Origin of the sequence: Clostridium sp. D53t1_180928_C8 (genome assembly GCF_015667795.1) — a bacterium.
In the GTDB taxonomy this organism is placed as follows: Bacteria; Bacillota; Clostridia; order Clostridiales; family Clostridiaceae; genus Clostridium.
This window is the reverse complement of the sequence record NZ_JADPEL010000013.1, coordinates 1-97,699: the sequence shown is the minus strand read 5'-3', so window position 1 is coordinate 97,699 and position 97,699 is coordinate 1. Positions and strand designations below refer to the sequence as shown.

78 protein-coding genes, 1 tRNA gene, 1 pseudogene and 2 riboswitches are annotated in these 97,699 nt (G+C 28.2%); of the genes and pseudogenes, 65 read left to right on the top strand and 15 right to left on the bottom strand.

Annotated features, from left to right (window positions below; all coding sequences use genetic code 11):
- Nucleotides 1-454 precede the first annotated feature (454 nt).
- The 9 genes from trpE to I4V51_RS10620 all read left to right on the top strand — a co-directional run bounded on the left by trpE (nucleotide 455) and on the right by I4V51_RS10620 (nucleotide 8,276).
- Nucleotides 455-1,927, top strand: a complete 1,473-nt coding sequence (gene trpE / locus I4V51_RS10655) for an anthranilate synthase component I (RefSeq protein WP_195988419.1) — start codon at nucleotides 455-457, stop codon at nucleotides 1,925-1,927.
- Entirely contained in the window at nucleotides 1,927-2,502 is a 576-nt protein-coding gene (locus I4V51_RS10650; protein WP_195988418.1) for an aminodeoxychorismate/anthranilate synthase component II, read from the top strand. Before trpE ends, I4V51_RS10650 begins: the two co-directional genes overlap by 1 nt.
- Nucleotides 2,503-2,518: 16 nt before the next feature.
- The gene (gene trpD, locus I4V51_RS10645) at nucleotides 2,519-3,526 is read left to right on the top strand and encodes an anthranilate phosphoribosyltransferase (protein ID WP_195988417.1); all 1,008 of its coding nucleotides are present in this window, start codon (nucleotides 2,519-2,521) and stop codon (nucleotides 3,524-3,526) included.
- Between the two features lie 8 nt (nucleotides 3,527-3,534).
- The gene (trpC, locus tag I4V51_RS10640) at nucleotides 3,535-4,323 is read left to right on the top strand and encodes an indole-3-glycerol phosphate synthase TrpC (RefSeq protein WP_195988416.1); all 789 of its coding nucleotides are present in this window, start codon (nucleotides 3,535-3,537) and stop codon (nucleotides 4,321-4,323) included.
- The gene (locus I4V51_RS20930) at nucleotides 4,316-4,915 is read left to right on the top strand and encodes a phosphoribosylanthranilate isomerase (protein WP_207745945.1); all 600 of its coding nucleotides are present in this window, start codon (nucleotides 4,316-4,318) and stop codon (nucleotides 4,913-4,915) included. The genes trpC and I4V51_RS20930 overlap by 8 nt, the downstream gene beginning before the upstream one ends.
- A gap of 9 nt (nucleotides 4,916-4,924) precedes the next feature.
- Complete coding sequence (trpB, locus tag I4V51_RS10635) at nucleotides 4,925-6,109, top strand: tryptophan synthase subunit beta (RefSeq protein ID WP_207745944.1); 1,185 nt, start codon at nucleotides 4,925-4,927, stop codon at nucleotides 6,107-6,109.
- Nucleotides 6,102-6,881, top strand: a complete 780-nt coding sequence (gene trpA / locus I4V51_RS10630; protein ID WP_195988415.1) for a tryptophan synthase subunit alpha — start codon at nucleotides 6,102-6,104, stop codon at nucleotides 6,879-6,881. Before trpB ends, trpA begins: the two co-directional genes overlap by 8 nt.
- A 65-nt stretch (nucleotides 6,882-6,946) precedes the next feature.
- Nucleotides 6,947-7,378, top strand: a complete 432-nt coding sequence (locus I4V51_RS10625) for a PIN domain-containing protein (protein ID WP_195988414.1) — start codon at nucleotides 6,947-6,949, stop codon at nucleotides 7,376-7,378.
- Nucleotides 7,379-7,447: 69 nt separating this feature from the next.
- Nucleotides 7,448-7,533, top strand: a riboswitch (glycine riboswitch).
- 134 nt (nucleotides 7,534-7,667) lie between these two features.
- Complete coding sequence (locus I4V51_RS10620; protein WP_195988413.1) at nucleotides 7,668-8,276, top strand: TRIC cation channel family protein; 609 nt, start codon at nucleotides 7,668-7,670, stop codon at nucleotides 8,274-8,276.
- A gap of 49 nt (nucleotides 8,277-8,325) precedes the next feature.
- Here the strand turns inward: I4V51_RS10620 and I4V51_RS10615 are convergent, their stop codons facing one another.
- Nucleotides 8,326-9,237, bottom strand: coding sequence for a helix-turn-helix domain-containing protein (locus tag I4V51_RS10615; protein ID WP_195988412.1), 912 nt, complete (start codon nucleotides 9,235-9,237; stop codon nucleotides 8,326-8,328).
- Nucleotides 9,238-9,385: 148 nt separating this feature from the next.
- Here I4V51_RS10615 and I4V51_RS10610 point away from each other — a divergent pair, with 148 nt between their 5' ends.
- The 11 genes from I4V51_RS10610 to I4V51_RS10560 all read left to right on the top strand — a co-directional run bounded on the left by I4V51_RS10610 (nucleotide 9,386) and on the right by I4V51_RS10560 (nucleotide 17,672).
- Nucleotides 9,386-10,708, top strand: a complete 1,323-nt coding sequence (locus I4V51_RS10610) for a sugar ABC transporter substrate-binding protein (protein ID WP_195988411.1) — start codon at nucleotides 9,386-9,388, stop codon at nucleotides 10,706-10,708.
- A gap of 47 nt (nucleotides 10,709-10,755) precedes the next feature.
- A complete protein-coding gene (locus I4V51_RS10605; protein WP_195988410.1) occupies nucleotides 10,756-11,658 on the top strand; it encodes a sugar ABC transporter permease in 903 nt (300 codons plus the stop codon).
- Between the two features lie 17 nt (nucleotides 11,659-11,675).
- Nucleotides 11,676-12,563: a carbohydrate ABC transporter permease gene (locus I4V51_RS10600; RefSeq protein WP_195988409.1), complete on the top strand. Its 888-nt coding sequence runs from the start codon at nucleotides 11,676-11,678 to the stop codon at nucleotides 12,561-12,563.
- 121 nt (nucleotides 12,564-12,684) lie between these two features.
- Nucleotides 12,685-14,004 (top strand): alpha-glucosidase/alpha-galactosidase, encoded by a 1,320-nt coding sequence (locus tag I4V51_RS10595; protein WP_195988408.1) that lies wholly within the window; start codon nucleotides 12,685-12,687, stop codon nucleotides 14,002-14,004.
- Nucleotides 14,005-14,279: 275 nt separating this feature from the next.
- Nucleotides 14,280-14,639: a metal-sensing transcriptional repressor gene (locus tag I4V51_RS10590; protein ID WP_195988407.1), complete on the top strand. Its 360-nt coding sequence runs from the start codon at nucleotides 14,280-14,282 to the stop codon at nucleotides 14,637-14,639.
- A 291-nt stretch (nucleotides 14,640-14,930) separates the two neighbouring features.
- Nucleotides 14,931-15,080: a hypothetical protein gene (locus I4V51_RS10585; protein WP_195988406.1), complete on the top strand. Its 150-nt coding sequence runs from the start codon at nucleotides 14,931-14,933 to the stop codon at nucleotides 15,078-15,080.
- 50 nt (nucleotides 15,081-15,130) lie between these two features.
- Entirely contained in the window at nucleotides 15,131-15,943 is an 813-nt protein-coding gene (locus tag I4V51_RS10580) for a prohibitin family protein (protein WP_207745943.1), read from the top strand.
- A gap of 30 nt (nucleotides 15,944-15,973) precedes the next feature.
- Entirely contained in the window at nucleotides 15,974-16,144 is a 171-nt protein-coding gene (locus tag I4V51_RS10575; protein WP_195988405.1) for a hypothetical protein, read from the top strand.
- 109 nt (nucleotides 16,145-16,253) lie between these two features.
- A tRNA-Cys gene (locus I4V51_RS10570) sits at nucleotides 16,254-16,328 on the top strand.
- A 251-nt stretch (nucleotides 16,329-16,579) separates the two neighbouring features.
- Complete coding sequence (locus I4V51_RS10565; RefSeq protein WP_195988404.1) at nucleotides 16,580-17,110, top strand: ECF transporter S component; 531 nt, start codon at nucleotides 16,580-16,582, stop codon at nucleotides 17,108-17,110.
- On the top strand, nucleotides 17,103-17,672 hold the full coding sequence (locus I4V51_RS10560; protein ID WP_195988403.1) for a class I SAM-dependent methyltransferase: 570 nt from the start codon (nucleotides 17,103-17,105) through the stop codon (nucleotides 17,670-17,672). The genes I4V51_RS10565 and I4V51_RS10560 overlap by 8 nt, the downstream gene beginning before the upstream one ends.
- A gap of 91 nt (nucleotides 17,673-17,763) precedes the next feature.
- Here I4V51_RS10560 and I4V51_RS10555 read toward each other — a convergent pair.
- Nucleotides 17,764-18,753: pseudogene (locus I4V51_RS10555) on the bottom strand (S66 peptidase family protein).
- A 376-nt stretch (nucleotides 18,754-19,129) separates the two neighbouring features.
- Here I4V51_RS10555 and I4V51_RS10550 point away from each other — a divergent pair.
- The 8 genes from I4V51_RS10550 to I4V51_RS10515 are packed head-to-tail and all read left to right on the top strand — an operon-like array spanning nucleotide 19,130 to nucleotide 31,425.
- Nucleotides 19,130-21,523 (top strand): DUF308 domain-containing protein, encoded by a 2,394-nt coding sequence (locus I4V51_RS10550; protein ID WP_195988402.1) that lies wholly within the window; start codon nucleotides 19,130-19,132, stop codon nucleotides 21,521-21,523.
- Nucleotides 21,523-22,458 carry an ABC transporter ATP-binding protein gene (locus I4V51_RS10545; RefSeq protein ID WP_195988401.1) on the top strand — a complete coding sequence of 312 codons (936 nt, stop codon included), beginning with the start codon at nucleotides 21,523-21,525 and terminating at the stop codon, nucleotides 22,456-22,458. Before I4V51_RS10550 ends, I4V51_RS10545 begins: the two co-directional genes overlap by 1 nt.
- 2 nt (nucleotides 22,459-22,460) lie before the next feature.
- Complete coding sequence (locus I4V51_RS10540) at nucleotides 22,461-23,336, top strand: ABC transporter permease subunit (protein ID WP_195988400.1); 876 nt, start codon at nucleotides 22,461-22,463, stop codon at nucleotides 23,334-23,336.
- A 12-nt stretch (nucleotides 23,337-23,348) separates the two neighbouring features.
- Nucleotides 23,349-24,920: a pectinesterase gene (locus I4V51_RS10535; RefSeq protein ID WP_195988399.1), complete on the top strand. Its 1,572-nt coding sequence runs from the start codon at nucleotides 23,349-23,351 to the stop codon at nucleotides 24,918-24,920.
- 12 nt (nucleotides 24,921-24,932) lie between these two features.
- A complete protein-coding gene (locus tag I4V51_RS10530; RefSeq protein ID WP_195988398.1) occupies nucleotides 24,933-25,916 on the top strand; it encodes a MoxR family ATPase in 984 nt (327 codons plus the stop codon).
- 3 nt (nucleotides 25,917-25,919) lie between these two features.
- Nucleotides 25,920-26,804 carry a DUF58 domain-containing protein gene (locus I4V51_RS10525; RefSeq protein WP_195988397.1) on the top strand — a complete coding sequence of 295 codons (885 nt, stop codon included), beginning with the start codon at nucleotides 25,920-25,922 and terminating at the stop codon, nucleotides 26,802-26,804.
- Nucleotides 26,805-26,816: 12 nt separating this feature from the next.
- The gene (locus I4V51_RS10520) at nucleotides 26,817-28,607 is read left to right on the top strand and encodes a BatA and WFA domain-containing protein (RefSeq protein WP_195988396.1); all 1,791 of its coding nucleotides are present in this window, start codon (nucleotides 26,817-26,819) and stop codon (nucleotides 28,605-28,607) included.
- Nucleotides 28,608-28,620: 13 nt separating this feature from the next.
- Entirely contained in the window at nucleotides 28,621-31,425 is a 2,805-nt protein-coding gene (locus I4V51_RS10515; RefSeq protein ID WP_195988395.1) for a VWA domain-containing protein, read from the top strand.
- 85 nt (nucleotides 31,426-31,510) lie between these two features.
- On the opposite strand, the gene I4V51_RS10510 is transcribed toward I4V51_RS10515, so the two are convergent.
- Nucleotides 31,511-31,738, bottom strand: coding sequence for a hypothetical protein (locus tag I4V51_RS10510; RefSeq protein WP_195988394.1), 228 nt, complete (start codon nucleotides 31,736-31,738; stop codon nucleotides 31,511-31,513).
- Between the two features lie 479 nt (nucleotides 31,739-32,217).
- On the opposite strand from I4V51_RS10510, the gene I4V51_RS10505 reads away from it, so the two are divergent.
- From I4V51_RS10505 to fliB, 7 genes are all read left to right on the top strand, one after another.
- Complete coding sequence (locus I4V51_RS10505; RefSeq protein ID WP_195988393.1) at nucleotides 32,218-38,646, top strand: beta-N-acetylglucosaminidase domain-containing protein; 6,429 nt, start codon at nucleotides 32,218-32,220, stop codon at nucleotides 38,644-38,646.
- A gap of 173 nt (nucleotides 38,647-38,819) precedes the next feature.
- Entirely contained in the window at nucleotides 38,820-39,191 is a 372-nt protein-coding gene (locus I4V51_RS10500) for a GntR family transcriptional regulator (protein ID WP_195988392.1), read from the top strand.
- Nucleotides 39,192-39,203: 12 nt separating this feature from the next.
- Nucleotides 39,204-40,292: a DUF5808 domain-containing protein gene (locus I4V51_RS10495; protein WP_195988391.1), complete on the top strand. Its 1,089-nt coding sequence runs from the start codon at nucleotides 39,204-39,206 to the stop codon at nucleotides 40,290-40,292.
- 34 nt (nucleotides 40,293-40,326) lie between these two features.
- A complete protein-coding gene (locus I4V51_RS10490) occupies nucleotides 40,327-40,860 on the top strand; it encodes a dihydrofolate reductase family protein (protein WP_195988390.1) in 534 nt (177 codons plus the stop codon).
- Nucleotides 40,861-41,057: 197 nt separating this feature from the next.
- Nucleotides 41,058-42,443, top strand: a complete 1,386-nt coding sequence (locus I4V51_RS10485) for an APC family permease (protein WP_195988389.1) — start codon at nucleotides 41,058-41,060, stop codon at nucleotides 42,441-42,443.
- A 56-nt stretch (nucleotides 42,444-42,499) separates the two neighbouring features.
- On the top strand, nucleotides 42,500-43,132 hold the full coding sequence (locus tag I4V51_RS10480) for a hypothetical protein (protein ID WP_195988388.1): 633 nt from the start codon (nucleotides 42,500-42,502) through the stop codon (nucleotides 43,130-43,132).
- Nucleotides 43,133-43,262: 130 nt separating this feature from the next.
- Nucleotides 43,263-44,420 carry a flagellin lysine-N-methylase gene (gene fliB / locus I4V51_RS10475; RefSeq protein ID WP_195988387.1) on the top strand — a complete coding sequence of 386 codons (1,158 nt, stop codon included), beginning with the start codon at nucleotides 43,263-43,265 and terminating at the stop codon, nucleotides 44,418-44,420.
- A gap of 54 nt (nucleotides 44,421-44,474) precedes the next feature.
- Here the strand turns inward: fliB and I4V51_RS10470 are convergent, their stop codons facing one another.
- Complete coding sequence (locus I4V51_RS10470) at nucleotides 44,475-45,884, bottom strand: aspartate ammonia-lyase (protein ID WP_195988386.1); 1,410 nt, start codon at nucleotides 45,882-45,884, stop codon at nucleotides 44,475-44,477.
- A 283-nt stretch (nucleotides 45,885-46,167) separates the two neighbouring features.
- Here I4V51_RS10470 and I4V51_RS10465 point away from each other — a divergent pair, with 283 nt between their 5' ends.
- From I4V51_RS10465 to I4V51_RS10450, 4 genes are all read left to right on the top strand, one after another.
- Nucleotides 46,168-46,620, top strand: a complete 453-nt coding sequence (locus tag I4V51_RS10465) for an Lrp/AsnC family transcriptional regulator (protein WP_195988385.1) — start codon at nucleotides 46,168-46,170, stop codon at nucleotides 46,618-46,620.
- 172 nt (nucleotides 46,621-46,792) lie between these two features.
- Complete coding sequence (locus I4V51_RS10460) at nucleotides 46,793-49,780, top strand: metallophosphoesterase (protein ID WP_195988384.1); 2,988 nt, start codon at nucleotides 46,793-46,795, stop codon at nucleotides 49,778-49,780.
- A 309-nt stretch (nucleotides 49,781-50,089) separates the two neighbouring features.
- A complete protein-coding gene (locus I4V51_RS10455) occupies nucleotides 50,090-52,603 on the top strand; it encodes a transglutaminase-like domain-containing protein (protein WP_195988383.1) in 2,514 nt (837 codons plus the stop codon).
- 272 nt (nucleotides 52,604-52,875) lie between these two features.
- Nucleotides 52,876-54,444, top strand: a complete 1,569-nt coding sequence (locus tag I4V51_RS10450) for an AbgT family transporter (RefSeq protein ID WP_195988382.1) — start codon at nucleotides 52,876-52,878, stop codon at nucleotides 54,442-54,444.
- 141 nt (nucleotides 54,445-54,585) lie between these two features.
- Here I4V51_RS10450 and I4V51_RS10445 read toward each other — a convergent pair whose 3' ends face one another.
- Nucleotides 54,586-55,098 carry an ECF transporter S component gene (locus tag I4V51_RS10445; RefSeq protein ID WP_195988381.1) on the bottom strand — a complete coding sequence of 171 codons (513 nt, stop codon included), beginning with the start codon at nucleotides 55,096-55,098 and terminating at the stop codon, nucleotides 54,586-54,588.
- Nucleotides 55,099-55,269: 171 nt separating this feature from the next.
- Here I4V51_RS10445 and I4V51_RS10440 point away from each other — a divergent pair, with 171 nt between their 5' ends.
- The 4 genes from I4V51_RS10440 to I4V51_RS10425 all read left to right on the top strand — a co-directional run bounded on the left by I4V51_RS10440 (nucleotide 55,270) and on the right by I4V51_RS10425 (nucleotide 58,695).
- Nucleotides 55,270-55,452 carry a hypothetical protein gene (locus tag I4V51_RS10440; protein ID WP_195988380.1) on the top strand — a complete coding sequence of 61 codons (183 nt, stop codon included), beginning with the start codon at nucleotides 55,270-55,272 and terminating at the stop codon, nucleotides 55,450-55,452.
- 164 nt (nucleotides 55,453-55,616) lie between these two features.
- Nucleotides 55,617-56,864, top strand: a complete 1,248-nt coding sequence (locus I4V51_RS10435) for an HD domain-containing phosphohydrolase (RefSeq protein ID WP_195988379.1) — start codon at nucleotides 55,617-55,619, stop codon at nucleotides 56,862-56,864.
- A 185-nt stretch (nucleotides 56,865-57,049) separates the two neighbouring features.
- A complete protein-coding gene (locus I4V51_RS10430; RefSeq protein ID WP_195988378.1) occupies nucleotides 57,050-58,333 on the top strand; it encodes a dicarboxylate/amino acid:cation symporter in 1,284 nt (427 codons plus the stop codon).
- Nucleotides 58,334-58,485: 152 nt separating this feature from the next.
- A complete protein-coding gene (locus tag I4V51_RS10425) occupies nucleotides 58,486-58,695 on the top strand; it encodes a hypothetical protein (RefSeq protein ID WP_195988377.1) in 210 nt (69 codons plus the stop codon).
- Between the two features lie 49 nt (nucleotides 58,696-58,744).
- Here the strand turns inward: I4V51_RS10425 and I4V51_RS10420 are convergent, their stop codons facing one another.
- Nucleotides 58,745-59,566: a nitroreductase family protein gene (locus I4V51_RS10420; RefSeq protein ID WP_195988376.1), complete on the bottom strand. Its 822-nt coding sequence runs from the start codon at nucleotides 59,564-59,566 to the stop codon at nucleotides 58,745-58,747.
- Between the two features lie 298 nt (nucleotides 59,567-59,864).
- Between I4V51_RS10420 and I4V51_RS10415 the strand changes: the two genes are divergently transcribed.
- Nucleotides 59,865-60,749, top strand: a complete 885-nt coding sequence (locus tag I4V51_RS10415; protein ID WP_195988375.1) for a LysR family transcriptional regulator — start codon at nucleotides 59,865-59,867, stop codon at nucleotides 60,747-60,749.
- A gap of 116 nt (nucleotides 60,750-60,865) precedes the next feature.
- Nucleotides 60,866-61,273: an arsenate reductase ArsC gene (locus tag I4V51_RS10410; RefSeq protein ID WP_195988374.1), complete on the top strand. Its 408-nt coding sequence runs from the start codon at nucleotides 60,866-60,868 to the stop codon at nucleotides 61,271-61,273.
- A gap of 67 nt (nucleotides 61,274-61,340) precedes the next feature.
- Here the strand turns inward: I4V51_RS10410 and feoB are convergent, their stop codons facing one another.
- Entirely contained in the window at nucleotides 61,341-63,704 is a 2,364-nt protein-coding gene (feoB, locus tag I4V51_RS10405; RefSeq protein WP_195988373.1) for a ferrous iron transport protein B, read from the bottom strand.
- A gap of 161 nt (nucleotides 63,705-63,865) precedes the next feature.
- Between feoB and I4V51_RS10400 the strand changes: the two genes are divergently transcribed.
- The 4 genes from I4V51_RS10400 (at nucleotide 63,866) to cooS (ending at nucleotide 69,421) form a co-directional block, all read left to right on the top strand.
- On the top strand, nucleotides 63,866-64,807 hold the full coding sequence (locus I4V51_RS10400; protein ID WP_195988372.1) for a hypothetical protein: 942 nt from the start codon (nucleotides 63,866-63,868) through the stop codon (nucleotides 64,805-64,807).
- A gap of 175 nt (nucleotides 64,808-64,982) precedes the next feature.
- Complete coding sequence (locus I4V51_RS10395; RefSeq protein ID WP_195988371.1) at nucleotides 64,983-66,014, top strand: P1 family peptidase; 1,032 nt, start codon at nucleotides 64,983-64,985, stop codon at nucleotides 66,012-66,014.
- Nucleotides 66,015-66,038: 24 nt separating this feature from the next.
- The gene (locus I4V51_RS10390) at nucleotides 66,039-66,881 is read left to right on the top strand and encodes a D-amino acid aminotransferase (protein ID WP_195988370.1); all 843 of its coding nucleotides are present in this window, start codon (nucleotides 66,039-66,041) and stop codon (nucleotides 66,879-66,881) included.
- A gap of 102 nt (nucleotides 66,882-66,983) precedes the next feature.
- Nucleotides 66,984-67,182, top strand: a riboswitch (SAM riboswitch).
- A 205-nt stretch (nucleotides 67,183-67,387) separates the two neighbouring features.
- Nucleotides 67,388-69,421 carry an anaerobic carbon-monoxide dehydrogenase catalytic subunit gene (gene cooS, locus I4V51_RS10385; protein WP_195988369.1) on the top strand — a complete coding sequence of 678 codons (2,034 nt, stop codon included), beginning with the start codon at nucleotides 67,388-67,390 and terminating at the stop codon, nucleotides 69,419-69,421.
- 38 nt (nucleotides 69,422-69,459) lie between these two features.
- Here cooS and I4V51_RS10380 read toward each other — a convergent pair whose 3' ends face one another.
- Nucleotides 69,460-70,608 carry a DUF2974 domain-containing protein gene (locus I4V51_RS10380; RefSeq protein ID WP_195988368.1) on the bottom strand — a complete coding sequence of 383 codons (1,149 nt, stop codon included), beginning with the start codon at nucleotides 70,606-70,608 and terminating at the stop codon, nucleotides 69,460-69,462.
- 150 nt (nucleotides 70,609-70,758) lie between these two features.
- Here I4V51_RS10380 and I4V51_RS10375 point away from each other — a divergent pair, with 150 nt between their 5' ends.
- Together I4V51_RS10375 and I4V51_RS10370 are read left to right on the top strand one after the other, a co-directional pair.
- Nucleotides 70,759-71,397: a nitroreductase family protein gene (locus I4V51_RS10375; RefSeq protein WP_195988367.1), complete on the top strand. Its 639-nt coding sequence runs from the start codon at nucleotides 70,759-70,761 to the stop codon at nucleotides 71,395-71,397.
- A 35-nt stretch (nucleotides 71,398-71,432) separates the two neighbouring features.
- The gene (locus tag I4V51_RS10370) at nucleotides 71,433-72,500 is read left to right on the top strand and encodes a nucleotidyltransferase domain-containing protein (RefSeq protein WP_195988366.1); all 1,068 of its coding nucleotides are present in this window, start codon (nucleotides 71,433-71,435) and stop codon (nucleotides 72,498-72,500) included.
- A gap of 65 nt (nucleotides 72,501-72,565) precedes the next feature.
- Here I4V51_RS10370 and I4V51_RS10365 read toward each other — a convergent pair whose 3' ends face one another.
- Nucleotides 72,566-72,937: a hypothetical protein gene (locus I4V51_RS10365; protein ID WP_195988365.1), complete on the bottom strand. Its 372-nt coding sequence runs from the start codon at nucleotides 72,935-72,937 to the stop codon at nucleotides 72,566-72,568.
- A gap of 247 nt (nucleotides 72,938-73,184) precedes the next feature.
- Here I4V51_RS10365 and I4V51_RS10360 point away from each other — a divergent pair, with 247 nt between their 5' ends.
- The 3 genes from I4V51_RS10360 (at nucleotide 73,185) to mgrA (ending at nucleotide 75,530) form a co-directional block, all read left to right on the top strand.
- Nucleotides 73,185-73,577, top strand: a complete 393-nt coding sequence (locus I4V51_RS10360) for a hypothetical protein (RefSeq protein WP_195988364.1) — start codon at nucleotides 73,185-73,187, stop codon at nucleotides 73,575-73,577.
- 22 nt (nucleotides 73,578-73,599) lie between these two features.
- Nucleotides 73,600-74,385: an HD domain-containing protein gene (locus I4V51_RS10355; RefSeq protein WP_195988363.1), complete on the top strand. Its 786-nt coding sequence runs from the start codon at nucleotides 73,600-73,602 to the stop codon at nucleotides 74,383-74,385.
- 146 nt (nucleotides 74,386-74,531) lie between these two features.
- Nucleotides 74,532-75,530 carry an L-glyceraldehyde 3-phosphate reductase gene (gene mgrA, locus I4V51_RS10350; RefSeq protein ID WP_195988362.1) on the top strand — a complete coding sequence of 333 codons (999 nt, stop codon included), beginning with the start codon at nucleotides 74,532-74,534 and terminating at the stop codon, nucleotides 75,528-75,530.
- 81 nt (nucleotides 75,531-75,611) lie between these two features.
- Here mgrA and I4V51_RS10345 read toward each other — a convergent pair whose 3' ends face one another.
- Nucleotides 75,612-76,139 (bottom strand): DUF4825 domain-containing protein, encoded by a 528-nt coding sequence (locus tag I4V51_RS10345; protein ID WP_207745942.1) that lies wholly within the window; start codon nucleotides 76,137-76,139, stop codon nucleotides 75,612-75,614.
- A 326-nt stretch (nucleotides 76,140-76,465) separates the two neighbouring features.
- Between I4V51_RS10345 and I4V51_RS10340 the strand changes: the two genes are divergently transcribed.
- Nucleotides 76,466-80,002 (top strand): 5'-nucleotidase C-terminal domain-containing protein, encoded by a 3,537-nt coding sequence (locus tag I4V51_RS10340; protein ID WP_195988361.1) that lies wholly within the window; start codon nucleotides 76,466-76,468, stop codon nucleotides 80,000-80,002.
- 133 nt (nucleotides 80,003-80,135) lie between these two features.
- On the opposite strand, the gene I4V51_RS10335 is transcribed toward I4V51_RS10340, so the two are convergent.
- On the bottom strand, nucleotides 80,136-80,576 hold the full coding sequence (locus tag I4V51_RS10335) for an Hsp20/alpha crystallin family protein (RefSeq protein ID WP_195988360.1): 441 nt from the start codon (nucleotides 80,574-80,576) through the stop codon (nucleotides 80,136-80,138).
- Between the two features lie 517 nt (nucleotides 80,577-81,093).
- Here I4V51_RS10335 and I4V51_RS10330 point away from each other — a divergent pair.
- The 7 genes from I4V51_RS10330 (at nucleotide 81,094) to I4V51_RS10300 (ending at nucleotide 91,737) form a co-directional block, all read left to right on the top strand.
- Entirely contained in the window at nucleotides 81,094-82,968 is a 1,875-nt protein-coding gene (locus I4V51_RS10330; RefSeq protein ID WP_195988359.1) for an alkaline phosphatase, read from the top strand.
- Nucleotides 82,968-84,830, top strand: coding sequence for an alkaline phosphatase (locus I4V51_RS10325; RefSeq protein WP_195988358.1), 1,863 nt, complete (start codon nucleotides 82,968-82,970; stop codon nucleotides 84,828-84,830). Before I4V51_RS10330 ends, I4V51_RS10325 begins: the two co-directional genes overlap by 1 nt.
- A 194-nt stretch (nucleotides 84,831-85,024) precedes the next feature.
- Nucleotides 85,025-85,405, top strand: a complete 381-nt coding sequence (locus I4V51_RS10320; RefSeq protein ID WP_195988357.1) for a MerR family transcriptional regulator — start codon at nucleotides 85,025-85,027, stop codon at nucleotides 85,403-85,405.
- A gap of 174 nt (nucleotides 85,406-85,579) precedes the next feature.
- The gene (locus I4V51_RS10315; protein WP_195988356.1) at nucleotides 85,580-87,931 is read left to right on the top strand and encodes a metallophosphoesterase; all 2,352 of its coding nucleotides are present in this window, start codon (nucleotides 85,580-85,582) and stop codon (nucleotides 87,929-87,931) included.
- A 173-nt stretch (nucleotides 87,932-88,104) separates the two neighbouring features.
- Complete coding sequence (locus I4V51_RS10310; protein WP_195988355.1) at nucleotides 88,105-88,740, top strand: hypothetical protein; 636 nt, start codon at nucleotides 88,105-88,107, stop codon at nucleotides 88,738-88,740.
- 79 nt (nucleotides 88,741-88,819) lie between these two features.
- Entirely contained in the window at nucleotides 88,820-89,977 is a 1,158-nt protein-coding gene (locus I4V51_RS10305; protein ID WP_195988354.1) for a YibE/F family protein, read from the top strand.
- Nucleotides 89,978-90,081: 104 nt separating this feature from the next.
- Complete coding sequence (locus tag I4V51_RS10300) at nucleotides 90,082-91,737, top strand: hypothetical protein (protein WP_195988353.1); 1,656 nt, start codon at nucleotides 90,082-90,084, stop codon at nucleotides 91,735-91,737.
- Between the two features lie 62 nt (nucleotides 91,738-91,799).
- Here I4V51_RS10300 and I4V51_RS10295 read toward each other — a convergent pair whose 3' ends face one another.
- Nucleotides 91,800-93,071, bottom strand: a complete 1,272-nt coding sequence (locus tag I4V51_RS10295) for a CshA/CshB family fibrillar adhesin-related protein (protein ID WP_195988352.1) — start codon at nucleotides 93,069-93,071, stop codon at nucleotides 91,800-91,802.
- Nucleotides 93,072-93,636: 565 nt separating this feature from the next.
- Here I4V51_RS10295 and I4V51_RS10290 point away from each other — a divergent pair.
- Entirely contained in the window at nucleotides 93,637-93,939 is a 303-nt protein-coding gene (locus I4V51_RS10290; protein ID WP_195988351.1) for a hypothetical protein, read from the top strand.
- Nucleotides 93,940-94,074: 135 nt separating this feature from the next.
- On the opposite strand, the gene I4V51_RS10285 is transcribed toward I4V51_RS10290, so the two are convergent.
- On the bottom strand, nucleotides 94,075-94,527 hold the full coding sequence (locus tag I4V51_RS10285; RefSeq protein ID WP_195988350.1) for a helix-turn-helix transcriptional regulator: 453 nt from the start codon (nucleotides 94,525-94,527) through the stop codon (nucleotides 94,075-94,077).
- A gap of 285 nt (nucleotides 94,528-94,812) precedes the next feature.
- On the opposite strand from I4V51_RS10285, the gene I4V51_RS21510 reads away from it, so the two are divergent.
- Together I4V51_RS21510 and I4V51_RS10280 are read left to right on the top strand one after the other, a co-directional pair.
- The gene (locus I4V51_RS21510) at nucleotides 94,813-95,127 is read left to right on the top strand and encodes a family 43 glycosylhydrolase (RefSeq protein ID WP_347708657.1); all 315 of its coding nucleotides are present in this window, start codon (nucleotides 94,813-94,815) and stop codon (nucleotides 95,125-95,127) included.
- Nucleotides 95,090-96,043, top strand: coding sequence for a family 43 glycosylhydrolase (locus tag I4V51_RS10280; RefSeq protein ID WP_347708656.1), 954 nt, complete (start codon nucleotides 95,090-95,092; stop codon nucleotides 96,041-96,043). Before I4V51_RS21510 ends, I4V51_RS10280 begins: the two co-directional genes overlap by 38 nt.
- A gap of 70 nt (nucleotides 96,044-96,113) precedes the next feature.
- Here the strand turns inward: I4V51_RS10280 and I4V51_RS10275 are convergent, their stop codons facing one another.
- Together I4V51_RS10275 and I4V51_RS10270 are read right to left on the bottom strand one after the other, a co-directional pair.
- Nucleotides 96,114-97,076: an anti sigma factor C-terminal domain-containing protein gene (locus I4V51_RS10275; protein WP_195988349.1), complete on the bottom strand. Its 963-nt coding sequence runs from the start codon at nucleotides 97,074-97,076 to the stop codon at nucleotides 96,114-96,116.
- Nucleotides 97,063-97,575 (bottom strand): RNA polymerase sigma factor, encoded by a 513-nt coding sequence (locus tag I4V51_RS10270; protein WP_195988348.1) that lies wholly within the window; start codon nucleotides 97,573-97,575, stop codon nucleotides 97,063-97,065. The genes I4V51_RS10275 and I4V51_RS10270 overlap by 14 nt, the downstream gene beginning before the upstream one ends.
- Between the last annotated feature and the right edge of the window lie 124 nt (nucleotides 97,576-97,699).

Genomic DNA, 97,699 nt, shown 5'->3' with positions numbered 1-97,699 from the left:
TATATATATAAATAGAGCTTTTTACAGTTTTATTCCCTCTTTTACCATTAAAATAATTAAATATGTAAAATAATCCATAAATGAAAAAAATAGTTGAATTATTTTTGGATATATGGTAATATGAGTAAAAATAAACCGGTGATGTGGAGATAAAAATAGATCGTGCACTTACAGAGAGCTTAGATTGCTGAGAACTAAGCAGAACGCAGCCTATTAAATGGACCACGGAGGGCATAGGGAAAAGAATTGAAAATTCTTAGTATTCTATGACGTTTGACATACGTTAGTTGTCTAGGATATGTTAGTATCCGATAAAGTGTACGATTATTTCGTAAATCAAGGTGGCACCGCGGGTGTAGTGAATTCTGCCCGTCCTTGACAGTAAATTTAGCTGTCAAGGACGGGCTTTTTTATGTTCTTTGGCAGGATATATTAAATTTTTAGGAGGAAAAATATGATTTATCCAAGTTTAGAAGAGGCAAAAAATATTATAGCAAATGATGATTATGGAGTTATTCCTATAAGTATGGAATTGTATGCAGATATAAAAACTCCTATTGAAACTCTAAGGATTCTTAAAGAAGTAAGTAGTCATGTTTTTATTTTAGAAAGCGTAGATAATTCTCATAGGTTAGGAAGATATACATTTTTAGGTTATGATCCTAAGTTAGAATTAACCTGCTATAATAATGAACTTAAAATTAACAATGAATTTACTATTAATGAAACAATTAATAATCCTAATGAATATATCAGAAGAATTTTAAAAGAAAACAAAAGTCCTAAAATTAAAGGATTTCCCACATTTACAGGAGGGTTAGTTGGATATTTTTCTTATGATTATATAAAGTATAGTGAGCCAAGCTTAAAGTTAGATTGTAAAGATGAGGAAAAATTTAATGATGTTGACTTGATGCTATTTGATAAAGTAATAGCATTTGATAATTATAAACAAAAAATAATATTAATAGTAAATATAAAAACAAATGATTTTGAAGTTAATTACAGAAAAGCAGAAATAGAATTAAAAAATATGGTTGATTTAATTAGAAATGGAAAATCAGTAGAAGAGAAAAAGTTAAATATTAAATCAGAATATAAAGAGTATTTTTCAAGAGAAGAATATTGCAATATAGTTAGGAAAGCAAAAGATTATATAAAGGAGGGTGATATCTTCCAAGTAGTTTTATCAAATAGAATAGAAGCAGAAATTGAGGGGAGCATTTTAGATTGTTATAGAGTATTAAGAACTACAAATCCATCACCTTATATGTTTTATTTTTATAGTAACGATATAGAAATAGCAGGAGCATCACCAGAAACCTTAGTAAAACTTGAAGATAATAAATTATATACATTTCCTTTAGCAGGAACTAGAAAAAGAGGAAAATCAGAAGATGAGGATAAGATTCTAGAAAAAGAGCTTTTAAATGATGAAAAAGAATTGGCTGAACATAATATGTTAGTTGATTTAGGAAGAAATGATATAGGAAAAATAAGTGAAATAGGAACTGTAAAAGTAGAAAAATATATGAATATTGAAAAGTTTTCTCATGTTATGCATATAGGTTCAACTGTTACAGGAAAAGTTAGAGAAGATAAAGATGTGTTAGATGCAATAGATTCAATATTACCAGCAGGAACTTTATCAGGAGCTCCAAAGCTAAGGGCTTGTGAAATAATAAATGAATTAGAGGGCAATAAGAGAGGTATATATGGTGGAGCAATTGGATATCTAGATTTTACTGGAAATTTAGATATGTGTATTGCAATAAGATTAGCATTTTCTAAAAATGGGAAGGTATTTATAAGGTCAGGAGCTGGAATTGTCTCAGACAGTATTCCAGAAAATGAATATGAAGAATGTATAAATAAATCAAAGGCCGTTATAAATGCACTGAATATATCAATGGAGGGGATTAATTAATGATACTTTTAATTGATAATTATGATAGTTTTTCTTATAACCTTTATCAGCTTATTGGAGTTTTTGATAAGAATATAGTTATCATTAGAAATGATGAAAAGACTATAGAGGAAATAAACAATATGAGGCCAGAGTTAATAATTATATCTCCAGGAGCAGGAAAACCAAAGGATGCGGGAGTTTGTATTGAGGTAGTTAAATATTTTAAAGGTAAAATACCTATGTTCGGAGTATGCTTAGGACATCAAGTGATTTGTGAAGCTTATGGATCAATGGTGACTTATTCAAAAGAATTAATGCATGGAAAAACAAGTATAGTAAATATAAAAAAAGGCAGTAAACTATTTCAAAACTTAGGACAAAGAATAAGTGTTGGAAGATATCATTCATTAGCGGTAGATAACAAAAAAGTACCAGAAGAATTAATAGTTACAGCAGTTACTGAAGATGGTGAAGTTATGGCTGTAGAAGATAATAAAAATAAAATTTATGGTGTTCAATTTCATCCAGAATCAATATTAACAAAGGAGGGATATAAAATAATTAGTAATTTATTAGAGCAACTAGGGATATAGAAAAGGGGGCAATTAAATGATTAAAGAGGCAATTAAAAAATTAAGTAATAAGCACGATATTGATTATGATATGGCAAAAGACGTAATGAATGAAATTATGACTGGGGTAGCAAGTGATGTTCAAAAAAGTGCATATTTAACTGCTTTAAGTATGAAAGGAGAAACTATAGAAGAAATTACAGCATCAGCTGAAGTTATGAGAAAGCATTGTATAAAGCTTTTGCATGATGAAGATGTACTTGAAATAGTAGGAACTGGAGGAGATGGATCTAACTCTTTCAATATATCAACAACTTCATCAATTGTTATTGCAGCAGCTGGAATACCAGTAGCTAAACATGGAAATAGAGCAGCAAGTAGTAGGTGTGGATCTGCTGATGTATTAGAATCTTTGGGGGTGAAAATTAATATTTCACCAGAAAAAAGTAAAGAGTTATTAGAGAAAATTGGTATATGCTTTTTATTTGCTCAAAACTATCATATTGCTATGAAGTATGTAGCACCTATAAGGAGAGAACTTGGAATTAAAACTATTTTTAATATTTTAGGCCCATTAAGTAACCCAGCAGGAGCAAATATTGAACTTATGGGTGTATACGAAGAAGAGTTGGTAGAGCCACTTGCAAAAGTTTTATATAACTTAGGTGTTAGGAGAGCCTTAGTTGTTTACGGAGAGGATAAATTAGATGAAATATCTATAAGTTCACATACAACAGTTTGTGAAATAAAAGATGGAAAGTTTTATTCTTATGTAATAATTCCAGAACAATTCGGACTAGAAAGATGTAAGAAGGAAGAATTAAAGGGTGGAAATCCTAAAGAAAATGCAAAAATTATAATGTCAATATTAAATGGAGAAAAGGGACCTAAGAGAAATGCCGTTGTTTTAAATTCAGGAGCAGCTTTATATATAGGAGGAAAGGCTAAAACTATATTGGATGGTGTTAGGTTAGCTGAAGAAATAATTGATAGTGGAAAGGCTAAGAAGAAATTAGAAGATTTTATTAAATATTCTAATGAGTAGGTGAAGTTATGATATTAAATGAAATAGTAGAAAAAACAAGAATAAGAATATCAGAAAGAAAAGATGAAAAATCTTTAGATACAATAATGGAAGAAGCATTACAAAAGCAAATAAATAATACTTTTCCTTTTGAAAAATCATTAAAAAATCCAGATATAGCTTTTATATGCGAAGTGAAAAAAGCATCTCCCTCTAAAGGGATAATAGCAGAAGAGTTTTCATATTTAGATATTGCAAAAGAGTATGAAGAAGCAGGGGCAAATGCTATTTCAGTTTTAACTGAGCCATTTTACTTTAAAGGAAAAGATATATTTTTAGAGGAGATATCAAAAGAAGTTAAGGTGCCTATTCTTAGAAAGGATTTTGTAATAGATGAATATATGATTTATGAAGCTAAGATTTTAGGGGCTAGTGCAGTGCTTTTAATATGTTCTATATTAGATAAAGATATTTTAAAAAAGTATATAGATTTAGCTAATAGGTTAGGTATGTCTGCACTAGTAGAAGCTCATAATGAAAAAGAAATTAATATGGCATTAAGCTGCGGAGCTAGAATAATAGGAGTTAATAATAGAGATCTTAAGAATTTTACAGTGGATATTAACAATTCAGTTAGGTTAAGAAGGTTTGTTCCAACGGATATTATTTTTATATCAGAAAGTGGTATTAAAACTGCTGAAGATATTGATGTATTGAAAAAAAATAATGTTAATGCGGTGTTAATTGGTGAAACTTTAATGAAAAGTAAAAATAAAAAGAAAGCTTTAGATGAATTAAGAGGATTTAAATATGAGTAATGTGAAAGTAAAGTTTTGTGGTTTATTTAGAGAAATGGATATTGAATATGCTAATAAATTAAATCCAGATTATATAGGTTTTGTTTTTGCTAAGAGTAGAAGACAAGTAACAAAGGATAAAGCAATTTATTTAAGGAATAGATTAAATTCTAATATTAAAGCTGTTGGTGTTTTTGTAGATGAGGATATTGAAAAAATAATAGATTTATTAACCATAGGAGTTATAGATATAGCACAACTTCATGGAAGTGAAAGAGAAGATGATATAAAAGTAATAAAAGAAATAAGTAAGAGAGAGGTAATAAAAGCAATAAAAGTTAACTGTATTAATGATATTGAAGTATGTAGGGATTCTTGTGCAGATTTTCTATTATTAGATAGTGGACAGGGAACTGGGAAAACTTTTAATTGGAATAACATAAAGAACTTAAATAGAGAGTTTTTTTTAGCAGGAGGATTATCTATAGAAAATATTAAACAGGCAATTGAAAAAGTTTCTCCTAGGGCAATAGATATAAGTACAGGAATTGAAAGTAATGGTATTAAAGATTATATAAAAATGAAAGAAGTAATGAGAATAGTAGGAAGGTAGGTAGAGTTTATGAGTAAAGGTAGATTTGGAGAATATGGAGGACAATATATATCAGAAACATTAATGAAAGAACTTATTAATCTTGAAGAAAAATATGAGTATTATAAAAATGATGAAGAATTTAATATAGAATTAAAAAAATTATTAAATGACTATGCTGGAAGGCCATCATTACTTTATTATGCAGAAAAAATGAGTAAAGATTTAGGTGGAGCAAAGATTTATTTAAAGAGGGAAGATTTAAATCATACAGGATCTCATAAAATAAACAATGTACTTGGACAAGTACTCTTAGCTAAAAAATTAGGTAAAACTAGAGTTATTGCAGAAACTGGAGCAGGTCAACATGGAGTAGCAACAGCAACTGCCGCAGCACTTTTAGGATTAGAATGTGAAATATTTATGGGAAAAGAAGATACAGATAGGCAGGCTTTAAATGTATATAGAATGAAGTTATTAGGAGCAAAGGTTAATTCTGTAACTAGTGGAACAATGACATTAAAAGATGCTGTTAATGAAACTATGAGAGAGTGGGTAAGTAGAATAGATGATACTCATTATGTTTTAGGTTCAGTAATGGGTCCACATCCATTTCCAACTATGGTTAGGGACTTTCAAAGTGTAATAAGTAAGGAAGCTAAAGAGCAAATTATTAATGTTGAAGGTAAATTACCAGCAGCTGTTATTGCTTGTGTTGGTGGAGGAAGTAATGCAATAGGTATGTTTTATAACTTTATAAATGATAAAGATGTACAACTTATAGGATGTGAGGCAGCTGGTAAAGGTGTTGATACAGCGTTAAATGCAGCAACTATAGCTAACGGTAGTGTTGGAATATTTCATGGAATGAAGTCTTATTTTTGTCAAGATAATAATGGACAAATAGCTCCAGTATATTCAATTTCAGCAGGATTAGATTATCCAGGAATAGGACCAGAGCATGCTTATTTACATGATATAAAGAGAGCAGAATATGTTTCTATAACTGATGATGAAGCGGTTTCAGCCTTTGAGTATTTAGCTAGAACTGAGGGGATTATTTGTGCTATAGAAAGTGCACATGCTGTAGCTTATGCTATAAAGATTGCTAAAAAATTTAGTAATGATGAAAGTATTATTATTAATCTTTCTGGAAGAGGAGATAAAGATGTTGCAGCAATAGCTAGATATAAGGGGGAAAAGATTTATGAGTAATATATATAAAGCATTTGAAAATAAAAAGGCATTTATAGGATTTTTAACAGCAGGAGATCCAAGTGAGGAAAAAACGGTAGAATATATTTTAGAAATGGAAAGAGCCGGAGCAGATTTAATTGAAATAGGAATACCTTTTTCAGATCCTACTGCGGAAGGCGTTGTTATTCAAAATGCTAATATAAGGGCATTAAATTCAGGAATGACTACAAATAAAGTTTTTGACATAGTTAAAAAAGTTAGGGAAAAGAGTAATATACCATTAGTATTTTTAACTTATATAAATCCAGTTTACAAATATGGATATGATGAATTCTTTGTTAAATGCAAGGAAGTTGGTGTAGATGGAATAATTATTCCTGATGTACCTTTTGAAGAAAAGAATGAAATAGAGCATATATCTAATAAATATGATATTGATATTATATCTTTAATTGCTCCTACGTCAGAAGAAAGAATTAAAACTATTGCAAAAGAGGCTAAAGGTTTTATTTATGTTGTATCATCTATGGGAGTTACTGGAGTAAGAAGTGAAATTGAAACAGATATAGAAAATATAATAAAATCAATTAAAAAAGTTACTGATGTTCCTTGTGCTGTTGGATTTGGAATAAATAATCCTAATCAAGCAAGAGAAATTTCTGAAATATCAGATGGAGTAATTGTAGGAAGTGCTATAGTTAAGATTATTGAAAGGTATGGTAATAATGCCAATGAAGAGTTATTTAAATATACTAGAAAAATGAAAAATGCTATTAAATATGAAATTTAATATTTTATAGTTACAAGTACTCAATTATAATAAAATAAGAGTATGTTATAGAAGGAGAGAGACAAATGAAGAAGTATTTATTAGATACTAATATAATAATTAGATTTTGGGATGAAGAGGAAAAACAGTTAGATAAAATAATTAGAGAAAATAAGGTTGTTATATTAACTGATGTATTAAATGAATTATCTGTAAAGGAAACAAAAGAATATAGAAGAAGAGAGGTTTTAAGTGAAAGATTTTGCAAGCTATTGCCTTATAGTATAGAAGTTGAAAAAGATAATATAAGTGGATTTTATATGATATTTGACTATGAAAGTAAGGAAAATTTTAATAGTAATAATTTATCTCAAAATGATTTATTGCAATTGTATGCTTGCTATATTAATGATGATTTAAATTTAGTTACTGAAGATAAGGAGTTATATAATATTGCAAGACATATTTTAGGTGAGAAAAGAGTATTATCAATAAAAGAATTAAATAACATTATCTAAAAATAAAAGTATCTCTATTTTAGATATTGAATTACCATAATGGATATATTATAATTTACAAGTATTTCGTTGAGAAATTTGGGAGATACTGTTTAAATTCAGAGCCGAAGGGGAAAGTGCGGCAAACTCTCAGGCAAAAGGACCAAATTTTGAGAAAACTCTGGAAAGCCCATATACGGCACCGACGAAGCAATCTTAGATATAGTAAGAGAATCTTTCAGGTAAAAAGACAGAGGCGCAATTATTTTAATAATTAGTCTTTAGGTATTATTAAATAAGGGGGATTTTTTTGGACTATATTGCAATTTTAGAGTATATCGGTGTGTTTGCTTTTGCCGTATCAGGAGCAATAGTAGCTATTGAAGAAGAGTTTGATATTTTTGGAATATATATAATAGCTATAATTACAGCTATGGGGGGAGGAGTACTTAGGGATATCGTTACCAATTCAGGTATACCAGTATTCTTTACAAGTTATATGACTATTCCATTTATTATTGCCGGAGCTTTACTAGCTATATTTTTAAAGGGAAAATTAAAGTATAAAACTTTATTTGTATTCATTGATGCAATTGGACTAGCTGCTTTTTTTGTATCAGCAGCAGTAAAAGCAATTGGTAGCAATTATAATTTTATGTTATTTATATTTGCAGCTAGCATTACTGGTGTTGGTGGCGGAGTATTAAGAGATATAATAACTAATAGAAAACCACAAATTTTTAAGCATGATATTTATTGTGTCGCAGGAATTATAGGTGTTACTATACTTTGGTTTATATATCCTGTAATTGGATTAGAAGTAGCACAGTTAATAACATTATTAATAATTGTGCTTATTAGAATGGTAAGTTATTATAAGACAATAAATTTACCAGTAGTATATAAAGAGAGAGTTTAAGAATAAGACTAATATTAAGATAGTAAAAAGGTATAAGAATTAAATATTCTTATACCTTTTCTTTAATAAGAAATTGATTACGATAATTAGAAGGACTTAATCCATAAGTTTTCTTGAAAATTTTAGAGAAAACTAATGAGTCAGTATATCCGACTTTATTTGAAATATCACATATTGTATATTGTGTAGTTCGAATAAGCTCCTCAGCCTTTCTCATGCGGAAGCTTAATAAGTATCTTTGAGGTGATATATTTAATTGTTTTTTAAATATAGTACAAAGATAACAGCGATTGATTCCGATATAATTAGCTATATCGTTTACATTGGTGTTAGCATAATTTTTCACTATAAAATTTATGGCCGATTCTGTATATGAATGGATATTACTAGATATATTACTATAAATATTAACATCATTACTAATTTCACTAATGTTAGAATCAGATGAAGTAGAATTATTTTGAGATTCTATAAGAGTAGATAATAGTTCAAATAATAATGATGCTCTTCGTAATTCACTTGAATAAGTTGATTCATAAGTTTCTAACATTTTATCTACATACTCTAAATAGACATCATTTGATATATTTGAATGAATTACAGGTGTTTCAGATGTTATATTTGCATATGATAGATAAGTATCTGCCAAAGTCCCGTTAAAAGTAACCCATATATATTCCCAGGGATCAGTAGAGTCTGCATAGTATTTTACAAGGTAATTTTTGGGTAGTATGAAAATATCATTTTTTTTCACATTATATTTAATATTATTAATAATTAGAGTTCCTTTACCATTAAGAACAAAATGTAAATGGTATTCATTTAGTTCTTCATGATTAAATATATAATTAGGCGGGCACTTATGATAACCACAATGTATTAAAAATAAATCTATACTATGAGTTGGAACATCACCAACTATTTGAGATTGTAATGCATCAAATTTTATATTTTTGCTCATAAAACTACCTCCTATTATTTAAGGGTTTAACAAAAAGACATATCATAAAAACAAAAAGACATGTTCAATACGACAGTTTTATAGTAAAATTATAGCATAATTTACAAATAAACACAAAGGTTCTTGTGTATTAAGTGGAGGGGATCTTATGAGTATTAAAAAGTTTTTAGCTGGATTATTAACAGCATCATTAATGATAACGTTAACATCTTGTTCAGGTGGTTCTACAACAGGTAAAGAAGGCAAAACAAAAAGTGAAGATACAGAGGTATCAACAGATATTTCTAATTCATCTGGGAAATTAGTAGTTGCAATATGGGATAAAAATCAATTAGATGGGATTCAAGAAATTGTAAATGATTTTACTGATAAAACTGGAATTGAAGTAGATATTCAAGTTACTCCATGGGAACAATATTGGACAATGTTAGAGGCTGGTGCTACAGGGGGCTCGTTACCAGATGTATTTTGGATGCATTCAAATGAAATATCTAGATATACCGAATATGAAATGTTATTAGATTTAACTGACAAGATTAAATCAAGCAATATGATAGATTTAACTAAGTATCCAGAAGATATAGTACAAATATATAATTACCAAGATAAGCAGTTTGCAATACCAAAGGATATTGATACAATTGCACTTTGGTATAACAAGACCATGTTTGATGAGGCTGGAGTTGAGTATCCAAATGAAAATTGGACATGGGATGACTTTAAAGAAGCATGTGGAAAATTAACTAAGGATGATGGAAGTCAGTTTGGATATGCAATTAAGCCAACAAATAATCAAGCAGGTTGGTATAACACAGTATATAGTATGGGTGGAAGAATTATATCTGATGACAAAAAAGAATCTAAGATGAATGATCCAAAGACTGTTCAAGCATTAGAGTTTATCACTGGAATAATAAAAGATGGACATACACCTGCTTATGAAGTAGTTACAGAAAATGATGATACTGCATTATTTGAAGCAGGTAAAGTAGCTATGATAACTCAAGGATCATGGATGTTGGCAGAGTTATGTAACAATGATTATGTAAAAGCAAATTGTGATATTGCAGTATTACCTAAAGATACTATAACAGGGAATAGAGTTTCAATTTATAATGGATTAGGATGGGCTGCATCAGCAAATACCTCATATCCAGATGAAGCTTGGCAATTAATTGAGTATTTAGGGTCAAAGGAAGCACAACAAAAGCAATCAGATTTAGGTGTTGTTATTTCTGCTTATGAAGGAACAACTGAAAACTGGGTTAAAGCTTATCCAAATTTTAATTTAAAAGCCTATTTAGATATGATGGACAATTTAGTTATTAGGCCATATTCAAAAACAACTGTAACATGGGAAGAGATGACTTCTGAAAAATTAATAGATGCTTGGACAGGAAAGAAGGAAGTTAAAGATGTTTGTAATGATATAACAACTCAAATGAATGAAATATTATCAGACGAGCAATAGCACAGCAAATTTTCATTGTATTTATATAACAAAGGAGGTAAATAGAGATGGAAAAGAGTAAAAGCTCAAAGAGAAGCAGAAGTGAATTCATTTGGGGTTGGATATTTATATTACCAACGATGATAGGATTATTTATTTTGAATATAATACCACTTTTTCAAGCTGCGTATGAAAGCTTTTTTAAGACAGGTGCCTTTGGAAAAGGAAATGTATTCATTGGATTAGATAACTATAGAAAGTTGCTTGGAGATTCAGATGTATGGCAAGCTCTTTTAAATACATTTAAATATGCAATTGTTGAAGTTCCATTATCAATAGTAATTGCAATATTATTAGCAGTTCTATTGAATAGAAAAATAAAAGCAAGAACAATTTATAGAACTATATATTTTTTGCCAATGGTTGCTGCACCAGCTGCAGTAGCAATGGTTTGGAGATGGCTATATAATTCAGAATTTGGGTTGCTTAATTATATTAGAAATACTGTTGGAATGAATCCTATTAATTGGATCTCTAATCCTAAGATAGCTATTATATTTATTGCTTTAGTAGGAGTATGGTCAGTTATTGGTTATAATATGGTGTTATTTTTAGCGGGACTTCAAGAAATACCTAAAGATTATTACGAAGCAGCAACTATTGATGGAGCAGGAAGAGTCAAACAATTTTTTAGCATAACATTACCTTTAATTTCGCCAACAATGTTCTTTGTTACAGTAACAAGAATTATTGCGGCCTTACAAGTTTTTGATGTTATTTACATGATGATAGATAAGACAAATCCAGCATTAGAAAAATGTCAATCACTAGTATATTTATTTTATAAATATTCTTTTATTCAATCTAATAAGGGATACGGATCAGCAATTGTTATGCTGTTATTAGTTGTAATCTTAATAATTACAGCAATTCAAATGGTTTGTCAAAAGAAATGGGTACATTATGATTAGAGAGGAGTGTATTAATTATGGAAAATAAATCAAATATATCTGTACAAATAGATAATTCTACTACTCCTGTTTCTAAACGTGGGTCAGTTAAAAAAGCTAATATACTTGTACACATTGTTTTAATAGTTGGAGCAGTAATTATGATTATACCATTTGTATGGATGGTGCTAACGGCTTTTAAAACTGTTTCTGAAACAACTCAGTTAGACCCCTTTGTAATATTTCCATCAAAGTGGAGAAGTGATGCATTTCAATCAGTAATAAAACAAATGAATTTTTTTAGATTATATTGGAATACAATTTTACTTATAGTTTGGAGAGTTATTTGTGCATTAGTTACAGCTACAATGGCAGGATATGCTTTTGCACGATTGAATTTTAAAGGGAAAAATATAGCTTTTACTATTGTATTAGTGCAAATGATGATTCCATCACAAATTTTTATAATTCCACAATATCAAATAATAAGTAAGCTAGGATTGTTAAATACAATGTTTGCTTTGGTATTTCCTGGATTAGTAACAGCATTTGGTACGTTTTTATTAAGACAAGCATTTATGGGATTACCAAAAGATTTAGAAGAGGCGGCAAGATTAGATGGATGTAACATTGGACAAACGTTTTTACATGTAATGCTTCCATTAGTAAAATCTTCGTTAGTTGCACTTGGTATATTTACTGCATTATTTGCTTTTAAAGAGTTAATGTGGCCTTTAGTAGTAAATACAGAGCAAAGTACTATGCCGTTGGCTGCTGCTTTGGCAAAACTTCAAGGACAATTCTCTACAAACTATCCAGAATTAATGGCAGCATCAGTACTTGCATGTATACCAATGATTATTATATATGTTATATTCCAAAAACAATTTATTGAGGGTATTGCAACATCAGGTAGTAAGCTTTAGATAAGCATTAGCAGTTAGAGTATTGATGAAAAAATTAAAATATTGAAGAATAAAATGGTAGTAAATTGATGTTTATTTTTACCATTAATAATTAATAAATTTCAATTGGGGGGAATAGAAAATGAAAATTACATTTATGGGGGCGGGAAGCACTGTTTTTGCAAGAAACGTATTAGGAGATTGTATGTGTACACCAGCCTTATGTGAAAGTGAAATTGCATTATATGATATTGATGAAGAAAGATTAAAAGAGAGTGAATTAATATTAAAAGCAATTAACAATAATGTTAATGAGGGAAAAGCAAATATAAAGATTTATTTAGGTATAGAAAATCGTAAAGAAGCTCTTAGAGGAGCTACTTTTGTAGTAAATGCAATACAAGTAGGAGGATACGAACCTTGTACAGTTATTGATTTCGAAATTCCTAAAAAATATGGTTTGAAACAAACTATAGCTGATACTATGGGAATTGGTGGTATAATGAGAGCCTTAAGAACTATTCCTGTAATGGCTGACTTTGCAAGAGATATGGAAGAGGTTTGCCCTGAAGCATATTTCTTAAATTATACTAATCCTATGGCTATGTTAACAGGATATATGCAAAGATATACAAATGTAAAAACTATAGGGCTTTGTCATAGTGTACAAGTTTGTTCGGAAACTTTATTAAATGGATTAAATATGGAAGATAAGCTAGAAGGAAGAAAAGAACTTATAGCAGGAATAAATCATATGGGGTGGTTATTAGAGATTTATGACAAAGATGGCAATGATTTATATCCAGAGATAAGAAAAAGAGCTAATGAAAAAAATGCTAAAGAAAAGCATGATGATATGGTTAGATATGAATATATTAAACATTTAGGATATTATTGTACAGAATCAAGTGAGCATAATTCAGAATATAATCCATTTTTTATTAAGTCTAAGTATCCTGAGCTTATAGATAAGTTTAATATTCCTTTAGATGAATATCCAAGAAGATGTATAAATCAAATTAAGGGATGGAAAGAGGAGAGAGATAGTATATTAAATGATGGAAAAATTACTCATGAAAGATCACATGAGTATGCATCATATATAATGGAAGCTATAGTAACAGGAAAACCTTATAAGATAGGTGGCAATGTTTTAAATCAAGGATTAATTGATAATTTACCAAGTGATGCATGTGTTGAAGTACCTTGTTTAGTTGATAATATGGGAATTCATCCAACTTATGTAGGAAAATTACCAACACAACTTGCAGCTATGAATATTAGTAATATTAATGCTCAGTTATTAGCTATAGAAGCAGCAGTTACGGGAGAGAAAGAAAAAATATATCAAGCAGCAATGATGGATCCACATACTGCAGCGGAATTATCTATTGATGATATCGTGAAAATGTGTGATGAGATGATTGAAGCTCATGGTGTTTATATGAGTAATTATAGATAAAATCTAGTATAATTAATTATAAAAAGGTATGGGAAGAGAGTTTTTCATACCTTTTTATGAATTTAATTAGAGAATAAAAACTATTAATTATTAAGAAACAGGAGAGATATTAAAATATATGGGAATTGTTTGATGATATTGTATTTAATAGTAATATAAGATGTGTGGGTAATTTATATATTTAGTTATAATTCAAAAATTAATTAATATATATTAAGTAGTGAAAATAGTATTTATTATTATCCATTAATAAAAGGTTTAGGAGGAATAAAAAAATGAGTACTAATAATGTTATGGAACATGTGCACATAGGAAAAAATGGACAAACATATACTCATACACATGAAAATATGGAAGGGCATACTCATACACACTCTCACGAAAATACTAAATTAGTATTAAATAAATTATCAAGAGCATTAGGACAATTAGAATTAGTAAAGGGTATGGTTCACGAAGATAGAGATTGTAGTGAAGTTTTAGTTCAATTGGCAGAAGTGGTAACGAACTTAAATAATACTGGAAAAATAATTTTAAAAGAACATATTGAGACTTGTATAGTTGAAGCTGTAGAATCTGGTGATAAGAATGCTATAGATAACTTGAATTTAGCAATAGAAAAATTTATTAGATAAAATTTTATTTTAATATATGGAGCCGTTACGGCTCTTTTTTTATAAATGAATAATATATATTAAATGTGTTGATAAATAAAGAAAAAATGAGATATATTAACTAATTTATAGAATAATTTAACTATAATAGATAAAATGAATAAAAATAAGAAATAAAGATAAAAAATGATAATAAATCATAATTATTAAAAGGTAATAAATACTGTATAATATGATTAAATAAAATATATAAAATAATTATAAAAAATATATACAAAGATGAACTATACATAAATTTATAGGGGGATGAAAATGGTATTAGCTTTAATTATTTTAATTAGTTTATGTCTATTATGGCTAATAATTTCGCCTAGTTTTGAAATAATAGGGAAGTTTATTAGAAAATATTTCAAAGAATTGTTTAGTAATGATGAGGGGGATGAAAAAAATGAAAAAAGGTAATAAGATTATTGGAGGTGTAGTAGTTGCTGGTGTAATTATATTAGGGGGGAGTGTTATTAGCATTATCAACTCATAAAATAAAGCCAGGATATGTAGGTGTTGTATATAATCTAAGAGGTGGTATTCAAGATAATGTATTAACACAAGGATTAAGAATTGTTTCACCATTTCAAAGGGTATCACAATATTCAGTTGCTACAGAACAGGCATATCTTTCAAGAGATAAAAAGGAAGGATCATTAGATGATGATTCATTTATGATACCAACTTCGGATGGAAAAACAGTAAATGTTGATTTAGAGTTTAGCTATCATTTTGATGTAGATACACTTCCAGAAACTTTTACAAGATTTAAGGGACAAACAGGTAAGGAAATAGAGGAGAATTTTATAAGAGGTAAAATGAAAGCATGGACATCAGAAGTATCTTCTACATTTTCGGTTATAGACATATATGGTGAAAAAAGATCTGAACTAAATTTAAATGTTTTAGCTCATGTAAAGGAAAAATTTAATGAGTATGGAATAATAATAGATTCAGTTAATTTTTCAAGAATAGAATTAGATGCTGAAACAGCTAAAGCTATACAAGAAAGAATAAATAAACAACAAGAATTAGAAACAGCAAAAATAGAAGCACAAAAGGCACAAATTGAAGCTGAAAGAAAAAAGGTAGAATCACAAGGGGAAGCAGATGCTAAAATAATTAAAGCACAAGGGGAAGCTGAATCTAATAAGATTTTAACGCAGGATCTTAATGATGAAATTTTAATGAAAATGTATATAGAAAAATGGGATGGTATTTTACCAAAGGTTAGTAGTGGAGATGTAACACCATTTATAGATATAAATAGCATTGAGTAAATTTAGTATAGGGTTTAGGAGTGAGTTATTATGAATGTTAAAGCAACTATAATTTTATGGTTAATTGCTGGAGTTTGTTTTTTATTAAGTTCAATATTTATGTTAATAAGTAATAGGACATTTCCTCTAATTTTATCAAATACTATTGTATCTATTTTATCCTTTATAAATGCTTATATGGAGTATAAGAAAAAATTATAGCAATCATTACTTATAAAGGGGCTATATATGGTTCCTTTATAAGTGTTTTAATTAATGATATAAAAAAAGCTAGACTTTTTATTAAATAATGATATAATAATATATATACGGCGCCATAGCCAAGTGGTAAGGCAGAGGTCTGCAAAACCTTTATTCCCCAGTTCAAATCTGGGTGGCGCCTCCAAGTAATAAAAAAGGGAATTCAATATGAATTCTCTTTTTTATTTTAATGAAATTAAGTAATGAATGTTAATACATATATTTACAAGTGAGAGGTATTGTGATAATATTTAAATGTAATAAATTTCCATTAGTTTGTCACGAAGACAGACTTTATTTTATAAAAAAATAATTATTATAAAAGTATATCACGAAGGTATAGCAGATTTGCTATACCTTTTATTTTTTTTATATTAAATTTATGGAGGGGTTTTTATGAATGAAAAGACAAAAGATTTAGTATGGGCTGCATTATTTCTTGCTATAGGTATAGTAATACCTTATATTTTTCATGCAACTAGTTTGCCAGGACCAATATTCTTGCCAATGCATATTCCAGTGCTATTATGTGGAGTGATTTTAGGAAAGAGATATGGATTAATAATAGGAATTTTATTACCATTTATTAATTCAGCACTTTTAGGTATGCCACCAATATTTCCAACAGCAGTTGCAATGGCATTTGAGCTTGCAACATATGGAATAATTACTGGATTATTATATAAAGATAAAAAGTGTAATATTTTTGTATCATTAATAGGGGCAATGGTTATAGGGAGAGTAGTATCAGGAATAGTAAATTATATCTTATTAACAGTTGGAGGGAATGGATTTGTATTTACAGCATTCTTAACTACTACTTTTGTTAAAGCAATACCAGGAATAATTATTCAACTTATATTAATACCTGTAATTTTAAAAGCTGTAGATCATGTAAAAAAAGGAGAGGCTGTTATAAATGGATAATAGAGAATTCTTTAATAAGTTAGCTTATAAATGGGATGAAATGTGTCATCATGATGATAGAAAAATAAGAAAGATATTAGAGTTATCAGAAATAAAAGAGAATTCAAAAGTTTTAGATATAGGTACTGGAACAGGAATATTAATTAGCTACTTATTAGAAAAATCACCTTCAAAATTAGTTGGTGTTGATATTTCGGAAAATATGATAGAAGTGGCTAAACAAAAATATAGAGGCAAGAATGTAAAATTTATTGTTTCTGATATTATGGATTTTAATGAAGGTAAATATGATTATATATTTATATATTCAGCATATCCTCATTTTAAAGATAAAGAAAAATTATTTGAACACTTATCAAAGTTATTAAATAATAATGGAAAGGTTGTAATAGCTCATTCACAAAGTAGAGATGAGATAAATCATGTTCATTCTAAAAGTGATGTGGTTAAGGAGGATGTACTATTACCAGTAGAGGATAATACTAAAATAATAAATAAATACTTAAGGACAGATAAAACTGTTGAAAATTCTGAAATGTATTATATAGAAGCTATAAAATAAAAAATAAAAGGTAGTAAAATAATAAAAAATTTTACTGCCTTTTAATATTAAGTTACAATATATATAATTTAAAAATATATAATAAAATTTATTACTTTATAATTGATATTTTCTTTTCAGTAGCATTTACTTCAATATTACAACCTATTGGTAATGTAAACATTGGATGAGTATGACAGCAATCGAAATCAGCGATAAATGGTATCTTTTTATTACCTAATACTTATACCAAAACTTCATAAGGTTTCTTACCTGTTTTTAAATCGTCAAATAATTCATGTTTACCAAGTATGATTCCTGAAATTTTATCAAATACCCCATTTATCTTTAATAAAGAAAAACTTCTTTCAATAGTAGCAATATTTTTTAATGAATCTTCTATAAATAATATATCACCTTGCTTTATTTCAGGCATATACTTACTTCCCCATATACCTTGTATTGTATTTAAGTTTCCACCAATAACTCTACCTGAAGCAATACCATCATAAACAGTTATCCAATCATTAATCTTATTTTCTTTTGGTCTATTTTGAGTATTCCAATCAATATATTCATCGGTCCAGTATTTGGGTATTTGAAAACAATAAGGAATTTTTATATCATCTATGAGGATTTCTTTAAAATAATTATACGTATAATCTATAAATGGTGGTAATTCACCAAATGACGAAACTAATGCAGGTCCATAAAACGTGTTGATTCCTGTTTGTGCATATATAGCAAGTAATATTGCAGTAACATCGGAATAACCTATTATTATCTTAGGATTTCTTTTAAAAGCATCATAATCTATATAGGGAAGAATGGAATTTGAGTTCATACCTCCTATTGTAGACATAATACATTTAACATCGGGGTTTCTAATTAACTCATTTAATTCATTTGCTCTTTCTTTTATGGTTCCAGAACGATAAAAATCATATTTTCCTGTAAGGCTTCCATCCAATATATTAAAACCTTTATCTTGTAAATATTTTTTGCCTCTTTGAAATCTTTCAGGACATAAATATGTTATTGGTGATGATGGTGAAAAAATACCGATAGTATCTCCAAGTTCTAATTTCTTTATTTGTATCATAGTGAACTCTCCTGTAAGTTATTTATATAATCATTAGTATAAATTTATATTTTCATATTAGTTGAGTATAATAAACTTAATATTGCTTAGTTTATAGTTAAATTATTCTAAAATTTTATATATTAATTATAATACAAATTTTAAAAAAAAATAAATAATTATCCTAGTTAGCATATTATTAGAGATAATAATTACTAACAAAGAAAGTTTCATTTATATAAAATTAATAAAAATGTAGTTATTACTTGGTGTAAGAATATATTTAAGGAATTTTTAAGAAAATTTTAATGGAAAACAAAAGATGATTAATTAAAAATAGGGTAAAATATGATAGTATAATAGCAAAGGGAAAATATTGTAAATAGGGGGAGTAAGGATGAAAAAAACAATAAATAAAAAAATATTTAGTGTTATTTTATTTATTTTTATATTTAGTTTAGTTATGCCAAATATAAGAGTAAGTGCGAGTAAAAATACTGATAACTATGATGTAACTATAAGTTATGGTATAGATGGCAAATATAGAGCTCAAAAATATATGCCTATTAATATCGAGGTGAAAAATTTATCAAAGGATATTAATGGAGAAATAGAAGTAAGGGTTGCCAGTGATACTTTTGGTGGATATGATTCATATTCGAAAGAAGTTACAGCAACAGCAGGAGAAAATATAAACATCACAATACCAGTAAAGTTTATGGAAAATTCAACTAATGGGACTATTTGTATAGTAGAGAATAATAAGGTTCTATATGAGAAATCATTATTAATTTCTTCTGGTAGAATTTCAGAAGGAAATGCATTTACAGGAGTATTAACAGATGATGCTACAGCTTTAGGATATTTAGGAGATATAACATTTTCAGATTCTACACACTCAAATGTAGGGAAAATGAATTTAGTTAAATTAAATGAAAATCTATTAAGTGAAAATGGACTAAATATAGCTGGATTAGATCTAATAGTAATTAATAACTATAACACAGCAAATTTAAAGGAAGAACATTATAGGGCATTAAATAACTGGGTTAATGAAGGTGGAACATTATTAATAGGTGCAGGTGCTAACGAAAGTAAAACAATTAACAATATAAATAAAAGTTTTTTAAATATTTCTTCAAGTGGAACTACTGAGAAAAGTGTTGTGACTGTTTCAGAAAATTTAAATTTAATATTATCACAAATAACATTTGAAGGAGCAACAGTTGCTAATAATAGTAATGGAAATGATTTGGTATATTCTTTAAAAAGAGGAGAAGGAAAAATATTAGTAACTACATTTGATTTAGGTTTAGAACCATTTATTTCAAGTGCTGATTCATCTATTATGTTACAAAATGTGTTAATAGGTACTTTCGATAAAATTTATGAGCAAAATAATAATGGTGGACATTATCAAGGTGGATATGAAGCAACTAACATATTAAGAAGTATTCCAGTTGAAAAGATGTTAAGTACAGTAACATTAGGAATAATACTTGGAGTTTACGCAATTTTAGTTGGGATAGTTTTATATTTTATACTTAAAAAAATGAAAAGAAGAGATTTAACATGGGCACTTATACCATTAACTGCAATTATATTTACAGTAGTAATTTATTTATTAGGAAGTAAGATGAAAATTAAGGATGTTGTAGTAAACAATATTAATATTATAGCTACTGATGAAGAAGGAAAAGGTCAAGTCAATGGATATATTGGTATTGCAAGCAAAAATAAGGGTGATATCAAAGTAGAAAAAGAAGAAAATTTAGAAATGAAGTATATATCTGATAATAACTACTATTACGGAGATAAAGAAAGTGAATCTAAAAATTTAAGGGTTAAAACAACATATACAAATAATAATTCTTACTTTACAGTAGCCAATAATAATATATCTGAAATGAATAAATTTAAAGTTTCAGGTAAAGAAATAGTAATGCCGAAAATAGAGAATACTTTAAAAATTAAAAATGGAAATTTAGAGGGTAATATTAAAAATAATTTAGATGCAGATATTAAAAAGTTAATAATAGTTTCAGGGCAAAGTGTTTGGGAAGTAGGAGCAGTAAGTAAAGGTGAAGAAATTTCAATTACTGATTTAGCTGCTAAAAGCTCTTTCGGTATTCATGGTTATGCAGATAGTTTAACTAATGAATATTATGAATCAAGATGGAATGATGAAATGGATTCAAACGATCCAAAATTTAAAAATGTAGAAAGATACGCTAATTTATTAAATTTATTAGGAAGTAATGATTATGTAGGAACTACAACAAAGATTATTGCAATTACAGATTTACCTGTAGATTACAGTTTAAAGCTAGATAGTAATTCAGTTTCAAATTATGATTTAACAGCAGTAATACAAGATGCAAATATAGACTTTAAAGATGAAAATGGAAATCTTAATTTTCCAGAAGGATACTTTAAGTACAAGGTGAACTATGTAGATCCAGCTGTATATTTTGATTATTATGAGGGTTACGTTAATGGTAATGGAGAAGTTGTTTTAGATTATGAAATTGATAGTAATGTAAATGTAAAAGAAATAAATATTAATGTATTTACTAATAGATGGGGATATCAAGCTGGAGTTGATGGTGAATATTATATTTACAATTATAATACCAACCAATATGAAAAATTTAGCTTGTCATCAGGAAGTTATAAAGTAATAAATGATGGAAGCTATAGCTCAAATAATATAATAAAAATCAAAATCGTTGCTGATAATGAGAAAGAGACCGCAGCTCCTCAAATAAGTATAAAAGGGGTGGAGAAGTAATGCTAGTTATAAAAAATCTTGAAAAATCATATGGAAGCTTTAAAGCTGTAAATGGATTAAATTTAGAAATAAAAAAAGGCGAGATATTTGGATTTATAGGTCCAAATGGTGCTGGTAAAAGTACAACAATGAAGATTGTTTCTGGACTTTTATCACCTGATAGTGGTGAAGTTTATGTAGATGGAATAGATGCTATAAAAAATAATAGGGCATTAAAAGATAAAATAGGATATATGCCAGATTTCTTTGGTGTTTATGATAATTTAAAGGCAATTGAATATTTAGAGTTTTATGCTTCAATATACGGAATTGTAGGAAAAGAAGCTAGAGAATTATCTATGGATTTACTTAGATTAGTTAATTTAGAAGATAAGCATGATGCATATGTTGATGGATTATCAAGAGGTATGAAGCAAAGGTTATGTTTAGCAAGGTGTCTTGTTCATAATCCAGATCTTTTAATATTAGATGAACCAGCTTCAGGAATGGATCCGAGAGCCAGATATGAGATGAAAGGGATATTAAGAAACTTAAAGGAAATGGGTAAGACAATAATAGTTTCTTCTCATATATTACCTGAGCTTGGAGAAGTATGTACTAATATAGGGATAGTAAAAAATGGAGTAGTTGTATGCCAAGGGACTGTAGAAGAGATAATGACAAGAGCTGCAGGAGCTTCTCCAATAGTATTTACAGTATTAGATAAAGAAGAAGAGGCTATAAAGCTTCTAAAAGAATTACCATATGTAGATAATATAAAAATTGATGGTAAGAAAATTACAGCTAGTGTAGTAGGAAACGACGAAGATATATGCAATCTTTTAAAATATTTAGTAGTAAAAGATATCCCAATAATAAATTACAGCAGAGCAGTTGGTAATTTAGAAGATGTATTTATTCAAATTACAGCAGATAGTGATGAAGGGGAGGCGTAAAAATGAGGGTGAATCCAGTTTTAAGAAATGAAAGTAAAATAGCTGTTAGAAGCATTAAATTTACATTAATGATATTTGCATATATAGCAGCATTATCAGTAGCAGTAATGATTTATTATACTTCAGTAAATTCACAAGTTTTTTCTAATGGGTTATATTTAGAATCATCAACTATATTCTATGTTGTAATGGCAATAGGTCAAGCTATATTACTATTTTTTATAGTTCCTGCATTAACATCAACAGCAATATGCTCAGAGAGGGAAAAACAAACTTTAGATATATTATTATCATCAAAATTAACTCCACTTCAAATAATAATAGGAAAAGTTTCTGCTTCATCACTTAGAGTAATTATTCTTATAATTGCAACAATGCCTCTTTATGCAATTGGAGCTTTAATTGGTGGAATTAAGATGAGTAATATATTTGGTCTTATAGTGTTTTTTATTGTTAACACTATATTTGTAAGTTCAATAGGTGTTTTTGTATCAACATATATAAAAACATCAAAAGTATCAACAGCCCTTACTTATGGATTAGTATTATTTATTTATGCAGGTATAGTAGCTATTACTTGGGTAATAATTATGATTACTATTTATCAAATGAGTGTTAGTGGAAATATTGCATCAACTATGCCTAAGGCATCACCTATAGTTTATATAAGTCCAATTGTTGGATTTGCTAGTTTGCTTTTAAATCAAGTTGGATTAGGTGGAGAATTTAATAATATATTTTCAGAGTTTGGAATAAGTATGCATTCTGAATATATTTCCATAGTTATACAATTAATTCTATCAGCAGGATTTATGTATTTAGCAGCAATTAAACTAAATCCATTAAATAAAAAGATTAGAGTTAAATCTAAAAAGTAAAGGAGTAGAACAATGAATTCTTTAGATAAAGCTATTTTAATATTTTTAAATAAAGCATCTAAAAGAATTAAGGCAAACTTCTTATTAAATTTAAGCATAGTAGGATTAAAGATTCTACTATGCTTAATATTTAGTTTGCTATTAATATCACTTTTTATAACAATTCCTTATGTAGAAGAAATTTCATTTGCAATATTAATAATTGGATTGATAAGTATATTTATATATGGATTTATTAAGGCACCTAAAAAGGATAAGGTTGCTCTTATAATAGATTCTAAGGGGTTAGATGAAAGACTTATCACATCATTAGAGCTGATAAATTATGATGATAATATATCAATGGCTCAAAAAAAAGATACGGTAGAACATATTAAAAGTTTTGATATAAAGAAAAATTTAAAAATTAATATTGATAAAAAGCAAAGTTTATTAGTTTTAGGGCTTATAGCAATGTGTATCTTAGTAATGTTTGTGCCTACTAGTGCAAGAAAAGAAGCACAGAAAATAAGAGATTTTGATAAATTTCAAAAGCAGATTATAGAAAAGGTTGAAAAGGAAAAGGAAGAAATAGAAAAGTTAGATGAATTAAAGGAAGAAGAAAAGGAAGAGCTTAAAAAGATTTTAGAAGATGCAAAGAAAGAACTAAAAGAAAGTGAAAAGAAATCTGAAGTGAATAAGACTTTAGAGCGTTTAGAGAAAAAGTTAGAAGATAAGAAAGAAAGCTTAACATCAGAAAAGGCAAAGGAAGCTATAGAAAAAGCTAAAAAAGATTTATTAAATGATTTTAATAAAGAAAAAGAAGAAAGTGCTAAAAAAGATGTTAATAAATTAGTGAATGAACTTATGAAAAAGCAGGAAAGTAAGCCTTTAGGAGAAGCTATATTAAATGGAAACCAAGATGCTATTAATAAAGAATTAGCTGAGCTTCAAAATAAGTTATCAAGTATGAATAGTGCAGAATTAAATGCTCTTTCAGACAGTTTAAAGGATGCTGCTTTAGAAATGAGTGATGAGGAATTAGCACAGGCTTTAGAAAATGCATCAAATTCAGTATTAGATCAAAAGTTAGATGCTCAAAGTTTATCAGAAGCTATTACACAATCAGTAAATAGTAGTAATGGACAAAATAATAATAAAAATAATGGTCAAAACCAAAATCAAAGCAACGGACAAGGTCAGGGGCAAGGAGCAGGTCAGGGGCAAGGTTCGGGTCAAGGAGCAGGTCAAGGTCAAGGTGGATCAGGAGGCAATGGATCAGGCTCAGGTTCCGGATCAGGAACAGGTTGGAACACTGGTAGCACTGTAGGAAAAGAAAATGATTTAGAAAATTCCACAGGAGAACAAATATATATCCCAGGAAGAAATGAAGGTAGTGATTCGAATCTTACTGGAAATAAAAATGATGGTGGAAACACACAGCAGATAGAAAGTCAAAATGGTCTTAATGTAGGTGGGGAAAAGGTGGATTACGATAAGGTAATAGGAGATTATAGTAATAGTGCCTTAGAAGGTGCTAATAATAGTAACTTACCCCAAAGTTTAAAAGATCTTATAAAAAATTATTTTGAAGGATTAAATTAAGAGGTGGCAAATATGGAGATAAATGAACAATCAATAATAGAAGTTTCTGAAAAGATAAAAAGATGTGAAGTGGAAATTGGAAAAGGAATAATAGGACAAAAGGATACTATTAGAAATGTTTTAATAGCTATTTTTGCAGAAGGGAATGTTTTATTAGAAGGTATGCCTGGTATGGGTAAAACTCAATTAGTTAAAACAATAAGCAAAGTATTAAATTTAAATTTTTCGAGAATACAATTTACTCCTGATTTAATGCCAGCAGACGTTGTTGGAACAAATATTGTAGTAAAGGAAAATGATAATACAGTATTTAAATTTGAAAAAGGACCTGTATTTACAAATCTATTATTAGCAGATGAAATTAACAGAGCCACACCGAAAACTCAATCGGCTCTTTTAGAAGCAATGGGAGAAAAAACAGTAACTGTAGGAAAAACAACATATGAAATGCCAAAGCCATTTATGGTACTTGCAACACAAAATCCTATAGAACAAGAAGGAACATATCCTCTTCCAGAAGCACAGCTTGATAGATTTTTATTTAAGCTAAATGTAGAGTTCCCTAGCTTAGATGAATTAAAGGATATTATGGATTTAACTTTAACAAATAGTAATCCGGAATTTACTAATGTTTTAGAAGGAAATGAAATATTAGAGCTTAGAAACATTATTAAAGAAATTAAAATAGCAGAGCCAGTTAAGGAATATGCATTAAAGCTTATACTTGCAACTCATCCAGAATTGCCAGATGGGGCAGATATAGCTAAACAGTACGTAGAGGCAGGTGCGGGACCAAGAGCTGCACAAGGTATAATTGCAGGCGCAAAGGTAAGAGCTGTAATGGAAGGTAGACTTAATGTATCTTTTGAAGATATAAAAGAACTATCATATCCCGTATTAAGACATAGAATTATTTTAAACTTTGATGCTATAACGGAAGGATTAAATGAAGAAGCTATAATTACTAAAATTTTAGAAGACTTAAAGGTAGTGTAAAAAATGAGCGAAAAGATGTTTAATGAGGACTTCTTTAAAAAGCTAAATAAAATTAATATGTATATAAATTTTAAGCTTAGTGGGGGAACTCAAGGAGGTCGTAAATCAAAGGCAAAGGGTGCATCAGTAGAGTTTTCAGATTATAGGGAATATGCACCAGGTGATGATTTTAGAAGAATAGACTGGAATGCTTATGGAAGATTTGATAAGTTTTTCGTAAAAGTTTTTATGGAAGAAAGAGAAGGTGTATTTAACTTCTTCATTGATAAGAGCAAATCTATGGATTATGGAAAAGATAATAAAAAGGATACAGCTTTAAAAATAGTGGCATCATTAAGTTATATTGCTTTAAATAATCTTGATAGAGTTAACATAAGTACTATGAATGATGGTGTTGTAGAAAATTTAAAAACAAGTACTGGTAATAGAGGTTTTCAAAAAATACTAAGAGATTTAGAAGGATTAGAGTTTAATGGAACTACAGACTTAGCTAAAAGTATAAAGAAAAGACCTTTAAATTTAAGAGGAATATCTATTTTAGTTTCAGATTTTTTAAATAATTCAGGCCTTGAAAGTTTAGAAGAGGGATTAAAATATTTAGCGTATAAAAAGCAAGAAATAATATTAGTACAAGTGTTATGTGAAGAAGAAATAAATCCAGAGTTTAATAATGAAATTACACTTATAGATAGCGAAACAGGAGAAAATATTAAGCTTAGTGTAACACCATCATTAATTAAAGATTATAAAGAAACTTTAAAAAATTATAATGAACAAATTGAAATTTTAGCTAGAAAATATGGTGGAAAGCTAATAACTGTTAATTCATCTATGAATATAGAAGAAATAATATTAAGTGAATTTAGTAAACGAAAAGTATTATATTAAGGGGGAGAGATTATGGGTTTTACTAATTTGTGGCCATTATTTTTACTTTTAACTATTCCTCCAGTAATAATGCTTTATATATTAAAGAGAAAGTATAAGGAAGAAGTTATATCTTCATCTTTGTTATGGAAGGAAGTATATAAAAATACTAGAGCCAATACACCATGGGAAAAGTTTAAAAAGAACATAATGTTATTATTACAAATTTTAATTATAGTAAGTGTAATATTAGCACTTATGAGTCCATTTTTAAATTTTGGTGGAAAGTCATATAAAAATGTAATTATGGTAATAGACAATAGTGCTAGTATGAATACAGTATATAATGATAAAAATACTAGACTAGAGCAGGCCAAAATTCTTGCAAAGGAATATTTGAATAGTACAAAGGATGGTACTAATGCTTATGTAATTTCTTACGATAGTACATCTAATTTACTTTTAAATGGTGATTTCAATAAAAGTAATGCAGAAAATATAATAGATAAAATTAAAAGTAGTTATGCAAGTGGTGATATAAGTGAGGTTGTATCATTTGTTAAAGCTATAGGGGATGGTATCGGAGAAGGATATGAAGCTTTAGTTTTTACAGATAAAGAAATATCACTTCAGGATGTGGAAGGAAAAATAGTTTATTTAGGTAATAGCGGATTAAATGCTTCTGTAGATAATGTATCTCATAGGTTTGTAGATAATAAGGTTAAAGTTATAGCTAATGTTACTAATAATGGAGATAGTTTATATGATGGAGATTTCTCTTTATATAATGGTGAAGAATTAGCAGCAGTAGAAAATATAAGTCTTCAAATAGGAGAAACTAAAACATTATCATTTGAACTAGATTCTATAACCGGAGATTATTTGAAAGGTGAATTATCAAGAAAAGATATATTAATGGAAGATAATATTTATTATCATGTATTAAGTGAAAATAAAGTTAAAAAGATATTATTAGTTACACAAGAAAATGTATTCTTAGAAAAAGCCTTTAGTGTTATAGAAAATACAGAAATTTACAAGACTAACGATGTAAGTAATATAAGCAGCACCGATGATTTTGATCTTTATATATTTGATAATATTATGCCAGAATCAATTCCATCAAAAGGAAGCTTATTATTTATAAATCCTAAGTCTAATGAATTATTTAATGTGTTAAAGGGTGGAGAAATAGGGCAGGCAACAGCAGTTAAGGGATCAGTTTCTTCATATTTAGAAGATACACAGTTTACATTATCAGAGTATAACACTATAGAAACACCATACTATGGTACAAATATTTTAACTGTAGATAATAATTCAATAGGATTTAAGGGTGAATTAAATGATAGAAAAATAGCAGCATTATCTTTTGATTTACATTCAAGTGATTTTGCTCTTAAAAAGGAGTTTCCTATTCTTGTATATGAACTTGGAGAAGATTTAATTTCCACAGGGATGGTATATAGTAATAACTTTAAAGCTGGAGAAAAAATAGTAGTTAAATCTTCAGATTATGAAAGTGAAATAAACGTTACTTATCCAAATGGAGAAATTAAAGGAATTAAATCAGGTGATGAAGTACGGGGAGAAAAAGATTTAGGTATATATAAATTAGAACAAAATGATAATAAAGAAAGCTTTTCTGTTAATTTTCCAACAAGTAGTGAAAGTAATACATCAGTGGCATCAGTTGGAGAAAATGAAAATATAGTTAATGGAGAAAATTCATTAAAAAGTGGAATTAAGTTAACTCCATTATTTATATTATTAGCAATAATAATAGTAGCTATTGAATGGATATTCTACAAGAAAGGGAATTAGGAGGAGATAATATATGAAATTTGATATAGGAAATCTTTACTTTTTAATATTAATTCCAATACTTATCTTCTTCATTTATTACAGTGTTAAGAAGTTCAAAAGTAATAATAAAAATGAAGTATTAATATTAGTAAGTAGAATAATTATTTTTACTCTTTTACTTTTATCTTTTGCAAATATAACGATAAGTATTAAAGGTAAAAATATATCTACAGTATTTTTATTAGATGTATCTGAAAGTATAAGTTCTTTTAAAGGCAGTGGAGAAAACTTTATAAATAGTGCCTTAGAGATAATGCCAAATGGAAATAAGGCTGGAGTAGTATTATTTGGAGATAATTCAAAGGTAGACAAAGTTATAGATAATAAAAAACTTTATAAGGGGTTAAGTTCAACTCCAGTAAGTACAGCAACTAATATTCAGGCTGCAGTAGAGAGTGCTATAACGTTATTTGAGGATGGAACATCTAAAAGGATAGTTCTTATAACTGATGGTGAGGAAAATAAGGGGGATATATTAAAATCTATTCCGCTTATTAATGCAGAAAATATAGATTTAAAGGTATATAAGGTTACAGGAGAAAGTGGTAATGAAATTTATGTAGATAATGTAACTATACCTGATAATATATCTATTGGAGAAGAATTTTCAGTACAAATAGATTTAGAGTCTAATTATGCCACATCTGCAAAGCTTAATCTTTTTAGTGGAAGAGAAAAGGTTGGAGAGCAGATTGTAGAAGTAAAAAAAGGAAGTAATTCTTTCATATTTAGAGATGTACAAAATAGTGGAGGATTTAAAAGCTACAGGGTCACTGTAGAAGCAGAAGGTGATACAAATAAAGTTAATAATGAGTATAGTGCCTTTACAAATGTAGTAGATAAACCAAATATTTTAATAATAAATGGAGTAAAGGGTGATGCGACAGCATTAGAAGAAGTATTAAAAAATGGTGGAGCTAATATAAAAACAATTAGTCCAACATCATCGCCAAGTACATTAAATGAATTGTTAGAATATAAAGCAGTAGTTTTAAATAATGTGTATAAGGATGATTTAACTAATGGATTTATGGAGAATATAGAAAGCTATGTCAAGGACTATGGTGGGGGAGTTGTAACCTTTGGTGGTGAAGATTCTTATGCTCTTGGAGGTTATAAGGATACAGCTTTAGAAACAATTCTCCCTGTAAACATGGATAAGAAGGGAAAAAATGAAGTGCCTTCAATAAGTATTAATTTAATAATAGATAAGTCAGGTAGTATGAGTTCAGAGGGTGGAGGAGTTAGTAAACTAACACTAGCTAAAGAAGCTGCAATGAAGGCTATAGATAACTTAAGAGAAATTGACGATATTTCTGTAATAGCCTTTGATGATACTTATGATGTTGTAGTTCCTACTCAAAAGGTTACTGATAAGGATTATATAAAAGAACTTATTTCAGGCATACAAATAAGAGGTGGAACGTCTATATATCCTGCACTTGAAAAAGGATACAATCTTCAAAGTGAAAGTGATGCAAAAATAAAACATACTATACTTTTAACTGATGGACAGGATTCTATTCCGTATTCAACTTATGAACAGCTTTTAACAAAGTTTAATAATGATAATATATCATTATCAACAGTTGCAGTAGGAAGTGATTCGAATTCAGGATTATTAACACAGTTAGCAGAAAATTGTAATGGAAGAAGTTATTATACTGATATATATACTGATATTCCAAGAATATTTGCTCAAGAAGTATTAATGTCAGTTGGAACTTATATAATAAATGAAGAATTTACACCAAGCATAGTAAGTAATCACGAAATATTAGCAGGTGTACAGACTTCAGAGGGTATTCCATCATTGCTTGGATATATAGGAACATCTTTAAAGGATGATGCTATAGAAATTTTAAGCTCTAATAGAGATGAACCAATACTTGCAGTGAGACAATATGGAATAGGAAAAACTGTTAGCTTTACTTCAGATATTGATGGAAGCTGGAGTAAGAACTATTTAACTTGGGAATATGGACCACAATTAATTAAAAATATAGTTTACTATTCAATACCAACCTATGGTGAAGAGGGACATTTATCTATAACTCAAGATGGAAATGAAGCTAAAGTTGAGTTTTATAATGATAATATAACTTCTAACACTAAAGTAACTGGTGTTTATAATGGTGAAGATGGAAGTGAAGGAGAATTTACTTTAACTCAAAGTGAGCCAGGTAAGTTTGAAGCTAATATTCCATTAACTGAATTAGGATTTTATAATTTTAGTATAAGACAGCAAGAGGGAGAAGATATAACTAGTACTTATAAAGGTGCTTTTGCCCTTAAGTATTCTGATGAATATAAGTTTAATACTAATTCAGTAAAATTAGATTCTCTTGTAAGTGAAACTAAAGGAACTTTTATAAATAAGGTTGAAGAGGTTTTTAAAGGGAAGCTTGAAAAGGAATATAAGAAAATTAATTTAACTAATTCACTTCTTATAATTGCTCTATTTTTATTCTTATTTGATATAGCTTATAGAAGATTAAATTTAGATTTTTCTAGGTATTTTAAGATTAAAGATAAAAATAAAGTTAAAAATATTAAAGCTAAAGAAAAGAATGTAGCTAAGGATGAGTTAGCAGTAGAAAAAGAAATAAGTAATAATATTGATAAAAAATCAAAAGTAGAAGAAAAAACTTTAGATAAGAAAAAAGAAAATAAGTCTAAGGTTAAAAAGGAGAAAAAGAAAGTAGAAAAAACAAAATCTAATACTCTTGATACTAGTGCTTTACTTAAAAAGAAAAATGATAGAAATGGAATTTAATAAATAGAAAAACTGCCGTAAGACTAAATTGTTTTACGGCAGTTTTTTGATTGAGCTATTATTTATAATCTGCATGATTTCTTAGTTAGCTAGCTTTTTTATGAGCAGCCTTTGCAGCTTCTTCTCTGTATTTTCTAGCATACCAATCTTCACAAATATTATCAAATTCTTGTTCAGTTAAATTATTATTAGACATCATAGAAGTATAAGGAGCATATTTCTTAGTAGTATTATAATACTTATCAACTAATATATGATCCTTTTTATATTCAAATTTATAGTCCTCATGTTTATCATAATTATAGATTGTCATAAAATCACTCTCTTTCATTAATTTAAATTTTATTACAATAAATTTATTTGATTATTATAAAGACTTACTGATTTTAACTAGTATGAGCAGTGAATTCTTTATTTTTTGTACATCTCTTATTTCTTTGTACAGGTACATTATATGCTCAAAGTCAAGAAAGGTCAGAGATGTAACAGTGATAATTAGGTCGTGAGAGTGAGAATATTTAAGTGGTATTTTTATAGTGAATAAAATTGAAAAAATTTTATAAAATTCCAAACAAAATAATTTAATTTAAGGAAATTTTAAAAAAATATATAAAATATTAACTAATTATATTTAATTATTTAATATTTCTTAAAAAGTAGTAATTTAATAGGTATAAATTATATAATAATTTGTTGTAAATATTTACAAAAAAGTTTATAATTACAATTGGTATAGAATATTAATTAAAAGTTAACTTTTAATTTATTATGTTAAAAAGTAGGGGGAGAAGAATGAGAGGAGAAATGTTAAAGAAATTGATAGCCACAACGATGGCTAGCGTATTTATTATCAATGGGATGACTATAACTAAGGTTGATGCATTTACGGATAAGAATAATGAAGTAAGTATATCATTACCTAAATTAAATCCTGTTCCTGAAAATATGCAAGTTAATGAAGGAGTATTAACAATTACTTCAACCGTTAATTTACAAGGTCAAGATTTGGCAGATGAAGATGCAGTAAGAACCTTAAAGGAGTTTTTAAGCCAAAATAATATTACAATTAATGACACATATGATGAAGCATCAACTACATTAATAATTGGTGAGGTAGAAGATGATATTAAAGAAATGGATGAAGCTAAGGAAAGAATTGGAGTTTCAGCTACTGAAGGGTTAAAAGAAGAAGGATATGTACTTGCTGTTGACTCTAATGATGGTAATAAGGGAACTATTTTAATAGAAGGTAAAGATGAAGATGGTACTTTCTATGGTGTTCAAACATTAACTCAGTTAGTATCTAATAATGGAAGTGATGTATATTCTAAGGATGTCATTATAAGTGATGAACCAACTATGAAAACAAGAGGTATAGTTGAAGGATTTTATGGAACACCTTGGACTCATCAAGATAGATTAGATCAAATAGAGTTCTATGGAGAAAATAAGATGAACACATACATCTATGCTCCAAAAGATGATCCATATCATAGAGAAAGGTGGAGAGAGCCATATCCAGAAAGTGAAATGACAAGAATGAATGCACTTATTAAAACGGCAAGTGAAAATAAAGTTGATTTTGTTTTTGCAATTTCTCCAGGTATAGATATTAGATTTGATGGTGATGGAGGAGAATCAGATTTCCAAGCATTAGTAAGTAAATGTGAATCACTATATAATATGGGAGTTAGAAGCTTTGCTATATTATTTGATGATATAAGTAATAAGGATGGAGTTAAACAGGCAGAGTTATTAAATAGATTTAACAATGAGTTTGTTAAAGTAAAAGGTGATGTTAAGCCACTTATAACTGTTCCAACAGAATATGATACTCATGCAATGGGAACAATTGATGAATTAACTAAATATACAAGAGATTTTTCATCAACATTAAGTAGTGACATAATGGTAATGTGGACAGGTCCTGTAGTTGTATCAGAGGGAATAGATTTAGAAAATGCTAATTTTGTAAACTCTGTATATGGAAAGCGAATGGGTATATGGTGGAATTATCCGGTTACTGATTATATGAAGGAAAAATTAGCTTTAGGACCAATATATAATGCAGATAAAGCATTGGAGGGACAAATAGATTTCTTTACTATGAATCCAATGGAACATGCAGAACTTTCAAAAATAACATTAGCAACAGGTGCAGATTATTCATGGAATACATCTGATTATGATTCTCAAGAGTCTTGGAAAAAATCAATAGAAAAGATGTATGGGGAGTTAGCGCCATATATGATAACTTTTGCAGATCATTCATCAAGAATGGAAGCAAGTTGGGCTTCTACTGGTAGAGGCGATGCACCAGAAGTAAGACAAACTATGGATGAATTTCTTAGAAAAATAGTTAAAGGTGAAGACGTTACTTCTGAAATTGAAATATTAAATAAAGAATTTAATGATATGATTGAAGCTGCTAATGTGTTAAAAGAAAAATTACCTAGTAATGTATTATCTCATTGTAATGAAAACTTAGATAAATTAAAGCTTTTAGGAGAAAATGATAAAATAGCTTTAGATTATTTAATAGCAAAGAGAGATAAAAATACGTCAGAAGTAGAAAGATTAGAAGCTTTATTAAGGGGAAATTTATCAAGTTTAAATAGTGGAAAGAAGCTTTCAGAAAAGACTGCATTAGCATTTATAACTGAAGCTTTAAATAGTGATTTTAATGCAAAGGCTAACTTTGATGTTTCAAGTACTTTTGTAGCGCCAGGACAAGAAGTTAAATTTACAAATTTAAGTTCAATGGCATCATCAGAATTTGAATGGACATTTAAAGGGGCAAATATTGAAACTAGCACTGAAGAAAGTCCAACTGTAGTTTATGAAAAAGAAGGAATATATTCAGTAACTTTAAAGGCCAAAAATGCATTAGGTAAGGATGTTATTGTTAAGGAAGGATTAATTACAGTTTCAAATTTTGCAAATACTGAAAAGGTTAATCTTGCTTTAGGAAAATCAGTAAGTGCATCAAGTTCAGTAGCTGCATCAGAATCTGCTGAAAAAGCTGTTGATGGAAAAACAAATACAAAGTGGTGCGCTAATAGTGGAAGTACACATACTTTAACTATAGACTTAGGCAAGGTAGATACGGTTACTGATATAGTTATAAAACATTCAGAAGCAGGTGGAGAAGCCGCTTCAATGAATACAAAGGAATATAGAGTTCTAACTAGTGTAGATGGAAGTAATTATAAGGAAGTAGTAAATGTTAAAAATAATACTGCTGGAGTTACTACTGATAAAATTCCTGTAACTAAAGCTAAATATGTTAAATTAATTGTAGATAAGCCAACCCAAGGTAGTGATAATGCTGCAAGAATTTACGAAGTAGAAGTAATGGGAGTTGAAGATGATATTAAATTACCACCTGTATATGTAGAGCCGGGTGAAGAAAAAGAACCTATAGTATATCCAGTACCTCAAGAAACTACTTATTTATCTGAAGAGGGAATGGAAATAGTAGGTGATGTTAATGTTGTGATTCATGGTGATCAAGAAGAAGCAACAGTAGGAAAGTTAGAAGAAATATTAAAAGAAAATAATATAAATTATAATATTTCAGAGGAAGTTGCAAGTGATAAGGCAAATATAGTAATCACATCAGATAAAGATCATTGTGATACTTGTGTAGATAGTAATTTATTAGAAGATGAAGCTTTAAAGAACAAGGAAGGATATGTAATTAAAACTAGTAATGATGAAAATGAAAAGGGTAATATATCTATAGTTGCATCAGATAGTGAAGGAGCTTATTACGGAGTATTAACTTTAGGTCAAATTTTAGAAAAAGCATCAAATAATAAAATTGTAGAAGTTGTTATTAGTGATTATCCAGAAATAGAGTTTAGAGGATTTATTGAAGGTTTCTATGGAACCCCATGGAGTCATGAAGATAGAATAAGTCTTATGAAAGATACTAGTGAATATAAGATGAACACTTATATTTATGCTCCAAAGGATGATCCATATCATAGGAGTAATTGGAAGGATTTATATCCAGAAAAAGAGGCTAAGCAAATACAAGAGCTTGCGCAAGCTGGAACAGAAAATAATGTTAATTTCTGTTGGACAATCCATCCAGGAGCAACATTAAAATTCACTGAAGCTGATTTTGATGCTCTTATAGCAAAATATGAGCAATTATATGACTTAGGAGTAAGACAATTTGGTGTTTTATTTGATGATACAGATGACTGGACTAATGGTAGAAAGCAAGCTGAATGGATAAATAGAATTGATACTGAATTTGTAAAAGCTAAGGGTGATGTTGCACCTATGATAGTTATTTCAGCAAGATATAACTCAGCATGGGGACCAAGCATGAATAATTACTTTAAGCCTTTTATGCAAACTTTACATTCTGATATTCAAGTAATGTGGACAGGTCATGCTACAATGTCTAATATATCAAAAGATGTAATGGAATGGCCAAAGACACAAACTGGAGTAGATAAAGATTTAGCAGTTTGGTGGAACTATCCAGTTAATGATTACTGTGATTCAAGAATTCTTATGGCACCATTACACAATTTAAATAAAGATTTAAATAATGTTAGTGGATTCTTCTCAAATCCTATGAATCAAGCTGAAGCTTCTAAAGTTGCTTTATATAGTATAGCTGATTATACTTGGAATACTGACGAATTTGATTATATGAAGAGCTGGGAAACTTCAATAGAAAAGCTTGTTCCAGAAATAAAAGAAGAGTTCATGAGATTTGCAAGTAATACATGTTATTTAAAAGATGATGGTGGAGCAAGTGGAGCTTTTGAATATGATGAGTCTTGGTATTTAAATGAAAAGATAGATGCATTAAAAAATGCAATTTCTAATAATGAATCAGTAATTGATAAAGCAAATGATTTATTAAATGAGTTTAGTATTATGGTATCTGACTATGACAGTATTAAAGAAAATATAAATAATGATAATTTACTTTCAGAAATAGATCCATTTTTAAATTCATATAAGGCTTTAGGTGAAGCTGGAGTAGCTGCAATGAAATCATTAATAGCTGCAGAAGAAGGTAAAATAGAAGATTGGCTTGATAATAATAATTTAGCTAATGAAAAGTTAGATTTAATGAAGACATTTACTGTTGATAGACTAGAAGGTGACAATATAACACCTTATGTAGTAGCTGTAGGTGAAAAGAGACTTAAGCCGATTGTAAATGAAGTTATAACTGTTTCAAGGGATATAATTTCTAAGACTATATTTAAAGAAACACCACCAAAAGTTATATCATCAATAAATGATTTAAATATTGATGTAAAATTTGAAAATGGAGAATACTCTATAGGTGAAATTAAAGCTTTAGAGCTTAATAAAGATGGATATATTGGAATGGCACTTCCTAAGGCAAATAAATTATCAGAAGTTCTAGTTGAGGTAAGTGATTATGAGGGAGTAGTATTTGAATATTCTTTAAATGGAATAGATTGGTCTGAAGCTGAAACAACTATTACTGATGGTATAATGAAGACTAATAGTAGTATAGCTGCAACTTTTGTTAGAATAGTAAATAAAGGTGATAATAGTAAGACTATTGATATTAATAGTTTTAAGACTAAGCCTGTTTATAAGATGACACCAACTATATCTGAAAATATAGGAACTTATCAAAATTATAGTATTGATAAAGCCTTAGATGGAGATAAGTCAACTAAATATTGGTCAGATAAAGCAACATCTGCAGGTCATTATATACAAGTAGATTTAGGTAATAAAATACCTCTTTATGATATAAGTGCATATTTTGGTGGTACAGATTATATGAGAAACTCAGAATATTTAATATCTGAAGACGGTATTAACTGGACTTCTTTAGGAGAATTACAATATACATCTGAAGGCGATAAAAAGGTTGCTTCTGTAAATGCTAATGGTAAAATGGCAAGATATATTAAAATACAAGCAAATGGAGATAATTCAGGATGCTGGGTTCAATTATTTGAAGTAGAAGTTAATAAAACTGTACCTGATGCTGGTGATAATTATGTAGAGTTAGTAACAGGTGATTTAGAAGGTAGAGTAGATTATTTATATGATGGAGATTTATCTACTGCATTTGAGTCTGAAATTACTAAAACTACTCAATCATTAGTTTATAAAATGACAAGAGTAACAAATGTAGAAAATATATTATTCTTACAAGATAAAAACAATATAAGTAAAGCTACTGTAAGTGTTAAAAATACAAATGGTGTTTGGAAAAATGTTGGGGTATTAGGAAAGCAATTAAGTGATATAGATGTTAATGATAAAGTCTTAGAAGTTAAGCTAGAATTTGACATTAATAACCCATCACCAAAAATTTATGAAATAATAGTAAATGAAAGTGCTGAAGTTGTTGAAGATGTATTTAAGGATCATTTACAAATTGCTGTTGATATGGCAAATGAAGTTACTGATGAAGAGTTAGAAAAAGTAGTTCCTGTAGTTGTAGATGAATTTAAAAAGTCATTAGCAAATGCAATAGAAGTTCTAAATAATTCTAATTCAAATCAAGAGCAAGTTAATGCTGCATTTGATAGACTTTCTGATGCAATGCAAAAATTATCATTCTATAAAGGTGATAAAGATCAATTAATTAAATTAAGAGATAGAATTAGTAGTTTGAATAAGGATGAATTTATTCCTTCAACTTGGAATAGTTTAGAAAGTGTATTAGCAGAAGTTAATGTTATTATTGATGATGCAAATGCTTTAGAAAATGAAGTAAAAGAAGGCTACAATAAATTAATAAAAGCTTATCTTCAATTAAGATTAAAGCCAAATAAGGATAAATTACAAGATTTAATTAATAAGGCTGAATCTTTAAATGAAAGTAAATATACTAAGGAGAGCTATAGTAATGTAGTTAATGCATTACAAATGGCAAAATTAGTACTTGATAATGAGGATGCTACTGAAGAGGAAGTTCATAATGCTAAGAGTGCTTTAGAGTTATCATTAGGTAGATTAGTTGCAAATAATACAGATAAGCCTAACGATAATAATTCAAATAATGATAATAATAGCTCAAATAATGGTTCTAATTTAGGTAATAATGCTACTAATAATAACAATAGTAGTAATAATAGCACTAATAATAGTCAAGGAAAGCTACCTAAAACAGGTGGAACTTCAGCTGGAGTAATTGGAGTTTTAGGTGCAATGATATCTGCAATAGGAGCAAGTTTATTTAAAAAAAGAAAATAGATAATTATTAATTTTAAAAGAGTAGAGAGTAGATAGGTTTGTATAAACAAATTTATCTGCTTTCTATTTTTTTATTTAATTATCACTTAAGAAGAGTTAAAAACTTTTTATATTGCACTTTTATTATATCTGTTATATGTTATATATAACAGATATAATAAAAGGAGAAAAATATGTTTTTAGTATTAGAGTTTGATAGTGAAGTTCCAATATACTTACAGATAAGAAATAAGATTGTTGAAGGAATTGCTAATGGGGAGTTAAAGAATGGAGAAAAGCTTCCGTCGGTAAGAGAGATGGCAGCAGGAACAGAGGTTAACCTTCATACAGTAAATAAAGCTTATAATTTATTAAAGGATGAAGGGTTTGTAACTGTAGACAGACGTAAGGGTGTTTTAATAAATGTAAAAAAAGCTAAAGATGATATAGTTTTTATGGAAAAGTATAAGGGGAAAATAAGAGAATTAACTTTAGAAGGAAAAGCAAAAGAATTAAGTAAAGATGATATAAGAGAAATATTAAATAGTATTTTAGAAAAGTATTAGGGGGAGTGGAAAATGGAAAGTATTTTTATGTTAGTATTTTTAACATCAATTATAATTATTCAATTTTATACAATAACTATATTGCCAGTTAAGGGGAATAAACAATTACTTTTAGGTTGTGTAGTTACTGAAGAAATTAGAAATAATAGTGAGACAAAAGAATTAATAAGTAGGTTTAAAAGAATAAATTTAGTTATTATGATAATTTCGGAAGTAATTTTAATTTTAGGTTGCTTAAGAAATAGTGAAATAATAATGGTTATAGCAATATTTTTTTCAATAATTGCCTCTTCAATATCATTTGGAATTAATAATACTAATATGAGAAAAATAAAAAGTATAATGGGGGGATTAAAAGGTAAAAAGCAAGTAACTATTTTTGAAATAGAAAAAGTAAAATTTAATAAAAGAAACCTTATAATAGAGATAATTTCATCATTAGTTTTTATTGGAGTAAATATATATTTTGCTGTAACTAGATATGATTTATTACCAAATGAAATCGCTATTAATTTTGATATTATGGGAAATGTAACAAATTATTCAGAAAAGAGTATAGGAGTTTTTTTATCATTAATTATTTCAATTATTATTGTGGCAGCAATATTCTTATTTGTTGAATATTTAATAAGAAATACTAAGTTGCGAATTGATCCAAGAAATGTTGAAAAATCTAGACAAGGAAATATTAAATATAGAAATCTTTTATCTAATACTATGGTTTGGACATATATATCTACCTTAGTATTATTAACAATAGTAAATTTAGTTTTATTGCAAGTAGTAAATATGAATATAGCTATAGTATGGATTAATATAATTTGTGCAATGTTATTAGTTGTAGTTTTGGTAGTGTTTATTATAAAAGCTAATAAACTTAGATTTGATTATAAAATAGAAAATAATACTGTTGTTCAAAGAGATGATGATGATAAATGGATTTGGGGATTAATTTATTATAATAAAGAAGATCCAAGAATAAACGTTGAAAAGAGATTTGGAATTGGATATACAGTTAATGCAGGTACACCAGCAGGTATGACTATCTATATTGGAACTGTTATATTATTGGTAGTAGTTTTAATATCAGCTTCATTTTAGAATAGTTATTATAAAATAAGGAGTAAAAGTACAAATGAGAAAAGTAATATTATATATAGCAACAAGTTTAGATGGATATATTGCAGACCATAATGGAGATGTTAATTGGTTAAGTGGGCAGGATGAATCCAATACTGAACAAGGAAGTTACCCAGAATTTATTGAAACAATTGATACTGTTATATTAGGATATAAAACTTATCACCAAGTAGTAACAGAATTATCACCAGATATTTGGGTATATAAAGGGAAACAAAGTTATGTTATTACAAATAAAAATATAGAAAATAAAGAAGAAATAATTTTTACTAATAAGAATTTAGGAGATTTGATTTCAAATTTAAAAAAACAACAAGGTAAAAATATTTGGATTTGTGGTGGTGCTTCAATAGTAAATCAATTACTAGAACTTAATTTAATAGATGAATTTTGTATATCAATAATACCTACAATTCTAGGTGATGGAATTTCTTTATTTGATAAGCAGATTAAAGAAAAAAAATTAGAGTTGGTTAGTACTAGAACTTATAATGGAATAGTAGATTTATGGTATAAGCATAGAAGATAAAAAGAACTCAATTAAGAGTTCTTTTTTTGTATTAATTTTAAAAATCATAAACCATACTGAGATGATAGAGAGGTGGTTTATGATTCATTGGAAAAATATATTAGAAATTTAGCAATAAAAAATATTTACATATAATGTAAATATTGATAATCTATTTTTATAGAATAATATTTCTAAATAAATTTATGGGGTGATGTATGTCTAATAAGTTACACAAAAAATATGGACTATTTACAGCTATAGCAATGGTGATAGGTATTGTTATAGGAAGTGGTGTATTTTTTAAAGCTGAAAAGGTTTTAACTGCTACTGGGGGCAATCTTTTTTTAGGAATTATAGCTTGGATTATTGGTGGTATTATTATGATTACATGTGCTTATACATTTTCTATAATGGCAACTAAGTATGAGTATGTAAATGGTGTTGTAGATTATGCTGAAGCAACTATGGGAAAAACTTATGGGTATTATGTAGGTTGGTTTATGGCCGTTATTTATTATCCAACATTAACTTCAGTTTTAGCATGGGTTTCTGCTAGGTATACATGTGTGTTATTTGGATTTTCAATATCTGGTGGAGAATGTATGACGATTGCTTGTTTATATTTAGTAGGTGCTTTTGCAATTAACTCTTTATCACCAATTTTGGCAGGTAAGTTTCAAGTATGTACAACTATTATAAAATTAATACCATTACTATTAATGGCTGTAGTAGGAACTATTGTAGGAGTTATAAATGGGATGACAGTTTATAACTTTCAAACTGTTGTAGAAAAGGTTGATATGGCAGGAGGACTATTTACTGCAGTTGTTGCAACAGCTTTTGCATATGAAGGATGGATTATTGCAACTAGTATAAATGCAGAATTAAAAGATGCTAAAAGAAACTTACCATTAGCACTTATTGCAGGAACCTTTGCTATAATGGTTGTTTATATTTTATATTATATAGGACTAGCTGGTGCCGTTCCAAATTCGATTATGATGGCAGGAGGAGAGGCTGGAGCTAAGCTTGCTTTTGAAAAGGTATTTTCAAATGTTGGAGGTTCATTAATATTTGTATTTGTTATTATTTCATGTTTAGGAACACTAAATGGATTAATGCTAGGGTGTACTAGGGGCCTTTATTCAATAGCAGCAAGAGGATTAGGACCAAAGCAAAAGGTGTTTAAACAAGTAGATAATATAACAAATATGCCTACAAATTCTTCTGTTATAGGATTATTATTTTGTGGAATATGGTTATTATTCTTCTACGGCGCAAATTTAGCAGAAAATTGGTTTGGATTTTTTGGTTTTGATTCATCAGAATTACCTATAGTAACTATTTATGCAATGTATATACCTATTTTCATTATGATGATTAAAAAGGAAAGTAGTTTAGGCGTATTTAAGCGTTTTGTAATGCCTATACTTTCAATTATAGGATGTATATTTATGATTATTGCAGCTTGTTTCTCACATAAAATGCATGTTGTTGCTTATTTAATTGTTTTTGCAATAATAATGGTAATAGGTGCAGTAACAATAAACAAAAATAATGATGATTTAGTTGAGGATTATAAAATAGTTAAAAATAAGTAGAATAGGTATGTAAATAATCATAGGATAAATGGATAGCGATTTAAGAGGAAGATCTTTTGAAGAAAAGAAAGAAAAAACATTGTAGTTTTAAAGATGATTGTAATTGTAATAAGTTTAGAGGTTTTGAACTTCCTCCTTGTGCAAGATATTTAGGAAGTGCGAATCCACTTGTAAAAGATGGAAAGATAGTATATAGAAATCTTAATAGATTATATTTATTTCTATCATTTAACTATTCACAAATTACAGGTTCAACGTATAATACATTAAATCCATTAACATTTAATTCTATGGCAAATGGAAATTTGCAAATAGAATTATATTGTTTTCTTATAGGATTATATATCAATGAAGTTGAAAAAGGGAATATAAAATATGATAGTAATGCCAAAATTCATGATGATAAGAATGCAGATGAGTTTATAAAAAAGGTTATGGGAGGAAATTATGATTTAAATAGTTCTTTTATTCCATCTTTAACATATTTAATTTCAAATGCAAGTGCAGTAATTCCATTTTATACTGGAATTATTGAAATAAGCATAACGAACTTTTATATTATGCTTATGCTTAGTAGATTTTATAGTGATTATGGATTACTATTTTCTGATAATGCTTATGTTACAAATGATTTTATTAATAGAACTCTTGCTAATATCTATGTTGAATTTAATAAATGTGAAAAATAAAGGTAGACAAGTCGCCCCAGGGGCGCCCCTGGGGCGACTTGTACTATAAAACTTGATAGTAAGATTAATAAATATTAAAATAAGAATAGGAATATAAGAAATTTAATAAACACAAGATGTGAGGTAGAAAATGAAAATAAGAGTACCAAAATATTTTAAAGATTTCAAATGTATAGCATCAGAATGTGAAGATACATGTTGTGCTGGATGGGGAATAGTTATTGATGATGAAACATATAAGAAGTACCAAAAGGTTGAAGGTAATTTTGGTGATAGACTAAGAAATGAAATAGTACATGATGGTGGAGAAAATATATTTGTACTAAAGGGTAATGATTGTCCATTTTTAAATGAAAATAAATTATGTGATATTTACAATGAAGTTGGAGAAGATGCTCTTTGCTATACATGCAAACAATATCCAAGATATATGGAGGAGTTTGGGGGATTACGTGAAATAGGTATTTCTTTATCATGCCCAGAAGCTGCTAGAATAATTTTAAGAAATGAAGAAAAAGCGATTTTTGAGTTAAGTGAAAATGAAGAGGAAGTAAACTCTTATAACGATATTAATGCTAAGCTTTATATAGAGCTTATGCAATGTAGACAAATAGTTTTAAATATTCTTCAAGATAGGGATATTAATTTAAATACAAGAGTGGCAATCGTTCTTTGTTTTACTAAAGAAATTCAAGATAAGATAGATGAAAATGAAATAACAGATATAAAGTCAGTTAGAGAAAAATATTCTGATAAAGAATTTATAAAAGAAGTTATTAGTAGTTTTGAAAAGTATAATAATAACGAAGATGCTAAATATAATAATATGAAAGAATATTTTAATGTATTTAAGTCGTTAAAGCATATAAATCCTAATGATCCTTTAGGGTTAGATGATGCAATAAGATATTTCTGGCAAAGTGAAGAAGATAAAGACATTTATTTAGCTAAGAATAAAGCATTTGATAAGTATTATGAAGATTCTAAATATAAGTTTGAACATATTTTAGTTTACTTTATATTTAGATACTTTATGAAAGCAGTTTTTGATTATGATGTATCTGCAAAAGTAAAAACTGCAATTGTAAGCTATTTAATGATTAAAGAATTATGTGTAGTAAGATTTACTGAAGAAGGAGAAGTTACAGATACTGATATAGTTGATATTAGTCATATGTATTCTAAAGATATTGAGCACTTAGAAGAAAATATAGAATCGTTAGCAGAAATATTTGAAACTAATGATGTTTTTGTGATTGAAGAGATGATAGTAAATTTAATGAATTAATATAAAATTAAGGTTGAAGCTGATATTGCAGTTTCAACCTTAATTTATTTTGTGCTAAATTGCATATTGCTTTAAAGGAGAACTAACTTCTGTCATATTAATAGGATCTAAAATCTTTTCTAATGTTTCAGAAGATAGTAATCCTTCATTAATAACAATCTCCTTAATTGGAATATTAGTATCTAGAGATTTTTTTGCTATTTCTGCAGCTTTTTTATAGCCAATATAAGGACATAGGGCTGTAGATATACCAACACTTTTTTCTACCAAGCTTAAGCATCTATCATAATTAGCAGTTATACCTAAAATACAGTTTTCTCTAAAGGTAACTATTGCATGAGTTAAAGTTTCAATTGATTCAAATAAATTATAAAATAATATTGGCTCAAAAGCGTTTAATTCAAGTTGTCCAGCTTCAGCGGCCATAGTTATAGTAAAATCATTCCCTATAACATTATAAGCAACTTGAGTCACAACTTCAGGGATAACAGGGTTAATTTTTCCTGGCATTATTGATGAACCATTTTGTTTAGATGGTAAATTTATTTCACCAAACCCGGCTCTAGGACCACTTGATAAAAGTCTAAGGTCATTTGCAATTTTTGAAAGGTTAATTGCACAGGTTTTAAGTGTACTTGAAACTGTTACAAAACTATCTAAGTTTTGTGTAGCATCAATTAAATTTTCAGCTTGAGTTAACTTTTGATTTGTTACGGATTGAAGATTTTTAACTATATTAATAACATAGTCTTCAGTAGCATTAATACAGGTTCCTATTGCTGTTCCACCAATATTAAGAGTTGTCATTTCATTAGAGGCTTTCTTTAATCTTTTTATATCTCTATTAATTACAGAACTATAAGCTTTAAAGCTTTGACCTAATCTTATAGGAACAGCATCTTGCATTTGAGTTCTTCCCATTTTGATTATTTTATCAAACTCAATAGATTTAATTTCTAAAGAAGCAGTTAATCTTTCAAGTTCAGCTATTAATTTAGGGATTAATTTTAATACAGTTAGTTTTCCGGCTGTAGGGAATACATCATTAGTAGATTGGCACATATTAACATGATCATTAGGATTAACTATAGAATAATCACCTTTACATCCATTTAGAATTTCTATAGCTCTATTAGCAATAACTTCATTAGCATTCATATTAGCAGATGTACCGGCTCCACCTTGAATTGGATCAACTATAAATTCATCATGAAGCTTGCCAGAGATTATTTCGTTACAAGCTTTTATTATAGCTTTTGCAATGGTTGAATCTAAGTTGTTACAGTTCATATTAGTGATAGCAGCAGCTTTTTTTATTTCTGCTAAGCTAATTATAAAATCAGAATTTAGCTTTTTTCCAGTTATATTAAAGTTGTTTTTAGCTCTTAAAGATTGAACTCCATAATAAGAGTTATTAGGGATTTTAAGACTTCCTATTGAATCACTTTCTATTCTTGTATACATAATTAAACACCTCATCATTCACTAATTTCTTAATAATATTATTAATACTATAGTAGAATTTGAATGTAAACTAATGTTAGGTATTTACATTTAAAATATGTTTTTTAGGGACTTTAAATTAATAAAATAAACTAATTAGTGTTTTAACTTTATTTAATAAATTATTAGAAAATTAAGAAAACTAATAGATTAAAATTAAATTAGGTGATATAAAGAAATAAGGTGTATAATGATAATTAAAAATATTTAGTAAGGTGAATTATAGGAAAATTGGGGAGGAAATATGGACAAAATTGATTTGAAGATAATAAGATTACTACAAAATAATGCAAGAATGCCACTAAAAATATTAGCTGAAGAGGTATTTCTGTCGCCACCAGCTGTAGCTGCTAGAATAGAAAAACTTGAACAATCAGGTGTTATTACAAAGTATTCAGCAAATATAGACAAGTTAAAATTAGGTTATTACGTAACAGCTTTTATAAATTTAGAGATACAGCCAAAACAAAAGCCAGAGTTTTATCCTTTTATAGAGGCGTGTCCTAATGTTATTGAGTGTAATTGTGTAACGGGGAAATATTCTATGCTTATTAAAGTAGCATTCAATACAACTATGGAGTTAGATACTTTTATAGGAAAATTACAACACTTTGGAAATACAGAAACACAAATAGTATTTTCAACTCCAGTAGAACATAGGGAAATAATACATGATGATTTATTATTGATTAGATAATGAAAATCTGTGCAAATTTTATTTTGCACAGATTTTTTTTAAAAAAACAAAATTAATTTAGAAAAAATATATAATAACCATAAATTAACATACTTAACTGAAACTTAACTGTAAAAATAATACTTCAGCCTATAAAATTATAACTGTAATAAAAATTAAGGGGGAATTTTAAATGGGTAAAAAAACATTAAGCAAAATAATTGCAGCTACAATGTTAGGTACAGTTATGGCTTTAGATTTTAGTAATATTTCTAGTATTGCTGCAAAAACGTTAGAAGCAACTGTTACTAATGAGTGGGAGCAATTAGAGAGTGATCCAGATTTAAGATTTGCAGTTATAAGTGATACACATGTAGGTCCAACAAAATTAAATGAAAATAAAAGATTAGAAGGTTTATTTTCAACATTATATGAATTAGATCCAGATATAGATGCAATTTCTGTTGTAGGAGATTTAACAGACAATGGTACTCAAGCACAATATGATGTGTTTCAAAATATAATTGAAAATAATAAAAAGGAAGAAACAGAACTTATTATTTCAATGGGAAATCATGAAGGGGATACTGAGGAGAGGTTTACAGATGCTACAGGTAAGAAACCAAGAGAAAATATAGAAATCAATGGATATCACTTTATTACATTAAGTGCACGTTCTAGTGATACAGTATATGGGGGAAGTAGATATTATCTTGATGAAGCATGGTTAAAAGAACAGTTAGATGAAGCTGTAGCTGAAGATCCAACTAAGCCAATATTTTTATTTATGCATCATGGGATAAAGGATACTGCATATGGTACTGAAGATTGGAATACTCCAGATTTAGCAGAGATACTTAAAAATTATCCACAAGTAGTTCATTTTTCAGGACACTCTCACTACCCATTAAACGATCCAAGAAGTATTTATCAAAATGATTTTACTGCAATTAATACTTCTACATTAAGCTATTTCGAGTTAGAGTCAGGAATGATGTATGGAACAATTCCTCCAAATGCAAATAATGCAGCTCAAGCAATGGTTTTAGATGTTAATGATACAGAAGTTAGAATAAGAAAACTAGATTTGATATCAGGACAATATATTGGAGAAGATTGGTTATTTAATACTAATTCAGGCAAAGAGGGGTTTGTATATACAGATTCTAGAGCAGAAGCTAGTGAAATTCCATATTTTGAAGAAGATTCCACTATAAAGATAAATGATATAAAAGATAACTCGTGTACTATAACTATTGACCAAGCAAAAGTAAATGATACTTTAGGAGATAATAATGATGAAATAGTACATTCATATAAGTTTGATTTTATAAATAAAAAAACAGGAAAAATAGATAAAACTCATAAAATATGGTCTGAATATTATTTCTTACCGATGGAAGATACATTAACTCAAACTTTTACAGGGTTAAAGGTTGGCACTGAATATGATGTTGTTGTTACTGCATTAAATGCATTTAAAAAGACTAGTACCAATACGATTAGTACAAGCTTTACAACTACAGGTGCATTTGTTCCACCAACAGATGAAGAATTAAATGTTCCTATAGATCCAGCTGAAGTTTTACTTGTAGATTTTGATGATAATACAGCTAATGATAAATCGGCTTCTTCAAATACAGTAAAAACAAGTGGGTCACCTAAGATTCAATATGATGAGGAATTAAATAAAAATGTTGCTGTATTTGATGGTTCAAGTGCATTTATGTATCCATTTAGTGATGAGAATTATTCTAAAATAAAGGAAAATGTTACATTAGAATCTGTATTTAAAATTCAGCCATTTGATTCTAGTTATGTTGATGTAGTTGCAAATATGGAATCAGCAGGACTTGGATTTGAGGTTGCTAGAATTTCAGGAGATACTGAAAATGCAGTTTTAGAATTCTGGGTAAGAGTAAAAAGTGGATTATTAGGAACTGGATCTTATGTTAAGGTAAGTAGTAATATTAAATATAATGAATATATACATGCTATGGCAACATATGATGGTGAAGTTGTAAAATTATATGTAAATGGACAATTAGAAGATTGCAAGGATGCAAAGGGTGAAATTTATCATCCAACAGGTAGTGCAAAAGTATATTGTATAGGTTCAGATATAGGTAGTTCAGGTAGCATACAATCTCCTATGATTGGGAATGTATCAACTGCAAAACTATATAGCAGAACTTTAAGTAATACAGATGCGTATAAAGCTCATTATCAAGAGTTAGTTAATAATAGTACTGATAAGAAATTAGTATATTTAAATAATATTGATAATGTTGATGGAAAATCTGGAACTGAAATAAAGTTACCATTAACAGTAAGTGATTTGCCAAAGAATGGAGAAGTAAGAAGTGCAGAAATTGTAGTTGATATTCCAGAAGATTTAGAAGTTAAATATGTTAAGTTAAATAAAGCACATATTAATGCAGAAAATTTTGATTATAATATTGAAGAAGGAAAATTAAGAATCGTATTAACTAACGTAGATGGAAGTTCATTATTGTTAGATACTACAACTGGTGATAAAACTATAGGAATGTTAACATTAGCACTAAAGGAAGGAAAGAATACAGGAGAGTATACATCAGTAAAAGTAAGTGATCTTATATTTAGATGTAATAATAATTTAGATGTTAAATACAATGTTACCAATGCTACATCTAATATTACTTTTGTTAATACAACAGAAGGTGCAGAGGTTTTTGCAAGAGAGTTATATACATCAGTAGGTGGAGATGTAATTCCAAAAGGATATAAAGCATATGCAATTGAATTTGTTGGAATAGAATCAGATAAACTAATTAAGGGTAATAATTTAGAAATATATTATAATGATGATTTTACTAAGAAAAATGGGAAATTAACTTATGTAACATTAGTAAAAAGTGATATGACAGTAGAAGAGTTATCTAATATTAATATATATACAATAACTAATGAAGAGATAGAAAATTCAAATAAAGTAAGCTTTGGAGATATAAATAGTGATGGTATAGATGCTCAAGATGCTTTAGCAACAGTAAGTACATGGCTTAGAAAGACTAAAGCTGATAATAAAGATATATTATCAATAAATGTTAGTGGAGATGGGTTAATTAATACAAGAGATTCGATTGAAATAGTAGATAATTTTATATCAACATTTGAATTTACAATTTTATCAAAATAATTTATTATAAATTAATTAAAATATATGAGACATTTATTTGGGGGGGTATCCAATTTTGCCATATGAGATAGATACTGTATTAGAAGTGGAATTGAAAAAATAAATAGTTAATTTTATTTAGGCGATCAATAATGGTCGTCTAAGTTTTTAGGGAGATTTTATGATTTAAATTTATGAGAATGAACATGTAGATTGTATTATTAATTTAGATAAAAAAATACAAAAGCTACATATTAAAAGTTTTTTACAATAATATATTTATAAGATAAGTGATATAAGTAAAAGTCAAAAGAAGAGGGGGTAAATATTATGGTTATATCATCACAAGAATTAATTAAGTCAGTAAGTGAAAAATTTAATAAAACAATAATGTTATTATCAGAATTAGGTGAGGAGATTAGGAGTAAACTTCAAGGATTAAATGAAAATCAAAGAATACTTATGGAGTTTGTATATTCTAATATGCCAATATCTGATGCAGTAGATTATGAGTTTGATTTATTTTTAGAGTTTGTTAATCATGGGATATTCCTTAGAGAGAATATTAGTTGGTGCAAGGAGTTAGAAGATAAAATATTTTTAACTTATATTTTAGACTATCGTGTTAATGATGAAGGAATAGAGGCATGTAGAAGAAAATTCTTTGATTTGATTTTCCCGCGTATAGAAAATAAGGAAATATTAGAGGTTATTATTGAAACTAATTATTGGTGTGCTGAAAATGGAACATATTCATTAACAGATGATAGAACTATTTCAGCTTTAGGATTTTATAATAGTGGGTTTGGGAGATGTGGTGAAGAATCAGTTTTTGTTACAAATGTATTTAGAAGTATAGGAATACCAGCAAGACAAATTTATGCACCCAAATGGGCTCATTGTGATGATAATCATGCTTGGGTTGAGGTTTATGTTAATGGCTCTTGGAAATTCTTGGGGGCTTGTGAGCCAGAACCAATATTAAATAGAGGCTGGTTTACAAATGCATCTTCAAGAGCAATGTTAGTACATAGCAAAGTATATAATGATACTATAAAAGATAATATTATAGAAAAAGAAGGAGCAGTAACATTTATAAATAATACATTATCGTATGCATTAGGAAGAGTATTTACTATTGAAGTTATTAATGAAAATAATAATCCTATTAAAGATGTTAAGATCGAAGTTCAATTGCTAAATATGTCATATTTCCAAAGTGTTGCAACACTACATATAAATAATGAAGGACAAGCTCAACTAGCTTTGGGATATGGTGATATACTCTTAAGTGTATCTAGGGGAAATAGCTTAAAAGAAGTTATTGTTAGTACAAAGGAAAATGAAAAGGTAACAGTTGTATTAGATAAAGAAAATAAGATATATGATAATTGGAATCAGATTAATTTAAAAGTTCCTAAGGATTATCCTATGCATTTTAGTAAGTTAGAAGATGAAGAAAAAGAAGAAAACTTTAAAAGAATAAAGAGAGCTAAAGAAATTAGAGAAGAAAGAGTTAATAAAGAATATAAAGAAGAGTTGTATAAAAATTTAAAAGATATAGAAGATACTTTGAAGGAATCAAAAGGCAATATAAAAGAAATAGTTAAATTTTTAGAAATAGGTGATAATTTAGGGTTAAGAAAGAAAATAGTATTAAGTTTAAATAATAAAGATTTAAGAGATATTAAAGCAAAAGTATTAGAAGAGGCTTTGAATTATTCAATGAAATATAAAGAGATATATAATGAAGATGTATTTATTAATTATATAGTATCACCAAGAGCATATAATGAGAATCTTAGCTGTTATAGGGAGTATATAGAAAGTTATTTTTCTATTGAGGAAAAGAAAAAATTAAAATCGGATATAAAGCTTGTATGGAGTTATATAGAAAATAAAATAAGTAGTTGTGAAGAAAGAGAGTATAGAGCTCTATATACAACTCCAGTAGGTGTTTTAAAATTGAGAAAAGCTAATTTAATTAGTAAGAAAATATTGTTTATTGCAATATGCAGAACCTTAGGAATAGCAACAAGATTAAATCCAATAGATAAAGAATTAGAATATTATATTAATGGAAAATTTAAAAAAGTAATTTCAGGGGATGAAAAACAAGGAAAAGTTAAATTATTAAATTTAGAAAATAAATGGACTTATTTTAACAATATAACAATATCTAAATTAATTAATAATTCATATGAGGTTTTAGATTTATCTAAAATTAATTGGAATGAAAAATGTATAGAATTATCATTAAAAGAAGGAGAATATAAAATAATAACAAGTAATAGATCTTTAAATGGAAATTTATTTGCATATGAATATTGTTTTAAGATTAAAGAGTATGAAGAAAAAGAAATAAAGTTAAGGTTAAGATATATAGCAATTAAGGATATGATAGAAAGCAATAAATTAGAAGAGTTTAAGGTTTATGATAAAGAAAATAATGTTGTTTTAGGAAGCGAATTAACAAAAAATGAAGTTAATATACTAATATGGCTGGAAGAGGGACAAGAACCTAGTGAACATATATTAAATGAAGTATTACAAAATATATCTGAATTTAAGAAGATAGATAGCAAAATAAAATTTATAGTTAAAGATAAATATGCATTTAATAATAAAACTTTTAAAAATGTTATAAATCTTTTAGAAAATAAAGAAATTTATTATGATGATTTTACTGAAAATGTTGAGACTATTGCTAGAAGGATGTATGTAGATTCAGATAAGCTGCCATTAGTATTAATGACAAATAAAAGTTTAAATGGAATTTATGCATCTAGTGGTTATAATGTAGGCTTAGGTGAATTATTAATAAATGTTTATAATAATATTTAATGTGTGTAAAAAAATGGATTAATTACAAGGATTAAGCTATTTTTTACATTTATTAACTAAACGTTTTTAAAAGTCCAGTTGCAGTGTTTATAAAAAAATGAAGGAAATATTTCAAGAAAATAAAAAAGTATTATTAATATTAAAAAATAGAGAAGGTTTATAGTGCAAAATTGCAAAAATACAATGAAAAAGGTTGATAAATTGATAATGATGTAGTAAGATAATACTAAATTAGCTATATTTTATAGTTTAATCAAACGTGGGGGGATAAAATGGAACAGAGAAAAGAAGAAAAAGTGATTGATGTACAAGAGAAGAAAAAAGTATCTTTAATTGAAAAGATAGGAAAGAAAATACCAGATCCAGTTATAATATTTGCAATATTTTATGTTGTTGTTTTAGCTGCAACTTTATTCTTAGGGGGAAAATCCTTTGATGTTATGAATGGTGATGGGACTTATACAACTCATACTATTTTAAATATGTTTGATGCAGAGAATATTCAATGGATATTTTCAAATGCATTACTTAACAACTGGTTAGCATATGGTGGAGGAGTACTAGGTACAATTCTTGTTGTTATGCTAGGAGTTGGATTAGCTGAAGAATCAGGTCTTTTATCTACTTTAATTAAAAAGGTTGGATTAAAAGTTTCAGATAAAATGCTTCCAATAGTATTAGTATTTTTAGGAATCATGAGTAGTATTGCTACTGATGCAGGTTATGTAATTTTAATACCTTTAGCAGGTCTTTTATATGCAGGGTTAAAGAAAAACCCACTTATTGGTATGGCTGCTGCTTTTGCAGGGGTTTCAGCAGGATTTAGTGCAAACTTAATACCAGCTACACCAATCGATATAATAATTGGTAACAATGCAAAGATATTTGCAGAAGGACAAGGTATTCCTTTTGTTAATGCAGCAGGACAAGCTTTAAATCCAGCTACAATGCATTATTACTTCGTAGTTGCTTCTACTTTCATGTTAGCTGTAATTGGTGCTTTCGTAACAATTAAGATAATCAAGCCTAGACTTGAAAAAGAAAGCTACATAATTCCAGAAGATATGAATTTAGATGATTTCACAGTTAAGCCAGTTGAAAATAAAGCACTTAAATTTGCAGGTTTAGGATTCTTAATTGCAACTTTATGTGTAGTAGGTTTATATTTTGGACCATTAAAGACATTTATAAATCCAGAAACAGGTGCAAAAGTAACTCCATTTATGGATAACATTATATTAATAATAACGTTCTTATTCTTTATGCCAGGTGTATTTTACGGTGTAATAGTTGGAAAGTTTAAGAATGCTAATGATGTAGTTAAAGGTATGTCTAAACAAATGGGATCAATGGGATCAGTACTTGTTTTAACATTCTTCTCATATAACTTCTTAGCATTATTATCTAAGAGTGGACTTGGAACTTATATTACTTACTTAGGTGGTAACTTATTAAAAGCTATGAATTTATCAGAATTCCCAATACTTTTAATAATAGGATTTATATTAATAACAGCTGTAATAAACTTATTTGTTGGTGGATTAACTTCAAAGTGGATGTTACTTGGACCAATATTTTTACCAATGTTATACCAAGTAAATTCAAATATGACACCAGAAGTTGTTGCTGCAGCTTATAGAGTTGCTGACTCATCAACTAACATAATAACTCCATTAATGTCTTATGCAGGTATTATCTTAGTATTCATGAGAAAGTACAAACCAGAGTATACAATTGGTGATATGATTAGGTTAATGATGCCTTATTCAATAAGTTTCTTAATTGGTTGGACAATTCTTTTATTAGGATTCTTCGCATTCGGAATACCATTTGGATTCTAATATTCAAATAAAAAACTCTCTTAAAAGTTATGCTTTTAAGAGAGTTTTTTTATTAAGTAATAGAACACCTCCGAGACATATGAAGGTCTAGAAAACTATAGATTTACTAAAACTTCTATAGGCTTGGGATGTATATAAAAACTAAGCATTTCTTAATTTTTTTAATACATTTGACTTTTCAAGAACTGTTACTAAAACTATAGCAATAACAATACCAACTACAGATTGAATAATATTTGCAGGAACAGAAGCAAGAGCAGCTGCAAATCCATACATTATAGTTTCTACTAAGCCGTATCCAAAGACTTGAAAAGCACATCCTATAATAGCAGCAATAATCCAAGCAAATTTAGTTTTATCAATTAATGTTTCTGCAATGGTAGCAATAATTAATATCATAATAGCTTTAATTAAAAATGTAGGGATAATATATTGCATATATCCGCTTAATAAATCACATAAGGCTGCGCCTAGTCCAGCAGCTAAAGCTCCTTTTTTCTTTCCTAATATTAAAGCAGATAAAATAATCATAGAGTCACCTATATGAGTATATCCGTTTAAAGAAGGGACTTTAATTAAATAAGTTGTAACAAAAACTAAAGCAGCCATAATTGCAATTTTAGTTATGTCTTTAGTAGTAATGTTTTTTTTCATTATAATGACCTCCGATAAAATTCCATATTAATAAAATACACTAATTAAATAGAAAGAACCAATGTATGGATACAATAAAAAATATTAATTAATAATAAAAAGTATTAACATCATAATAAAAAGTGGTGTATAATATAGAAAATTAAACTAAAAGATAAAGGAGATAAAAAGATGAGTGAAAATAATAACTTAAGATTAGGGCTTATTGAGCTCTATAAAAATAAAATAAGATACATAGGATTTACACAAAAAGAATTAGATGAAAAATATAATAGTAAATTTTTATCGCAAGAAGAATATGATATATTAACTAGTTTTTATAAAGAGTATGAAATAAGTAATAATAGGAAGTAATACAAAAAATAATCGGATAGAATTAAAAGACATTTGCTTTATTGCTAATGTCTTTTTTTTGTGGTGAATAATAATAATAATAATAATAATTTTTAATAAGATGAAATATGGAAAAAAATGGTGTATAATAAAATATATGTTTTTATATAAGAAAGGGTGGGAATATGAATGGGTGCTTAGATATAACAGATGTATTAAAAACAGTTAATAGTGCATATGAAAAACTTGATAAAGCTGTAAGTTCTCACAGTTTAGAAGTTGCATATTTAACATTAGAAATATGTAAAATTTTAAATATAGATGAAAATACTAAGCATTCATTAGTTATAGCAGCATATTTTCATGATTTTTCAGCAGTAAGAACAAATATAGTAGATTCATTAGATGATTATGAAAGTGAAAATGTTATACAAGAACATTGTATACTGGGGTATGTACTGTTTGATTTTTTATTGCCTGATACCAATATATGTAAGTTTGTTTTATATCATCATAATAGCTATAATTCTAATAATACAATTAATAATATTGAAAAGCCATTAGAATGTAATATTATTAAATTAGCAGATGATATATCAATATTTAAAATTATTAATAAGGAAGTTTCAATAAATGATATAATAGATATATTAGGCAAAAGATCTTTTTTTTATAACCCTGAATATTTAAGTAAGTTTTTAAATAGCAATGCAACAGAAATATTAAATAATTTGTTAGATGGAAGTTATAAGTGTAAATTTTGGGAAGAATTTAATTTGCTAGATTCAGGAATAGTAAGTATAGAAAAAATTATTGAATGTTTAGCTTTTATAATTGATTGTAAATGTGATATTGAAGATTTTCATTCCTTATCTGTATCTAATACTAGTTGTATAATGTGCAAATATTTTAATTTAAATAAAACAGAATCTTATAATGTAATGGTAGGAAGCTTATTACATGATATTGGCAAAATAGCAATACCAGATGCAATATTAAAAAAAGAATCTTCTTTAACAAATGAAGAATTTGAAGTTATGAAGAAGCATGTTATATATACATATGAAATTTTATCTAATTTAAAAAATGATAGTATTTTAAATATAGCTGCTAATCATCATGAGAAATTAAATGGTAAAGGTTATCCCAGAGGAATATCTAATTTATCTTTAAGTGAAAGAATTGTTTCTGTAGCTGATATATTCATAGCTTTAATTCAAAAAAGACCCTATAAAGAAAGATTTAAAAAAGAAAAGGTAATAGAAATATTAAATAGATCGGTAAAGCTTGGGGAAATAGATAATAATGTTGTGAAAAAGGTTATAGAAAACTATGATTATTTAGAAGCTATGAATAGTATGTTATATAATAAATATAGGGAAAAAATAATTTTATTATATAATAATTATAATAAGTTTATTTATAAAAATTAATAATAGTTTTAGTTACTTTTTAGAGTATAAGTTAGCAGTTGCAATAATGATCTTGTAACTGCTTTTATCATTATATAGATTTATTTAAAAAAATTAATAAAAAATTTAAAAAATAAGGCAAGGTCACGAAAAATATTGTATAATTAGTGGGTAAAGTATGTAATATAACGAATGAGGTAGACAAAATGAAAAAGAAAATGTCGTTAACAACGAAAATATTATTAGGATTATTTTTAGGTTTTATAGTTGGACTAGTATTAAAACAAGTTCCTGACAGTTACATAAAGAATACAGTAATTATTGGAGGAGTATTTAAGGTTTTAGGAAGTGGATTTACTACAGCTATTAAAATGATGGTTGTACCACTAGTTTTTGTATCGTTAGTATGTGGAACATCATCTATGGGAGATGTTAAAAAATTAGGTAGAATAGGTTCGAAAACAATGGTATTTTATCTATCTACAACAGCTATAGCTATAATAGCAGCATTGTTTTTAGGTAGTGTATTAAAGCCAGGTGTTGGATTAGATATGAGTTCAGTAGTAACTAGTGAAGTTGCAATAGGAGAGTCAAAATCAATAGCTGAAATATTACTTGGAATAATACCTTCAAATCCAATAGCAGCTTTTGCAAATGGTGAGATGTTACAAATAATATTCTTTGCATTGATTACAGGAGTTGCAATGAGTATGATTGGTGAAAAAGCAGAACCAGTAAGAAAGGTATTTGAAAGTGCTAATGATATATGTATGAAAATGGTAGGCATAATAATGCTTGCAGCACCTTTTGGAGTATTTGCATTAGTTGCTGAGACTTTTTCTACAGTTGGAAAAGAAGCTATATTAGTATTAGTAAAATATTTACTTGTAGTGTTATTAGGGTTAGCAATACATGTTGTTGTAGTATATGGTGGCTTATTTAAGTTATTTACTAGAGAAAAAATAAAGCCATTCTTAAAAAAGTTTACATCTGTTGCAGCTATAACCTTCTCTACATCATCAAGTAATGCTTCAGTTCCGGCAAGTATGGAAATATTAGAAGAGCTAGGTGTTGGTAAAACAACAAGATCATTTACAATACCAATGGGTGCTACTATAAATATGGATGGAACAGCTATTATGCAAGGTGTTGCAGCTTTATTTATAGCTCAAATGTATGGTATTCACTTAGGAATAAATCAAATGATAACAATAGTTTTAACAGCTACTTTAGCATCTATAGGAACAGCAGGGGTCCCAGGTGTAGGTATGATAATGTTGTCTATGGTTTTAACTTCTGTAAATCTTCCATTAGAGGGAATTGGATTAATAATGGGAGTTGAAAGAATAATAGATATGTTTAGAACTACTGTAAATGTTATGGGGGATAATGTTTGTACTTTAATCGTAGCTAAAAGTGAAGGTGATTTTGATAAAGATAAGTATTATTGTGAAGAAGACAATGAGAAAAATGAAATATTATCAGCATAAAGAGGATTATTATATAGTTTAATTATATTCAAAAGAGGATAATAATAAGTGATATTAATTTTTTTACAATTTATTTTCAGTATAAAAAAGATAATATTAAGCATATCTTATATTAAGATGGTTAATACATCGTAAATTAAGGAAGTGTTTTTATGTTATCTGAAAGTCAAAAAATAAGAGATGAAATTAAGTACTACGAAAGAGAAAGAAATGATTGGGCAGTTAATGTTAAAATGTATAATGCTAAGGAAAAAATTAAAGAGTTAGATAATAAGATAAGGGAATTAAAAGATAAATTATATGATATAGAGTTTCAAGAGTTAGTAAATGAAGAGAAAAAACACACTGTACTTGAAGGATAAACAAAAAAGTGCCACTAGGGCGCCTGTGAGGCACCCAGGGGTACTTTTTTTAAATCCAGTTTACGTTAGCTTCTTTTCTAGGTACAGTTCTTTGATATTTAACATTAGGATATCCAATGACTAAGCAAGAAATTATTTGCTTACCATCTTTTATATTAAGTAAATCTAAAATTTCCTTATTATCTTGAGAAGCCACTAACAAGAATCCGCTAAAGAAAGTACCAAGACCTAATGCATCAGTCATAAGCTCCATATTTGAAGAAACCAATCCACCATTAATTGGCGAAGGTGAAGTAACAAAAATTACTGATGGAGCATTAAAGAATAATCTATCATTTTTTATAGGATCATCTTTAAATTGAGAGTAACTATGTAGCCACATATTAGCATATCTTTTTAAGTGTTCTGTTTCAGGAGATAAGTTAGCTAATATATACTCTCCTTTTTTCTTTAAGCTAGAATAAGCTAATTCTTTTAATTTATCTAATTTATCTGTAACAACTGTATAGGAAACATCTTGGCTATTAGTTGAAGTTTGAGTAAATCTTCCAGCTTCAATAATTTGTTCAAGTTTTTCCCTTTCTACAGGCTTATTTTTAAAACGTCTAACACTTCTTCTAAACTTAATAAAGTTTAAAAGATTTTCTGCTTCTACTGTAAAAGTATCTTTGTTATAAGGTTTTACATCATCCATATTATAATCATCTGTTGAAACTGCTTCTACAGGACAGACTGCAACGCAATGAGAACATTTAATACACCCATCATTATTGATTTCTGCTTTTCCATCTTTTAATGAAATAACACGAGTAGGACAATCTTGAATACATTGTGTACATGCTATACATTTTTCTCTATCTACTTTAAACATTTTAAAAACACTCCTTAATTTTAATATAATATTATTTTGCACTTTATATTAATATTAATTATAAATATTGTTTTTGACTTTTATATTAATAAAATTTATAATTTGTATATTAATAAAAGAACACTTATTAATGAATAATGTGATTATATCATTGGTTAGAACTGTAAGTCCAATTGATAATATTCATAAATATATAACTAAAAGTTATAGAAAAAACCAACTTATTAGTTTGTGTTAAAAATATGATTCTTAAAGCAGTTAGATATTATAAAAATTAAGGTTAGTAGGAGAAATTAATATGAATTTACAGCAATTAGAATATTTTAAGATTATAGCAGAGACAAAAAACTTTACTACAGCATCTAATATTTTATTAGTGACTCAGCCGGCATTAAGTAAAGCTATTTCAAAGCTAGAAGAGGAGTTAAATGTTCCGTTATTTGAAAGAGAAGGGCGTAATATAAAAATAACTAAATTTGGAGAGGTATTTTTAAAGTATGCAGAATCTGCTCTTAATGATATTGAAAGAGGAATAGAAAAAATACAAGATATGAAGAAGAATAATGATAGGGTTATTTCAGTATCATCTACATATTGTATAGGGGCAACTTTTATGCCATTTTTAATAAGTAATTTTTTAAATAATAACATGCAGACAAAGTTTAATTTTAATAATCAAACAACGGTAGAAATATTAAAAGACTTAAAATATGGAAAAATAGATTTTGGATTTTTTGATAATATAGACAGCATTAGTAATTATCCGGAAATAGAAGTAGCTTTGGTAAAGAAAGAAGAGTATGTATTAATAGTACCTAAAAATCATTCTTTAGCTAATAAGGAAGATGTTTATTTAAAAGAGTTAAAAGAAGAGAATTTTATTGTTTATAATAGTAAAGATAATGAAAAGAAAATATCATATGCTGAGATTATAGGATATAATCCTAAGATATCAGTAGAGCCCACTGAAGCGAGTATGCTAGCTGGATTGGTTTCTGCAGGGGCTGGTATTGCAATAGTTATAAATACACCTATGATTAATACCAATAAAATTTCTAAGCTTAAAATAAAGGATGAAATTGGATATAAGAATATTTATATGGCATGGAATAAGGAAGCTTATATTTCAAAAATTGCAGATGAGTTTAAAGACTATATACTGGAAAACATAAGTCACTGGTAAGTTTAAATTTATTAAAGTCTAGTAAGAAATTATAAAAAAATACATATATATAGATGAATATCTATATATAAGATGATATAATAAATACATCTTATGTAATTAGGGGATGATAATATATGAATAAACCAAAGGTAGCTTTTATATGTGTACATAATTCTTGTAGATCACAAATGGCAGAAGCATTAGGAAGAAAATATGGGATAGATGTTTTTGAAAGTTACTCAGCAGGAACAGAAATAAAACCACAAATAAATCAAGATGCAGTAAGAATAATAAAAAAGTTATATGACATAGATATGAATGAAACTCAAAGATCAAAGTTGTTGGGTGATATTCCAAATGTTGATATAGTTATAAAAATGGGATGTAATGTTATATGTCCTTATTTACCTGGAAATCATGTAGAAGATTGGGGATTAGAAGATCCAACTGGAAAAGAAGATGAAGAATTTATTAAAATAGCAACAAGTATAGAGTTAAAAGTTAAGGACTTAGCAGAAAGAATTAAAAATAATAAGTTATAATGTATATAAATTATATGACTAACTGAAAGTATAGATATTTAAATTTTCAGTTAGTCATATTTATATTTTAATCAAATCCTAATAAAGACCCTATAAAATGAATTGCAAAAGCAGCAATCCATGCTATACCACATTGCATTAAAGCCATAGCAATGGCGACCTTTTTTGAGCCAAGCTCTCGCTTTATACAAGCTATTGCAGCAACGCAAGGAGTATATAATAATGTAAATATTAAAAATACAAATGCAGTAAAAGGTGTGAATAAAGTTGATAATGACGAAGTATTTCCACCTAATAATACAGTTAAAGTACTTACTACATTTTCCTTAGCTGAAAACCCTGTAATTAAAGCAGTTGATATTCTCCAATCACCAAAGCCAAGTGGAGAAAATAAAGGAGAAATAAGGCCACCTATTAAAGCAAGTAAACTAAATTTAGAATCACTTACAACATTAAGTTTTGCATCAAAGGTTTGTAAAAACCAAATAATAATAGTTGCTACAAATATAATGGTAAATGCTTTTGTTATAAAATCCTTAGCTTTACTCCATATTAATTGCCAAACACTTTTAGGGCTAGGAAATCTATAGTTAGGTAATTCCATTACGAAAGGAATAGGTTGTCCTTTAAAAGCACTATTTTTAAGTAAAAAAGAAAATAAGACTCCGACAATAATTCCAGAAAAATATAAAATAACCATAACTAATGTACGATATTTTGGAAAAAATGCATAAGTAAATAATGCGTAAATAGGAAGCTTAGCAGAGCAACTCATAAATGGAATTAATAACATTGTCATTTTACGATCTCTTTCTGATGATAGTGTTCTAGTAGACATAATTGCAGGTACAGAACAACCAAAACCAATTAAAAGAGGAACAAAACTTCTACCGGAAAGCCCAATTTTTCTAAGAAGCTTATCCATAACAAAAGCAATTCTAGCCATATATCCACTATCTTCTAACACAGATAAAAAGAAAAATAGAACTACTATAATTGGTAAAAAGCTAAGAACACTTCCAACTCCACCAAAAATACCATCAATTAAAAGAGATTTTACTATAGGGTTAAGTTCATAAGCAGTTAATCCATTATCACAAACCTGTGTAAACCATGATATTACCATTGATAACCAATCAGATAAGGTAGCACCAATAACATTAAAAGTTAGCCAGAAAACTAAAGCCATAATAGCAATAAAAGCAGGTATAGCAGTATATTTTCCTGTTAGTATATTATCAATTTTTACACTACGTACATGAGATTTACTTTCAAGGGGCTTTATAACAGTATTATTACAGACATTACTAATGAAAGTAAACCTCATATCAGCAAGAGAAGCCTGTCTATCCTTACCAGTTTCTTTTTCCATTTCTATTATAATATGTTCCAGCAATTGCTTTTCATTATCATCTAATTTAAGTGCTTCTAAAATAAGCGAATCACCCTCAACAAGTTTTGTAGCGGCAAATCTAGCAGGGATTTTTACATTATTGGCATGGTCATCAATTAAGTGAAGTATTGCATGTATACATCTATGAATTGCAGCTTGTTCATAAGAGGCTTTCTCATCACAAAAGTCTAATCTTCCGGGACATTCATCAAACCTAGCAACGTGAATAGCATGTTCAATTAATTCATCAATTCCCATATTTTTAGAGGCTGATATTGGAACAACAGGAATACCAAGAGTTTGTTCTAATAAGTTAACTTTAATGGTTCCACCATTTTCTTGAACTTCATCCATCATATTAAGTGCAAGAACTATTGGAAGGTCCATTTCTATTAATTGCATAGTTAAATATAAATTACGTTCAATATTAGTTGCATCAACAATATTTATAATACCTCTAGGATGATCTTTAATAATAAAATCTCTAGTTACAATTTCCTCATTTGTATAAGGAGAAAGAGAATATATTCCAGGAAGATCTGTAACAGTAGCTTCAGGGTGATTTTTAATTACACCATCCTTTCTATCAACTGTAACGCCAGGAAAGTTTCCTACATGCTGATTGCTACCAGTTAATTGATTAAAGAGTGTGGTTTTGCCACAATTTTGATTGCCAATTAACCCAAAGGTTAAAGGCGCTCCTGGAGATAATTCATCACCTTTTTTATTAACATGATAAATTCCCATTTCACCTACTTGAGGGTGAGGGATATCGTTAATTCTTTCTTTATAATTATTAATGCATTTTGTATCAGTAATATCTTTAATTTCTATTTTTGCAGCATCTGCAAGTCTTAGTGTAAGTTCATATCCACGTACACATAATTCAATGGGGTCCCCCATGGGAGCAACCTTTATAAGAGCCACTTTAGTATTAGGCGTAAGTCCCATATCAAGAAAATGATTCCTTAGTGAACCATCACCACCGACACTAACAATTGTTGCACTTTTTCCTACTTCTAATTCATCTAATGTCATTTAAATCCACCTGCCTTTATTGCTTCATTATTACAATATTTATTCAAAAAATATTGATTTAGAATAATATACATTCCGGTGTAAATGGAATAATTCCCTTTATTAATGAGTGTATGATATAATAAATTAGAAATCATACAAGATAAAGGAGTACTATAAAGATGGGATTATTTAATATGTTTAATAAGAGCAAGGATAAAAAGACACCAATGGTAGAGGAGTGCTTTAGCGAAACAGGAGATTTATTAGGTGAGATAATTGATTTAGCATCAAGATATACTGTTGATGATAATTTATTAGATAAATATAGTAAAGATGGATTAGAGATAATTCTTATTAATAAAGCAAGAGAAAGCCTAGAAGATGTATTAGTTAATGTAGGAAAGTCATTAGATGAGTATTATAATAATGAATATAATACTGTGAAAAACTCAACAAAAGAAAATAATAAATTTTCATATTCTTTAGATGCATTTGTAGCGCTTTTCAATAATTCTCTTGATTTATATTCAGAAAATGAAGAGGTAAGGGATAATCTAAATTCTTGTTATAAGGAATGTACTACTGAATTAAATAATATTAAAGAAATCTTAAGTGATGATAAGGCTATTCAAGATTTTACTGGAGTTATGCCAGTTGTAGAGGAAGTAGAGGAAGTAGAGGAAATTATAGAAGAAGCTGAAGTAACTAGAAAAGAAGATAAAACATCAGAAGAAAATGATAATGAAGAAAAGTCTATAATAATTGAAGATGACTGTAATAGTGATGTAGATGGAGACTTAATAATTAATACAGATAAAATGAAAGTTTATTTTATTAGAATGAGCCGTAATGAGGAAGATGAGATAAATTTAAACTTATGTATTGAAAATAAATCAGATAAAGAAGTTCTAGTTGAAGGTAAGGATATATCTGTAGATGGAAATGTAACAGAGCCAACATTTAGATGTAGTATATCTGCTAGAAGTAGAGTTTATGATAAGATGATATTTAAAAATGATATACAACAGTTAATTAATTTTGAAGGAACTTTTGTAATGATAGAAACTAACACAGAGAAAGTTATAGATGAAAGTAAAGTTTCTATGTTTAAAGAAGATTAAAAAAGAGAGCCTAAGGAAGGATTTTCTAAGGGCTCTCTTTTGTTTTAATATTAATCAGAAATGCTCTTATTAATTAATATATCCTAGATACTTATATAGAGTAATATTGGCAATAAGTGGACAAGGAAATACAGTAAATGTATAATATAGAAAAAAACATAATTGGAGCAATAAAATGATAAATAATATTGAAAAATACTATGTAAAAACAATTGGTGAATTACCTCGTGGGACTTTAAATAAAATAACAGATGTGAAAGGGGTAAGAGTTGGTCACTATACTGTAGATACTGAATCAAATAAGACTGGAGTTACTGTTATACTGCCTACTGAAGAAAATATCTTTATTAATAAATTAGTTGCAGCAACTTTTGTTTTAAATGGTTTTGGTAAAAGTCAAGGTCTTATACAAGTAGATGAACTTGGGAATATAGAAACACCTATTGCATTAACTAATACATTAAATGTTGGATTGGTTCATGATGGATTAGTAGAATATATGCTTAACATTTGTGATAAAGAAAATGTAGAAGTTAAATCTATAAATCCTATAGTATGCGAGTGTAATGATAGCACTCTTAATGATATTAAAAATAGGGTTATTAAAAAAGAGCATGTATTTGAGGCTATAAAAAATGCAAAAAAAGATTTTGAAGAAGGCGATGTAGGTGCAGGTAAAGGCACTATATGCTTTGGATTAAAGGGTGGAATAGGATCTTCATCAAGAATTATAAAAGTTAATAATAAAGAATACACCATAGGTGTTTTAGTTCAATCTAATTATGGGAAAACTTCAGATTTTATTATTAATGGAGAAAATTTTGGTAGAGAAATTGAAGAAAAAATAGAAGGAGCTATATTAGATAGAGGGTCTATCATTGTAGTTATTGCAACAGATTTACCAGTATCAGATAGGCAACTTAAAAGAATAATAAAGAGAGCTAGTGTTGGACTTGCCAGAACTGGGTCTATTATTGGACATGGGAGTGGAGAAATTTTTATAGGATTTACAACAGCAAATAAAATTTCTTATTTAGATAAAGAAGAAATAGTTAATCAAAAAATATTAAATGAAGCCATTATAGATAGAGCATTTAGAGCTGTTGCAGAGGCCACAGAAGAAGCAGTATTAAACTCCATGTTTAATGCTAATACTGTAACAGGATTTAATAATAAAACTAAATATAGTATAAAAGAATTTATTTAATTACATAAATAGGGGGAATAGTATATGAAGAATATAGGTTATTATAATGGTGAAGTTGGATTAATTGAAGAAATAAAAATACCAATGTTAGATAGGGGTATGTATTTTGGAGATGGGGTTTATGAAGCAACATTCGCTATAAATAATAAAATTTTTGCATTAGAAGACCATTTAGATAGATTATATAGCAGTGCAGCATTATTAGATATTAATATACCTAATACTAGAAAAGAAATAAGTGATTTGCTAGAAGAATTAACAAGTAAAGTTGATTCAAAAGTAAAGTTTATATATTGGCAAATAACAAGAGGAACAGCACCTCGTAAGCATATATATCCTAAGGAAATAAAGGGAAATCTTTATATAACAATAACTCCATTTAGTGATGTTAGAGTAGCAGATAAAAAACTTAAGCTTATAACAGTAGAAGATACTAGGTTTTTACACTGCAATATAAAAACATTAAATTTAGTTCCGAATATTATGGCATCACAAAAAGCAGAAGAGGCTGGCTGTGATGAGGCAATTTTCCATAGAGGTGATATAGTTACAGAAGCATCTCATAGTAATGTTCATATTATAAAAAATGGTGTTTTTAAAACTCATCCAACAGATAACCTAATATTACCAGGGATATCAAGAAAGCATATAATTGATATTTGTAGAGAAAATAATATAAAGGTTGATGAAACCCCATTTACAGTAAAAGAAATGATGGAGGCAGATGAAGTTATTGTAACTAGTTCAAGTAAATTAATAGTACCAGCCTGTGAGATTGATGGAGTATCAGTAGGAGGAAAAGCTACAGATATAGTAAGGCTTCTTCAAGAGGAATACTTTAAAAAAGTTGATTTAGAAACAAAATGAAATATAATTTAGTAAGTTTATAGTAATAAAATTTTTATTTATAAATTTAAAGCCTTGACAAGAATATAAATATATTGCTATAATTATTCCAAAATATGTAATAGCTTATTAAGAGTGGTGAAGGGACTGGCCCGATGAAACCCAGCAACCTGTTAAAAGTTACTAATTAGAAGTTAGTAGTGAGTAATTAGAGTGAAAGAAATTCTGTAGAGTTTAATCCATAATTATTAACTAGAAACTTTAAACTAATAACTATATTAACGTGGTGCTAATTCCAGCAGGATTTCCTGAGAAATAAGATAGTATGTTTGTTTAATTGAAAATTATTTTGAAATTAACACTTCTTATTTTTAAGAAGTGTTTTTTATTTATTTAAAAATAATAAAAGGAGGCAAAACTACAGAACATTTTAAATTGAAGTAATTTCCAAATTTTAATTTAGGAAATCATTTACGTAAATATCAGCAATAAGCATTAAAAACAAATAATATTGGGGAGATGATAAAATGTATAAAGAAGTAGAAAAAACTATTGGAAAAGTAAAATATCATCATAAATTAGTTGATGATACTGGAAATGTTCATCATCATAATAAAGCAAATGAAGTTAATGATTATATTACAGCAGTAGCTGAATATAGAAAGACATTTGCATCTAAGCAGGATGTAATAGAAAAAACTCCAGATCCAGCGGTTAAAGAGATGGTATTGCATTTAGATAAATTAGGGTGTGATACAGCCTTTGATAGGTTTGATAAACAGAAGCCACAATGTACTTTTGGGCTAGCTGGAGTGTGTTGCAAGATATGTAATATGGGGCCTTGTAAAATAACTACTAAAGCAACAAGAGGGGTTTGTGGGGCAGATGCAGATTTAATAGTATCAAGGAATATATTAAGAAGTCTTGCTGCAGGAGTAGCACAACATGGAGCTCATGCAAGAGAACTTATGTTATCATTAAAAGCTGTTGCAGAGGGAAACTTAAATATACCTATTTTAGGAGTTGATAAGTTAAAAGCTACAGCAACTCAATTTGGAATAGAAATAAAAGGTAGAGAAATAAATGAAATAGCATTAGAACTTTCAAATGTATTGTTAGAAGATTTATCTAGGGCAGTTCATGATGAATATAAGACAATAAAAGCATGTGCACCACCGGAAAGACAAAAAGTTTGGAAGGAGTTAGATATACTTCCTATAAGTGCTTATCATGAAGTTTTTGAATCTTATCATAAAAGTGGGGCAGCTGTTGACGGTGATTATAAAAGCATAATGCAGCAATTTTTAAGATGTGGATTAGTGTTTGTATTTACTGGAGTAGTAGCTTCATCAATAGTAACAGATTCTTTATTTGGAATTGGAGATAGAGCAACATGTAAAGTTAATGTAGGAGCATTAAAAGAGGGATATGTTAATATTGCAGTTCATGGACACTTGCCTACACTTGTCAGTGAAATAGTAAGAGTAGGAAGAAGTGAAGAATTTATTGGACTAGCTAAAAAGAGTGGAGCAAAGGGAATACAATTTTATGGAATATGCTGTTCTGGACTTTCAGCAATGTATAGATATAATGATGTAATACCACTTTCTAATGCTATTGGAGCAGAATTGGTACTTGGAACAGGAGCCTTAGATTTATGGGTTGCTGATGTACAAGATGTATTTCCATCAATTATGGACGTTGCTAAATGTTTTAAAACAACTGTAATAACAACATCAGATAGTGCAAGACTTCCAGGAGCAGAACACTATGGATATAATCATGAACATTCAAACTTTAATGAAACAGAAAGTTTAGCAAGAAAAATTGTAATGAGAGCAATAGAAAGTTTTGTAGAAAGGAAAGACATTCATGTATCTATACCTAAGTATGAAACAACTGCAGAAGTAGGCTTTTCAGTTGAATATGTAAATAAGAGATTTGGAGGGTTAAGGCCTATAGTAGAAGCGTTAAAAAGTGGTCAAATATTAGGCATAGTTAATTTAGTAGGATGTAATAATCCAAGAGTTATATATGAAAGAGCAATTCTAGATGTAGCAGAAACATTAATTAAGAATAATATTTTAGTACTTACTAATGGGTGTGCTTCATTTCCTTTATTAAAGCTTGGATTATGTAATATAGATGCATTAGATAAAACAGGAGAAGAATTAAGATCATTCTTGAAGCCAGATTTACCACCAGTATGGCATATGGGGGAATGTATAGATAATGCTAGGGCATCTGGATTATTTGCAGGAATAGCAAATACAGCTAATGAAAAAATAAAGGATATGCCATATGCATTAGCAAGTCCAGAGTGGTCTAACGAAAAGGGAATAGGTGCAGCATTAGGATTTAGATTGTTTGGAATAAATTCATATCATTGTGTTGAAGCTCCAATACAAGGATCAACTAATGTATTAAACTTTATGAAAACAGGAACTAAAGACATATTAGGATCAACTATGACAGTGGATATTAATCCAATAAGCTTAGCAAATAAAATAGTAGAGGATTTAAAAGAAAAACGAGAAAAATTAGGATGGAGTTGTAAGTAGGGAAGTTAAATAGTTAGGAGGGTGTATTGTACATCCTCTTAACTATTATTAGTTAAGTGTGATATAAGATTATCTTTAAATGAGGTCATATTTTCTTTATCATGATGAGTTAAACTTTTAATGTAAAATGTAGAAAGTTCTTTAAGTAGTTCAATAATCATAGATTTAACTTCATCATCCATAGTTTTTAATGCATTAAAAATGATAGGAATATTATTTTTCCAATTTTGAGATATTTCAATAAAGCTTTGAGATTTAGTACAAGTAAAAATATCAAATAAGTTATCTATAAATAATCTTCGTTTTTCATCACAAATATTACTTAACCAGTCATGTAAAGTATCACTAGTATATTTAGATCCATAAGAAATTTTCTCTAAATAATTAAAATCAGAATTAACTATTTCCCAGGAAAAAGGATCATGTTGTCTTAAACCACCAAATTTATTACTTTTTATTACATTATAATCTTCATGATTTTCAAGGAGCATGCCTATAATTGATGATTGAGGCAAAGTTTTATTTATTTTATCTTTTATTTCATTAAAAGCATCACTTTCTATTATTTCCTTTCTAAATCCAGGACCATCGTGACTAAATATTTTTTTTATCCGAGGTTTAATTCTATAATTACAATTCATAGCAGCATAAACGGCAATATTTCCACCTTTAGAATGTCCGCCTATATAAAGGTCATGAGGAATTAGGTTTGCAATAGTATTTACATATTCAGCTCCTTCATTGTGAGAAGGAACAGGAGTAGTGAAAGCTAAATTAAAATCCTCTTTCCATCCTACAATACTATAATCTGTACCACGAAATGCTATATAGGCAGTAGTATTATTTAATATAAAAGTAGTTGCAGAAAATTGTTTTTCAGAAATAGGATCAATTTTTGAAAGATGATAATTAATTCTTATATCTCTAAATCTAGGATTAGAAGATACATAAAAAAGTAGTTCTTTAGTAAGATTTCCATAAGGAATTGTATCAAACATTTTATGAAAAAACTCTGCTTTTAATAAATCCTTAAAACTTGCAGGAGCTCTATTTGAGTTTATACATCCTACCAAATTATCAAGTATTATATAGCTTATTTGAGAAAGAATTAATGAATCTACAACATTAAATTCTTTTTCATTCATAGAATTAAGTTCATTTTCAGCATAATTAATTATATTTTCCATATTAAACTCCCATAATAAAAAATTTTCTATTAATTATTGTTTTAACATAAATAATGAGAATGATACATTAAATTTATTTCCAATGATTTTGTTTAGAGTTATTTTAAATTAGTATATAATAAAAAATGAGAAAGAAAGGATGGTAAACATATGAAAAGTTTAGATTTTATTTATAACAGAAAAAGTATTAGAAAATTTAAGAGTGAAGAAGTATCAAGAGAAGATATTATTAAAATGTTAGATGCTGCAATACATGCACCATCACCAAAGAATCAGCAAACATGGCATTTTGTTGTAATTCAAAATAATGAATTAATTAGTAAAATAAGTGATATAGTAGAGAAAAATCATATTAATTTAGCAGAAATGGCTAAAGAAGAAAAGCAAAGAAAGTTAATGATGAATTTACTATCTTATTATACTTGCTTTAAAAATGCGCCAGTATTAGTAGTTGTATACTCAAAAGAGTATTATATGGTGGAGGAAACTATTCTTAAGGATAATAATGCAAGTGAAGAAGTGTTAAGTGAATTAAGATTCCCAAATTCAGCAGCTCAAGGTATAGGGGCAGCTGTAGAGAATTTCTTATTAGCAGCTACAGAGTTAGGGTACGGTACATGCTATATGACAGGACCTACTCATTCTAAAGTAGAAATTGAAGAGCTTATTAATTTTGAAAAAGAAGGATATAAGTTAATGTCAATGATAGCACTAGGTGTTGCGGAAGAAGATACTCCAAATTCACCACCACGTAAAACACTTGAAGAAGTTGTTACTTTTATAGATTAGTTTTATAAAACTTAAATAAAGGGGCTTGAGAATTTATGAGAGATTATATTAAAGAGAAGTTAGAAGAAAGAAATGAGAGAATAATTAATGCCATAATAAAAAAAGCTAATACTATTTGTCCGAAATCTATTGCATTCATAGGAATATATGGCTCCTTTTATAGTGGGGATATACATGAAAAATCAGATTTAGATTTATGTATTGTTATAAATGATGATGATGGATGGAAGATTTCAAAATGTTTTATCTTAGAGGATGTTGCATTTGATATTTATTGTACACCTTGGAGTTTACTTGAATATATGGCAGAGTATAAAGATCCTTATATTGCAAAGCTTTTAGATTTAAATATTGTATATGTTAATGATGAAAAATATTTAGATAGATATAAAAAATTAAGAGAAAAAGCTTTAGATAAATTAAATAGTGAATTTTCTAGTGAAGATAATGAAAAGGCAGAAGGTTTTGTAAATGACGCTCTTAAGGAATATGCAAATGTTATGATAAGTAGCGAGTATAGTGAGTGTAGGCATAAGGTTGCAGAAATGCTTTATTATATTGAACAAGCTATTTATATGTATAACAAAAAATATATATTAAGAGGTGTAAAGAGAATTCCAGAAGAGCTTGCTATGATGGACAAGTTACCTATAGAATTTAATACACTCTATAATAAATCAGTTAAAGTTGAGAGCTGTGAAGAAATTAAAAATATAGCAACAAAGTTAATGAAGTCAGTTAAAGAATTTTCAAAAGATATGAAATTAAAGATTACAGAAAAGAAGGAAATTGAAGCAGAGAATATTAGGGGATCTTATGAAGAAATCTATTCTAACTGGAAAAATAAGATGTATTATGCTGCAGAAAATAATGATACTTATTTATCTTTAATGACTGCTTCAAGCTGTCAGTCATTTTATGATGATATGTATAGTGAGTATAATATTGAAAAAGTTGATATTATGAAAAGTTTAGATACTAATTTAAAAGAAGCAGCAGTAGTTTTTGATAAGGCTATGGAAAAATATAAAAGGAATTATGATAAAGTAGGACTTACAGTTAATAAGTATAAAGATTTAGATGAGTTTGAAGAAAATTATTAGTAAGTTAGTAGATGCAGTTTATTAAAGTAAAAGGACACAATTAGCGTGTCCTATATATATATATATTAAATTATGAAATTTAAAATTATGGCTAAGACGCCACCGATAACTAATGAAACCGTGCTTAATCCTATGCTTACAGTAGTTTTTATATTACTAGTTTTATCTTTTTCTAGTTTAGTTACTTCAAGATTTGCATTAGCAATATATTGAGCATTATTTTGACCAAAGCCTTGCATAGATAATCCCATTGGATTTCCACCAAGAGATGAAAGAACTCCCACCATAATCAAGACTATACCTTCAATGAAAAGCACATCTTTTAATGTGTAATCTTTGAAATTTGTAATTATAAGTGCAACTCCAAATAATAATATAGCCCAAACTATTCCGAAAATAGCACATTTCCAAATAGGTTTTAATATACTTTTATCCATAGCTTTTTCCCCTTTTTATATGGAAATAAAGTTTTTATATACTTATTATATACTATTAAATACTACATATAAAGAATAAATTTCTAAATTATAAAATATTTTCCTGTAAAGTGGAGAGTAGGGATTCTAATTCATTTATAGTAATATATTAGTAGACTCCTATACAAATATATTACTTTTAAGGAACTTTATTATTGTATAAATAGTCTAATTTGTATGATAATGTAAAAGGAGTTGAGATTATTTTATGAAAAGACTTATTACTTATGGTATCTTTTCAATAATACTTATATTTAATTTAACGGGATGTATTAATATGAAATCATCAAAAGAGGATGTAACAATAAGAAAGTGTACTAGCATAGTAGAAGTGTCAAATGATAATATTAAAATGATAGCATATAATTGGTTAGATGAAACTAATAAAGAATCAATAATTAATATAGAAGAGGCAAAAGTAGAAGAAGTAATACGTGAAGAACAATATTTTGCTGAAGTAAATGAAGAAGAGATAGATTTTAAAGGTAAAATAGTTTATAAAGTAACTTTCAATACGGTATGTGATGAGATATTAGGACCAATAGCAATTTATATTGATAAGGATAATCTTAATGTAGTTGGTATGGATATTAGAAAATAATTAATAAAGGGTGAAAGAAATAATGAAAATTAATAGAATTGAGGTCAAAGAAGCATTTGATAATTATGTAGAAAATTATGATAGCAGTGATGAAAAAATAAAGTTAAAGATAGAGCATACATATCGTGTAAGTGAGTTGTGTGAAAGAATAGCTAAAAGTATAAATATGAGTAATGAAGATATTGAGATTGCTTGGATTATAGGAATGCTTCATGATGTAGGTAGATTTGAGCAAGTGAAAAGATACGAAACTTTTAATGATTTTAAATCAGTTGACCATGCTAAGTTAGGTGTAGAAATATTATTTAAAGATGGGAAGATAAGAGAATTTATTGATGATTTAAGTAAATACGATTTAATTAAAAATGTAATTGAAAATCATAATGCATATAAGATAGCAGAAGATATTTCGGAAGAAAGTAAAACTTTTTGTAATATATTAAGAGATGCAGATAAAATAGATATTCTTAAAGTAAATACTATTGTTCCATTAGAAGAAATTTATAATGTAACAACAGATGAGATATATAATTCAGAAGTTACAAAGGAAGTATTAGAAAACTTTAAAAGAAAAGATACAATTTTAAGAACTTTAAAAAGGACGGCTGTAGATAATATAGTAGGGCATATATCTCTATTATTTGGACTTGTTTATGATGAAAGTATAAAAATAGTAAAAGAACAACAATATTTAAAACAAATTTTAGAGTTTAAATCTAAAAATGAGTATACTAACGAGCAGTTTGAGGAAATTAGAGAAATTACTAATAGGTATATGGATGAAAGAGTTTGTAATATGACCTTGTAAAAATTCACATAAATATTAAAAATAGTGGAAATACAAGGAATGAAAGATATATTATTTATATAAGAAGTAAAAAAGAACTTAGATAGTGTATTAAGTATTAATGAATTGTATATACAAAGATGTTTAACGAAAAGAGGAGAGGGAAAATGGGATATGTAGCAAGTAGTAAAAGATATGAAGACATGAAGTATAACAGATGTGGCAAAAGTGGATTGAAGCTTCCAGAAGTATCATTAGGATTATGGCACAATTTTGGAGATACAGCAGTTTATGAAAATATGAGACAATTATGCTTTACGGCATTTGATAATGGAATTACTCATTTTGATTTAGCAAATAATTATGGACCTGCTCCAGGAAGTGCAGAAAAGAATTTTGGGAAAATTCTAAAAGAGGATTTAGGTGCATATAGGGACGAAATTATAATAAGTACTAAAGCAGGTTATGATATGTGGGAAGGTCCTTATGGCGATTGGGGAAGCAGAAAATATTTACTTGCAAGTTTAGATCAAAGTTTAAAACGTATGGGACTTGAGTATGTTGATATTTTTTATCATCATCGTATGGATCCAGAAACACCCTTAGAAGAAACAATGGGTGCACTTGATCAAGCAGTAAAAAGTGGAAAAGCTTTATATGTAGGTCTTTCTAATTATGATGGGGAAACAATGCAAAAGGCATGCAGAATTTTAGCAGACTTAAGGTGTCCATTTATAATAAATCAAAATTCTTATAATATTTTTAATAGAAATATAGAAAATAATGGACTAAAGAAAATGGCGGAAGAAGAAGGAAAAGGAATTATATCATTTAGCCCTCTCGCACAAGGAATATTAACAAACAGATATTTAAATGGAATTCCAGCAGATAGTAGAATTGTTACAGATGGAAGATTCTTAAATAAGGAAAATGTTAATGAAAATAGTGTAAAACGTATTTATGAATTAAATGAACTTGCTAAAATGAGGGGTGAAAGTCTTGCACAAATGGCATTAAAATGGGTGTTAAAAGATAATGTAGTAACAAGTGTATTAATTGGAGCGTCTAAAGTAGAGCAAATTTTAGATAATATAAAGGTTATTAATAGCACTGGTTTTACTGAAGAAGAATTAAGAAAAATAGATGAAATATCATTAGGTATATAAATTATATAATTAAAAAAATAGCAGTTGTAAGGTAATCTTACAACTGCTATTTTAATTTATTTAATATAAAAATATACTGAATTAATAAGTAGTTATAATAAATCTTTCTAATGAAGATCTATCCTCGACTACTTCACTTAGACTTATTCCTAAACTGTTTTCTAAATTTTCTCTTGTAAATGTAGTAACTGTTCCACCCTCTATATTAGGGCTTTTTATATAGAAATTTACTTTATCAAGATTATCTACTAAAGCTAGTATAATAGCAGCATTAGCTTTCATTACAAAAGGCAAAGAACATGATGTTACAGAACCATCTTCAAATTTTATAGATATATCTTCAAACTGATTATAATTTATAGTGATTTCATGTGGTTCAGATTTTGTTTGTAATTCAAACCCTTTATTATATGTATTACCAGGTAAGTTTGAGATAATATTTCCTAGTGCAGAATTATCACCAGCTTTAGACCCTTTATATTCTAATAATTTATTTAAATTTACATTTGATTCATTAGATGAGTCATTTGAAGGGGGAGATTGAGAGCATCCAGCTATTATTGATAATAATAACAAGAGCAATACTATGATTAGTTTCTTTATTTTCATGATTTTTATTCCTTTCTATATATTAAATTAAAAAGTAATTTAATATTATTATGTACTAAATTAAAATAAAAATATTAGGATTTAAAAAATACAATTATACCATCAAGTATGTTTTATTAACTACTTTATAACAACAAGTATATTTTATGAATATATAATTGTAAATATGTAGAGTTTAAGTAAGGAGGAAATTAAGATATAAATACTTATTAATGATGTAAGGAATATTATGTGATTAATATAATATAACTTATATAGGGATGAATAATTTAACTTCAAGATATCATTTGTTTTTATGATATAAATATTATCTTAGGGGGAATAAGATGAAAAACAAATTAAATCTTAAGAAAAGCTTAGCTACCATTTTAGTGTCGTTGTTTTGTATCAGCCTTTTACCTACTAATATTTTAGTTAGTGCAGAAGAAGTTACAGAAGAAAATAATGTTGAGTTAAAAGAAAATAAAAAGGTTAATGTTCACATTCTTGCAACTACAGATTTACATGGAAGATTTACAAATTATGAGTATGCAAGAGATTTACAATCTGATGGTGGATTAACTCAAATATCTACTTTAATTAAAGAAAATAGAAATGGAAATACAGTAATAATTGATAATGGTGATACTACTCAAGGAAATTATAATCATTTATTTTTAAATGATGATATGTCTCCAATGATACTAGGGTTAAATGAAATTGGATATGATGTATTTAACTTAGGTAATCATGAATTTAATTTTGGAATGAATAAATTAAATGATTTTATAAATCAAACAAATGATAACTTAAATGTTTTATGTGCTAATCTTTATAAGGATGGAAATAGAGTATTAAATCCTTATATGATTAAGACTTTAGAAAATGGAGTTAAAGTTGCAGTAATAGGTGTAGTTTCTCCTTGGATAACAAAGTGGGATGCTGCAAACTTAGTAGGATATGAAGCAAAAAATCCTACAGAAGAGGTTACTAAAGTTATAGCTGAAATTAAGGTAGCTGGGGGAGCAGATCTTTATATAGTTTCAGCACATGTTGGTTTAACTTCAGAATATGGTGGTGGAGATAGTGCTACTGACATAGCTAATGCTAATCCAGAAGTTTCTGCAATAGTTATGGGACATAGCCATGAAAAGAAAGCTGGAATAAAAGTTAATAATGCTATAGTTGTACAACCAGGAAATAATGGGGCAGACTTAGGTAAGATAGATATAACTTTAGAAAAGACTGAAGAAGGATACAAGGTTATAGAAAGTTCAAGTTCTAATTTATCGACTAAAGGTATTAGTGTTGATGGGGATTTACAAGGAAAGCTTTCTAGTTATCACAGTAGAGCAATTGAAGATGCAAGAGGTGTAATAGGAACATTAGATAAATCATTGGCAGATGAAAATGAAGTTAAGGGAATTCCACAATCTTTAGTAGAAGACCAAGGTGTAACTGATTTTGTTAATGAAGTTCAATTATATAATAGTGCTAAATATCTTGAAGGCTTAGGTATTGAATCAAACTCTGGATACAGCGTATCAGGTGCTGCGCTATTTGATGCTAATTCTAATATGTTTGCTGGAGATATAACAAAGGCAGCTGTATCTAATATTTATAAATATGATAATAAACTTTATATAATAAAAACTAATGGTAAGCAATTAAAAAGATATATGGAGTGGACAGCTTCTATATATAATCAATTTAAAACTGGAGATTTAACAGTATCTCTTAATGAAGATATAAGATTATATCAATATGATATGTTTGATGGAATAACTTACGATATTAATATTTCAAAGCCAGCTGGTGAAAGAATTGAAAATCTTTATTTTGAAAAGGATGGTAAGGAAGTTTCAGATGAAGATGTAGTTTATCTTGCAGTTAATAACTATAGATATGATTCTATACTAAATTCTTCAAGTAATCCTGTATTTGAACCAGGGACTCATAAGAAAATTTATGATAGTGGTGCTGATGAAGTATCAGATATGAGAGATTTAATCATTGAATATATTACAAATGTTAAGAATGGAAAAATAACAAGAAATGTAGATAACAATTGGAAGTTAACAGGTATTAACTATAATGAAACCTTAAGAGCAGAAGCTGTTAGACTTGTTAATGAAGGTATATTAGAACTTCCTTCATCAGAAGATGGAAGAACTCCTAATGTTAAGAGCTTAACTTGGAATGATGTATTAAAAGCTTTAGATACAACTAGAATTGAATTTATGAGCTTTAATGATTTACATGGAAATGTAGAAGAAAGCGGTAAAAATATTGGTGTTGCTAAATTAGCTACACTATTAAAAGAAAGAAAAAATATAAAAGGTTCTAACTATGAAGCTTTTGCTGTAGCAGCTGGTGATTTATATCAAGGTACTGCAATATCTAATTTAACTTATGGTAAGCCAGTTTCAGAGTTCTTTGCTAATGTAGGATTAACTGCATCAGCTTTAGGAAATCATGAGTTTGACTGGGGAACAGATAAGATTATAAATTGGGGAAAAGAAGGAAACTTCCCATTCTTAGCAGCAAACATTGTAGATAAAGCTACTGGAAAACCTGTTGATTTTGCAGATCCATATTTAATTGTTGAAAGTAATGGATTAAAGGTAGGAATAATAGGTATAACTACAGAAGAAACAGCATATAAAACTAAGCCTGAGAATGTTAAGGATCTTGCTTTCTTAGCACCAGCAGAGGTTGTTAATAAATATGCTAAAGAATTAAAGGAAGAAAAGAGTGTTAATGCAGTAGTTGTATTATCTCATTTAGGTGCAACTCAAAATAGAACTACAGGTGAAATTACAGGAGAAACAGCAGATTTAGCTAAGGTTGTTAAAAATGTTGATGCTATAATAGGTGGTCATGATCATCAATTTACAAGTGGAACAGTTAACAATATTCCAATAGTTGAAGCTGGATATAATGGAAGAGGATTATCAGTTTTATCTTTTGATTTTGATAAGGAAGGAAATTTAGTTTCTGTAACTCCAAATACAGAAGAGGTTTATAAGAGAAGTGCAAGTATAGTTGCTGATGCAGATGTGGCAGCTTTAGTTGCAAAGAATAAAGAAGAATTATCACCAATATTAGATGAGAAGGTAACAGTTTTAGATAAAGATTTAGATTATAATTCAAGAGAAGGCTTACAACCATTAGGTATAGTTGTTGCAGAAACAATGAGAATTTTAGCTGATGCTGATATTTGTATTACTAATGGTGGTGGAATTAGAACTCCATTAACTGCTGGAGATATAACAGTAGGAGATATGTATACTATATTACCTTTTGATAATACATTATTTACAATGGAACTTAAGGGTTCAGATATAGTTAAGGCTATTGAACATGGAATTATGCCAGATAATATGGGATGGGGTCAATTCTCAGGTATAAAGGTTTGGTATGATAAAGATGCAGTAGCAGGGGAAAGAGTAACTTCAATAAGACTTGAAGATGGAACTAAATTAGATATGGATAAGTATTATAAGGTTGTTGTAAATGACTTTATGGCAACAGGTGGAGATGGATATGATTTCTCTAATGCAAAAGATATGTATGATACCAATATTGTTATGAGAGATGGTATTATGGAATATTGGAGAAAGAATGGAATAGATACTAATGTAGAAGAGTTATTAGTAGCAGGAAAAGATACTAATATTGATAAGGATGAAGATATAGATAAGCCTAGTGATGGTAATGGCGGAAGTTCAACAACTAAGCCTACTAAACCTACAGCTAAGCCAAATGGAGGTAAATTACCACAAACAGGTGGAGTTGATTCAATTATTGCAGTTTTATTTGGAGTATTAGTAGCAAGTAGTGGATATTTATTAATAAAGAAAAAGAGAAATGATATAGCATAATTTAAGAGGAAGAATGGTAGCATCCCAGGATGTAAATCATATATTATAAATAAAAAGTAGTTGCAAATCTTATTTTTGCAACTACTTTATTTGGGATTTATTGGAATCACCTTCTTTTAGGGCTAATAATAATTTATTCAATTAAAATTCTACTATCACTATCTGCAGTTAAATCTTTTTTAGGTAACTCAATAGTTAAAACTCCATTATCAAATTTAGCTTTAATTAAGTTCTTATTAACATTATTTATATAAAATCCCCTAGAAACTGATCCATAACTTCTTTCACGTCTAATATAGTTATCCTTCTTTTCTTCATTTTCATAATTTCTATTAGCAGAAATATTTAAATAGTTATTACTATAATCAATATTTATATCTTCCTTATTAATTCCTGGTAATTCAGCATGAACAATATATTTTTCAGGTGTTTCCTTTATATCAGTTTTAAAGTTTTCACTTGAATTAAATGATGATAACATGTTGTCATTAAAGAAATCATTGAACATGTCATTAATGCTTAATCCTCTATTATTTTCTCCATTATTAAATTTGAAAGGTACTAAACCAAACATACAAAGACCTCCTTTAAATGAAATTTAAAATTTTAATGTAGTTAGTTGAATTTATCATACTAAGGATAGTGGGTAATAAATTATCTTTAACTAACTTTAAATGTTATTTAGAGAAGCATTGTTTTTATTTACCTCTCTTATTTCTTTGTACAGTTATATTATATGTTCAAGGTCAAAGAAAGTCAAAGTCATAAGAGTGAGAATAATCGGTTATAAGTGAGAAAATAAAAGAGAGAATTTGATAAAAATTAATTTCAAAAAATTTTAACAAAATTTAAGTATTAAAAAGCAGATATGAAGATAACCAGAAGTGAGTTTTATAAAATATAACTTTTAATATTCTAAAAATAAATGGGAAAAATAAAAATGTAAATTAATGGGTTGATATTGTAGGTATAAATATATAGTGTTAACCATTATTTAACAAAAAACACTAATTTCTTAATATTGATTTAAAGAAACTCCTTTATAGTAAATAATGTAAGATATGTAAAAGATACATAGGGAGGATGAATTAATGAGTAAAAGAATAAAGGGGATAATTGCTGCCTTTTTAGTAGTAGCAGGAGTTACCACTAATATACATGCATCAAGAAGTAATGTAGTATATGCAAATGAAAAAGGAAAAGCTAAAAATGTAATTATGCTTATAGCTGATGGTATGAGTACAGAAGGAATCACATTAGCAAGACAAACAAAAGGTGGAAATTTAGCTATGGATGAAATTTCTGTAGGAAGTGTAATTACAAGTTGGGCAAATGGGCCAATAACTGACTCTGCACCAGGAGGAACAGTATATGCAGCTGGTGAAAAGACTAATAATAAGTATATAGGAACATCAGTTAATGATACTCCAATGGCTAGCATTGTAGAAGGTGCAGAAAGTGTTGGAAAAGCAACAGGAATAATAGCAACTAGTGAAATAACTCATGCAACTCCAGCTGATTTTACAGCACATACTAATAATAGAAAGCATTATAATCAAATACTACAACAACAAATTAATCAAGATATGGAAGTTGTTTTAGGTGGTGGATTCAATAAAGCAAGCGGATTTACATCAGAAGTTTCAACTGATGAGTTTACAGCTTATTATGAGGATCAAGTAAATAATATTAAAGAAGAAGGCTTTGATTTTATCACTACTAAAGATGAATTAGATAATTATGATGGTAATAAATTATGGGGAAGCTTCGCAGATGCAGATTTAAAATATGATTTTGATAGACAAAGTGATAATGATAATGTTCAGCCTTCATTAGCAGAAATGACTGATAAGGCTATTGAAGTTTTAAATAAAGATGAAGATGGATTCTTCTTAATGGTAGAAGGAAGTAAAGTTGACTGGGCGGCTCATGCTAATAATACTGTAGGAATAGTATCAGACATATTAGCTTTTGATGAAGCCGTTGAAGCAGCAGTTAATTTTGCAAAAGAAGATGGAAATACGGTAGTTGTTGTAACAACAGACCATGGTAATAGTGGTATAACTATTGGAAGTAACTATTATAACGATAATATTGGATCATATGATAAAGCGACATATGCAAATACTACTTACTTATTAAAAAATGCAACAATTACTGAAGAGCGATTTGATGAAATTTCATCTGGAAAGAGTGATGCAGAAATAAAAGCATTAGCATTAGAATACTATGGAATAGACTTAACTGCTGAAGAGCTAGCTATAGTAAAGGGAGAACAAGGTGAAGGCAGGCAAGTAGGAATAAGAGAAGTAATTGCTAGAAGAGTAGGAATTGGTTATACAACTGGTGGTCATACAGGAGAACAAATTTATCTTGGGGTATATGCACCATCTGATGTAGAACTTTTAGAAGGTGTTGTTGATAATACAGAAGTAAATAAATATATGCAAAGGGTTTTATTTGGTGAAGAAATATTAAGTAATTATACAAAGAAAGTTTATCAAGATGGTGAATCTGTATTAGGTAAAATTGAAGGAACAATTACTTCTGTAGATGAAAGTGTTAAATATTCACCAAAACTTACAATAGAAAGATTAGGAAATACTATTGAAGTAGATATATACACTAATAATTATAGAATTAATGGTGAAGAAAAAGAATTAAAAACTGTAGTTCCATATATAGATGGTAAGTACTTTATTCCTCAAGAATTAATAGATATAGTTTCTGGATTAAAGGAAAATAACATACCTAAGAAAGATATAGAAATTATAGAAGAAAATATTGTAGATGTAGATGTTATTAAAGAAGTAACTGAGGATATTAAAGATAAAGAAGATATTACTGAATCAACTGAAGATAACTCTAAAGATGATAAAGATTCAGTAAATAATAAGGATGCTGTTAAAGAGGAAAATGAATTTAGGGAAGAAGTTAATGCTGAAGAAGTAGGAGGAGCAAACTAATGATTTCAAAGAAGACAAGAAATACATTAATTTCAAGAGCAGGAGTTTTATTATTAGGATGTACACTTATATTTGGATTAAGTAATCCTTCTACTACTAAAGCAGATGACAAAAAGGTTAAGAAGGTTATTTACTTAATTGCAGATGGAATGAGCGATGGAATTCTTACTGCAGCAAAATATTATAATGATATTCAAGATGGAACTTTAGGTAATGATAAATTAGCTATGGACGATATTAGAAGTGGATTTGTTAAAACTGCATGGGCAAATGGTCCAATTACAGATTCAGCACCAGCAGGAACAGCATTATCATCGGGTTATAAAGCTAATCCAGGAGTTGTAGGGTTAAATACAGAAGGTCAACCAAAAGCAACAATATTAGAAGCAGCAGAATTAAATGGATTGGCTACAGGAATAATTGCAACTTCAGAAATTACACATGCAACACCAGCAGCTTTCTCATCACACGTTGAAAGTAGACAGGATTATAATTCTATTATGAAGCAGCAAGTATATAAAGATATGGAAGTTGTATTAGGTGGAGGAAGTGTATTCTTTGAAGCTACTGGTGGTGGAAAAAGAGATGATGGTAAAGATTTAACAGAGGATATTAAGGCTTTAGGGTATGACTATGTTACAAATAAGTCAGAAATGAATGAAAGTGATAGTGATAAGCTTTGGGGATTATTTGCAGAAAGAGATTTAGCTTATGATTTTGACAGAGTTGCTGAAGGTAATGAAGAAGAGCCAAGCTTAGCAGAAATGACTGAAAAAGCTATTGAAGTTTTAGAAAAAGATGAAGAAGGATTCATCTTAATGGTAGAAGGAAGTAAAATTGACTGGGCTGCTCATGCTAATGATCCAGCAGGAACAATTGGAGATATTTTAGCTTTTGATGATGCAATTAAAGTTGCATTAGATTATGCAAAAGAAAATCAAGATACTATTGTTGTAGTTACAACAGACCATGCAAATAGTGGATTTAGTATAGGTAATGAAAGTACAACAAGTGGGTATGATGATTTAACATTTGAAGAATCAATAATGCAAATTAAAGATTTTAAGTTAAGTGCAGAAAAGTTTACTGCCTTAGTAGAAGGAAAGTCTGATGAGGAAGTTAAAGCATTAATAAAAGAATATTATGGTTATTCAGATATTACTGCTGAAGAGCTTGAATATGCAAAGACAGGAAAAATAAATGAAGTAATGAAGATTCGTGCTAAGCTTGGTTATACTACAGGGGGACATACAGGAGGAGATGTTTACTTAGGTGTTTATGCTCCAGCAGGTGTTGAAAAGCTAAGAGGTACAGTTGATAATACAGAATTACCTAAGTATATGGCAAGTAATTTAGGATTAAACTTAGATTCTGCAAGTGAAACTTTATATCAAGATATAAAATCTAAATTAGAAGTAGAAGGTGCAACATTTGAAGTTAATACTGATGATGTTGAAAATCCATATTTCTTAATTGCAAAAGAAGATAAAACTTTAAAGGTAATTGCCAATAGCAACATAGTGGAAGTGTCTGTAGCAGGAGAAAAGATTGAAGATAAAGAGTTATCATCAGTTTCAATTTTAGCAGGTGATGTTGCATATGGTAATGGAGATGAAATAATAGAAATATTAAATGAAGAGGTTTCTGATGATACTGTAGGTGATGATGTAGATGGAGACAATAATGGAAGTGATTCAGGTTCAGGATCTACAGGAAATTCAGGAACAAATAAACCTTCAACTAAGCCAAATTGTTCTAAATTACCTGAAACTGGTGCTGTTGTAGGAAGTGGAATAGTAGCATTATTAGGTGTAGGTTCTATAGTAGCAGGTATGTTTACTTCTAAGAAGAAGAAAAAGTAAGTTTAGGGTTTTAAATTAAAATAGTAGTTAGATATGTAAAGTGTATCTAACTACTATTTTTTTATAATTATTATAAATAAGTTCTTTGAAGAGGTTATAAATTATTATGTAAAAATACTTGACTTAGAGCTAGCTACAAGGGGTATGATTAAATTATGAAATTATGATATATAATGAAAGTTGAGGATAATAAAATGACAATTACAGAGGTTAGTAAAAAGTATGATATTACAGCTGATACACTTAGATACTATGAGCGTGTAGGGATGATTCCACCTGTAACTCGTACGGCTAGCGGTATTAGAGATTATCAACAGAAAGATTTAAATTGGGTTGAACTTGCTAAATGTATGAGAAGTGCAGGATTACCAGTTGAGGCAATGATTGAATATGTTAAGCTATTTCAAGAGGGAGATTCTACAATTCCTGCAAGATTACAATTATTAATAGAGCAAAGAGAATCTCTTTTACATCAAAGAAAACAAATAGAAGAAACACTTAGAAGACTTAATTATAAAATTTCAAGATATGAAGTTGCGGTTAAAACGGGAAAATTAACATGGGATGAAAAATAATTAATATATTAAGCACCTAATAAATTAAAGAAGAATTTATTAGGTGCTTTTATGTTAAATGAATATAGCCAATATTTAACAAAAGGTAACATTAACTTAATAAGCTTATAACTAAGACATAGTAACATTTATATTGTAAATTAAAAACTCAAATATAAAAAAAGGGGAATATTTATGATTAGAAGAAACAAAACTATAACCTTATCAATAGCTATGGTAATAGCTATAACTATGTCAAGTGGAGTAATTGAAGTAGGAGCATCAAAATTAACAGCAAATAAGGAAGTAGCAGTAGAAAGTTTAGAAAAATCGAATGAAGCTTATGTCACATCTGTTAGTGAAGAGGAGTATTCAACACCAAAACAAGTAAATGTTCATATGGGAGATGATCCATCAAAACAAGTAAATATTACTTATACAACAATAAATTCAGGATTAGAAACTAAAGTTGTATTAAATAAAATTGGAGATAGTGAAAAAATTATTGTAAATGGTGAAAACTCAATAGGCAATGCTAATAAGTATTTTCACAAAATATCTGTAAGCAACTTAGAACCAGGAACACAATATGAGTATACTGTAGGTTCAGGAGAATATACCTTTACTGGTAAGTTTAAAACAGCTCCTGCAGTAGGAAGCAAAGAAAGTATTAAATTTGCTTATATTGCAGACACACAAGTGTCTAATGCTACAAATGCTAAAGCTTTAGGTGCTACACTAAATGAAGTTAGTAAGATAGATGGTTTAGATTTTGTTTATTTAGCAGGAGATACAACTGATACAGCAGCAAATGAAACACAATGGGAATTATTATTTAATAATGAAGGAGCTTTCCCAAATGGTGGACAAGATATGTTTGGAAACAATTTAGTTTCTGTAGTACAAGGTAATCATGATAATAATACATTAACTAGACATATTAATGCTCCAGCAGAGTCAGGAAACATAGTATATTCTTATGATTATGGCCCAGTAACATTTATAATGTTAAATTTAGAAGCAGCAAGATATGATGCAGATGCAAGATTACAACAAAAAGAATATTTAACGGAAGTAGTAAATGAGGCAAAGGAAAGAGGACAATGGACATTTGTTGGTTTCCATAAATCAATATATACAGGTGCATCTCACATTACTGATTCAGATATAGTAGAAGCAAGAAAGTACTGGGCTCCAGTATTTACTGATTTAGATGTGGATGTGGTAATGCAAGGACATGACCATGTTTATTCAAGAGGATTTGTTGATGAAAATGGATATAAAGCAGAGGTAACAACATATGAAAATGGAAGTGTAGAAGATCCAGAAAATGTACCATTATATATGGTAGGTGGACATGCAGGAGGATTAAAGTGGTACTCTAAAAAGAATTATACTGTAGGTGAGGGGGATTTACTTGCACCAGGATATTCATTCTTAGATGTAAATTCAACTGATACAGGTAGTGATGTAAAGAAAGAGCAAGTAATCGTTGAAATGGAAGTTTCAGAAAATGAACTTACATTAAACACATATATGTTTAAATATGATACTACAACGGATACTATAACTACAGATAAATATTTATATGATACTTTAACTGTTGTTAGGGATACAGAACAAAGTCCTTATACAGTAAGTATGTCAGATGTTGAAAATGTTGAAGGTAAAGCAGGAGTAGAATTTAAGGTTCCAGTTGTAGTTAATGAATTACCAACTGATTCTGTAATAAGAGCTTCAGAAATGGCATTTGATATTCCAGAAGATTTAGAAGTAAAAGCTGTAGAATTAAATAACAAAGTTATTAAAGCAAATAACTGGGATTACAATGTTGATGATGGAAAGCTACGAGTTGCGCTTGCAAATTTAGATGATGAACCTATTTTTGTTAACAACACATCAGGCAATAAAAATGTAGTTACATTAACACTTGCTTTAAAGGAAGATAAATCTTCAGAAGATAGTACTGCTATTAAGATGTCAGACCTAGTATTAAGATGTGAAAATGATGTTGATATAGAATACAATACTAAAAATGCTAAGAGTACAATTACTTTTGTAGAAAAAGAAGTAGCACAAGTTAGTGCAAGAGAACTTTATGTATCAGAAGGAGTTGATGTAATCCCTGAAAATATGAAGGCTGTTGCAGCAGAATTTACATTAGTAGAAAACACAACTGATGTTAAATTTGGAGACACTAAATTCTACTATAGTCCAGAATTTACAGAGAAGACAGGAAAGGTAACTTATGTTGCATTAGTATCAGAAGATACTTCTTTAGATAGCTTATCTGATATTAAGAGTTATAAATTAACAGAAACAGCAGAGCAAGTAGAAACAGTATTATTTGGTGATATTAATAATGATGGAATAGATGCACAAGATGCTTTAGCAGCAGTAAGTTCTTGGTTAAGAAAAACTGAATTAAACAATAAAGAAATTATTAGTATAAACGTAAATGCTGATGGAAGAATTAATACAAGAGATGCTATAGATGTAGTTGATAATTATGTAGCAGGTAAAGAGTTTAAAGTTTTATCTAAATAATAAGAAGTAGACAAGTAGCCCCAGGGGCGCCCCAGAGGCACCCCTGGGGTAGCTTGTTTATTAATGTTAAGTTTTTATTACATATATTTAACGTAACTACCAAAGAAGAGAAAAGGAAAATAATGTATCATATGTATAGAATAAAAAACCTTTGATAGGGAGTGGGAAAGCTTATGAAAATAAAAGAAAACAAGAAAATATGGATTAGTGGAGTAATTATAGTATTAACTATAACTTTGGTACTTAGTATATTTATTTTTAGTATTAAAACAACGCCGACATTAAAATTAAAAGTTTCTAGTGAAAAATTTTCATCCAATTATAAAGAGGAGATTATAATACCTGCTGTATTAAGTAAACTACCTGATAATGAATATCCAGCAGCAAGTGTAGAAATAAAGTTTGACAATAATAAATTAGAGTTTGTGGGAATTTCTATAGGAACTATGGAAACTTATAATGATTATGACCAGGAGAGAGATGATGAAGCATCTTATAAAATTCCACAGTGGTCATATAATGAAGAGGTTGCAAATCAAGAAGGTGTAATAAAAGCTATGTATTTAGATACAACAGCAGGAAAGAATGCATATGTTAGCAGTGGCTTTGAAAAAGAAAAGAAGGATATACCATTTCAATTAATATTTAAACTTAAAGATTCAGTAATTCCAAATGATGAGCTTGTTATTGAAATAGAAGAGGCAGTTTTTGCAACTATAAATGGGGATGTAGATAAAACTACACTATCTACTAAAGATAGTTATGGAAAGTTAAAAGTAAGGGATGGAATCCTTAAAATAACAAGCTAGTTATAATTATAAAAAGTTTAAAGTAAGTATGAAAAGTAATAGTGGGTAAATAAAAATAAGGGTAAAGAGGAATATACTTATGGCTAAATTTAAAGAAAATAATTTAATGATTAATAAGAAAAATGTAATTTGGATTGGGTTTATGTTAAGCTTTTATATATTTTTGATTATATTTAATAAAACATTGGATTATAAAAAACCAGAAGATAGACCAGTAGGGATTGAATATGCAAAAGCAGAAGTTATAAGTATAAATTCAGAAGAGTTAGAACCAGATCCAGATTTTCATTATATTAATATAGGAAAACAAAATTTAGAGCTTAAAATTTTAAGTGGAGACAGAAAAGATGAAGTAGTTATTGCAAATAACTTTATTGGAAGAGTAGATAATAAACCAGCTAAGATTGGAACTAAGTTTATAATTTCTAGTTTTGATGATTTTACTACAACTGTTATTGTGAATTATAGTAGAGAAATGGCACTTTACTTATTAGTACTAATTTTTATGTTTATAGTAATATTTATAGGAAGATTAAAGGGGATAAAGTCTTTATTTTCCTTAGGATTTACAATGGTATGTATAATATTTTTATTTATCCCTTTAATAATAAGAGGTATGAATCCAATAGTAGCATCAGTAATTATTGTTATATTATCAACAGGTGTTACGATGTTATCCCTAAATGGGTTGAGCAAAAAAACAATGGTAGCTTGTTTTAGCTGTATCTTATGTACAGCTATTGCAGGAGTTTTAGCTTACTTATTTGGAGTTATAACTAATATTTCAAGCTTTAATACTTATGAAGCACAGGATTTACTTTTTGTTGCACAAAAGACTTCTTTAAGGGTAAAGGATTTGCTTTTTGCAGGAATAATAATTGCTTCATTAGGAGCAATTATGGATACTACTATTTCTATAACATCCTCTGTATTTGAAATGTTTGAAATAAATAAAGAATTAACTAGTGAGCAGTTATTTAAATCAGGAATGAATATAGGTAAAGATGTAATGGGAACTATGACTAATACATTAATATTAGCATTTACAGGTAGTAGTATTAATATAGTTGTCATTTATTTTATGTACAATCTCCCTTATATGCAGTTAATAAATATTGATAGTATAGTAATTGAGGTTATACAGGGAATATCAGGCGGAATAGCCCTTGTTTTATCTATTCCAATAGCAGCTTTTCTAGCTTCAAAATTAGCAGTTAAATGTAAAAAGTTAGATTGACCCATCAGGTTAATATATTTATTAATATTATAATTATAGAACAATTAAATTAAAGTATTTATATTATAATAATAACAATATAATAATCTAAAAGGGGAGAATAGATGATTTCAGAAATAAAATTATTAGGAACAGAATGGAAGTATAATAATGACGATTTAAATAACTATATGAAGCAGCTGGCAATTCAGGATTCTAATATTACAGGTATAACATTAGATCTTAGTGAATCAGGATTCACTACTCAAACAAGTTACTACAGAATTAAAATACCTAATAATATAATGGAGTTTACTTTAATAGGAAAAAATACAGCTAATAGTATTAATTATATATATGCATCTCTTGTTGCTGAAGGTGGAGGAGAAACATATTTTAATTGTAAGGTTATAAATTTAGGATTATCAGCAAATAATCCTGATAATGATACAAATGGAGTATTTATAGATATAGCAGGTAATATTGCACAAAATGAAGTTGTAGAGGAAGGAAATACATTACAGTTTTCAGGTAATAACAGTATAGTAGCATCAAAAACAGGGAATTATCCAGAAGCGAAACTTAATGCTGCAATTCATATTGGAGAAGGACAAAGGTTATCTATTTATTTTGAAGATGACAATACTAAGCTTGAGTGTATAGGATTTATAAGTAATTATGCTTCAGCGGCAGGAATTGGAGGAAATTCTAATGAATCTGCTGGAAATATAATTATGTATACTGCTGGAACTATTAATATACGTGGTGGATATAGAGGAGCTGGAATAGGTGGAGGAAGTAATGGTTCTGGTGGAAAAATAAAAATAAATGGGATAGGAACAGTTATGGTAACAGGTGGGATTAATGCAGCAGGAATAGGCGGAGGATTTTATGGAGCATCAGGAAGTATAACCATAAACACTTTTGCAAATATGCAAGTGACAGGTGGAAATGGAGCAGCTGGAATAGGTAGCGGATATAATGGAGCGGTAGAAAGCATAGATATAGATGCTATGAATATTTTAGATGTACAAGGTGGAGATGGAGGAGCAGGAATAGGTAGTGGAAGTGAAGGGGCACCAGGATTTATAAAAATAAATGTAGGATGGCAGTTAATAACGACAGGGGGAATAAATGCATCGGGAATAGGTGGAGGCTTTAATGTTTCAGGAGGATATATAGGAATAAAAGGGTCAGGAGAGCTTATTGCTAATGGAGGAATTAATGGAGCCGGAATAGGTGGAGGAATTAATGGTTCAGTTGGAACAATAGAAATAACTGGAGAACTTGATATAGGAGCAAAGGGAGGATTAAACACATCAGCAATTGGGGCAGGGGATAACGGTGCTCCAGGAGAAATAAAGATAATAGGTTCTGGGGAAATTAGTTGTAATAGAGGTGAAATGTCAGTAGATGATATTGGCAGTGGTAATCCACAAATTATAAGTAAAGATAGAGTAATAATATATCCTGTAGTTATATTAACACCAGGAATAGCTAAACCATCAGTAAGGAAAGTTCAATTCAAGAAAGAAGATGGAGCAGTTTATATAGGTAAATTTATAGTGAAATTAAATGGAGTAGATGAATATAGACAATTTATATCATCCACAGATAAATTAGGATACTCATGGATATATGCTGATAATGCAATAGCTGATATTAGTACACCAGATGGAAAATTTATTGTAAGAAATCTAGATTTAACAAATCCAGGTGATAATATAATTTTATATTCAAATATAAAGTTTAGAGGAATAAATATATTTGGAAAAATATAAAGATATTAAAGTATAAAACAGATACTTATTTTTAAGTATCTGTTTTATACTTTTAGCATTAATTATATATGATGCTTTTTATTACAACAGTAGTACCAATACCAATAATGCCATAAGCTACAGTGCTTAATTACATGATAATGTGGATCAGGACGTACAATTGGAGATGGTTTTGGATTTGTAGGAGGTATTGGTTTGGTTTTTGGATCTTTATGGAAATCTTCATTTGAAACAATGGTAACTTTATTAGATAAGGCTACTTTATTTTCGTTAGAATTATTATTTAATACAGCTATACTACATTCATTTAAAAATTTATCAGGAAGTAATAATCGATTTGTAACCTTAACATATAGTTTTATAGTTACATCTGCACCTTCGGTTACATTATTTATAGGAATAATTATATTAGTAGTATTATTAACGACTTGTGTTTGAAAAGCTACGTTAGTAGTTATTCCGCCTATAGTCTGAGAAACAGTAGTGGCTTCTAGATTAGCAGACAATCCAGGGTGTAAGGAATCACTTATTCTATATTCGGTATACCCAACTGTTGAGGTTAAAGCAGTAAACTTAAAATCAAAGAAGAATTCATAATTATTTTGCTTTAGTATTATTTGATTTATAGGGCTTTTTTCGATACTAATACCTTTTTCTTGTATCATTACTCCTACTGCAACAGCTTGTCTTTGGTGTGGAGAAATCATAGTTATTTGGCAATTACCTGTAGCTTGACATAAAAAAATTGGAGCATAATTATAGCCCTCTTTAACTGGAAGTTCTTGTACAGTGTTTGAGTCTATTCCTATTAAATCTAATTCGCCAGGATCTGGCCAAGCTGGTGTTGGGGCTACTTGTACAGTATCATATAAACTCCATACACCGTTTGAGGTTACAAAAGTATTACTTTCTGCACCATATGGAAAAAGATTAGTTTGTTCAGCATCAGCGGCTACAAATGAATAATTAGTTATAGTATTTCCATCAGAATCTGTAATATAAATATCTTCAAGGTCAACCCTCCATACATTAAGACCATTATAACTATAGTTATAGGGATAAAAAACAGGATAGCCTTGAATACCTTGATAATCAATACGGCCTAAATCACCATATTCTGTAGGTAACTTATTAGATACTAAGTTCATGTTACCAACACCATTTATTGTCATGTGGAAGGTATAGCCCGTATTACCTAGTGCATTTGTAAGTTGATAAGTTTCACCAGGTTTTATTAGTAAGTTTTGTCCTAAGTTAATCCAATAAATATATGGTACACCTTTACCTGTACTACCAGGTGCTGCTTTATATGCAGTTTCATTAATAGTATTCATTAATTTCACCTCTTTAGTAATAATACTATATTATATTCAGTGAACCATTAAAATGTTATGTGTAGTCTTAATATAAATAAGAAAAGTATCATATTTTTATGACGCTTTTAATATGTTATTCTATAAAATCAATAGTTTCCTTTTTGGAAGGATATAATTTGAAAAATATAAAGCTAAATATTAATTCAGGCATTGTTGAATCTAATACAAAGAAAGGTATAAATTTTCTTTACATTAGTAAAGACACAACACTACAATGTTCTAACCATAAGTATAGGGCTTAGTCGACGATCTACAACCATAAAGTCACCGTTTCTTTCAATTTTCTTAGATGAGTAATAACCTATAGCAAGCATTACTAATAGATAAATAATAACGATAATAACAATAGTTGCATTCATTAACATACCCTCTTTAAAGGTAGTGTTAGTATAGTAAACAAGGTTATTAATAAAAATATGAACTTTTTGTGAATAAATTTACATATATAAATTTAAAAAAGGTAAATTTTAATATATAATAGGATATAATATTAGGATAAATAAAATAAAGGGAGAAAATATAAATGGATAAAACAAAAGATGAATTTTTAGAAATGATGAAACGTGAATTAGAGGAAGCAGGATTATTTCAAGAAGATAAAGACCCTTATGAATACAAATATGGAAAATACATTGTTATAAAGGAAAGAGATACAGATTATGAAGAAGTATTTGGTGTTTATGATTATGAAATTGATGCTTTAAGAAGGCTTAGAGATGAAAAAAAGAAGCATAGAAATTTATGTGTAATTAAGGCTGATATTGAGTATATAGATGTAATGGGATCAAAATTTATAAATAAATATGATGAGATAAATTATAAATAAGATGGTGAAAAAAATATATAGTAATAAAAGCATAGAAAAATCCAGTTTTAAGTTATACTTTGTGCTGGATTTTTTTGTTAAATATATTAAGACTCTTTAATTTTTTAGAGGTACTAAGCTATTATATGATTTGACTTATTTATTTTTACGAATTTCTCTAGGAGTACAGTTAAACTTTTCTTTAAATATTTTATAAAATAACTTATAGTTGTTAAAACCATGTTTTTCCATAATATTAGATATAGAATCTTTAGTATTAAGTAAGTCCATATAAATGTGAGAAAGTCTAATTTCATTTAAATAATCTAAATAGGTTTGTCCCATAAATTGTTTAAATTTTCTACAAAAGTATTCCGGTTGAAGATGAGCTACATCAGCTACTTCTTTAATAGAAATATGTTTATTATAATTTTGCCTAGTGAAATTTAGTACTGGTTCTAAATTAGAAAGAGATACATTAGAATGATTTAATTTATCATTAGTTATTGTAATTCTAAAATTATTATATAACAAAAAAAGAAACTCAAATAAAAGACTGGCAAATCTTAAGTGTCCAACTTCGCAAGGATACGTTTTCAAATCTTTCATGTTTTTCAAAATCTCTTTTATTTTATTTAAATTTTCATTATTACTACCATCGTTAGAATTAATACTTAAGTCAAAATAGTGATTTTTATAATTAGGTATATAACGTTTTAATAATCCAGAGGGTATTTGTAATAAAATTGACGTATTTCCATCAATACAGCGAGTTGAATGAACATTTCCTGAATTAATATCAAAAATGGATGTAATTCTTCAGGTAAAAAGCTTCATTTATTACCAGGGTTAAATCCAGATCCATGTATTTGTAGAAAAGGTGAAGATTATTATATGGTAGTATTATCTTTTGAATGCTTTCCAGGAATTCCAGTTTATCATTCAAAAGATTTGAAAAATTGGGAGTTATATAGTCATGTATTAACTGATGATGTGGCTGTAGATTTAAAGAAATTACTATCAGCAAAGGGGATTTGGGCTCCATGTTTAACATATTGTGAAAAGGAAGATTTATTTTATGTAGTTTATGGAGTAATGAACTCTATGAATGCTAGATACTTTGATGTGGACAACTATTTAATTACAGCAAAAGATATTAAAGGGCCTTGGAGTGAACCTGTTTATATCTATACCTGGAGATTTTTATGAAAGACATGATCCTGATCATTTAAAGCCTAAGTATTTTAATCCAGAATCAGTACTTCAAAAATCAGGCCATGGAAGTTATGTTGAAACTCAATTAGGTGAAGTTTATTTAGTTCATCACACAGCAAGACCATTTGTACCAGAATTAAGATGTACTCTTGGACGTGAAACTGCAATTCAAAAAATGAAATGGACAGATGATGGCTGGCTAAGAATGTATGATGATTCAAATTTAGCTAAGGAATATGTAGCGGAAAGTAAGCTTCCAGAATATAAAGTGCCTCAAATAACAAACTTTGATGATTTTAATGGGGAAGAGCTAGGAATTCAATATTATGCTCCAAGAATATCACCTTCATCATTTGCAGATGTTAAAGCTAGACCAGGTTATGTAAGAATTAGAGGTCAAGAATCTAGATGTTCTTTAAATAAGGTTAGTATACTAGCTAGAAAGTTAACATCAGTTTATGCAAAGGTTACTACAAAGATGGAGTTTAAGCCAGAGGTACATCAACATAGTGCAGGACTTATTATGTATTATGACAATATGAACTATATTTATTTAAGAAAGTATTATAGTGAGACATTAGGTCAAAGTGCTTTATCTGTAATTCATCTTGAAAATGGAGAAAAAACTGAGTTTTTAAATACAAGAATTCCAGTAGAAGAGTGTCCTATATATCTTAGATTAAATGTAGAAGGACGTCAGTCTTATTTTCAGTGGAGTTATGATGGAGAAGCTTATAATAAAATAGGAAAGGTTTTTGATACAACTAAGTTCTCAGATGAATATTGTAAGTATGGTGAATTTACAGGAACCTTCGTTGGAATGACTTGTGCAGATAGAGTACTTCATAAGCATTATGCTGATTTTGATTTCTTTAATTATGAGGTAGATGAAACAAAGGATGTTAATTAAATATATTAGATTATAGAAATAGAGGGTGCCATAAAGCTTGTAGAGAGCAAATTTTATGGCACTTTTTAATTTAATATATAGGATCAGTTATTACACCAAAGCTTGAAGCTTTAATAATAGGATTTCCTATTATTTTTTTTAAATCTTCCTTAGTTCCTTGAATAACTACTCCAAGTATTTCAGCATCATTTGAAGATGTTTTACCTTTAGTCATAATTTCTTTATATAATTTTTTATGGTCTGATGAGTAGCTTTTTTCTAAATTTTCTATAATTTCATCATAATATTGAGTATATGAAATGTTATCAAAAGTATAAGCACTATATAATGGTATTCCTATAGTATCTTCTTCTGGTATTCCAGCTGATTTAGCATCATAATTCTCAACTGAATATCGATATTCATTCATTTTTTCTTCGGTGAATTCATTTAACCATGCCCATGTTATCTTTGAAGGTTGTAGTTCTGTTTGAATAGTATATAAGTCCTTTATTTTATATGATTTATCAAAGGATATAGCCATTTCAATTATTTTTCCATCAGGAATTGTATCTAAATTAGCTAAATCATTCTGATATTTCTTATAATTAAGTTCAGGGTGAAAAAAACTTAGCTTTTTATAACTATTTTCCCAAAGATGAACAGGCCATTCTCCTCCTACAATATATCCATTGCCAGTGCCCCTAAAATAATTCATTGGAGGTATTAGACCAAAAAGTGAAATTCTATCTTCTAAAATAACAGACTTATCACAAACTTTTTTAGCTATTTTATAAGTTCCATTCCCGCCTAAGAATCCTATAATATCATTTGATTCACTTATATATCCATTAGGAACAGTTAATTTTACATAAGCTTCATCAGCTTCATATTTCTTTGCACTTAAATTTAGACTAATTATTATATTGGCAAAAGTTCCAATTATAAAAATAATTAAGGCGATTATTATTATTTTTATTGTAGATTTAAGCTTGGCCTTTTTAACAGATTTTCTTAGTTTTTTATCATCAAAAATATCATCAATATTGTTCATACTTTTTAATCCACTCCTCTTTGAATTTATTTCTTGCTCTGTATAAATAAGTTTTTACAGTATCTTCATTTATACCTAATAAAAGTCCAATTTCCTTATAACTTAAATCAAGTTCATATTTAAATATAAGTAATGATTTATATTCTTCTTTTAAACTATTAAGAGTTTCTTTAATTTCCTTACACTTTTCTTTACATAAAATTTCCTTTTCAACAGTTAAATCGTGAATCAATTGTTCATAAAAATTTACTTCATCAATAGAAACAGAATTTATTATTTTAGTCCGTTTAATATGATTTTTATATCTATTAATAGCAACTCTAAATAACCAAGAAGAAAGATTTTCTATAGCAACACCATCCATATATTCAATTGCCTTTATAAAACTATCATGGACAATATCTTCAGCATCACTAATTGAACATCCACATTTAACTAAGTATAAGCAAATTATTTTAAATTGTTTTTTATATAAGTTTATTACTATATCTGCGTCCATTCATCCCCCTATGTAAAGTTTTAAGGCCTTATGTATGTAAGACAATTTAATAATTGAAATGTATACAAAAAAATATAAAAATATTTTTTGATTTTAAATATAAATATAATAATAAGATATTATC

Excerpts from the sequence above, each read along its gene's own strand:
- trpE (WP_195988419.1), top strand. The coding sequence starts at position 455 with ATGATTTATCCAAGTTTAGAAGAGGCAAAAAATATTATAGCAAATGAT.
- I4V51_RS10650 (WP_195988418.1), top strand. The coding sequence starts at position 1,927 with ATGATACTTTTAATTGATAATTATGATAGTTTTTCTTATAACCTTTAT.
- trpD (WP_195988417.1), top strand. The coding sequence starts at position 2,519 with ATGATTAAAGAGGCAATTAAAAAATTAAGTAATAAGCACGATATTGAT.
- trpC (WP_195988416.1), top strand. The coding sequence starts at position 3,535 with ATGATATTAAATGAAATAGTAGAAAAAACAAGAATAAGAATATCAGAA.
- I4V51_RS20930 (WP_207745945.1), top strand. The coding sequence starts at position 4,316 with ATGAGTAATGTGAAAGTAAAGTTTTGTGGTTTATTTAGAGAAATGGAT.
- trpB (WP_207745944.1), top strand. The coding sequence starts at position 4,925 with ATGAGTAAAGGTAGATTTGGAGAATATGGAGGACAATATATATCAGAA.
- trpA (WP_195988415.1), top strand. The coding sequence starts at position 6,102 with ATGAGTAATATATATAAAGCATTTGAAAATAAAAAGGCATTTATAGGA.
- I4V51_RS10625 (WP_195988414.1), top strand. The coding sequence starts at position 6,947 with ATGAAGAAGTATTTATTAGATACTAATATAATAATTAGATTTTGGGAT.
- I4V51_RS10615 (WP_195988412.1), bottom strand. The coding sequence starts at position 9,237 with ATGAGCAAAAATATAAAATTTGATGCATTACAATCTCAAATAGTTGGT.
- I4V51_RS10610 (WP_195988411.1), top strand. The coding sequence starts at position 9,386 with ATGAGTATTAAAAAGTTTTTAGCTGGATTATTAACAGCATCATTAATG.
- I4V51_RS10605 (WP_195988410.1), top strand. The coding sequence starts at position 10,756 with ATGGAAAAGAGTAAAAGCTCAAAGAGAAGCAGAAGTGAATTCATTTGG.
- I4V51_RS10600 (WP_195988409.1), top strand. The coding sequence starts at position 11,676 with ATGGAAAATAAATCAAATATATCTGTACAAATAGATAATTCTACTACT.
- I4V51_RS10595 (WP_195988408.1), top strand. The coding sequence starts at position 12,685 with ATGAAAATTACATTTATGGGGGCGGGAAGCACTGTTTTTGCAAGAAAC.
- I4V51_RS10590 (WP_195988407.1), top strand. The coding sequence starts at position 14,280 with ATGAGTACTAATAATGTTATGGAACATGTGCACATAGGAAAAAATGGA.
- I4V51_RS10585 (WP_195988406.1), top strand. The coding sequence starts at position 14,931 with ATGGTATTAGCTTTAATTATTTTAATTAGTTTATGTCTATTATGGCTA.
- I4V51_RS10575 (WP_195988405.1), top strand. The coding sequence starts at position 15,974 with ATGAATGTTAAAGCAACTATAATTTTATGGTTAATTGCTGGAGTTTGT.
- I4V51_RS10565 (WP_195988404.1), top strand. The coding sequence starts at position 16,580 with ATGAATGAAAAGACAAAAGATTTAGTATGGGCTGCATTATTTCTTGCT.
- I4V51_RS10560 (WP_195988403.1), top strand. The coding sequence starts at position 17,103 with ATGGATAATAGAGAATTCTTTAATAAGTTAGCTTATAAATGGGATGAA.
- I4V51_RS10550 (WP_195988402.1), top strand. The coding sequence starts at position 19,130 with ATGAAAAAAACAATAAATAAAAAAATATTTAGTGTTATTTTATTTATT.
- I4V51_RS10545 (WP_195988401.1), top strand. The coding sequence starts at position 21,523 with ATGCTAGTTATAAAAAATCTTGAAAAATCATATGGAAGCTTTAAAGCT.
- I4V51_RS10540 (WP_195988400.1), top strand. The coding sequence starts at position 22,461 with ATGAGGGTGAATCCAGTTTTAAGAAATGAAAGTAAAATAGCTGTTAGA.
- I4V51_RS10535 (WP_195988399.1), top strand. The coding sequence starts at position 23,349 with ATGAATTCTTTAGATAAAGCTATTTTAATATTTTTAAATAAAGCATCT.
- I4V51_RS10530 (WP_195988398.1), top strand. The coding sequence starts at position 24,933 with ATGGAGATAAATGAACAATCAATAATAGAAGTTTCTGAAAAGATAAAA.
- I4V51_RS10525 (WP_195988397.1), top strand. The coding sequence starts at position 25,920 with ATGAGCGAAAAGATGTTTAATGAGGACTTCTTTAAAAAGCTAAATAAA.
- I4V51_RS10520 (WP_195988396.1), top strand. The coding sequence starts at position 26,817 with ATGGGTTTTACTAATTTGTGGCCATTATTTTTACTTTTAACTATTCCT.
- I4V51_RS10515 (WP_195988395.1), top strand. The coding sequence starts at position 28,621 with ATGAAATTTGATATAGGAAATCTTTACTTTTTAATATTAATTCCAATA.
- I4V51_RS10510 (WP_195988394.1), bottom strand. The coding sequence starts at position 31,738 with ATGACAATCTATAATTATGATAAACATGAGGACTATAAATTTGAATAT.
- I4V51_RS10505 (WP_195988393.1), top strand. The coding sequence starts at position 32,218 with ATGAGAGGAGAAATGTTAAAGAAATTGATAGCCACAACGATGGCTAGC.
- I4V51_RS10500 (WP_195988392.1), top strand. The coding sequence starts at position 38,820 with ATGTTTTTAGTATTAGAGTTTGATAGTGAAGTTCCAATATACTTACAG.
- I4V51_RS10495 (WP_195988391.1), top strand. The coding sequence starts at position 39,204 with ATGGAAAGTATTTTTATGTTAGTATTTTTAACATCAATTATAATTATT.
- I4V51_RS10490 (WP_195988390.1), top strand. The coding sequence starts at position 40,327 with ATGAGAAAAGTAATATTATATATAGCAACAAGTTTAGATGGATATATT.
- I4V51_RS10485 (WP_195988389.1), top strand. The coding sequence starts at position 41,058 with ATGTCTAATAAGTTACACAAAAAATATGGACTATTTACAGCTATAGCA.
- fliB (WP_195988387.1), top strand. The coding sequence starts at position 43,263 with ATGAAAATAAGAGTACCAAAATATTTTAAAGATTTCAAATGTATAGCA.
- I4V51_RS10470 (WP_195988386.1), bottom strand. The coding sequence starts at position 45,884 with ATGTATACAAGAATAGAAAGTGATTCAATAGGAAGTCTTAAAATCCCT.
- I4V51_RS10465 (WP_195988385.1), top strand. The coding sequence starts at position 46,168 with ATGGACAAAATTGATTTGAAGATAATAAGATTACTACAAAATAATGCA.
- I4V51_RS10460 (WP_195988384.1), top strand. The coding sequence starts at position 46,793 with ATGGGTAAAAAAACATTAAGCAAAATAATTGCAGCTACAATGTTAGGT.
- I4V51_RS10455 (WP_195988383.1), top strand. The coding sequence starts at position 50,090 with ATGGTTATATCATCACAAGAATTAATTAAGTCAGTAAGTGAAAAATTT.
- I4V51_RS10450 (WP_195988382.1), top strand. The coding sequence starts at position 52,876 with ATGGAACAGAGAAAAGAAGAAAAAGTGATTGATGTACAAGAGAAGAAA.
- I4V51_RS10445 (WP_195988381.1), bottom strand. The coding sequence starts at position 55,098 with ATGAAAAAAAACATTACTACTAAAGACATAACTAAAATTGCAATTATG.
- I4V51_RS10440 (WP_195988380.1), top strand. The coding sequence starts at position 55,270 with ATGAGTGAAAATAATAACTTAAGATTAGGGCTTATTGAGCTCTATAAA.
- I4V51_RS10435 (WP_195988379.1), top strand. The coding sequence starts at position 55,617 with ATGAATGGGTGCTTAGATATAACAGATGTATTAAAAACAGTTAATAGT.
- I4V51_RS10430 (WP_195988378.1), top strand. The coding sequence starts at position 57,050 with ATGAAAAAGAAAATGTCGTTAACAACGAAAATATTATTAGGATTATTT.
- I4V51_RS10425 (WP_195988377.1), top strand. The coding sequence starts at position 58,486 with ATGTTATCTGAAAGTCAAAAAATAAGAGATGAAATTAAGTACTACGAA.
- I4V51_RS10420 (WP_195988376.1), bottom strand. The coding sequence starts at position 59,566 with ATGTTTAAAGTAGATAGAGAAAAATGTATAGCATGTACACAATGTATT.
- I4V51_RS10415 (WP_195988375.1), top strand. The coding sequence starts at position 59,865 with ATGAATTTACAGCAATTAGAATATTTTAAGATTATAGCAGAGACAAAA.
- I4V51_RS10410 (WP_195988374.1), top strand. The coding sequence starts at position 60,866 with ATGAATAAACCAAAGGTAGCTTTTATATGTGTACATAATTCTTGTAGA.
- feoB (WP_195988373.1), bottom strand. The coding sequence starts at position 63,704 with ATGACATTAGATGAATTAGAAGTAGGAAAAAGTGCAACAATTGTTAGT.
- I4V51_RS10400 (WP_195988372.1), top strand. The coding sequence starts at position 63,866 with ATGGGATTATTTAATATGTTTAATAAGAGCAAGGATAAAAAGACACCA.
- I4V51_RS10395 (WP_195988371.1), top strand. The coding sequence starts at position 64,983 with ATGATAAATAATATTGAAAAATACTATGTAAAAACAATTGGTGAATTA.
- I4V51_RS10390 (WP_195988370.1), top strand. The coding sequence starts at position 66,039 with ATGAAGAATATAGGTTATTATAATGGTGAAGTTGGATTAATTGAAGAA.
- cooS (WP_195988369.1), top strand. The coding sequence starts at position 67,388 with ATGTATAAAGAAGTAGAAAAAACTATTGGAAAAGTAAAATATCATCAT.
- I4V51_RS10380 (WP_195988368.1), bottom strand. The coding sequence starts at position 70,608 with ATGGAAAATATAATTAATTATGCTGAAAATGAACTTAATTCTATGAAT.
- I4V51_RS10375 (WP_195988367.1), top strand. The coding sequence starts at position 70,759 with ATGAAAAGTTTAGATTTTATTTATAACAGAAAAAGTATTAGAAAATTT.
- I4V51_RS10370 (WP_195988366.1), top strand. The coding sequence starts at position 71,433 with ATGAGAGATTATATTAAAGAGAAGTTAGAAGAAAGAAATGAGAGAATA.
- I4V51_RS10365 (WP_195988365.1), bottom strand. The coding sequence starts at position 72,937 with ATGGATAAAAGTATATTAAAACCTATTTGGAAATGTGCTATTTTCGGA.
- I4V51_RS10360 (WP_195988364.1), top strand. The coding sequence starts at position 73,185 with ATGAAAAGACTTATTACTTATGGTATCTTTTCAATAATACTTATATTT.
- I4V51_RS10355 (WP_195988363.1), top strand. The coding sequence starts at position 73,600 with ATGAAAATTAATAGAATTGAGGTCAAAGAAGCATTTGATAATTATGTA.
- mgrA (WP_195988362.1), top strand. The coding sequence starts at position 74,532 with ATGGGATATGTAGCAAGTAGTAAAAGATATGAAGACATGAAGTATAAC.
- I4V51_RS10345 (WP_207745942.1), bottom strand. The coding sequence starts at position 76,139 with ATGAAAATAAAGAAACTAATCATAGTATTGCTCTTGTTATTATTATCA.
- I4V51_RS10340 (WP_195988361.1), top strand. The coding sequence starts at position 76,466 with ATGAAAAACAAATTAAATCTTAAGAAAAGCTTAGCTACCATTTTAGTG.
- I4V51_RS10335 (WP_195988360.1), bottom strand. The coding sequence starts at position 80,576 with ATGTTTGGTTTAGTACCTTTCAAATTTAATAATGGAGAAAATAATAGA.
- I4V51_RS10330 (WP_195988359.1), top strand. The coding sequence starts at position 81,094 with ATGAGTAAAAGAATAAAGGGGATAATTGCTGCCTTTTTAGTAGTAGCA.
- I4V51_RS10325 (WP_195988358.1), top strand. The coding sequence starts at position 82,968 with ATGATTTCAAAGAAGACAAGAAATACATTAATTTCAAGAGCAGGAGTT.
- I4V51_RS10320 (WP_195988357.1), top strand. The coding sequence starts at position 85,025 with ATGACAATTACAGAGGTTAGTAAAAAGTATGATATTACAGCTGATACA.
- I4V51_RS10315 (WP_195988356.1), top strand. The coding sequence starts at position 85,580 with ATGATTAGAAGAAACAAAACTATAACCTTATCAATAGCTATGGTAATA.
- I4V51_RS10310 (WP_195988355.1), top strand. The coding sequence starts at position 88,105 with ATGAAAATAAAAGAAAACAAGAAAATATGGATTAGTGGAGTAATTATA.
- I4V51_RS10305 (WP_195988354.1), top strand. The coding sequence starts at position 88,820 with ATGGCTAAATTTAAAGAAAATAATTTAATGATTAATAAGAAAAATGTA.
- I4V51_RS10300 (WP_195988353.1), top strand. The coding sequence starts at position 90,082 with ATGATTTCAGAAATAAAATTATTAGGAACAGAATGGAAGTATAATAAT.
- I4V51_RS10295 (WP_195988352.1), bottom strand. The coding sequence starts at position 93,071 with ATGAATACTATTAATGAAACTGCATATAAAGCAGCACCTGGTAGTACA.
- I4V51_RS10290 (WP_195988351.1), top strand. The coding sequence starts at position 93,637 with ATGGATAAAACAAAAGATGAATTTTTAGAAATGATGAAACGTGAATTA.
- I4V51_RS10285 (WP_195988350.1), bottom strand. The coding sequence starts at position 94,527 with ATGAAAGATTTGAAAACGTATCCTTGCGAAGTTGGACACTTAAGATTT.
- I4V51_RS21510 (WP_347708657.1), top strand. The coding sequence starts at position 94,813 with ATGGTAGTATTATCTTTTGAATGCTTTCCAGGAATTCCAGTTTATCAT.
- I4V51_RS10275 (WP_195988349.1), bottom strand. The coding sequence starts at position 97,076 with ATGAACAATATTGATGATATTTTTGATGATAAAAAACTAAGAAAATCT.
- I4V51_RS10270 (WP_195988348.1), bottom strand. The coding sequence starts at position 97,575 with ATGGACGCAGATATAGTAATAAACTTATATAAAAAACAATTTAAAATA.